Source organism: Variovorax pasteuri (assembly GCF_051216435.1).
Taxonomy (GTDB): Bacteria; Pseudomonadota; Gammaproteobacteria; order Burkholderiales; family Burkholderiaceae_C; genus Variovorax.
In genome coordinates this window covers 1-108,934 of record NZ_JBPJZS010000015.1, presented here as the reverse complement: position 1 = coordinate 108,934, position 108,934 = coordinate 1, and the positions used below count along the sequence as shown (strand labels likewise).

Below are 108,934 nucleotides of genomic sequence, written 5' to 3'. Positions count from 1 at the left end.
GTACTTGGGCCAGGGCGCCGACAGGTAGGCCCAGGGGGCGATCCCCTGGTCTCGCCAGTCGGCAAAGGGATACAGGCTGGCGTAGACGATCAGCGCCGCATAGGCGAGCGCAAGGGGAAGCGCAGCGGACTTGTGCGGTCTCTCCACCATGCGCACCGGGCTCAGAACGGCTTCACGACCACCAGAATCACGATCAGCAGCAGCAACACCACCGGCAGCTCGTTGAACCAGCGGTACCAGCGGTCGCTGCGCCGGTTCTGGCCCGCCACGAAGCGGCGCAGCAGCACACCGCAGCCATGGTGGTAGCCGATGGCCACCAGCACCAGCGCCAGCTTGGCGTGCATCCATGCATTGCCCGGCCCGCGGCCGATGCCGTAGCCCAACCAGAGCCACAGGCCGAAGCCGATCGCGGGAACCGCCAGCATCGTGGTGAACCGCATGAGCTTGCGCGCCATCAGCAGCAGCCGCTCGCGCTCGGCCACCGACTCGGGCGGCACCATGGCAAGGTTGACGAAGATCCGGGGCAGATAGAACAGCCCCGCGAACCAGCTGGCGATGAAGACGATGTGAAGTGATTTGACCCAGAGCATGCGGGCCAGTTTAGTGGCGCACCTCGCACCGCACCCGGTTTCGCCCACGCGCGCCAGGACGACAGGCAAAAAAAAGCCCGACGTCTTCACGTCGGGCTGGGAAGCCCTTTTGCTGTCACACATCAAGGCACCCGCTCAGGGAGGAAAAGCGGGGAGCGGCAAGCCGCCCGCTTCAGAATTTAACAAAGACGAAACAAGGTTTCAAGCGAATGAGGCATTTTCTTTAACATTTCAAACAAAAAAATGAGAACCTTGGTTCTATGGTTTTCCGTAGTTGTCAGACAACTGGACGCTTGGCACAAAGTGCCCCGGAATGTTGCTTCAGGCACAATTTTGGGCTTATGACGTCTTCCACCTCTCCCCTGGCCATGTTTCCCGCCGGCCGGCCGCGCCGCCTGCGCCGCGACGCATTCACCCGCAACCTGGTGCGAGAGCATGCGCTCACTGCTCATGACCTGATCTATCCGGTGTTCGTGCAGGAAGGCGAGAAGCGCCGCGATGCCGTCCCCTCGATGCCCGGCGTCGATCGCCTGAGCCTCGACCTGCTGCTGCCGGTGGCCGAGCAGTGCGTGAAAGCCGGCATTCCGGTGATGGCGCTGTTCCCCGTGATCGACGCCAGCCTGAAGACCCCCAATGGCGACGAGGCCTTCAACCCCGACGGGCTGATTCCCCGCGTGGTGGCGGCCCTGAAGGCGCGCTTTCCCGAACTGGGCGTGATGACCGACGTCGCGCTCGACCCCTACACCAGCCACGGCCAGGACGGCCTGCTCGACGACACCGGCTACATCCTCAACGAGCCGACCATCGAGGTGCTGGTGAAGCAGGCGCTCGCCCAATCGCAGGCCGGCGTGGACATCGTGGCGCCCAGCGACATGATGGACGGGCGCATCGGCGCCATCCGCACCGCGCTCGAAGCCCGCGGCGACATCCACACGCGAATCATGGCCTACAGCGCCAAGTACGCCAGCGCCTTCTACGGCCCCTTCCGCGACGCCGTCGGCTCGGCCTCCATGCTGGGCAAGGCCGACAAGAAGGTCTACCAGATGGACCCCGGCAACAGCGACGAGGCCCTGCGCGAAGTGGCGCTCGACATTGCCGAAGGCGCCGACATGGTGATGGTGAAGCCCGGCATGCCCTACCTGGACATCGTGCGCCGCGTGAAGGACGAGTTCCATGTGCCGACCTTCGCCTACCAGGTGAGCGGCGAGTACGCCATGCTCAAGGCCGCCGCGCAGAACGGCTGGCTCGACCACGACGCCGTGGTGCTCGAAAGCCTGCTGGCCTTCAAGCGCGCCGGCGCCGACGGCGTGCTGACCTATTTCGCGCTCGACGCCGCCCGGCTGCTGCAGAAGTAGCAGCGCGCTGGCACCGGCATGCGCATCTTCGAAATCAACCGCTCGCAGGTCAGCGAGCACCCTGCGCTGGCACCGCTGGGCGTGCCGGGCGCGTGCGGCGCCGGCGGCTATCTCTGGATCTCGCTCACCCGCGAGGAATTCCGCGGCTCGCTGGCCGAGGTGCAGCAGATCCTGCAGACCCTGTGCCTGACACAGCTGGTCGACCTGCACGTGGCCGACCTGCTCAACGACCAATTGCCGTCGCACTACGACTACACCTCGCTGTACGACGTGCTGGTGTTTCGGCGACTGGCGAACGGGCAAGGGCAAGACCAGAACCAGGCGTCAGCGGGCAACGGCAGCGAGACTCGCCCAGGGCCGCCCCCACCCCGCAGTGGCCCGCCGGTGCTGCGCCGCGTGGACACCCGCCCGGTCGGCTTCGCCGTGTTCGACCGGGTGCTGCTCTCCGTGCACCCTGAAGACGGCGCGGTGCGCGACAGCTTCGCCGCGCGGCTGCTGGCCGCCGGCTCGCCCGACGGCCGCGGCGCCCCGGCGCTCGACGCGCGTGCCACGTCGGCCCGCCTGCCGGCCAGCCCGTCGGACCTGATGCTGCGCGTCATCAACCAGATCGTCGACGGCTACCTCGACCTGCGGCGCGAGCTCACCAAGCAGCTCGACCACTGGCAGACCGAGCTGATCGACCCGCGCAGCCGCTTCACCAACTGGGGCGCGCTGATGGAAGCGCGCCAGTCGCTGCACCACCTCGACGAGATCTGCGAGGACCAGCGCGCCGCCATGCAGGACTGGATCGACTCGCTCGAGACGCTGCCGCCGCCCAAGGGTGAAGCGGAGCAGCGCGAGCGCGAGCTCATCCTGATCCGCAGCCGCGACGTGCTGGAACACATCGAGCGTGTGGTGCACCACGTGCACCGGCTGGAGCAGAACGCCGAAACCGCCGTGCAGATGCACTTCAGCGTGCAGGGCCACCGCGCCAACGACATCATGCGGGTGCTCACGGTGCTCACCGCCGTGTTCCTGCCGCTCAACCTGATTGCCGGCATCTTCGGCATGAACTTCGAGTTCATCCCGCTGGTGCACAAGGCCGATGGCTTCTGGATCGCGATGACGTCGATGCTGGTCATCGCGGTGCTGCTGGTCCTGATCTTCTGGCGCAAGCGCTACCTGGCGCGCACGCGCTGAGCGGCAGCGGGCCGCGCCAACGAAAAAGGGCCACGCTTTCGCGTGGCCCTCTTTTGATTTCGGCGAAGCCCCGAAGGGCCTGCTTCAATTACTTGGCGACAGCGCCCGAGCCTTGCTGGGCTTGAACGCGCGCGTCCATCGGATGCTGCATGGTCGAGACGACCTTGCTGTTCACGCGCGAACCCGAGCTCACGTTCTGGTCCGGTGCGTAGGCGGTGCGAATGGCTTCGGCTTCGACCAGGCTGCGGTCCTTCGACACGGCAACGGTTTCCGCACCGCGCGAACCGCGGGTCACGTTCTGGTTCGGAGCCGATGCGGCGCGCACGGCTTCTGCGTTCACGTCGTCACGGCTCTTGGTCGAGACGGCGGTGTTCACGCCTTGGTACGTTTCAGCTTGGGCGCCGGTAGCGGCAAGCAGGGTCAGGGCGGCAGCGGCGATGATTTGCGAGGTCTTCATTGTTCAGTTCTCCTAGTGTGTTCGGATGGTTCGTCCACCAGGCTTGCTGGTTCGCTTGCCTGTGCGGCGAGTTTCCGGGCGAACGGCCGCAGCAGAACACGCCGTTCAGAGACACCGTGTTTCCTCTATTGAAACAATCGCGTCATGAAGGCATGCAAGCAACAAAAAGCCGGGCCCGGTTCGCACCGGCCCGGCCTATTGAAGAGGGCTTGGGGCTCAGGGCCTTGCGGCCTTGAACTGCGGCGGCACTTCGCTGTTGACGAAGGCGCGGCGGTCCAGGTTCTGGTTCGGCGCGTGGGCGGCGGCCACCGCCTCGGCCCTGATCGACGCACGGTCACGCGAGCTTGGCCGCGACGTCAATGGCGCCGCGACGACGTCGCCATAGACATTGCCGCCGCGGGCCGCGGCATCGGCACCCGCCCGGACATCGGCCCTGCCGGTCACGGCCGCCAGCGGCTGCACCGGGGCAAAGCCCTGGGCCCGCGCGCCGGAGGCGGCGAGCAACGACAGGACAGCGGCGGCAATGAGGTTCGAGGTTTTCATTTCAGTTCTTTCCAACGACCCGACCTGGCTGGCGTCGTCGGCGTGTAACCGAAGTGTCGCCCGAACCGGTCGGTAAAAACCCGGGAGAATCGAACCATCGCGTTCTCCAAACGGAAACAATGGGCTCATTCACATGGACAGTCTCGACCTGATCAGAACCTTCCGGGAAGTGGCCTCGCAAGGCAGCTTTTCCCAGGCAGCCAAGAGGCTCGACATGTCGAAGGCCACCGTCAGCAAGTATGTGGCCGAGCTGGAAACCCGCTTCGGCGTGCGCCTTCTCAACCGCTCCACACGCTCCGTGAGCCTCACCGACGCCGGCCAGCTGCTGCTGGAGCGCAGCACCCCGATGCTCGAGATGATCGAGCTCACCCAGTCCGAGCTGCAGGACCGCGCCAGCCAGCCCGGCGGGCGGCTGCGCATCTCGGCCCCGCACGGCATGGGCAGCGGCGAGTTCCCGAACCTGCTGGCCGACTTCATGCGCTACTACCCCGACGTGACGATCAGCCTGCAGCTGACCAACCGCACCGTCGACCTGGCCGAGGAAGGCATCGACGTGGAGCTGCGCAGCGGCCCCGTGGAAGACGCCAACCTCATCGTGCGCAAGCTGCGCCTCATGAACATGGTGGTGTGCGCCTCGCCGGTCTACTGGAAAAAGCACGGCAAGCCCGAGCATCCGCGCGACCTGGCCACCCACGAGGCGCTGACTTTCTCGCTGCTGGGCCAGCAGCCGGTCTGGCGCTTCGACGACAACGGCACGCCGCTCGACGTGCCGGTGAAAAGCCGCATGGACTGCACTGAGGGCGCGCCGCTGATCCGCGTGGCCATGCACGGCTTCGGCGTGATCTACCTGCCGTCGATCCTGGTGCAGTCGCACCTGGACCACGGCGAACTCGTGCCGGTGCTGCAGGACTATGCGCGCAAGGACATGTGGCTGTCGGCCGCCTACCTGCAGCGGCGCCACAACAGCGCCGCGCTGCGCGCCCTGCTCGACTTCCTGCAGACCCGCGTGGGCCCCGGCAGCACGCCGCGCAAACCGAGCCACGCATGAAAAAACCCGGCAGCGCCGGGTTTTTTCATGGCGACGCCGGGATCAGCCGACGTGCTTGGCAAAGAACGCCAGCGTGCGCTCGCGCGCCAGCTTGGCCGCGTCGGCGTCGTAGGAGCCGCGCTGGTCGCAGTTGAAGCCGTGGCCGACCGGGTACACGTGCACTTCCACTTCGGGATGCGCCTTCTTGAAGCTCTCGATGGTGTCCAGCGGAATCCAGTGGTCCTGGTTGCCGAAGTGCGCCAGCACCGGCACCTTCGGCTCGCGCGCCGTTTCTTCCGGCGAGGTCATGCCGCCGCCGTAGTAGGGCGCAGCAGCCGCCAGGCCCGGCAGCAATGCGGCAGAGCGCCACACCAGCAGGCCGCCCCAGCAGTAACCCACGATGCCGACCTTGCCGGCCTTCGATGCGTAGGCGATCGACGCCTCGATGTCCTGCAGCACGCCGGGCGCGGGCAGCGCCTCGACCGCGGTCTTCAGGCCGAAGCCGTTCTTCATGTCGTCGTCCGAGTAACCCAGCTCCACGCCGGCCTTCACGCGGTGGAAGGTCGCGGGTGCCACGGCCAGGTAGCCCTCGGCTGCATAGCCGTCGGCCACCGAACGGATGTGCGAGTTCACGCCGAAGATTTCCTGCACCACGACCACCGCGCCGCGCGGCTTGCCCGCAGGCTCGGCCACGTAGGCGGGGAAGGTGAAACCGTCCTTGGCGGTGAGATCGATGAATTGACCCATGTCGTCTTGCTCCTTGATGGCGAATCAATGAATGAATGCCGGGGTTGCTGAATTAAGGACGCAGGGCCCGCTCGACGAAGTCGAGCCGGTCCTGCCCCCAGAAGATTTCGCCGTCGATCACATAGCTCGGCGCGCCGAACACCTGGATGTCGATGGCCTCCTGCGTGTAGGCCTCGTAGCGTTCCTGCACCGCCTGGCTCTGCGACTGCTCCGCGCGCTTGGCCGGCAGGCCGCATTCCGCGACCAGCGCGTCGAGCACGTTCGGGTCGCCGATGTTGCGCTCCTGCACCCACACAGCCGCGAACACCGCGGCGCACATGCGCAGCGCCGCCTCGGTGCCGTCGTGCAGGTCGACCGCGATGATGGCGCGTGCCGCGTCGTCACCAGCCACTGGGAAGAACTTGGGCTTGGGATTCAAAGGCAGGCCGAGGTGGCGCGAAAAGCGCACCAGGTCGACCAGCCGGTAGGCCTGGCGCTGCGGCGCGCGCTTGCCCAGCGGCAGCCCGCCCGACACCGGGAACACGCTGCCCAGGTCGATCGGCCGCACGCGCACCGTGGCGCCGGCGGCCGCGGCAATCGCCGCGAAGCGGGAATGTCCCAGATAGGTCCACGGGCTCTGTGGCGCAAAGTAGTAGTCAACCGTCTTGCCGATGCTCATGCCTGTGTCCCCGATGATGTAATCGAACCGACGGTTTTAACTGACACGCAGTTTCTCTGCAGGAGGTAGGTTTTGGACCAGGTGCTCTTGATCACGGGCGGCGGGCGCGGCATCGGTGCCGCCACCGCCTTGCTCGCCGCGAAGCGCGGCTACGCGGTGGCCGTCAACTACGCCAGCAACTCGCTGGCCGCCGACGAGGTGGTGCGCACCATCCGCACGGGCGGCGGCACCGCCATGGCGGTGCAGGCCGACGTGGGCGACGAGGCGCAGGTGCTCGCCATGTTCGAGAAGATCGACGCCAAGTTCGGCCGCCTCACCGCGCTGGTCAACAACGCCGGCGTGGTCGACGTGCAGGCGCGCGTCGACGAGATGAGCGTGGCCCGGCTGGAGCGCATGTTCCGCATCAACGTGATCGGCAGCTTCGTCTGCGCGCGCGAAGCCGTGCGCCGCATGAGCACGAAGCACGGCGGCGCGGGCGGCGCCATCGTCAACATCTCCAGCGGCGCGGCTCGGCTGGGCTCGCCCGGCCAGTACGTGGACTACGCCGCCAGCAAGGCGGCCATCGACACCTTCACCATCGGCCTGGCCAAGGAAGTGGCCGACGAGGGCATCCGGGTGAACGCGGTGCGCCCGGGCCTCATCGACACCGAGATCCATGCCTCCGGCGGCATGCCCGACCGCGCCTTCGAGCTGGCGCCCAGCGTGCCCATGAAGCGCACCGGCACCGCCGACGAGATCGCGGGCGCCATCCTGTGGCTGCTGTCCGCCGAGGCGAGCTACACCACCATGGCCCTGCTCGACGTCACCGGCGGACGGTAGCCCCATGAGCACCTCGATGGACCTCATCAAGCCGCTGGTCACGCTGGTGGCCATCGTCAACCCGCTGGCCATCGTGCCGTTCTTCATCCACTACACGCAGGGCTACAGCGACGCGCAGCGGCGCCACACGGTGCGCATGTCGGCCTTCAGCGCGTTCGTGGTCATTGCGGTGAGCGCGTTGCTCGGGCTGCAGCTGCTGTCGTTCTTCGGAATTTCCATCGCGAGCTTCCAGGTCGGCGGCGGCCTGCTGCTGCTCATGAGCTCGCTGTCGATGCTCAACGCCAAGCCGGCCGAGAGCAAGACCAACGTGGAGGAAATGCGCGCCACCGAGGTCAAGGCCTCGATGGGCGCCTCCATCGCGGTGGTGCCGCTCACCATTCCGCTGCTCACCGGCCCGGCCACCATCTCCACCGTGGTCATCTATGCCGAAAAGACGCAGCACCTGTGGGAGCTGGCCGTGCTGGTGGGCTACGGCGTGGTGGTGGCACTGGCCACGGCGCTGGCCTTCTCGCTCGCGCAACCCATCGCGCGCGTGCTCGGCAAGACGGGCATCAACATCATGACGCGGCTCATGGGCCTGATCCTGGCCGCACTCGCGGTCGAGGTGATGGCCGACGGGCTCGGCAAGCTGTTTCCGATCCTGACGAAGGTGGCCTGAGATCAACCGGCGGCGCGTCGGCGGCGCGGCTTCGCGGCGGCAACGCCGCGCCCCTGTGCATTCGCGCGCAACGAGAAATCGCAGGTCTCGGTGGCCAGCGCGACCATGCGCTCCAGCGCCGGGCTGAAGTTGTCGTTGCGGTAGACGGCGCTGTAGACCATGGGTGGCGGCATCGGGTCGCTGCGCACGATGCGCAGCAGCCCGGCCGCGATGTCCGGGCGCACATAGTCCAGCGCGAGCTGGCTGATGCCGAAGCCGCTGATCGTCAGCTCGCGCAGCACCGTCGTGCTGTTGGTCGCGAAGACCTTGTTGAAGCGAAAGCCGTGTTCGGCCAGCCAGGGTTCGTAGAACTTGTTCTTGGCGGCTCCGGTCGACTGTTCCAGGATCGGGTACAGCGCGAACTCGTGCGGCTTGAGCGCGCGCCGGGGCAGCTTCAGGCTCGGGCTGGCCATCCACAGATCCTGCACCTGCCCCACCCTGGTGGTGGTGTACGCATGGCCCCAGAACGTGCCCGGCATGACCGCCAGGTCGATCTTGTTCGACTCCAGGCCCTGGAACAGGGTCAGCCCGGCATCGATCACCGGCTCCAGCACGAGTTCGGGGTGCAGTTCCTGCAGCCGCTTGATGAAGCGCGTGAGCCATGTCATGGCGATCAACTCGGTCACGCCGATGCGGAAGGTGCCGCGCAGCGTCTGGTCGGCGCTGACCTCGGTCTCGATGCGCTGCCACAGGCGCTGCGAGTCCTCGGCCAGCGGCAGCAGCTGGCGCCCGGCCTGCGTGATCTCCAGCCCGCGCGGCGTGCGGTGCAGCAAGGACACGCCCAGCGTGTCCTCCAGCTCGGCCACGCGCTTGGAGATGGCCGACTGGGTGGTGTGAAGCTTCTGCGCGGCGGCACTGAAGCTCTGGAGCCGGGCGCTGAAGCAAAAAGCCTCCAGCTGCTTGAAGGTCAGGTTCATTCCGAATCAATGTAACGCAGGCCGCATGCCCAGGAAAAAAAGGAATGGCACCGCCTGCCAATTTCTCGTTTGGAGCCTGAAAAGCGCCGCCGGATACTGCGCCCCACTCCGCCGCCACTTCCCACTTCCCATGCTCCATATCGCCCCGCGCCTGCAGCGCATCAAGCCTTCGCCCAGTTCGATGGCCGGCCAGAAAGCCCGTGAACTTCGCGCCCAGGGCCGCGACATCGTCAGCCTCACCGCGGGCGAACCGGACTTCGAAACCCCGCAGCACATCAAGGAAGCGGCCAACCGCGCCATGGCCGAAGGACGCACGCGCTACACCGACGTGGGCGGCACGCCCGAGCTCAAGCAAGCGGTCGCGCACAAGTTCCGCACGGAGAACGGCCTGGACTACAAGTCCGACGAAATCATCGTCGGCACCGGCGCCAAGCAGGTGATCTTCAACGCAATGATGTGCACGGTCGCCAGCGGCGACGAGGTGATCGTTCCCGCGCCCTATTGGGTCTCGTACCCGGACATCGCGCTGCTGGCCGGCGGCGTCCCGGTGTTCGTGGACTGCCCGGCCGAGCGGGGCTTCAAGCTGCAACCCGCGGACCTGGAGCGCGCCATCACGCCGCGCTCGCGCTGGCTGGTGCTGAACTCGCCCAACAACCCGAGCGGCGCCACCTACACGCGCGAAGAACTGCTCGCGCTGGCAGAGGTGCTCAAGCGCCACCCCCAGGTGTGGGTGCTGACCGATGACATCTACGAACACCTGGTCTACGAAGACCGCCGGTTCGCCACCATCGCCCAGGTGGCGCCCGAGCTGAAGGAGCGCACCCTCACCGTCAACGGCGTCTCCAAGGCCTATGCCATGACGGGTTGGCGCATCGGCTACGGCGGCGCGCCGGCCGCGCTGGTGAAAGCCATGGTCAAGCTGCAGTCGCAGAGCACCTCGGGCGCCAGCTCGCTCGGCCAGGCCGCCGCCGTGGCGGCACTGACGGGCCCGCAGGACTTCATCGCGTCCAACAGGAACGTCTTCCGGCAACGCCGCGACACCGTGGTGGCCGCGCTCAACGCGATCGACGGCATCCGGTGCCACGCGCCCGAAGGCGCGTTCTACGTGTTCGCCTCGTGCAGCGCCCTGTTCGGGTTGTGCACGCCGGGCGGCACGGTGCTGCGCAGCAGCGACGACTGGATCATGCATCTGCTCGACGCGCAGGACCTGGCGGCCCTGCAAGGCAGCGCCTACGGCGTGCCCTCGCACTTTCGCCTTTCGTTCGCCGCCTCGACCGAACACCTGCTCGAGGGTTGCCGCCGCATTGCGCAGGCCCGCGCCCAACTCGTTGCCTGACCTCATCGCCCCCTTCAACCTCACCTCGAGAAGCGCCCATGAACACGAGATCTTTTCTGAAACTGCTGCCGCTGCTGACGCTCATGGCCTTGGCGACGGGCGGCGGCGCGCAGGCCGCCGACGCCTTCCCCAGCAAACCGGTGCGCATCGTCGTGGGCTTCGCGCCCGGCGGCTCCAACGACATCGTGGCGCGCCTGATCGGCCCCAAGCTCGCCGAAGGGCTGGGCCAGCAGGTGATCATCGACAACCGCCCCGGCGCTGGCGGCAACATCGCCGCGTCCGCGATGCTGTCCGCGCCGGCGGACGGCCACACGCTGGTGATGTGCACCACGGGCACGCTGTCGATCATGCCGCACCTGCTCAAGAGCATGCCGTTCAACACCGACACCGACGTCGTGCCGGTGACGCAGGTGGCCAACGCGCCCTACCTGCTGCTGGTGAACGCCGAGCTTCCCGTGAAGAACGTGAAGGAACTGATTGCCTACGCCAAGGCCAAGCCCGGCGTGATCAACTTCGCGTCCTCGGGCAACGGCACGGGCGGCCACCTGGCCGGTGAAATGCTGAAGTCGCGCGCCGACATCGACATCGTGCACATCGCGTACAAGGGCACCGGCCAGGCCATGTCGGACCTGCTCGGCGGCCAGGTCGCCATGATCTTCGACCAGCCCGTCAGCTCCATGTCGTACGTGCGCTCGGGCAAGCTGCGCGTGCTGGCCGTGGCCAGCAGCCACCGGCTTTCGAGCTTGCCCGACGTGCCCACCGTGTCGGAATCGGGCGTTGCCAATTTCGAACCCGTGACCTGGACCGGCCTGTGCGCCGCCAAGGGCACACCGCCGGCAGCCATCGAGCGCATCCAGCGCGAGACCGCCAAGGTGCTGGCCATGCCAGACATCGCGCGGCGGATGACGCAGGACGGTCTGGAGCCGGTAGGCAGCACACCCGAGCAGTTCCGTGCGTTCCTGGCGGCCGACCGGCGCAAATGGGGCACGGTCATCAAGGACGCGAACATCAAGGCCGAATGAACATGACCGCACTTGCCGAACCCGATGTGCTGCGCAACTTTTCGCGGCCGCCCGCCGACGTCGTCGCCTCCGCCGCGAAGTTCGCGCCGGCCATCCTGGCCGACGTGGCCGGCCGCCGGGGCGCCCTGCACGGGCGCATCGCCGCGCTGCACCCTGCCATGCGCTTCGCGGGCACCGCCTTCACCGTCGAGGTGCGGCCCGGGGACAACCTCATGATCCATGCCGCCATGGCGCTGGCGCGGCCGGGTGACGTCCTGGTGGTGGACGGCAAGGCCGACCAGACCAGCGCGCTCATGGGCGAAATCATGATCAGCGCCTGCCGCCAATTGGGCCTGGCCGGCGTCGTGATCGACGGCGCGGTGCGCGACAGCGACGTGCTGCGCGACCTGGGCTTTCCGGTGTTCTGCTTCGGCACCAACCCCAACGGCCCGACGAAGAACATTCCGGGCCGCATCAATCACCCGGTCAGCGTGGGCGGCGTGGTGGTGCGCCCCGGCGACTTCATCAGCGGCGACGCCGACGGCGTGGTGGTGGTCGAGCGTGAAAAGATCGAGGCCCTGCTGCCGCTGGCGCAACAGAAGGTGGCGGATGAAGCCCGGCGCATCGAGGCCATCGGACGGGGCGTCACCAGCGCCCCCTGGCTGGAGGCCGCGCTGCAGCGCGCGGGCGTGCTGGCCGCGGGCGAGACGCTCTGAACGCCCGGCCGACGGACCGGCCGACCGTGGTCAGCCCAGCATCTTCTCGATGACCTTCCATTGCGCGGGCTCCACCGGCGTGATCGACAGCCGGTTGCCCTTGCGCAGCACCACCAGCTCGGCCAGCTCGGGCTTTTCGCGCAGCTCGGGCAAGGCCAGCAGGCGCGTCTTGCGCAGCGCCTGCACGTCCACCAGCAGCCAGCGCGGATCGTCGGGCTTCGACTTGGCGTCGTAGTACGGCGACTTCGCATCGAACTGCGTCGGGTCGGGCTTCACGCCCGAGGCCACGCGCGCGATGCCGGCGATGCCCGGCTCCGGGCAGCTCGAGTGATAGAACAGCACGCCGTCGCCGACGGCCATGCCGTCGCGCATGAAGTTGCGCGCCTGGTAGTTGCGCACGCCCGTCCACGCCACGGTGGCGCCGGGCGCGGCGAGCGCATCGTCGATCGAGACCTCGTCGGGCTCGGACTTCATCAACCAGTAGTTCGGGGAATGGGTGGGCATGGTCCCGTCATGGTGTCACATAGTCCGACACCACCACCCACTTGCCGTCCTTGATCTGCGACAGCCGCGACTGGTCGTTGCCCAGGCGCTTGGTGGCGGTGTAGGTGCTCTTCGGGCTGCCGAACATGTCGGGCTCGAAGGTGATGCTGTCCATCGCCTTGATGAAGCTGTCGGTCGTGAGGTTCGGGCCGGCCTTGGTCGCCGCCTTGATGAACGAATCGACGATCACGTAGCCGTACACCGAGAACACGGTCGGGTCTTCGTTGAACTTGGTCTTGTACTTGTTGGCCCAGAAGCGCAGCGGCTGCGACTGCTCGTCGGTGTAGGGGTTCTGCACGGTCATGGTGGCGTACACGCCATCCATCGCCTTGCCGCCCAGCTTGTGGATGAGGTCGGTGTAGGCCGCGCTGGAGCCGATGAAGGTCGGGTTGAAGCCCGTCTTGCGCGCCTCGCCCACGGTGCCGATGGTCTCGCGGATGATGGTGCCCAGCACCACGAGGTCGCAGTTGGCGGCCTTCATCTTCGCGACCTGCGAGCTGAAGTCGGTGGCGCCGCGCTTGAACGAGGTCTTCTCGGCCAGTTCCATGCCCGCGGCCTTCAGGCCGGCCTCGGCGCCGCGCTGCACCTCCAGCCCGAACTCGTCGTCCTGGTAGTTGGTGCAGACCTTCTTGGCGCCCTTGTCCTTGATCATCTTGGGCAGGGCCAGGCGGATCTGGTCGTAGTAGGTGGCGGCGAACGAGTACTTCAGCCGGTTCAGCGGCTCGTACATTTCGCGCGCCGCGGTGATGGGCATGTAGTTGATGATGTTCTTGTCGAACTGCACCGGCATCGCCGCCATGTTCTGCGCCGTGCCGATGTGGCCGGCCATGATGAAGATCTTTTCCTGGTTCACCAGTTTCTGCGCCGCCAGCACCGCCTTCTTCGGGTCGTAGCCCGAGTCCTCCACGAACAGCTTGAGCTTGCGCCCGTTCACGTCGCCCTGCTCGTTGAGTTCGTCCACGCGCAGTTGCATGCCGTTGCGCGCCTGCTTGCCGAAGCCCGCCAGCGGACCCGACAGGTCCTGGATGGTGCCGATGCGGATCTCGTCCTTGCTCACGCCCTGCTGCTGCGCAAACGCGTGCGTCGCGACCAGGCCCCCCACGGCCAGCGTCGTCAGTGTCTTGAGCTTCATGCGGTTGTCTCCTCGGGTTGACGAAAAAAACAGGCCGGCAATGTCACCGGTACATGGCGTCGATGCGCTCGGCGTACTTGGTCTGCACCAGCTTGCGCTTGAGCTTCATCGTGGGCGTGAGCTCCTCGTCCTCGGCGCTGAGCTGCGTCTCGAGCAGAAAGAACTTCTTGATCTGCTCGACGCGAGCGAACCTGGCGTTGACGCGGTCGATCTCGCCCTGGATCAGGTCCTGCACTTCCCGCGTGCGTGTCAAGCTCTCGTAGTTGCTGAACGGCACGTCGTTGTCCTGCGCGAACTTCTCGACGTTCTCCTGGTCGATCATGACGATCACCGTGAGGTAGGGCTTCTTGTCGCCGATGACCACGGCATCGGTGATGTAGAGGCTGAACTTGAGCTCGTTCTCCAGCTCGCTGGGCGTCACGTTCTTTCCCCCCGCCGTGATGATGATGTCTTTCATCCGGTCGGTGATGCGGAAATACCCGTCCTCGTCCATCACGCCCACGTCGCCGGTGTGCAGCCAGCCGTCTGCGTCGATGGTCTCGGCGGTCTTCTCGGGCAGGTTGAGGTAGCCCATGAAGACATTGGGGCCGCGCACCAGGATCTCGCCGGTGGCGGGGTCGATGCGCACCTCGTTGTAGCCCGTGGCCGGACCGATGGAGCCGGGCTTGATGCGGCTGGCCGGCACCGCGGTCGAGGCGCCGCACGACTCGGTCATGCCCCACACCTCCAGCATGGGCACGCCCAGGGCCAGGTACCACTTCACGAGCTCGGGCGAAATCGGCGCGGCGCCGGTCACCAGGAAGCGCGCGCGGTGAATGCCGATGAGCTTGCGCGCGTTGTCCAGCGCCAGCACCCGCGCCAGCCTGAACTTCAACTTGAGCGCGGCGCCCACGGGCTCGCCCGCCAGCACGCGCGCGGCAATCGCCTCGCCCACGCCGATGCTCCACCGGTAGGCGGCCTGCTGCAGCGGGCCTGCTTCCTTCAGCGCGATCATCACGCCGGAATAGAACTTCTCCCACACGCGCGGCACGGCGGTGAACACGGTGGGCGCGATCTCGCGCACGTTCTCCGGCACCGTCTCGGGGTTCTCGACGAAGTTGAGGATGGAGCCGGTGTACATCGCGAAGTACTCGCCGCCCATGCGCTCGGCGATGTGGCACAGCGGCAGGAAGCACATGCGCTCGTCGGTCTCGTCCTGCGCGATGAGCGTGTTGTAGCCGCGCGCGGTGTACACCAGTCCGGCGTGGCTGTGCATCGCACCCTTGGGCTTGCCGGTGGTGCCCGAGGTGTAGACCAGGATGGCCAGGTCCTCGGGCCGGCACGCCGCCACGGTGCGCTCCACGCACTGCGGGTCGGCGGCCAGGCGCGCGCGGCCGAGGGCGCGCAACGCGTCCAGGCTCATCACGGCCGCATCGTCGAGCTCGCGCAGGCCCTCCATGTCGAACACCACGATGCGGCGCAGGCCCGGCAGGCCGGCGCGCACTTCGAGCGCCTTGTCGAGCTGCTCGTCGTCTTCCACGAAGAGCACGGTGGTGCGCGAGTCTTCGCAGAGGTAGTGCACCTGCGAAGCCGCGTCGGTCGGATAGATGCCGTTGGACACGCCGCCGCAGCTGAGCACGGCCAGGTCGGCGAGCACCCATTCGATGACGGTGTTCGACAGGATGGAAGCGCACTCGCCGGGCACGAAGCCGATGGCCTGCAGGCCGGCCGCGATCTCGCGCACGGCGTCGGCCGTCTGGTGCCAGCTCCAGGTGCGCCAGATGCCCAGCTCTTTTTGCCGCATCCAGACGGTGTCGCCGCGTTGCTTCACCGCGTTCCAGAACATGGCGGAGAGGGTGTCGCCGGGCACGACGACGTCGAGCCGGGGGGCGAAGGTGTCGAGGTCCCAGAGTCCTTGCATGGCGGCTATCTCCAGGTCTTCTTCTTTTTCCAGCGCCGCTCGCCGCGCACGCCGTCGTCCTTCACGCCGAGGTAGAACTCCTTGATGTCGTCCTTCTCCCTCAGGCGTTCGCAGGTGTCTTCCATCACGATGCGACCGTTCTCCAGCACATAGCCGTGGTCGGCTGCGTTGAGCGCCATGTTGGCGTTCTGCTCGACCAGCAGGATGGTGGTGCCGCGCTCGCGGTTGATGCGCACGACGATCTCGAAGATTTCCTTCGTCAGCTTGGGGCTCAGGCCGAGGCTCGGTTCGTCGAGCAGGATCAGATGCGGCGCGGCCATGATGGCGCGCGAAATCGCAAGCATCTGCTGCTGGCCGCCGGAGAGCAGACCGGCGTCCTGCGTGGCGCGCTCCCTGAGGATCGGGAAATAGGTGTAGACGGTCTCCATGTCCCGTGCCACGCCGTCGCGGTCCTTGCGGGTGTAGGCGCCCATCAGCAGGTTGTCTTTCACCGACAGCAGCGGGAACACTTCTCGGCCTTCGGGCACGTGGCTGAGGCCCTGCTGCACGATGTAGGCCGGGTCCTTGGCGGTGATGTCCTTGCCCTGGAACTCGATGCTGCCTTTTCTGGGGTCGATGATTCCAGAGATGGTCTTGAGGATCGTCGTCTTGCCTGCGCCATTCGAGCCGAGCACGGTCGCTATTTCTCCCTGCCGGACTTTCAGGCTCACGCCCCGGATGGCCTTGATGGGGCCGTAGGCGCTTTCCACGTTCAGGAGCTGAAGGACTGCGTCGCTCATGCTTGGGCTCCTGCGGTCGGGGAACGGCGTCGGGGCCCCTGGCTTCGGCGGGCCGACGTCACCGGCCCTTCGGGCTTCCCTGCGCTGCTCACGACGGGCGGGGTCTCGCAGAACTCGCTTCGCTCAAACAGCTGCGAGCCCTGATCCGCCCGTCGCTCCGCTGCTCGGCGGTGCCTCAACGGCCCGCCGAAGCCAGGGGCCCCGACGCCGTGGACACGCACAGGGTGTTTCCACCCCTCGCCAAGCCCGGTGTGCGGTGCGGCGCAGTCGCCCCCTCTATGCCGCTGAGGAGCGCAGCTTTCCGCGGACAAGGGCCCGCCCTTGTTTGAGCGAAGCGAGTTTGGGCGGGACCCCGCGGAAAGCGAGCACCGCAAGGGAGCCCGAAGGGCCGGCATAGTGGGGGCGACTGCGCCGCACCGCGCACCGGGCGCCTCCAAGGCGGTCACGAAAGCAACGCTCATGAAGCCACCCTCCTCAAGCTGCTCACGTCGTCCACGGTCCCCAGGTAAGCCTCGACCACTCGCGGATCGGCTTGCACCTCCCCAGGAGACCCGGTAGCCAGCACCTCGCCCATGTTCATGGCAAGCACGCGATCGGACACCTTGGAAACCAGCGACATGTCGTGCTCGACCATCAACACCGACACCCCCAGCTCATGCTGGATGTCCTGGATCCAGAACGCCATGTCCGCCGTCTCCTCCACATTGAGGCCGGACGAAGGCTCGTCGAGCAACAACAACTTGGGCTCGGTGCACAAGGCACGCGCCAGCTCGACCACCTTGCGCACGCCGTATGGCAACCCCGCCACCATCGAATCGCGGTGATGCTGCAGATCGAGCAGCTCGATCACCTGCTCCGCCTTCTCGCGCGCCGCCATTTCCGCACGCCGCGTGGCGGGCGTGAAGAACACCTCGCTCCAGAAGCCCGTCTGCCGGTGCGTGTGACGGCCGATCAGCAGGTTGTGCAGCACCGTCGCGTGCTCGAACAGCTCGATGTTCTGGAAGGTGCGCGCAATGCCCAGCGCGGCAATCGCATGCGGCGCCTGCTGCGTCAGCGCGATCGGCCCGCCTGCGCCGCCATGCCACGTGATCTCGCCCGTCGTCGGCGTGTAGATGCGGCTGATCAGGTTGAACACCGTCGTCTTGCCCGCGCCGTTCGGGCCGATCAGCGTGAACACCTCGCCGCGGCGAACATCGAAGCTCACCTTGTTCACCGCGAGCACGCCGCCGAAGCGCACGCTCAGCTCCCGGGCCGAAAGAAGAATGTCGTCGCTCATCTCAGCCGGTCCGACTTGGCGAAGGACTTCTGCCGCTTGAACAGGCCCTTGCGGTAGAACGGAAAGAGCTGCAGCCAGGTGCGGATCTTCAACCAGCGACCGTACAGGCCCAATGGCTCGAACAGCACGAACGCGATCAGCACCAGGCCATACACCAGCCCCTGCAACCCTGGCGCCTGCCCGACGACCGCCGGGAGCCAATCCTTGCCCATCGAAATGAGCTGCGGCATCGCAATCAGGAAGATCGCGCCCAGGAACGCGCCGTGCACCGAGCCGAGCCCGCCGATCACCACCATCAGCAGCAGGTCGATCGACTGCAGGATGCTGAACTGGTCGGGAGAGATGAAGCTCAGCTTGTGCGCGTACAGCGCACCGCCCAGCCCCGCGAGCGCCGCCGAGATCGCGAACGACATCGTCTTGTAGCGCGCCAGGTGAATGCCCATGCTCTGCGCCGAGATCTCCGAATCGCGGATCGCCACGAAGGCGCGCCCCGTGGGCGAGCGCAGCAGGTTCAGGATGCCCAGCGTGCTGAGCACCGCCACCACCAGGCACAGGAAGTAGAAGCCGTCGCCAGAGCCCAGCGACCAGCCGAAGAGCTGCGGCGACTTCACGTGCAACCCCGCGTTGCCGCCCGTCACGCTCTCCCACCGCGCGAACACCTCCTCGACGATGAAGCCGAACGACAGCGTCGCGATGCCCAGGTAGATGCCCTTCACGCGCAGCGCGGGCAACGCGACCACCACGCCCACCGCCGCCGAGAATGCCGCCGCCGCGACCAGCGCGAGCGGAAACGGCACGCCCAGGTTCGTCAGCACGCCTTGCGTGTATGCACCGGTGCCGAGGAACGCCGCATGCCCGATGGAGAACTGCCCCGTGAAGCCGGCCAGCAGCATCAGGCCCAGTCCGACGATGCCGTAGATCAGCACGAAGGTCAGCTGCGCCAGCCAGTACTCCTCGATGATCCACGGCGCGGCAATGAGGAACGCGACGAGCAGGCCGTACCAGAACACATGGCCGCCATGCCGCGCGAGGCGGATGTCCTGGTCGTAGCTGGTCTTGAAGATGAAGCGCATATCAGGTCCGCCGCCGGGCCGCCCCAAGGCGGACCTGCACCCCCTCGGGGGGCAGCGAGTACACGAAGTGACGAGCGTGGGGGCGCATTTTTCTAGACCTTCTTGCGCAGCTTTTCGCCGAACAGACCGTTGGGCTTGATCATCAGCATCAGCAGCACCACGATGTACGGCGCCGTGTCCTTGAAACCGTCGGGCAGATAGAAGCCCGCGAACGACTCGACGATGCCGATGACCAGCCCGCCGACGATGGCGCCCGGCAGGCTGCCGAAGCCGCCCACCACCGCGGCCGGAAAGGCCTTCAGCCCGATGAAACCCATGTTCGCGTGCACGAAGGTGATGGGCGCGAGCAGCATGCCGGCAATCGCGGCGACGGCCGCCGCCAGCCCCCACACCAGCCCGTTGAGCCGCTTCACCGGAATGCCCATGTAGTACGCCGCCAGCTGGTTCTGCGAGGAGGCCTGCATCGCGATGCCCAGCTTGCTGTAGCGGAACATCGCGAACAGCAGGCCGCACAGGATGGCCGTGGCGATGATGATCGCCAGCTGCTCCAGGTTGACCACCAGCTCGCCCAGCTTCCAGATCTGGTCCTTGTAGGGCACGGCCAGCGTGTGGGTCTCGGTGCCGATGCCCGGCACCATGGTGATGAGGCCGCGCGCCACGTACGCGATGCCGATGGTCAGCATCACGATGGTGAACTGCGGCTGCCCCAGGATCGGGCGGATCACCACCAGCTCCAGCAGCACGCCGAAGGCCGCCATCGCCACGATCGCCAGGATGGCCGCAAGCCAGAACGGCAGGCCGAACAGCGACATGCCCGCGAACGCCCCGAAGGCGCCGAGCATCATCAGGTCGCCCTGCGCGAAGCTCACGGTTTCGGTGGCCTTGTAGATCAGCACGAAGCCCAGCGCGATCAGCCCGTAGATGCAACCTTGCGCAATGCCCGAGAGCAGGAGTTGAAGGATCTGCATGGGGCTTGTCTTCCTGCGCTCAGTGCCTGAAGCCGCCAGCCGCGTCGTGCAGCGCCAGGCGGCGCGAGCCGGCCAGGATGTCGCTGGGTTTCAGGCCGTACACCTGGCGGATCGAATGGCTGAAGTGCGTCGAGTCGGGGTAGCCGGTGTCCAGCGCAATGTCGGTCAGCGTGCTGGCCTGGCGCACGTAGCGCAGCAGGCTGCGCGCGCGCTTCCAGGCGCGGAACGCACGGAAGGCCATGCCCGTCTCCTGCTTGAACAGGTGCAGGAAACGCGAGAACGACAGGTGCACCGAGGCCGCGCAGTCCTCGGCCGACATGGGGGCGGCGGGGTCGGCGTTGATGGCGTCGGCCACCTTGCGTATGCGCGCATCGAGCATGCGCGGCGCGAGGCTTTCGCCGAAGAACATCGCATCGAAGTCGAAGCCCTCGAAGTCGGTGCCGCGGCCCGAAGCCGCCAGCAGGTGCGCATGCGCATCGCGCACACGCTGCACGAAGGCCGGTGCCTCGACCGGGCCGCAGTGCTGCAAGAAGGCGGGCATGCGCGCCGGGTCGACCGACTCCGATTCGATGAGCAGGCTGAAGATGAGCGGGTGTGCGCTCTCCACCTGGTGCGGCACGTGCGGGGGCACCACGATGAGCTCGCCCGTCTGCCAGGCCCCGCCGCCGATGCGGATGCGGTTGGGCGGCGCGCCGGCGGGCGACACGCACACGCCGTGGCCGCCCATCGTGCGCTCGGCTGCCGCGCCGAGCAGGCCGGCATAGAACACGCGGTGCGGGGTGAGCCACATCAGGCGTTCGCCCTGCCGTGCGGCGCCGCTCGGGGGCGGCGTCGTCCTCGTTCGCTGCATGGTTTGTCTCCTGCAATCGGTGGACTGCCACGCTGCGGTGGCGTCTGGGTTGGCTGGATCGTAGCGGCGCGGGCCGCTCGCGCGATATCGATTTGCGCGGGGACTTTCCCTAGGCCTGCGCGAACGCGCGCCGCAGTTCCGAGGCACACAGCGCGACCGCGGTGTTGGCCTCGTCGAGCACCTTGCCCATGGTGATGAAGCCATGGATCTGGCGCTCGAAGCACACGTATGCGGCGTGGTTGCCGGCGGCGGTGAGCGCCTGCGCATGCGCCGCGCCTTCATCGCGCAGCGGGTCGTAGCCGGCAGTGATCACCAGCGCCGGCGGCAGCGCCGACAGGTCGGCGTGCAGCAGCGGCGAGGCGCGCCAGTCGAGGTCGTGCGCGGGGTCGGTGATGTAGTGGTCGTGGAAGTACGCCATCGTGTCGCGGGTCAGCAGGTAGCCCTGCCCGTTCGCCTGGTGCGACGGATGGCCGCGGCGCATGTCGGTGGCGGGGTAGATCAGCAGCTGGTACACGAGGGGCAGGTCGCCCGCATCGCGCGCGGCGATGGCGACCACCGCCGCGAGGTTGCCGCCCGCGCTGTCGCCGCCCACGGCCATGCGGCTCGCGTCCAGCCCCAGCGTGGCGGCCTCGCGGCGCACCCAGCGGGTGGCGGCGAGCACGTCGTCCACCGCGGCGGGAAAGCGATGCTCCGGGCCCATGCGGTAGTCGACCGCCACCACCGCGCAACCTGCGCCGTTGGCCAGCTCGCGGCACAGCACGTCGTGCGTGTCGAGGTCGCCGATGACCCAGCCGCCGCCGTGGTAGTACACCAGCACCGGCAGCGGGCCGGCGCCCGAACCCAGGGGCCGGTACATCCGCACCGGGATGGGGCCGTGCGGTCCGTCGGCGGCCAGGTCGCGCACCTCGGCCACTTCGGCCGGCAGCGGTTGCGTGGCGGCGCGGCGCTCGCGGTAGAAGGCCCGCGCGTCGGCGGGCGAGAGGGTGTGGGTCGGCGGAATGCCGCGCGCCTCGATGAAGTCGAGCAAGGCGCGCGCCTGGGGATGCAGCATGGTGTCTCCGGGAGGGGCTGGTGGGTGTCCCTCGATCTTCCCGCACCATGCCCGCGCCGTTGCGGCGCGGCTTGCGAAAACTGGCTACCCGCCTGCGGTGCGCGGGTTCATCCTTAGCAACCGCAGTGCGCGATCAGGCCTTGCGCGGCTTCACCCGGGATGCGGCTTCCTTGGCGAGCTTGCGTGCGGTATCGGTGTCGGCCGCATGCACCAGCGCCACGCCCATGCGGCGCTTGGTGAAGCTCTCAGGCTTGCCGAACAGGCGGATGTCGCTGCCGGGCACCTGCAACGCCTCGGCCACGCCGTCGAAGGCGATGCCGGTGGCGTCCACGCCGCCGTAGATCACCGCGCTGGCGCCCGGGCTCTTGAGCGAGGTGTCGACCGGCAGGCCGAGGATGGCGCGCGCATGCAGCTCGAACTCGTTCTGCCACTGCGTGGCCATGGTGACCATGCCGGTGTCGTGCGGGCGCGGGCTGACCTCGCTGAACCAGACCTCGTCGCCCTTCACGAAGAGTTCGACGCCGAACAGGCCCTGGCCGCCCAGGTCGGCGGTGACGGCCTGCGCGATCTGCTGCGCCTTGTGCAGCGCGGCGGGCGCCATGGGGTGCGGCTGCCAGCTTTCCACGTAGTCGCCGCTCACCTGCACGTGGCCGATGGGGTCGCAGAACTTCGTTTCCACGGCGCCCGCGCCATCCTGGGCGCGCACGGTCAGCAGCGTGATCTCGTAGTCGAAGTCGATGAAGCCCTCGACGATCACGCGGCCGTGGCTCACGCGGCCGCCGGCCATGGCGTAGTCCCAGGCCTTCTGCACGTCGGCCGGGCCGTCGATCTTGCTCTGGCCCTTGCCGGAGCTGCTCATCACGGGCTTCACGATGCAGGGGTAGCCGATGCCGGCGTCGATGGCGGCCTTCAGCTCGGCCAGCGAGTCGCAGAACTTGTAGGGGCTGGTGGGCACGCCCAGCGTCTCGGCGGCCAGGCGGCGGATGCCTTCGCGGTCCATCGTGAGGCGGGCGGCGCGGGCGGTGGGAATGACGCGCACCACGCCGGCGTCCTCGAGCTCCTGCAGCGTCTGCGTGGCGATGGCCTCGATCTCGGGCACCACCAGCGTGGGCTTCTCGGCCTCGATCAGCGCCTTGAGCTGCGCGGGGTCGCTCATGGTGATGGTGCGCGCGTGATGCGCCACCTGCTGGCCGGGCGCGTTCTCGTAGCGGTCCACCGCGATGGTCTCGACGCCGAGGCGCTGCAGGGCGATCAGCACCTCCTTGCCGAGTTCACCGGAGCCGAGCAGCATCACGCGGGTGGCGGAGGGGGAAAGGGGGGTGCCGAGGGTGGTCATGGTCGGAAGTCGGGAAGAGAGAGGAGAGGGGAGGGGAAAAAGCAACCGCAGGACTGTAAGCCACCCACGCGCCGGCCGTGTCACACGCGGCAACGGCGCGGCCATGGGGCTGATTCACAATCGACGGCTTGCCGTGGCACCCGCCGCGCGCCCCCCCTTTTTTTGTTTCTTCAAGGAGTTTTCTCATGGCTATCCAGACTGTCGGCATCATCGGCGCCGGAACAATGGGCAACGGCATCGCGCAGGCCTGCGCGGTGGCCGGCGTGAACGTGGTGATGGTCGACATCGCCCAGGCGGCGGTCGACAAGGGCCTGGCCACCGTGTCGGGCAGCCTCGACCGCCTGATCAAGAAAGAGAAGCTCACCGCCGAGCAGAAGACCGCCGCGCTGGCGCTGATCAAAGGCTCGACGAACTACGACGACCTGAAGGGCGCGCAGCTGGTCATCGAGGCAGCCACCGAGAACCACGCGCTCAAGCTCAAGATCCTGAAGCAGGTCGACGAACTGCTGGCGCCCGAAGTGATCATCGCGTCGAACACCTCGTCGATCTCGATCACGCAGCTGGCCGCCGCCACCTCGCGCCCCGACCGCTTCATCGGCATGCACTTCTTCAACCCGGTGCCGATGATGGCGCTGGTGGAGCTGATCCGCGGCTACCTCACGAGCGACGCCACGCACGACGCGGTGAAGGCGCTGGCCGTGACGCTGGGCAAGTCGCCCATCACGGTGAAGAACGCGCCGGGCTTCGTGGTCAACCGCATCCTGGTGCCGATGATCAACGAGGCCTTCTTCGTGCTGTCCGAGGGCATTGCCACGGCGGAAGACATCGACGCCGGCATGAAGCTGGGCTGCAACCAGCCCATCGGCCCGCTGGCGCTGGCCGACATGATCGGCCTGGACGTGTGCCTGGCGGTGATGGAGGTCTACCTCGAGCAGTTCGGCGACTCCAAGTACCGCCCCTGCCCGCTGCTGAAGGAAATGGTCGCTGCAGGCCAGCTGGGCCGCAAGACCGGCCGCGGCGTCTACACCTACTGAGCCACACAACAAGAACAACCCGGAGACAAAAAAACCATGACCGCCACCCCCACCTCCCCGCCCGCCGAAGGCTGCATCGACACCCAGGTGCTCGACCACGTGCTGCTGATCGGCATCAACCGCCCGGCCAAGCGCAACGGCTGGACGCCGCCCATGTTCAAGCAGCTGGCCGAGGCCTACACCCGGCTGGACGATGACCCTGCACTGCGCGTGGGCGTGCTGCATGCCTTCGGCGACCACTTCACGGCGGGCCTGGACCTGCCGGCGGTCGCCGAATACATGAAGCGCGGCGAAAAGGCCATTCCGCAAGGGCTGGTCGAGCCGCACGACTTCGGCCTCGAGGGCTACCGCCGCCGCACCAAGCCGATGGTGGTGGCCGTGAAGGGCATCTGCTTCACGGTGGGCATCGAGCTGATGCTGGGCGCGGACATCGTGGTGGCGGCCGACAACTGCCGCTTCTCGCAGATGGAGGTGCAGCGCGGCATCATGGCCACGGGCGGCGCCACGCTGCGCATGGCCGAGCGCGCCGGGCTGGGCAACGCCATGCTGCACCTGCTGACGGCCGACGAGTTCGACAGCGCCGAGGCCTACCGCCTGAACTTCGTGCAGAAGGTGGTACCGGCGGGGCAGGAACTCGACGCGGCGCTGGCCATTGCGCAGCGCATCGCGGCGCAGGCACCGCTGGCGGTGGTGGCCACGCGGCTCAACGTGCTCAAGGCCATCGAGCACGGCCCGCTGGCCGCGGTGAGCGAGTTCATCGAGACGCAGAAGCGCCTGTCGAACAGCGAAGACGCCGCCGAGGGCGTGCGCTCCTTCGTCGAACGCCGTCCCGCGCGCTTCAGCGGCCGTTGATCTTCTTTGCTCGAAACAACATGTCCCTCTTCATTCGCACGGCGCTCGCCGCCGCCTTCGCCCTGCTCGCAGTGAACACCTCCAACGCCCAGACACCTGCGCCCGCCGCGCTGCCCGACCCCGCGGCCACCTCGGTCGACGCACTGGGCTGGATGAAGGGCTTCCCGCCCCCGCCCGACAAGCTCATCACCTTCGACAACCCGGCCGGCGGCGTGTTTCCGCGCACGCGCTGGAGCTTCTCGCATGTGCGCGAGACCGTGCCCACGGCCAACGTGTGGCGCGGCAGCGGCGCGGCGAGCCCGCTGCCGTCCGCAACGCCGCGCATCCAGATCGAGGCCGTCACGTTCAAGCCCCTGGGCAGCGACCAGACGCTGAACTTCGCCCAGATGATCTCCGGCACCTACACCGACGGCATCCTCGTGATGCACCGCGGCAAGGTGGTCTACGAGAAGTACTTCGGCGCGCTCACGCCCGAGCGCCCGCACATCGCGATGTCGGTCACCAAGTCCTTCGTGGGCACGCTGGCGGCCATCCTCGCGGACGAAGGCAAGCTCGACCCGGCGGCCCTGGTCACCCGGTACATCCCCGAGCTGAAGGACACCGCGTACGGCGACGCCACCGTGCGCCAGGTGATGGACATGACGGTCGGCGTGCACTACTCCGAGAACTACGCCGACCCCAAGGCCGAGATCTGGGACTACGCCCGTGCCGGCGGCATGCTGGTGCAGGGCCCGGGCTATGCGGGCCCCAAGTCGTTCTACGAGTTCCTGGCCACGCTGAAGAAGGAAGGCGAGCACGGCGATGCCTTCGCCTACAAGACGGTCAACGCCGAGGTGCTGGCCTGGGTGCTGCGCCGCGCCAGCAACCAGTCGCTGGCCGACCTGCTGAGCGAGAAGATCTGGCGGCGCATCGGCGCCGAGCAGGACGCCTACTTCATGGTCGACCGCATCGGCACCGAGTCGGGCGGCGGCGGCCTGAACACCGTGCTGCGCGACCTGGCGCGCTTCGGCGAGACCCTGCGCAACGACGGGCGTGCCTCCAACGGGCAGCAGGCCATTCCGAAGGCGGTGGTGCAGGACATCCAGCGCGGCGGCGATCCGGCCAAGTTCGTCAAGGCCGGCTACCCGCTGCTGCAGGGCTGGTCGTACCGCGACATGTGGTGGGTGTCGCACAACCCGCACGGCGCGTACATGGCGCGCGGCATCCACGGCCAGAGCATCTACGTGGACCCGAAGGCCGAGATGGTGATCGTGCGCTACGCGGCGCACCCGGTGGCGGCCAACGGCGCCAACGACCCGCTCACGCTGCCCGCGTTCCAGGCGATGGGCGAGGCGCTGATGCGGCCCTGAGCCGCAGGCTCTTCAGGCGGCCGCCCGTTCCCGGGCGATCACCAGCAGCCCGTCCATGATCAGGCTCTCGACCAGCTCGAAGTGCCCGTTCATGACGGGCGCCATCTTCCAGCCCGCGCCGCCGGTCATGTAGCAGGCCGGCTCGGCGCCGCAGTGCGAGCGCACGTGCTGCACCATGCGCTCGACCGCGCCCGCAATGGCATAGGTGCCGCCGCTGGTGAGCGCGTCGCTGGTGTTGGTGGGAAATTCGCGCACCTCGCCGGTGGGCACATGCAAGCCCGCGGTACCCGACTCCAGCGCGCGCAGCATGATGCCGTGGCCCGGCAGGATCAGCCCGCCCAGGAACTTGCCGTCGGCGTCGATGGCCTCGACCGTCACCGCGGTGCCGATCATCACCACCACCATCGGCAGCGGTTCGCGACCGGCGCGCTCGGCCAGCATGCGGTGGCGCGCGCCGATCATGGCCACGAAGCGGTCGGCGCCCAGGCGTGTGGGGTGGTCGTAGCCGTTGACGATGCCGGCCTCGCCCGCGCTCGGCATCACCCAGCGGGGCGTGCAGTCGAAACGCTCGTCGATCTGTTCTTCGGCGCGGCGGCGCACCGCGTCGCCGGCCACCACGCAGCCCAGCATGGACGCAGGCGCCGGCAGGTCGGCCCAAGGGCCGTCGGCCAGCCGTTCGATGTGGTCGAGAAATTCGGCGCCCTGCGCCTGCAACGCGGCGCCGGGGCGGGCCGAGTCGTAGAGCGCCCATTTGAGGCGGGTGTTGCCGATGTCGATGGCGAGGAAGGGGGAGGACATGCGCGGGATTATTGCGACTTTGTGCCCGGCCCTGCCGGCGGGCCGGTCGCATACGCGGCATGGGCCTACGACCGGGCACCGCGTTACGCGCCTACATTCGGCTTTCAAAGGCTTCCACCTTCCATCCACCACGGCACAAGGAGAACACCATGGGATTGCTCAGCTTCATCAAGGAGGCCGGTGAAAAACTGTTCGGCGGATCGTCGGCCCACGCCGCCACGCCGGACGCACCGGACGCGAACACGGCCGCAGCGGCGGCCATCAAGACCTACATCGAGACCCAGAACCTCGGCCTCACGGCGCTGGTGGTGACCTACACGGCCAGCACCGGCGTGGTCACCCTGGCGGGCAACGCACCGTCGCAGGAAGCCAGCGAGAAGGCCTCGCTGGCCGCAGGCAATGTGGCCAACGTGACCAGCGTCGACAACAACCTGGTGGCCCCGGCCGCGCCGCCTGCGCAGTACCACGACGTGGTGCGCGGCGACACGCTGTCGGCCATCTCGAAGAAGTACTACGGCGACGCCAACAAGTACAACGCGATCTTCGAGGCGAACAAGCCGATGCTGAGCAGTCCGGACAAGATCTATCCGGGGCAGAAGCTGCGGATTCCGGCGCTGAGCTGACGCACGCTCAGTTGTCTTTGCAAGGGCCTGCCGGGAGATCGGTGGGCCTGTTTTGTTTCTGCTGTGTGTTTTTGACGCTGCTGTTCGGGGCGCGAGCGGCAAGTCATCGGAGCCTGAGCTTTTGCGCGGCCAGACCAATGCACCGCATTTGATGCGGCAGGCCTTGTCGAATGTCGCCTTATTAGCAACAATCGTCGCCTAATGAGCAACGACCCTTCCCTGATGAACCTGCTGTTCCCCGCCGCGCGGCAGCGCGTGCTGGCGGTGCTGCTGCTGCAGCCGCAGTCGGCCTTTCATCTGCGGGAGCTTGCGCGCCTGACCGACAGCCATGCGGGCACGCTGGCGCGAGAAGTCGACAAGCTGGCGCGCACCGGCCTGCTGCTGCGCAGCGAACAAGGCAATCAGGTGCGTTACAACGCCAACACGCGCCACCCCCTGTTCGAGGATCTGGCGGCACTGTTTCGCAAGACGCATGGCGTGTTGCCTGCCGTGCGCGAGGCGCTGGCGCCGCTGGATGCGCAGATCCGGTTGGCGCTGGTGTTTGGCTCGGTGGCGCGCGGCACGCCCTCGCCGGGCAGCGATGTGGACCTGCTGGTGTTGGGCAGCGTGGATTTCATGACGCTGGCACAGGCGGTGTTTCCTCTGCATGCGGCGCTGGGTCGCGAGGTGAACACGGTGCTCTACACACCCGAGGAGTTTGCGCAACGCGCGCGCAGTGGCGACGCATTCGCGCGCGACATACTGGCCAAACCAAAATTGCTTGTGAAGGGAGGAGCCGATGAGCTTGCAGAACTTGCTGGCGATCGGGCGGCTGCAGGCCCACCAGCCTGATGCCGCGGGCATCGCCAAACTGCGTCAGGCGGCGCGGCGAAATCTGGCCGACGCGCATATTGCACAACTCAGCACCGACAACCGGTTCGATGCGGCCTACAAATGCATCATGCAATGCGCGATGCTGGCTTTGTGGGCCAACGGTTACCGCACGTCCACCAGCCAACCCGGCCACCATCAGACGGCCATACAGAGCCTGGGCCTCACGATGGGCGTGGCGCAGCCGGACATCATCGTGCTCGATGCGCTGCGTCGGCAACGCAATGTGAGCGACTATGAAGGCGACCCGGTTTCCACCGCCACGCTGCAGGCCTGCATCGACCAAGCCACGAAATTGCTGGCCGGCGCCGAAAACTGGCTCCGAGCCCATCGCCCCGATCTCCTGACCCCGCCATGAGCGCGTACGCGATGGGCTGAAGGACATCCTGCCCGGCCCTGCACAGCTGTACGAGGCGCTGCGCGCATGGTCAAGCAGCGCAGACGCAAGGCCGTCGGCCTCGCAGCAGACGCGCGTTCAGTTCTGCTTCCAGGGCAGCCCGCGCTTGCGCCAGCCTCCGACCTGCCCCCGGTGCCCGTGTTCGTCGGGGTTGCCCTCGAAGCCTTCGAGGATGTTGTAAGCCTCCACACCGAGTTCGGTCGCGCGCCTGGCAGCGGCCACGGAACGCACGCCGCTGCGGCACAGCAGCACGACCTTCCTGCCATCGGCAGCCGCGGCGCGCACCCCGTCGTCGAACGCGGGGTTCATCGCCATGCCCGGCCACTGCTTCCAGGCCAGCGGCACGCCGCCCGGCACGTAGCCGACCCATTCGCGTTCGGCGTCGGTGCGCACGTCGACCAGCACGGCCTCGCCGCTGGCCATCCACTGGGCGGCCTGCTCGGGCGTCACGTCGCCGGCGTAGCCCTTGTTCTCCACGGGTTCTGTCATCTCTTTGCTTTCTTGCAGTGCGGGGTTCAACTATCGGGGTTTTCACCGCTTCGTGAAAACCCTGGTTGCCACTCTACAAGGAAGGCCCGGCGGCCAGCAGCCCGGCGCGGCGCATGCCTTCGCGCAGGGCATGCGCAACGTCGGGCTTCATCGGGTTCCGGGGGTCCAGCGAGCTTGCATCGCCGGCGGCCGATCTGGCGACGATGGTGTCGGCCTGGGCGTCCCGCAGCCGCCGCAGGTACAGGTCGAAGGCCTCGTGGAAGCCGAGCGGAAGCATCTGCACGCCGTCCTGCATGCCTTCTTCGCTCCTGCGGTAGCGCGGCCCGGGGTAGAACGCCGACTTCCATTCGACACGCACCGTGATGCCCCCGGCGCAAACCACGCGGGCACCGACGAACACCGCGCCTTCGGCAAACATGCGCAGTTCGCCGTGCGCCTCGAAATGCCTGGACTCCTGGAAATCTTCAGTGTCGTTCCCGTGGTCCATTTTTTTTCCCTTCTTCCCCTCCGGCGAAGTGGCGCAGGTCCAGTGGTGCGCGAGCACCCTCGGTGTGTGACAGGCTGATGCGCCGAGCCTAGGTCCATCGGCGCCGCAGCGCCACGATAGAAATTTGATCTGGAGAATGCGATTCCGGCTGCAACGGATTCAAAAACTATCACGGCATCGGCGCGGCCACATCGACGCGGTCACATCACCGCCGCCGCTCCACATACGGCCGCGCCTGCAGCAGCACGATGCGCTCGCCCACCGTGGCCCACTCGATGTCCTGGTCCACCGCGTTGAAGGTGCGCTTCACCGCCGCACCCACATTGGCGAGCCGCACCACCAGTTCGTCGGTCAGCACGTTGCGCCCCGCTTCGACCGGCACCTCCTTCACGCCGCCGTCCTTGTCGAGCTGCAGCGCCGTGTCTTCCGCCGACCGGCTCAACACCTGCACGGCCTTCGACCAGCTCGAATACATCACCTGCTCCGCCACACGCTGCCCCTCGACCACGCGAATGCCGATGCCGCGCTTGGCCGAAATGTAGGTGACGTGCGGATGGCCCGCGTCGAACGGGTCGCGCGTGATCATCACGCCGGCGTTGGTGGCGTCGATGGCGGTCTGCACGAACACGCCCATCCGCACCGTCTCGGCGCCGAAGCCCGCGGCGCTGCGCGCCTCCCAGGCCTCGGGGTTGAACACCGAGGCCCAGACCTTCTTCACCGCCGCTTCGAGCGCGTCGCCGGTCTTGACGTTGGGCACCGTGGTGTAGAGCCCCGCACCGCTGAAGCCGGGCAGGTCTTCGGAGTTGGACGAACTGCGAACGAACACCCCGCCACCGCCCAGCTGCGACTGCCACGCGGCGCGCCATGCGGCCGCGGTGGGCGCATCCACCGGCCACTGCACGATCTCGTCGCGCAGCTGCGCCAGCGCCTTCTGCCGCTGCTGCGGATCGCTCGCAAAGCCCGGTTGCTGCTGCATGCGCGCGATGCGCCCGGCCAGGCCGTGGGTGCGCATGAAGCGCTCGTAGTGCGCGAACGGAATGCAGAAGCCGTCGGGCACCGACGTGCCCGGAATGCGCGCGGCCTGCAGCGCGCCGAGGTTCGCGGCCTTCACGCCGCATTGCGCGCTGTGGCGTGCGCGCAGCGCGGCCAGCGGCAGCAGGCGCGTTTCGCGCAGGTCGGGCTGGATGGCGCGCGCGCTGCCGGGCACCGCCCCCGTGGCGGCCGCACGCGCGGCACGCGGCGGCAGCGCGGCAACCTCTTCGGGCGTGAGCCGGCGCACCTGGTAGCCCGAGGCCGCCACCTTCAGCGCCACCCACTGGCCGGCGTGCTCTTTCAGCACCGTGGCCGCGTCGCGCACGTAGGCGTTCGGAATGCCCCAGCCCTTGGCCAGCAGGTTGACGTGCGACAGCGCGGTCGACGCGCGCTCGGTCAGCACGCCGGCCACGGGCGGCAGGTTGATCGGCACCTGGCGCAGCACGGCGATGTCGTCGGGCAGCAGTGCATTGAGGCCCGAGGGGTCGTCCACGATGCGCACGCGGCCGGTCGCGGTGCCCAGGTTCATCGGCAGGTAGGGCTGCTCGCGGATCAGCGCCTCCTGGCTCACGAAGTCGATGCCGGTTTCTTTCGCCACGCGCTCGTGCAGCGTGGAGTTGGTCTTGAACTTCACGGGCGCGAAGAAGCTGGCCTTCACCTGCGCGTCGGCCTGCCGCAGCAGCGCCGCGGTGAGCCGGTCGCCTTCCCAGAACTCGTAGGTGAAGCTGCCGATGTTCTGCTGCCAGCTCAGCGTGCCGAACAGGAAGCGGCGCTCGGGCACGAGGTAGTTGCGGTCGATCTCGCGCTTGACGGTGTTCGGCACGAGCCGCGTATCGCGCAGGAAGCGCACATGCAGCTGGTAGCGCGGCGTGTCGATGTAGTGCATGCGCGGCGGCCTGGCCTGCCGGTCGATGGCGAACAGCACGTGCGCCAGCTGCATCGGCGTGCCGGGGTCGTAGACGCGCGCCAGCTGGTCGAAGTCGCCCTGGCTGCGCAGCGCGGGCAGCGACGACGGCACCGACGGGCGCGGCACCGGCTGCGCGGCGGGGCCCTCGGGTTGCGGCTGGTTCTGCTGCTGGTAGTAAGAGGGCTTGCGCGCAAGTTGGGCGGCAGCGGGCGTGGCCGCCCACATGGTGGCAAGCCCCAGGCACAGCGCCATGGCGCTCCTGTTTCGGGAGCGCCATAGGGCCAATGGACGGGTGTTCTCGTTATTTTTCATGGAAGTTTCCTCCTTGCCACCGGTGGGCAACGGCAGCGGATTCTCGCGTGCCGCAACGCCGGCGCGCCCCACGCGCCGCCGCGCAAGCCCCGCCGGCAACGCCGCCTTCGGCCCGCCGCTACAGTCGTCGGCCTAGGAGCAAGCTTTCATGCGCACATTCGACTTCGATCTCTTCGTCATCGGCGGCGGCAGCGGCGGCGTTCGCGCCGCGCGCATGGCCGCGCAGACCGGCGCCCGCGTCGGCCTGGCCGAGGCCGCCGACCTGGGCGGCACCTGCGTCAACGTGGGCTGCATTCCCAAGAAGCTCTACAGCTATGCCGCCGGCTACGGCGAAGCCTTCGAGGAAGCCGCGGGCTATGGCTGGACGCTGCCCGAGGCGCCGAAGTTCGACTGGGCGCACCTGAAGAAGCAGCGCGCCAAGGAGATCGGCCGGCTCAACGGCATCTACGGCTCGCTGCTGAAGAATTCGGGCGTCACGCTCATCACCGGCTGGGCCCAGCTCGTCGACGCCCACACGGTGGAAATCGACGGCAAGCGCCACACCGCGAAGCACCTGCTGGTGGCCACCGGCGGCACGCCCTTCGTGCCCGACATTCCGGGCCGCGAGCACATCGTGACTTCGGATGCGATGTTCGACCTCGAGCCCTTCCCCAAGCGCCTGCTGGTGGTGGGCGGCGGCTACATTGCCTGCGAGTTCGCATCGATCTTCAACGGCCTGGGCGCCAAGGTGACGCAGCTGCACCGACGAGCGCACCTGCTCACCGGCTTCGACGACGACGTGCGGCAGTTCGTCGCCAACGAGATGGGCAAGGCCGGTGTCGACATCCGGCTCAACTGCGAGGCCGCATCGGTCGCGCGCAGTGCGCACGGCGGGCTCACCGTCACGCTGGCGCGCGGCCAGCAGGTGGAGGCCGACACGGTGCTCTTCGCCACGGGCCGCGTGCCCAACACCCAGGGCCTGGGCCTGGAGGCGGCGGGCGTGAAGCTCGACGACAAGGGCGCCATCGCGGTCGATGCGCACTACCGCACTTCGGTGCCGTCGATCTATGCGGTGGGCGACGTGTCCACGCGCGTGCAGCTCACGCCGGTGGCGCTGGCCGAGGCGATGGTGGTGGTCGACGAACTGTTCGGCAAGGGAAAGCGCCGGCTCGACTACGAGTTCATTCCCACGGCGGTGTTCACCCATCCGAACATCGGCACCTGCGGCTACAGCGAGATCGATGCGCGCGCGAAGTTCGGCGAAGTGACGGTGTTTTCCAGCGAGTTCAAGTCGCTGCGCCACACGCTGTCGGGCAGCAGCGAGCGCACCTTCATGAAGCTGGTGGTCGACAGGAAGAGCGACCGCGTGGTCGGCCTGCACATGGTGGGCGCGGACGCGGGCGAGGTGGTGCAGGGCTTTGCGGTGGCGATGCGCGCGGGCGCGACCAAGGCGCTGTTCGACAGCACCATCGGCATCCACCCGACGGCTGCGGAAGAGTTCGTGACGATGCGCGAGCCGATGCCAGGCTAGGCACGAACTGCCTGCTGCTTGCCTTCGAGCAGCTTCACCAGCACGAACAGCACGCGGTTGGCGGGCGTGGCCACACCCAGTGCCTCGCCGCGCCGCACGACCAGCCCGTTGAGGTGGTCGATTTCGCTGAGCTTGCCGCGCGCCAGGTCCTGCGCGGTCGACGAATACTGCGAGGGCATGGTCTGCGGAATGCCGCGCACGGCGGCGTCGGTGTCGCCGACCACCTCGATGCCTTCGGCCTTGGCCACGGCCAGGCATTCGGCCACCACGTCGCGGACCACGTCGGTCACGCCAGTGCCCTCGATCAGCACGCCGTAGGGCAGCTGCGCGATGGCCGAGAGCGCGTTGTAGGCGCAGTTGAGCGTGAGCTTGGCCCAGAGCGCGCCGCGCACGTTGCCGGAGATCTGCGTGGGCACGCCGGCCGCGATCAGGTGCCGCGCCACTTCGTCGCTGCGCCGCGACGGCGCGATCACCAGCTCGCCGCGGCCGTGGTGCTTCACATGGCCCGGCCCCGCCATCTCGGTGGCCACGTAGACCACGGCGGCCGCCACCTCGTTCGACGCCAGCACCGAACGCACGCGCGCGTCGTTGTCCACGCCGTTCTGCAGCGTGAGCACCAGCGCATCGGGCGCGAGGTGCGGCGCGATCTGCGCGGCGGCCGCTTCGGTGTCGGTCGACTTCACGCAGAACAGCACCAGGTCGGCGCCCTGCACCGCGCTGGCTTCGGTGCTTGCGGCGAGCGGCACGTGTTCGTCGAAGGCCTTGGTTTCCAGGCGCAGGCCCTTGGCGTTGACCGCCTCCACATGCGAAGGCCGCCCGATCAGCACCACCTCGTGGCCCGCGCGCGCCAGCATGGCGCCATAGAAACAGCCGACTGCGCCGGCGCCCATCACTGCGACTTTCATCGGTTCGACCTCCTTGGATGTTTCACGGATCATGCCTCGGCCTCCGCGCCGCGCGAGGCCACGCCTTCGTCGAGCAGCCACGCGCGAAACGCCGCGAAGGCCGGCAGGTCGAGCCGGTCCGGCCGGTAGCACAGGTAGTGCCCCTGGTTCACGTTCACCGGCGTGCCGCACGGGCTCAGGAGCGCGCCTTCGGCCAGCTCTTCCTGCACCAGCAGCCTGGGCACGAGGCCGATGCCCAGGCCATTGAGCGCCGCCTGGATCAGCGCCGAGTACTGCGCGAAGCGCGGGCCGGCCACGGTCTGCACCTCGGGCACGCCGTGCTGCGCGGCCCACTGGCGCCAGGCGGTGGGCGCGCCCTCGTGGTGCAGCAGCGTGTGGCCCAGGATGTCGGCGGGCTGCGCGATGCGGTGGCGCCCCTCGACCAGCGTGCGCGCCACGATCAGCACGAACTCGCGCCCCGCGATGTACTCCGACACCACCCCCGGCCAGCCGTCGGGGCCGTAGCGGATGGCGGCGTCCACGCCGGCCGGAATGCCGTCGCTGGGCTCCAGGTGGCGGCTGAAGCTCAACATGACGTGGCGGCTCTTCTGGCTGAAGGCCGGCAGGCGCGGAATGAGCCACTTGGTGAGGAAGGTGGGCACGCTCGCCAGCGTGAGCAGGCCGGCGCCGGCATCGCCCGAGCGCGCCTCGAAGGTGGCGGTCTCGATGGCGCGCAGGCCGCCCGAAATCTTCTGCCAGTACACGCGCCCCTGCGGCGTGAGCTGCACGCCGCGCCCGTTCTTCTGCAGCAGCTCGCGGCCCAGGAATGCCTCGAGCCCCGCGATCTGCTTGCTGACCGCGCTCACGGTGATGCACAGGGCACCGGCCGCCAGCGTGATGCTCTGGTGCCGCGCCACGGCGTCGAAAGCCAGCAGCTCCTGGATGGTGGGGCAGTCACGCTTCATGCGGCCTGGCCCTCATGTGTGAAAGCTGCGTGAAAAACATTTTCCAATTGCTCAAGTGTCGTCATCCAACATTCACCCATGGGTGCCCATGCGCTTCCTAGAATTCGGAACATTGCTGCGGCACGCCCTGCGCAGACAGTAGCGCATCCGGAAAGTATGCCGGCTGCTCAAGACACTGGAGACAACCTTGGTTCGCGGCATCTCGCTCATCTACGGCCTGTACCTGCTGCTGCCCATCGCGCTGCTGATGATCGGCAGCCTGGGCGGCAACTGGACCAACACGCTGCTGCCCACGGGCATCACGGGGCAGTGGTATGTCGACCTGTGGCTCGACACCTCGTTCCGCAAGGCCTTCGTCAGCAGCCTGGTGGTGGCCATGTCGGCCTGCGCCATCAACACCGTGCTGGCGCTGCCGCTGGCCTATGCGCTGTACCACGGCGCGCGGCGCGGCGGCAGCCTGGCGGCGCGCATCGTGAGCGCCACGCCGGTGGCGGTGCCGCCGATCACCATGGCCTTCGGCTACATGATCGTGTTCAACACCGACCTGGCGCCCTGGCTGGGCTCGATGCCGCTGCTGATCGCGGCGCACGCCATCCTCACGCTGCCCTACCTCACCAACACGCTGCTGGCCGACCTGCGCCACCTCGACCTGGGCCGGCTCGAACAGGCGGCCGCCACGCTCGGCGCCTCGGGCTGGCAGCAGTTCACCGGCATCGTGCTGCCCAGCGTGCGGCAGAGCCTGATCAGCGGGCTGGTGATGGTGGCGGCCATTTCGGTGGGCGAGTTCGGCGTGTCGAACCTGCTCACGAGCTTCCAGAACCGCACCTACCCCGTCGTGCTGCTGCAGGCTTTCTACGGCGCCACGGGCTTTGCCTGCGCGGCCACGGTCATTCTTCTCGTGCTGGCGAGCGCGTCGGCGCTCCTGTCTTCTTCCCTGGTGAAGCAACGCGCGTAACCCTCCCATGAGCCTCCTTCTCGACAACGTCAGCTACAACTACCCCGGCAGCACGCACGGCCTGCACGACGTGTCGCTGGACGTGCGCACCGGCGAACTGGTCGCGGTGATCGGGCCCAGCGGTTCGGGCAAGTCGACGCTGCTGAAGCTGGTGGCGGGCCTGGAAACCGGCCACGCCGGGCGCATCGCGCTGGGCGGCGACGACATGTCGCGCACGCCGGTGCACCAGCGCCACATCGGCATGGTGTTCCAGAGCTATGCGCTGTTTCCGCACCTGAGCGTGCTCGACAACGTGGCCTACGGGCTCAAGCTGCGCAAGGTGGGCACGGCCCAGCGGCGCCAGCGCGCGCAGGACCTGCTCGACATCGTGGGGCTGGGCGACTACGCACAGCGCGGCATCGCGCAACTCTCCGGCGGGCAGCAGCAGCGCGTGGCGCTGGCCCGCGCGCTGGCCATCGACCCGCGCGCCCTGCTGCTCGACGAGCCGCTGTCGGCGCTCGACGCCAGCGTGCGCGGCCACCTGCGCGACCAGATCCGCGCCATTCAGCAGCGCTTCAACGCCACCACGCTGCTGGTCACGCACGACCAGGAAGAAGCGCTGGTGATGGCCGACCGCGTGGCCATGCTGAAAGACGGCCGGCTGCTGCAGATCGCCACGCCGCGCGACATCTACGAGCACCCGGCGAGCCGCGCGGTGGCCGAGTTCGTCGGGCTATCGACGATCTTGCCCGCGAAGGTGAGCGGCCCCGACCGCATCGACCTGGGCTTTGCCGAGCTCGCCGCGCCCACCGGCACACGGGCCTTCGGCGCGGCGGTGCACGTGCTGGTGCGCCCCGAGCACATCCGGCCCGACCCGGCGCCCGGCAGCGTGAACCTGCTGGCGGGCCGCACCGGCGCGCAGCGCTACCTGGGCGCGCTCACGCGCTACGACTTCGAGGTGCCGGGCGCGGCCAGGCCCTTCCTCGCCGAGTCGGCATTGCCGGCCGCGAAGGCCATCGCCATCGCGCCCGAACACCTTCGTTTGCTCGACCACTGACCGAGCCTTTCCTTCATTTCCTCCAAGGAGCCACCATGCAACGCAGACATCTGATCCAGGCCGCAGGCGCACTGTCCCTGTCCACGCTCGCGGCCCGCACCGCCTTCGCCTTCGACGGCCCCGAGCTCTACGCGGGCGAGAAGGCGCTGTACGCCGAGGCGCAGAAGGAAGGCCTGTGCGTGTCCTTCGACACCGGCCCCGAATGGGCCAACTGGAAGTCGCTGTTCGCGGCCTTCAAGAAGCGCTACCCCGAGATCGAGCTGACCTACAACGACATCGGCTCGGCCGCCACCGTGGTCGCGCTCGAAAAGACCAAGCGCCGCCCGCAGGCCGACACCGCCTACTACTTCGCGGCCTCGGGCGTCGATGCCGCGAAGAAGGACGTGGTCGCGCCCTTCAAGCCCGCCAACTTCGACAAGCTGCCGCCCGTGTTCCGCGAGGCCGAGGGCCGCTGGTTCACCATCCACACGCTGAACATCGCCTTCCTGGTGAACAGGAAGCTGGTGAAGAACGTGCCCACGGGCTGGGCCGACCTGCTCAAGCCCGAGTTCAAGAACACGGTGGTCTACCTCGACCCGCGCTCCACCGGCATCGGCCAGGTGCTGACCTTCGCCGCGGCCTACGCCAACGGCGGCAGCGTGGACAACGTGCAGCCCGGCACCGACTACCTGGGCAAGCTGCACTCGGCCGGCAACGTGCTGCGCGTGGAAGGCACCACGCCGTACGCCAAGTTCCTGAAGGGCGAGATCCCGGTGTGGATCAGCTACGAGAACGACGGCCTGAAGGCCAAGCACGTCGACGGCATGGGCGACGCGGTGGAGGTGGTGATCCCGAAGGAAGCCAGCGTGGCCGCGCCCTACGCCATCAGCCTGGTGAAGAACGGCCCGAACCCCAACGCCGGCAAGCTGTGGCTGAACTTCGTCATGAGCGAGGCCGGACAGACGCTGTTCGCGCAGGGCTTCGTGCGCCCCGCCGTGCCGGGGACGCCGCTGTCGGCCGACATCGCGGCCAAGATGCCCGCCGCGCCGCAGATCCGCCCGCTCGACGTGGTGAAGGCCTCGGAGCGCAAGGCCGAGGTCGACAAGCTCTGGGCGCTGGCCGCCCTGGGCAAGTAGGCAGGAAGAACCGGCCGTGATGCGACGCTTTGGCGCCTGGCCCGCATGGGCCTTCATGGCGCTGTTCTTCGCGGTGCCGCTGGCGGCGCTGTTGCCCGAGGCCTTCGGCGAGGGCGGCAGCGCCTTCGGGCGGCTGTTCGGCAACGCGCTGTTCTTCGGGGCGCTGCGCAACACGCTGGGCCTGGGGCTGGCGGCGGGCACGGTGTCTGCGCTGGTGGGCACCTGCATCGCGATCGAGCTGGCGCGCCAGCCCGAAGGCCGGCGCCAATGGATGATGACCTTGCTGGGCCTGCCGCTGGCGTTCTCGGGCCTGGTGATCGCCTACGGCTTCATCCTGGCCTTCGGGCGCGCGGGTTTCGTCACGCAGCTGCTGGCGGGGCTGGGCGCGGACCCGGCGGTGATCGGCAGCTGGATCTACAGCGTGTCGGGTCTGGGCTTCGCCTATGCCTATTACCTGATTCCGCGCGTGGCGCTGGCGCTGTACCCGGTGTTCGCCAACCTCGACCTGCGCCCGGCGCAGGCGGCGCGCACGCTGGGTGCGTCGAAGGCGCGCGCCTTCTGGGACACGGTGGTGCCCGAGGTGATGCCCTCGGTGCTGTCGAACGCCTGCATGGTGGCCGCGATTGCGATGGGCACCTACGGCACGGCGCTGGCGCTGGTGGGCACGCAGCTGAACATCCTGCCGCTGATGCTGCTGGCGCATGTGGGCGACGGCGGTTCCGATTTCGCGGTGGCGGCGGCCTTGTCGCTGGTGCTGATGGTGGTGTGTGTGATCGTGATGGGAGTGGGCGATGTCTTTACGCGAAGGCGCGAGCGCGGTGCTGTCGGCGCCGGTCACTGAGGCGCTGACGCGCCTGGCGCAGCGGCAGTGGGGGCCCGCGCGCCACCGACAGCCGGTGGCCATCCTCGGCCCGGGCGACGGCGGGCCGGCCGAGTGCGAGGCCGCCTATGCGGTGGCGCACGCGCTGGCCGGCGCGGGCATGGCGGTGGTGTGCGGCGGGCGCGGCGGCGTGATGGCCGCGGCCTCGCGCGGTGCGGTGGAGGCCGGCGGCATTGCGGTGGGCATCCTGCCCGAGGAAGACGACCGCAACGCCAACGAGTGGCTCAGCGTGGCGATTCCGACCGGCATGGGCGAGATGCGCAACGGCATCATCGCGCGCAGCGGCGTGTGCCTGATCGCCATCGGCGGCAACATGGGCACGCTGTCGGAGATGGCGATGGGGCTGAAGTGGGGCAAGCGGGTGTTCGTGATGCACGGGGATGTGGAGCTGCCGGGTGCTGTTCAGGCTGTGGATGTGAACGACATGCTGGTGAAGGTGCTGGGCTGCCTGCTGGCGTGATCGCACCCTGAACGACGCGGCACGCGTGGCACTGCACAATGCCGTCATGCCCTACATGCCCACCTTCGTCGCCCCCGCCCGCTTCACCGACGCAGCCGCTGCGCTGGACCAGGTCAAGGCCATCTACCAGGGCGGCCTCGCCCACCTTCGCGAGTCGATGCTGCGCTTCGTGGCCGGCGAGGCGCTGCCGGGCCGGGTGCGGGCCTGCTACCCGTTCGTGCGGGTGCACACGCACACCGTCTCGCGCCACACGCCGCCGGCCAACGCCGGCCTGAGCTACGGCTTCGTGGCCGGCCCCGGCCGCTACGAAACCACGCTGACGCGGCCCGACCTGTTCTCGCGCTACTACCTCGACCAGTTCCGCCTGCTGCTGGAAAACCACCAGGTCGAGATCGAGGTGGGCACCAGCACGCAGCCCATTCCCATTCACTTCTCGTTCGCCGAAAACGACCACATCGAAGGCACCATGAGCAACGAGCGCCGCGCGCTCATGCGCGACGTGTTCGACCTGCCCGACCTGGGCGTGATGGACGACGGCATCGCCAACGGCACCTACGAGGCGCGCGACGGCGAGGCGCAGCCGCTGTCGCTGTTCACGGCCGCGCGCGTCGACTACTCGCTGCACCGCCTGCGCCACTACACGGGCACCGCGCCCGAGTGGTTCCAGAACTTCGTGCTGTTCACCAACTACCAGTTCTACATCGACGAGTTCGTGCGCCTGGGCCACGAGGCCATGGCCGACGAGAACAGCGAGTACGTGGCGTTCATCGAGCCCGGCAACGTCATCACGCGCCGGCGCGGGCTGGCGCCCGGCCAGAGCGAAACCTTCGGCCACCTGCTCGACGGCAGCCAGGGCACCGCCCCGCCGCGGCTGCCGCAGATGCCGGCCTACCACCTGGTGCGCGAGGACTACAGCGGCATCACCATGACCAACATCGGCGTGGGCCCGGCCAACGCCAAGACCATCACCGACCACATCGCCGTGCTGCGCCCGCACGCCTGGATGATGTTGGGCCACTGCGCCGGCCTGCGCAACACGCAGCAGCTGGGCGACTACGTGCTGGCCCACGCCTACGTGCGCGAGGACCACGTGCTCGACGAGGAGCTGCCGCTGTGGGTGCCGATTCCGGCGCTGTCGGAAATTCAGCTCGCGCTCGAGCAGGCGGTGGCCGACGTCACCCGCTACGAAGGCCCCGACCTGAAGAAGATCATGCGCACCGGCACCGTGGCCAGCACCGACAACCGCAACTGGGAGCTGCTGCCCGGCAACCAGCCGCAGCGCCGCTTCAGCCAGAGCCGGGCGGTGGCGCTCGACATGGAAAGCGCCACCATCGCGGCCAACGGCTTCCGCTTTCGGGTGCCCTACGGCACCCTGCTGTGCGTGAGCGACAAGCCGCTGCACGGCGAGATCAAGCTGCCCGGCATGGCCAACCACTTCTACCGCGAGCGCGTGGAGCAGCACCTGCGCATCGGCATGCGGGCCATCGAGATCCTGCGCGAAGAGGGCTCCACGCGGCTGCACAGCCGCAAGTTGCGCAGCTTTGCCGAGGTGGCGTTCCAGTAGGAACGACCCGGCGGGCCTGTTGTGGCGGGGCGCGGGCGTCCATCAGGGTTTGTCCCCGCCTGCGGGGGTGGGGGATTGCGGTGTTTCGCGGACATCATCCGGACTACCCACAGTCAACCGGAAAAAAGATGCCGCAGTCGCCTTCCGCTTTTGTCTCGCGCCGAAACTTCTCGGCATGGATCGCGGCTTCGGCCGCCGTTGCCGGCACCGGGGGCGCCGCACTGTGGCCCGGCAGCGCGAACGCCGCCGACGCCCCGCTGAGCAACAGGCTGCGCATCGTCATTCCCGCCGAGCCGGGCGGCGGCTGGGACCAGACCGGCCGCGGGCTCGGCGCGGCCATGCTGGCCTCTGGCGCGGTCGGCAGCGTGGTGTACGACAACATCCCCGGCGTGGGCGGCACGCTCGCCCTGGCGAAATACGTCGAGAAGTACAACGCCGACCCCGACACGGTGCTGATGAGCGGCATGGTCATGGTCGGTGCGCTCGCGCTGCAGAAGCCCGCCGTCACGCTGGCCGACATGACCCCCATCGCCCGCCTCACCAGCGACTACGAGGTGGTGGCGGTGAAGGCCGACTCCCCCCTGAAGAGCACGAGCGACCTGATCGCGCAGCTGCGCGCGGATGCCGCCGCCACCGTCATCGCGGGCGGCTCGGCCGGCGGCGTGGACCACATGTTCGCCGGCCTGCTGGCGCGCGCGGCGGGCGCCTCTGCGTCGCTGGTCTACCTGGCGCACGCGGGCGGCGCACAGGTGGTCGAGGCGCTGGAATCGGGCAAGGCCGCGGCCGGCATCTCGGGCCACAGCGAGTTCGCCGAAGGCCTGGCCAGCGGCAAGCTGCGCGCCATCGGCGTGTCGGCCAAGCGTCCGTTCCTGGGCATTGCGTCGGTGCGCGAACAGGGCGTGGACGCCGACCTCGCCAACTGGCGCGGTGTGTTCACCGGCAAGAAAGTGCCGCCGTACCGCAAGACCGCGCTGCTCGAGGTGGTGCGCCGCGCGACCGCCACCGATGTGTGGCAGAAAACCATCAAAACCAACAACTGGGAAGCCTTCTGGCTCGAGGGCAAGGATTTCGAGAACTTCCTCGCGCTCGACATGGCGGCAGCCGGTCCCTTGATTCAGCAACTCAAGCTGAAAGCCTGATTCCCCAGGCGCATCGAAGCTGCCGGGCAAAGACCGTTGCGGCCCGGTGACCCGGGTTTTCCCTAGGCAATCAATGTGAAGGGCTGACACGGTTTTCGGACATCATCCGGTTACTTTTACAGACAACCGGAAACAAAATGCCGCATTCCGCGCCCGTCGGCCTCTCTCGCCGCAGCCTCGCCGCATGGATGGCAGCAGGCATGGTGCCCGCCGCGCTGTGGCCCAGGATGTCGGGCGCGGCCGAACCGCAACTGGCACCCAAGCTGCGCATCGTCATTCCTGCCAATGAAGGCGGCGGCTGGGACCAGACCGGCCGCGCGCTCGGCGCGGCCATGGTGGCCGCAGGCGCGGTGGGCGAGGTCAGCTACGAGAACATCGGCGGCAAGGGCGGCACCATCGGCCTGGCGAAATACGTCGAGAAGTACGACGCCGACCCCGACACCCTGCTGATGAGCGGCATGGTCATGGTCGGCGCGGTCGCGCTGCAGAAGCCCGCCGTCACCCTGGCGCAGGTCGCGCCCGTGGCGCGGCTCACCAGCGACTACGAAGTGGTGGCGGTGAAGGCCGACTCGCCCATCAAGACGCCCAAGGACCTGATCGCGCAACTGCGCGCCGACGCCGCGAAGACGGTCATCGCGGGCGGCTCGGCCGGCGGCGTGGACCACATGTACGCGGGCATGCTGGCGCGCGTGGCGGGCAACGCGGGCTCGCTGGCCTACCAGGCGCACCCGGGCGGCGCGCAGGTGGTGGAGGCGCTCGAAACGGGCAAGGCCGCGGCCGGCATCTCGGGCTACAGCGAATTCGCGGACCAGCTGGCCAACGGCAAGCTGCGTGCCATCGGCGTGTCGGCCAAGCGACCCTTCCAGGGCATTCCGTCGGTGCGCGAACAGGGTGTGGACGCCGACCTCGCCAACTGGCGCGGCGTGCTCACCGGCAAGAAAGTGCCCGCCGAACGCCGCGCCGTGCTGCTCGAAGCGGTGCGCCGCGCCACCGCGGCCGACCTCTGGCAAAAAACCATCAAGCGCAACAACTGGGACGCGTACTGGATGGCGGGCAAGGACTTCGAGAGCTTCCTGGACCTGGACACGGCCATGGCCGGGCCGCTGATCTACCTGCTGAAGCTGAAGGCCTGATCGATCCTGCGGCGCGCCGTTCGCCTCAGGCGAACAGCTCCGGCATTTCGCGCTGCGCCTTCGGCGTCAGCGTGAGCGCGCGCCCGTCGAGCGCCTGGCGCACCCAGCCCCGGCGCAGCGACAGCTGCAGCCATGCGGCACCCAGCGCGCCGCCCAGATGCGCACGCCGCTCGCTCCAGTCCAGGCAGGCACAGGCGAAGCGGCGGCGCGAGCGGCGCACCGCATCGACGTCGACACCCAGGCTCTGCAGCGCGATCGCGCCTTCGGGCGTCAGCTCGTACGAGCCGCTCTGCAGGCCGCTGAGCCAGCCCTGCGCATGCAGCCGGTCGTGCAGCGCGACGCCGGCGGTGCCCGCCATGTGGTCGTAGCAGGTGCGTGCGCTGCGCAGGCGGCTCGGCGTGCTGGGCTCGAAGGCGGGCGTGCGCGGGGCGCCGGCCAGCACCATCAGGCTTTCGAGGGCGGCGGCGACGTCGTGGCTGGCCAGGCGAAAGTAGCGGTGCTTGCCCTGCACCAGCAACTCGACCAGCCGCTCTTCCTTCAGCCGTGCCAGGTGCGCGCTCGCGGTGGACGCGGCCACCTCGGCCACGGTGGCGAGCTCGGTCGCGGTGCGCGCGTGGCCGTCCATCAGGCAGCTCAGCATGCGGGCGCGCGCCGGCTCGGCGATGGCGCCGGCCAGGCGGGCCAGCTGGAAGTCGGCGCTGGATGAAGGCGAGTCGGTGGTGTCCATCGGCGCATCGTAGAACGGCGGCGCATCCCACACTTCGCTCGCGGGCGAAGTGTGGCGGCAGTGTCGATCGCACACTGGGCGCATGAACTCTGACACCCCCGCCGACCCGGTCGCGGCCGCCACGCATGCCGACCCCTATCCGTACTACGCAACCCTGCGCGAAGGACCGCCGCTGGATTGGAACGATGCGCTGCGCGTGTGGGTCGCGAGCCGCGCGGACGTTGTCGCGCAGCTGCTGCAGGCGCACGGTGCGCTGCGCGTGCGACCCGCGGCGGAACCGGTGCCCCGTGCCCTCTTGGGCAGCGCGGCCGGCGAGGTGTTCGGCCACCTGGTGCGCATGAACGACGGCGCGGCGCATGCGGCGCACCGGCCCGCGCTGCAGCGGGCGCTGGCCGGGCTCGACCTGCACGCGGTGCGAGAGGCCGCCTTGCAGGTGGCACAGCGCGTGCCGCAGCGGCAGCCGCTGTCGGACACGCTGTTTTCGATGCCCGTGCAATCGGTGGCGCACCTGCTGGGCTTTGCCGACGACGCACTGCCGCAGGTCGACCGGTGGATGCGCGACTTCGTCGCCTGCCTGTCGCCGCTGTCCACGGCCGGCCAGCTGCAGGACGCCAGCGCGGCGGCGGGCGCACTGATGACACGCTTCGAAGCGCTGGTGGCCGGCGCGCCGCCGCGGCACGGCACGCTGCTGCACGGCGTGCTGGCCGACAGCGCGCCGCCGTCACGCGCGTTGCTCGCGAACCTGGTCGGCCTGCTGTCGCAGACCTGCGATGCCACGGCGGGCCTGCTCGGCAACAGCCTGGTCGCCGTGATGCGCGAGCCTTCGCTGCGCGAAGCGGTCCGCACGCGCGATGGGCTGCAGGCTGTGGTTGAAGAGACGGCGCGGCACGACCCCTCCGTGCAGAACACGCGGCGCTTTGCAGTGGAGGCCGTCGCCATCGCGGGCACCACGCTGGCCGAAGGCGACGCGGTGCTGGTGCTGCTGGCCTCGGCCCAGCGCGACCCGCTGTTCAACCCCGACCCGGACCGCTTCATGCCAATGCGCGCCCAGCGCCGCATGCTCGGCTTCGGCCATGGCGTGCACGCCTGTCCGGGCCAGGCCCTGGCCTGCACGCTGGCGGCGGCCGGCCTCCAAGCCCTGCTGGCCCGCATGCCCGCGACCGACCTCGCAGCGCAGCGCCTGCGCGGCTGGCGCTACCGGCCGTCGGCCAACGCGCGCATTCCGGTGTTCCACTGACCGGTGCCCGCGAGGTGCGGCGACAGCTGCGCGTCGCTCCAGCGCAGCGGCAATGCCGCCGGGCGGCGCAGCGCGTGCGTCACGTGAAAGCGCATCAGCCGTTCCGCGCCTTCGAAGGCCTCGACCTCAGGCCCGCTCCACACGATCTCGGCCGTCACCGCCACGTGCAGCAGGTCGCCGCTGTCGAAGTCGATGAACAGCAGCCCCGCGCGCGGATGCGCCGCCAGGTTGCCCAGCGTGTTGAAGAAGCGGTTGCCGTTGAAGTCGGGCACGGTGAGCGTGTCGTCGCCGTCGATGCGCACGAAGCCCGGGCGCCCGCCCCGGTGCGACACGTCGACGCCGTGCGAGCTCGCATCGGCCTCGTCCCCGGCCGCCGCTTCGTTCGGGTAGGCGGTGGCGATGAACAGCGTGTCGGCGCTGCCGATGAGGCGGTGCGCGGCCAGGTCGAGCCTGTCGAGCCACTGCGCCGGCTGCACGGGCAGCGCATTGCCCCGGTTCGAAGCGAGCTCGGGCTCGCGCGCCTGGATGTAGCGCGGGCAGTTGCCGAAGCTCTGCTGCACAGCGACCGTGAAGCCCGCGGCGTCGAGCGCCTCGACCGTGCCGTTCATGCGGTTGCGCCGCCGCGTGTGCGGCTGGATGCCGAGCAGGCCCAGCGTGGCGCCTTGCGCCAACGGGCCGGCGAGCGGATCGCCCGCGGCGGGCAATGCATCGACACGCAGGTGCGTGGCGTCGGGCGAGTGCATGAAGCCGGCCGGCGCGGCCAGCACGCTGGCCCAGGGCTGCAGCCCGGCGTCGAGGCTGCCGACCACGAGGAACGGCAACTGCGCGAAGAACGCGCGGTGCTGGTCGGGCATGTGGTCGCGGATGACACGTGGCCCCGCAAACTCCATCTGCTCGCGCGAACCAGCCAACGACTGCAGCGCACGTTCGCCCGCATGAAACGGCGCGGCGATCATGCGACCGCCGCCAGCCCGACGGGCGTGTGCACCATCGGAACAAAGCCGGGCAAGGCTTCCACGCGTTCGAGCCAGCCGCGCACCTTCGGATAGGTGGCGAGCGACACGCTGCCTTCAGGCGCATGTGCCACATAGGCGTAGTTCGCGATGTCGGCCAGCGTGGCGGCCGGCCCCGCGAGAAAGGCCTGCTGCTGCAGGTGCATCTCCATCACCGAAAGCAGCGCATGCGAGCGCGCGACGGTTTCCGTGGGGTCGGTGGCCAGACCGAACAGCGCCATGATGCGCGCCGCCGCCGGGCCGTACGCCAGCGGGCCGGCGGCCACCGAGAACCAGCGCTGCACGCGCGCCGCGCCCACCGCGTCGCGCGGCATCCAGCGCGCGGGGTCGCTCGCATAGCGTTCGTTGAGGTAGACCAGGATGGCGTTGGAGTCGGCCAGCGTGAGTTCGCCGTCCTCGATCACCGGCACCTGCCCGAAGGGGTTGCGCGCCAGGAACTCCGGCATGCGGTGCTCGCCCTTGCGCATGTCGAGCTCGATGTTCTCGAACGGCAGCCCGAGCATCGTGAGGAACAGGCGCACGCGGTGCACGTGCCCCGACAAGGCGGAGCCGTAGAGCTTGATGGGCTGGGCGGGTCGAGCGGCGGCGGCGTTCATGGAGGGCCTTTCAGGAGTGAGGAGTGCCCGTGGGGGCGTTGTGCCGATTCTTCTCTCTTGCGCCCGATGAATGAATAGCCACTTCTGTATTTGACTGCTGCGTTTTCCGGTCTAATCGCCCCATGGATCGTTTCAGGGCCATGCAGACCTTCGTTCAGATTGCCGACCAGGGCAGCATGACCCGTGCCGCCGAGGCGCTGGGCACCTCGCTGCCCGCGGTGGTGCGCGCGCTGGCCGCGCTCGAGGCGCACCTGGGCGTGCGGCTGTTCCACCGCACCACGCGCCGGCTGTCGCTCACCGAAGAGGGCCGCCACTACCTGCCGAGCGCGCGCGACGTGCTGCTCGCGGCCGACGCCGCCGACCTCGCGCTGAGGGCCGAGGCCAGCGAGCCCGCGGGCCAGCTCACCATCACCGCGCCGGTGCTGTTCGGCCACATGTACGTGGCGCCCGCCATCGTGCGCTTCATGCAGCGCCACGAGAAGGTGCGCTGCAGCGTGCGGCTGTACGACCGCAGCGTGAACCTGCTGGAAGAAGGCATCGACGTGGGCATCCGCATCAGCCCGCTGGAAGACTCGTCGCTGGTGGCGCAGACGCTGGGCACCATCCGCCGCGTGGTGGCCGCGAGCCCCGCCTACCTGGCGCAGCACGGCGTGCCGCAGCATCCGCGCGACCTGGAAGGCGCGCCCTGCGTGCGCGGCCGGGTCGACATGCCGTCGCAGTGGGTGTTCCGAGAAGGCGGCAAGACCATCGGCGTGACACCGAGCGTCCGGCTGGAGTTCAACCACAACGCCCCGGCCATCGAGGCGTGCGCGGCGGGCATGGGCTTCGGCACCTTCTTCTCCTACCAGGTGATGCCGCACGTGGCGCAGGGACGGCTCGCGCTGGTGCTCGAAGACTTCGAGCCGCCGCCGCGCCCGGTGAGCGTGATCTACCCGAACGCGCGGCTGCTGCCGGCGCGCACGCGGGCGTTCATCGCGTGGATGAAGACGGAGTTCAGCGGGCTCAGGCTCTAGCCGGGGCCGCCGGCCCCGCCGGGGGCAGCGGATGGCAGCAGGAAGGGCGCGAGCCAATCCGGTTGCGGCGGGTGGGGCGGCTCGCGGCTGTCGTGCAGGCAGATTTCGGAATCCTGCTTCAGCAGCGGCCACCCGTCGTGCGCGAGCTGGTCCGTCAATGCCTGCACGCGCGCGCTGAACTCGGCCCACGGCTCGCGGCTGCACAGCGTCACGAAGCAGGTGTCGGCGTCCTCGCGCAGGCTGTCGCGCGACAACCGTGCGCCATGCACCTCGCACAGGCGCCGCAGGTCGGACATGTCGTGCAGTTGCCGCAGCTTGCCGCGCCACTCGAAATACCGGCCCGGGTGGCCGAAGCGTTCGGAGTCCTGCACCGGGGCGTCGACCTTCACGTCGAGCACGGCCAGGCCCGCACGCGCCAGCCACTGCGCCAGCGCCATCGCCTCGGCCCGGGCCTCCTCCAGATCGGCGCGCAGCCAGGCCGTGGCCGAGGGCTGGCGCTGCTGCTCGCCGTGGTGGTGATCGATCAGCAGCGGCCGCAGCCCGACCTGCTCGCACGTCGCGACAAAAAGGGGAATCTGGGAATCGTGCAGCGCGCCGCAGGTCAGGTGCAGCTCCAGCATGCCCTTCATCGCGCCACCGCCGGTTCAGGCAGCGGCTTGCCGTCGCACAGCGCGGCAGCGTCGAGGGCCATGCCGCGCACCGCCTCTTCGAGCCCGAGGTTCAGCACCGACATGAACTCCCCGTTGCCGCTGGCGAAGTTGGTGCGCGTGCCCATGCCGTGGTACTGCCGCATCGCAGTCTTGCCTTCGGGCAGGCGGTAGCTCACCTGGAGCACGACGTGAGAGACGAGGTTCAGGCCCGCCGACCACGCGTGCGCCAGGCGCAGCGCCACGTCCGCGGTGACCTGCCCCGTGCCGCCGTTCACTAAGGGTGCGCCGAGCACCGGCTGGAACCCGTAGCGGCGGGTCGACTGCAGCGCGCCGCGCGTCCACGCCGTGGCGTCGCCGCTGCGCAGCGACTGCACCGAGCGGGGCGTGGCATGCACCGTGGGCAGCATCACGGTGAGGTTGCCGGCGTTGGCCTTGTTGTTGCGCAGGTCCTCGACGGCCGGCAGGTACAGCGTGCAACCGCGCACGAGCCGCGACGTCGCCACCGGCGCGCCGTCGGGCCGCTCGGCCGGCTCCGGCGAGGCCTCGAACACCATGGGCAGCGGCTCGCTCTCGGTGACCGCACGCGACAGGCCCGGCAGGGCGCACAGCGCAGCCAGCGCAAGGGAGACCCCGCGGCCGGCCCTCATGGCGCGGCGCTCCGCACCGAATACACGGCGCCGTCCTGGTCGCGGAACAGCACGCGCCCGGGTTGCTCGTCGAAGCTCGGGCCGGCCAGCATGAGCCACGAGCCGTTGACGTTGAAGCGCACGGTCTTCACGCCGGCGGCACGGGCGCCGTCGATGTCCCTCGCCACGGCGTGCAGCGTCTGCGTCAGCGACTCGCGCATCACGCCGCGCAGCACCTGGCCGTCGTTGGCCGTGAGCCGCCGGATGACGGCGGCGCGCGCCGTGCCGCCGATGGGCGTCTGGAAGATGACCGCCGTGCGGTAGCTCGGCTCGCTGCGCCCGTCCTGCCACAGCAGGGCGGTGGTGCGCGTGGTGAAGGCGCCCAGGCCGGGCTCCAGCGCGTACTGCAGCAACAGCACCATGTAGGCGGGGCCGTCCCTGGTGGCGGCGATCCGGGCCTCGTGCTCGGCCTTCGGCGGCATGGCCGCGAGCACCTGCGAGGAGCGGACTTTCAGCGGAAACGCGGTCGGCTCGGCCAGCGCCGCATCCAGCGCCTTGCCGGCCTCCACGCGGTAGTCGTAGTCCAGCAGCGGCCCGACGATGGCCTGCACCTCGGCGCTCATGTCCTTCTGGCGCGACTGCTGCACCGACGAGTCGATGATCGCGCCGATGAGCCCGCCGCCCATGGCCGCGCTCACGCCGGGGGCCTGCGCGGAGAACATGAAGCTCTCCTGCGCGACGACCACGCGCACGTCGACCGCCTGGACCTTGCCGCGGTCCGCGGCGGCCAGGGGCCGATGAAAGGGGGCACAGGCGCCGAGCAGCAGCAACACGGACAGCGCAAGCCAGAAACGCAGCATCGTTGGGCCTCCCGCCGCGAAATGCAAACTGGCGTCGATTGTGCCGCCGGCCAAGGGCCCAGGTTGCGCGACTTGTCCATCGATGCAAGCAAGGGGAACGGCTGTTGCGTGCCTGCGTCAGAATGGCCGCGTGCCGCCCTCCTCACCGTCTTCCCCTTCCCCGCTCTTTCACGTCAGCCACCTGCGCAAGCGCTATGGCGACACCACCGTGGTGGACGACCTGTCGTTCGAGATCGCGCCGGGCGAATGCCTGGGCGTGATCGGCCCGAACGGCGCGGGCAAGACCACCACCATCCGCATGTGCCTGGGCCTCACCGCGCCCGACGGCGGCGAGATCTCCGCACTGGGCCTGCAGATGCCGCGCGACGCGCTGGCCATCAAGGCGCAGTTGGGCGTGGTCACGCAGTTCGACACGCTGGACCCCGACTTCAGCTGCGCCGAGAACCTGGTGGTGTACGGCCGCTACTTCGGCTTCGCCAAGGCGCAGGTGCGCGAGCGCGTGCCGCAGCTGCTGGAGTTCGCGGCGCTCTCGCACAAGGCCGACGCGAAACCGGGCGAGCTGTCGGGCGGCATGCGCCGGCGCCTGTCGCTGGCGCGCGCGCTGGTCAACGACCCCAAGCTGCTGCTGCTCGACGAGCCCACCACCGGCCTCGACCCGCAGGCGCGCCACCTGATGTGGGAGCGGCTGCAGGTGCTGCTGCAGCAGGGCAAGTCGATCTTGCTGACCACGCACTTCATGGACGAGGCCGAGCGCCTGTGCTCGCGCCTGCTGGTGCTCGACCACGGCCGCAAGATCGCCGAAGGCCGGCCGCGCGACCTGATCGCCGAGCACCTGGAGCCCGACGTGGTCGAGGTGTACGGCAACGGCGCGGTGGCGCTGGCCGAGTCGCCGACGCTGAAGGCGATGGCCGCGCGGGTGGAGGTCAGCGGCGAGACCGTGTTCTTCTACACGCAGGACGCGCGGCGCCTGCTGGATGCGCTCACGCAGCACGGCGGGCTGCGCACCTTTCACCGGCCTGCGAACCTGGAGGACCTGTTCCTCAAGCTCACTGGTCGACAGATTCGCGAGGACGGCTAGGCCATGAACACGACGACAACGAACGCGCCCGCTTCGCCTTCGGTCTGGCGCGCGCCCGAGCTCTCCATGCGCTGGTGGCCCGTGTTCCTGCGCAACCTGCTGGTGTGGCGCAAGCTGGCCATTCCGAGCCTGATCGGCAACATCGCCGAGCCGCTGATCTGGCTGGTGGCCTTCGGCTACGGCATGGGCGCGCTGGTGGGCCAGGTGGCGGTGGACGGCGTGAAGGTGCCCTACATCCTGTTCCTGGCCAGCGGCTCGATCTGCATGAGCGCCATGAACGCGGCCAGCTTCGAGGCGCTGTACTCGGCGTTCTCGCGCATGCATGTGCAAAAGACCTGGGACGGCATCATGAACGCGCCGGTGGGGCTGGACGACATCGTGCTGGCCGAGATGCTGTGGGCGGCGTTCAAGTCGATCTTCACCGTCACGGCCATCCTGTTCGTGATGCTCGGGCTGGGCATCAGCCACAGCCCCAAGCTCGTCGTCGCGTGGCTGGTGCTCATCGGCGCGGGCATCACCTTCTCGTCGATCGCGCTGATCTTCAACGCGCTGGCCAAGGGCTACGACTTCTTCACCTACTACTTCACGCTGTTCATGACGCCGATGATGTTCCTGAGCGGCGTGTTCTTTCCGCTGGAACAACTGCCGTCGGCCGTGAAGGCGGTGGCCGCCTGGTTGCCGCTGACCAATGCGGTAGCGCTGGTGCGCCCGCTGTTCATGGACCAGTGGCCGGCCGACTGGTGGCTGCACGCGGGCGTGCTGGCGGTGTATGCGGTGGCGGCGTTCTGGCTCGCGCTGGCGCTCACGCGCAAGCGGTTCAGGGGCTGAAGGGCCGGCGAAACGGGCCGTCCCACCGGCGCGTCAGGGGCTGTAACCGGGCCGGCCGGCGCGGGTCTTCGGTGTAGACTGCCAGGTTTTTCGGACTGCGGTATCTGGCTGTATGGCGCAAGTTTCAGGGCGCACAGGATTCAACGGCTCGGCGCTCGTTCGCTTGCTTTCACGGCTCTCCGAAGTCGACGTTCGCGAACCCCGGCAAGTCACCGCCGACCGGCTGAGCCAATGGTTCGGCTGGACCGACGCCATCTCTCTTTCTGCCGCATTGAACGGCAACCCGGCGGCCTCGCCGTCCGGTACACGCGCGTCCTCCAACGCAGAAGAAAACGAATGTAACCGCGTGCGCGCCGCGCTCACGAGCGCCATCGCGCAGGACAGCACCTTCCTGCCGGCACCGGCCTCCACGCCGTTCACCAAGGCCACGCCGTCCAAGGACACCGCCATCGACACTCCGGCCGCACCGACCGCCCCCCTCGACTTCGCACCCTACCGGCAGCGCTACCTGGCCCGCCAACAGGCGATGGACGCGGCCGTGGGCCCGTTGCGCGGCCGGTTGCGCGCCAGGCTGGCGGGCACGTCGAGCGCCATGGCGCGGCTGGCCGGGGTGGACGTGGTCATGGAGCAGGTGCTCGGTGCGCAGGAGCGCAGCCTGCTGGCCACCGTGCCCACGCTGCTCGAAAAGCATTTCAGGCGCCTGCGCCAGGCCGCGCCCGACGGCTGGCTCGACACCTTCCACCAGGACGCACGCGACGTGCTGCTGGCCGAACTGGACCTCCGATTTCAACCGGTCGACGGGCTGCTCGAAGCTCTTCGCACCAGGCACAAAGACCTTCCTCCATGAACAGATTCCTTCATCACGCGGTCCTTGCCGCAGGCCTGGCCATCGTGGTCTGGGCCGGCGCGGGCTACATCGGCTCGAACCCGCTGGCGCTGGGCGTCACGCTGCTCGTCGGCGCGTTCTACATCATGGGCGCGCTGGAGCTGCACCGCTTCCACCAGGCCACGTCCACGCTGACGAAGGCCGTGGCCGACCTGTCCGCGCCGCCAGCCCAACTGGGCACGTGGCTGGCCCAGCTGCACCCTTCGCTGCAGAACGCGGTGCGCCTGCGCGTCGAAGGCGAGCGCGTGGGCCTGCCCGGCCCGGCGATGACACCGTACCTCGCGGGCTTCCTCGTGCTGCTGGGCATGCTGGGCACCTTCCTGGGCATGGTCGTCACGCTCAAGGGCACGGGCATCGCACTGGAAAGCTCGACCGACCTGCAGTCCATTCGCGCCTCGCTGTCCGCCCCCGTGAAGGGCCTGGGCCTGGCGTTCGGCACCTCGGTGGCGGGCGTGGCCGCATCGGCCATGCTGGGCTTCGCCTCGGCGCTGAGCCGGCGCGAACGCATGCAGGCCGGGCAGTTGCTCGACACGAAGATCGCGACCACCCTGCGCCCGTACTCGCAGGTTCACCAGCGCGAAGAGTCCTTCAAGCTGCTGCAGCGCCAGGCCGAGGCCATGCCCGAGCTGGTCGGCCAGCTGCAGGCCGTGATGGCGGCCATGGAGCGGCAGAGCCTGGCGCTCAACGAGCGCCTCGCCGCGGGGCAAGACAACTTCCACCTCAGGACCGAGGCCGCCTATGTCGGGCTGGCCGCGTCGGTCGACAAGTCGCTGCAGCACAGCCTGACCGAAAGCGCGCGCATCGCGAGCGCGGCGATCCAACCCGTGGTCGAGGCCACCATGGCGGGCATCGCACGCGAGACGGCCTCGCTGCACGACACGCTCGCGCAGACCGTGCAGCAGCAGCTCGACGGCCTTTCCACCCGCTTCGAGGCCACCACCGGCCGCGTGGCCGACACCTGGAAGCTCGCACTCGCCGAGCACCAGCGCACGACCGAGGTGCTGTCCAGCGATGTGCGCGGCGCGCACGACCGCCTGGCCGAGACCTTCGGCGAGCGTTCGGCCGCGCTGGTCGATAGCGTGGCGGCGCGGCTCGAAGGCACCGTGGCCACCGTGTCCGACACCTGGGGCGGCGCACTCGCGCAGCACCGGCTCGCGAGCGAGAAGCTGTCCGCCGACACGCAGCAGGCACTGACGGGCGCGGCCGCCACCTTCGCGCAGCATTCGGCCTCGCTGCTGGGCACGGTGGGCCAGGCGCACACCGACCTGCAGACAGAACTCGCGTCGCGCGATGAACAGCGGCTCGCCGCATGGACACAGTCGCTGGCGTCGATGGCCGAAACGCTTCAACAGGAGTGGCAGCAAGCCGGCGCCCGCACGCTGGGCCAGCAGCAGCAACTGCTGGACACCATGGCGCAGACCGCGCGCGACATGTCGGCCCAGACCGAAGCGCACGCGAAGAACACCACCGCGGAAATCGCGCAGCTGCTGCAGGCCGCCGCCGAGGCGCCCCGCGTCGCGGGCGAAGTGATGACCGAACTGCGCCAGAAACTCGCCGACAGCATGGACAGCTGGCAGGCCACGCTGGCCGAGCACCAGCGCACGACCGAGGCGCTGTCTGCCGATGTGCGCGGCGCGCACGACCGCCTGGCGCAGACCTTCGGCGAGCGCTCGGGCGCCCTGGTCGACAGCGTTGCGGCGCGCCTCGAAAGCGCCGTGGGCGGCGTGGGCCAGGCACACGCCGAACTGCAGACGAAGCTGGCGTCGCACGACGAACAGCGCCTGTCCGCATGGACGCAATCGCTGGCGTCCATGGCGCAGGCGCTGCAGCACGAATGGCAGCAGGCCGGCGCGAACACGCTCGGCCAGCAACAGCAACTGCTGGAGACCATGGCGCAGACCGCACGCGAGATGTCGGCACAGAACGACGCGCATGCGAAGCGCACCACCGCCGAGATCGCCCAGTTGCTGCAGGCGGCTGCGGAGGCGCCGCGCGTCGCGGCCGACGTGGTGGCCGAGCTGCGCCAGAAGCTGTCGGACAGCATGGCGCGCGACAACGTGATGCTGGAGGAACGCAGCCGCATCCTGGACACGCTGTCCACGCTGCTGGACGCCGTGAACCACGCCTCCACCGAGCAGCGTGCGGCGGTCGATTCGCTGGTGGCCGCGTCGGCCGACGTGCTGGAGCGCGTGGGCAGCCGCTTCACCGAGAAGATCGACGAGGAAACGCACAAGATGTCGGCCGTGGCCGCGCAGATCACGGGCGGCGCCGTCGAGGTGGCCAGCATGGGCGAGGCCTTCGGCTTCGCGGTGCAGCTGTTCAGCGAGTCGAACGACAAGATGGCCGCGCAGCTGCAACGCATCGAAGGCGCCCTGGGCAAGTCGATCTCGCGCAGCGACGAGCAGCTGGCCTACTACGTGGCGCAGGCGCGCGAGGTGATCGACCTGAGCATCATGTCGCAGAAGCAGATCGTCGAAGACCTGCAGCGCATCGCCGACCGGCAGGCCGCCGTGGGCAGCGAAGCGTGATGCAGGACGAGCTCGACGGCGGCACCCACGGCGTGGACGGCGCAGGGCCCGGCGTGCCGGTGTGGGCAGTGTTCGGCGACCTGATGTCGGGGCTGCTGGGCGCGTTCGTGCTGATCCTGGTGTGCGCGCTGGGCATGCAGCTCGAACTGGCCAGCAAGCTGGAGACCGAGGTGCAGCAGCGCCAGGCCGAGGCCAAGCGCCGGCAGACGCTCGAAGAGGCGCTGGCGGGGCCGCTGGCCGCGGGCCGTGTGACGCTGAACAACGGGCGCATCGGCATCAGCGGCAACGTGCTGTTCGCCTTCAACTCCGCCGACCTGCAGCCCGAAGGCCGGCAACTGCTCAAGAGCCTGGCGGGCCCGCTGGCCGCGTACCTGCGCTCGCGCGACGAGATCCTGATGGTGAGTGGCTTCACCGACGACCGGCAGATGCGCGACAACGCACGCCAGTTCGCGGACAACTGGGAGCTGTCGGCACAGCGCGCGTTGACCGTGACGCGCGCGCTGATCGAATCCGGCGTGCCGTCGTCGTCGATCTTTGCCGCGGCTTTCGGCGCCGAGCAGGCGGTGGCCTCGAACGCCGACGCCGACGGCCGCTCGAAGAACCGGCGCGTGGAGATGGCGCCGACGCCCCGGCCCTCGCGCTCCGGCACGGGCACGAAGGCCCGTGAGTAAGGACGCCGCACCCGACGCAGGCGCGGCGCTGGCCGCGTGGCGCGAGCGTGGCGACGACCGATTCGACCCCGTGCGATTTCGCTTCATCGAGGCGATGGCGCGCCGCGCTGACGCACACGACGGCGAAGCACGGCGCATGCTCGACGAGCGGATCGCCCGGCTGCTCGCGGCGTACGGCGAGGCGCTCGACAAGCGGCCTGACGCGATCGCCCCGCCGGAAGAAGCATCGCTCGCCCGCAGCGCGTTCGCAGACCTCATCGACCACCTCGCGCAGCATGCGCCGCCCCCCGGCGAAGGCCTTGCCGCGACCGGTGCCACGCCCGACCTGAAGGCCGTCACCTACTTCCGCAGCACCTGGTCCAAGCTCAGCGCCGACCGGCGCCTCACGCAGTCGCTGGCCAAGGTGCCGGACAACGCCGGCCCGCTGAACTCGCACCACCTGGTGCACCGCGCGCTCATCCTGATGCGCGAGCTGTCGCCGGAGTACCTGAACCGGTTCATGTCCTACGTCGATTCCCTGTTGTGGATCGACCAGGCCAATGGCAGCATGGCAGCCGCGGCGGCGGCGAGCGCGCCGCGCGCCGACAACCCGAAGAAAACCGCCCGAGAGAAAACGGGCCGCGGCAAGCCGGCCTGAACGCGGCGGCCCTGCCGCTGAAACCGACGCTTTCAATTTTATATTGCACGCAATTCAATTGCTCACTACAATTCAACCCATGCGCTCCACCCCCGTCACCGCCGACGACATGCTCAAGCTGGACAACCAGCTGTGCTTTGCGGTCTATTCCGCCTCGCTGGCCATGACGCGGCTGTACAAGCCGCTGCTCGAAAAGCTCCAGCTCACCTACCCGCAATACCTCGTCATGCTCGCGCTCTGGGAGCAGGACGGCCACACCGTCTCTGCGCTCGGCGAGCAGCTGTCGCTCGACTCGGGCACGCTCACGCCGCTGCTCAAGCGCCTCGAAGCCAATGGCTACGTCAGCCGCGTGCGCGACGTGGCCGACGAGCGGCGCGTGCACATCACGCTCACCGCCGCAGGCCGCAAGCTGAAAACCAAGGCCGCCAACGTGCCGGCCTGCCTTCTGGCCGCCACCGAATGCTCGGTGCCGGAACTCATTGCGCTCACGCAGCAGATCCAGACGCTGCGCGACCGCATCAAGAAAGCCGCGTAGCTTCTCCACGCGCGGCGAACGTTCACCCCGTCCCTTCACTTCATCAAAGGAAATCACCATGACCACCAAGCTCGACAAAGTGCTCTACACCGCAGAAGCCCACACCGTCGGCGGCCGTGACGGCGCAGGCAAGTCCAGCGACGGCGCCATCGACGTCAAGCTGAGCTCGCCCGGCTCCGGCAAGCCCGGCACCAACCCCGAACAGCTGTTCGCGGTCGGCTACGCCGCCTGCTTCATCGGTGCGATGAAGGCTGTCGGCCCGAAGATCGGCGTGAAGGTGCCGGAAGACGTCGCCATCGACTCCAGCGTTTCCCTCGGCCCGACGAACGGCGGTGTCGCTTACGGCATTTCCGTGAAGCTGGCGATCACGCTGCCGGGCCTGGATACCGACGCCAAGCAGAAGCTGGTCGACACCGCGCACCAGGTGTGCCCGTACTCGAACGCCACCCGCGGCAACATCGACGTCGAACTCACCATCGCCTGAGTTCACGCTCGGTGCATGAAGGGCGGCCCGGCAACGGGCCGCCTTTTTTTGTGCCCGCCGATGTCTCACGGGTGACGCCGGAACGCGCCGCACGGTAGCGCCTTTCATCCAGCTTGGCTAACGTCGCGGGCACATCCACTGCCGGAGCTTCACCCATGAGCACGACCAGCCTCCTGATTCGCAAAGACCAGCTCGCCACCACGCGCCTGCACACCGCCGACGACGAAGCCCTGGCCGACGGCCAGGTGCGCGTGCGCATCGACAGCTTTGCGCTCACCTCGAACAACATCACCTACGCCGCCTTCGGTGATGCGATGAGCTACTGGCAGTTCTACCCGACCGGTGAAGAAGGCTGGGGCAGCATCCCCGTGTGGGGCTTCGCGAGCGTGGTGCAGTCGCTGCACCCCGGCGTGGCGGTGGGCGAGCGGCTGTACGGCTACTGGCCGATGGCCTCCAGCGCGGTGCTGAGCCCAGGGCGGCTGTCGCCGGAACGCTTCGCCGACATGGCCGAGCACCGCGCGGCATTGCCGGCCGTCTACAACCAGTACTTCCGCTGCGCGAGCGATGCGCTCTACACGGCCGGCACCGAAGACATCCAGGCGCTGCTGCGTCCGCTGTTCATCACCTCGTGGCTCATCGACGACTTCATGGCCGACAACGACTTCTTCGGTGCGAAGACGATGCTGCTGTCGAGTGCTTCGAGCAAGACGGCCTACGGCACCGCATTCCAGCTGCACCAGCGCGAGGGCATCGAGGTGATCGGCCTCACGTCGCCCGCCAACGTCGCCTTCTGCGAAAGCCTGGGCTGCTACGACCGCGTGCTGACCTACGACGCGCTCGACAGCATCGCGGCCGATACGCCCTGCGTGTACGTCGACTTCGCGGGCAACGGGGCGCTGCGCAACGCGATCCACGAACGCTTCGTCGACCTGAAGTACAGCAGCTCCATCGGCGGCACGCACGTCGAGCAGCTCGCGGCCAAGGGCGCGGGCAAGGACCTGCCCGGCCCGCGCGCCACGCTGTTCTTCGCGCCGGCGCAGATCAAGAAGCGCACCGCCGAATGGGGCGTCGAAGAATTCGGCAAGCGCATGGTCGCGGCCTGGCACGCATTCATCGCCGAGGTCACGCACGCCAAAGGCCCCTGGCTGCATGCCGAACATCACCATGGCGGCGAGGCAGTGGTTGCCGCCTATGCGCAGGTGCTCGCGGGCAAGGGCGACCCGCGCAGCGGCCATGTCCTTTCTCTTTACAAACAACCTGTAGGCGCCTGAGACCGCGGGGCGCCGTGTGGCGACAATCGCCGCATGACCCTTTCCTCTGCAGCGCCCGCGAACACCCATCCTTACGAGAGCCTCACGCCCGACGTGGTGCTCGACGCGCTCGCGACGCTCGGCCTGTACGGCGACGGCCGGCTCACGGGCCTGAACTCCTATGAAAACCGGGTCTACCAGGTGTTCCTGGAAGACCGCAGCGCGGTGGTGGTCAAGTTCTACCGCCCCGGCCGCTGGAGCGAGGCCGAGATCCTCGAAGAGCACGGCTTCTCGCTCGAACTCGCAGCCAACGAAGTGCCGGCCGTGCCGCCGCTGGCCTTCGACGGCAAGACCCTGCACCACCACGCCGGCTTCGCCTTCAGCGTGAGCCCGTACCGCGGCGGCCGCTCGCCGGAGCTCGACGACTTCGAGGTGCTCGAATGGGTGGGCCGCTTTCTGGCGCGCATCCACACCGTGGGCAGCGCGAAACCTTTCGAGGCCCGCCCCGCGCTCGACCTGCAGACCTTCGGCCTCGACTCGCGCGACTGGCTGCTGGAGAACGACAAGATTCCGCTGGACATGCAGCGCGACTGGGAAAAGACCTGCAACGAGGCGCTGGACATGGTGCGCGCCACGGCCCTTGCGCTGCAGCCGCCGGCCTCCGACTTCAAGCCGCGCAAGCTGCGCCTGCACGGCGACGTGCACCCCGGCAACATCTTGTGGACGCCCACCGACCGCCCCGGCGGCGGCCCGCACTTCGTCGACCTGGACGACGCGCGCACCGGCTTCGCCGTGCAGGACCTGTGGATGCTGCTGTCGGGCGACCGCGCGCAGCGCACCTCGCAGCTGTCGGGCCTGCTCGACGGCTACGAGCAGTTCCGCGAATTCGACCGGCGCGAGCTGGCGCTGATCGAGCCGCTGCGCACGCTGCGGCTCATTCACTACAGCGCCTGGCTGGCGCGGCGCTGGGAAGACCCGATCTTTCCGATCAACTTTCCGTGGTTCGGCTCCAGCGACTACTGGAAGGGCCAGATCCTGGTGCTGGAAGACCAGTGCGAGCAGATGGCGGAAGAGCCGCTCTACGCCTGAAGCTTCGCGGCGGCCTCGATGCTGTCCGCCACGCCTTGCAGCAGCCGCTCGACCAGCACGTTCGCCGGCCCCGAGCGCCAGATGCCATAGGCCTCCGACTGCGCCACCTCCCGGTCGAGCGGGCGGAACACCGCGCCGCGCAGCGCCGAATGCCGCATCGCCTGCGGCACCAGCGCCACGCCCAGCCCCTGCGACACCAGCGACACCACCGCCAGCCAGTGGCGCACCTCGTGGCGCACCTCGGGCAAAAAGCCCGCGTCGGCGCAGATCGACAGGATGCGCTCGTGGTAGTCGGGTGAGGCCTCGCGCGAGAACAGCACGAAGGGCTGGTCGCGCAGGTCGGCCGGGGCCAGCACCCGCTTGCGCGCCAGCGCATGGCCCGCCGGCAGGCAGGCCACGAAGGGCTCCGACAGCAGCAGCCGGTGCTGCAGCTCCAGCGGCACGCGGCGCGTATGGGCAAAGCCCAGGTCGAGCCGGTCGTTCAGCAGCTCAGCGATCTGCACGCCGGAGTTGAGCTCGCTCAGGGTGATGCGCACGGCCGGGTGCTTCGCCTGGAATGCGCGCAGCGCCTGCGGCAGGCCCCGGTACAGCATGGCGCCGACGAAGCCGATGCGCAGCCGCCCCGCCGAGCCCAGCGCCACGTCGCGCGCCTCGATGGCGGCTTCTTCGGCCTGCAGCAGCACGCGCCGCGCCGAGATGCGCAGCGCGTCGCCCGCGGGCGTGAGCCGCACCTCCTTGCTGTTGCGCTCGAACAGCCGCGCGCCCACCGACTCCTCGAGCTGCCGGATCGCCACCGACAGCGGCGGCTGCGAGATCGACAGGCGCCGCGCCGCCCGCCCGAAGTGAAGCTCTTCGGCGAGCACGGAGAAATAGCGCAGGTGCCGCAGTTCCATGGATAGTCAGATCGAATAGAACAAGACCAAATCGATATTAGACACAGATCGTCGCGGCTTCAACAATGCGGTGAACCCAGGAGACAAAACGCATGTCCGAGAACGCCGCCGCCATCACCGGTGCCGCGCCAGCAGCCGCCCACGCCCATCCGATTCCCGACCGCCACGGCCAGAACCTGTTCAGCACCGACACCGAGCTGCACGCCCTGCTCGCGCTGTACCTGCCCGACGACCTGCGCCGGCACATGCAGCCGCACTTCGAGCGCCTGGGCGGCCTGGCGGGCGGCCTGCTCGACGAGCTGGCCGGCACTGCCGACCGCAACCCGCCCACGCTGAAGCAGCGCACGCGCACCGGGCTGGACGAGCAGAAGGTCGTCAAGCACCCGGCCTACGTGGAGATGGAGCGCCTCGCGCTCAGCGAGTTCGGCCTGGCGGCCATTTCGCACCGCGATGACACGCTGGGCTGGCAGGGCAAGATGCCGCCGCTCGTGAAATACGTGCTGACCTACCTGTTCGTGCAGGCCGAGTTCGGCCTGTGCTGCCCGGTGTCGATGACCGACTCGCTCACGCGCACGCTGAAGAAGTTCGGCACGCCCGAGCTGGTCGCCAGGTACCTGCCGCGCCTGACCTCGCTCGACTTCGACGAACTCGCGCAGGGCGCGATGTTCATGACCGAGCAGGCCGCCGGCTCCGACATCGCCGCCACCGCCACGCTGGCGCACCAGGAAGCCGACGGCAGCTGGCGCCTGACCGGCGACAAGTGGTTCTGCTCCAACCCCGACGCCGATTTCGCGATGGTGCTGGCGCGCGCCGATACCGAATCCGGCGGCCTGCCCGGCATGAAGGGCGTGTCACTGTTCCTGCTGCCGCGCCGGCTGGACGACGGCAGCCTGAACCACTACCGCATCATTCGCTTGAAAGACAAGCTGGGCACGCGCTCGATGGCCAGCGGCGAGATCCGCCTCGAGGGCGCGGTCGCGTACCTGGTGGGCGAGGCCGGCCGCGGCTTCGTGCAGATGGCCGACATGGTCAACAACTCGCGCCTGTCGAACGGTGTGCGCGCCGCGGGCCTGATGCGCCGCGCGGTGGCCGAGGCCGAGTTCATCGCCTCCGAGCGCCGCGCCTTCGGCCGCACGCTGGAACAGATGCCGCTGATGCAGCGCCAGCTCGACAAGCTGCGCCTGCCGGCCGAACAGGCGCGCACGATGGTGTGCCAGACGGCGCTGGCGCTGGCCCGCTCCGATGCCGCCGAGCCCGATGCGTACGCGCTGCTGCGCATCCTCACGCCGCTCATCAAGTTCCGCGCCTGCCGCGATGCGCGCAAGGTGACGGGCGACGCGATGGAAGTGCGCGGCGGCTGCGGCTACATCGAGGAGTGGAGCGACGCGCGGCTGGTGCGCGATGCGCACCTGGGCTCGATCTGGGAAGGCACCAGCAACATCGTGGCGCTGGACGTGATTCGCGCGGTGAAACGCGAAGGCTCGCTGCCGGTGCTGCGCGCGCACTGCGAGAAACTGCTCGACGACGCGGCGCTCGCCCCTGGTTACGCCAAGGCCCTGCGCGACGCGCTGGCACGCGCCGCCGCACTGACCGAGACGGCGGCGCGCGAAGGCGGCGACGTGCTCGCACGCCAGGCCGCCTCCGCGCTCTACCACTGCACCAGCGCCATCGCCATGGCCTGGGAGGCGGCACGCAGCGGCTCCGCCCCGCGCCTTCGCTGGTCGCAGCTGGTGCTGCTGCACCGCGTGCTGCCGCGCGACCCGCTCTCGCCCGACGCCATGCCTGCCGACTGGAACGGCGCCCAGGTTCGACCCGCAAGCGCGCTCGCCTGAGCCGCCTGTCCATCCACAAAAACGGAGACATCCCTTGAAACGCTCGACCTTCCTCCTGGCCGCCTGCGCCGCCACCTTGCTCACCGCAGTGCCAGCCGCACAAGCGGCCGATGCCTTCCCCTCCAAGCCGCTGACGCTGGTCATCCCCTTCCCGCCCGGCGGCCCCACCGACGCGATGGCGCGCACGCTGGCCGCCGAGATGAAAGACCGCCTGGGCCAGCCCATGATCGTGGAGAACCGCGCGGGCGCGGGCGGCAACATCGGCGCCGAGTTCGTGGCGCGTGCCGAGGCCGACGGCCACACGCTGATGTTCGGCACCTCGGGCCCGCTGGCCATCAACAAGAGCCTGTACCGCAAGATCAACTATGACCCGGTGAAGAGCTTCGCGCCGGTCATCCAGGTCGGCTACCTGCCCAACATCCTGGTGGTGAACCCGGCGTTGCCGGTGAAGAACGTGCCCGAGCTCGTGGCCTATGCCAAGGCCAACCCGGGCAAGCTCAGCTACGCCTCGTCGGGCAACGGCGCGTCGTCGCACCTGGCGGGCGTGCTGTTCAACTCCGTGGCCGGCACCGACCTGCAGCACATCCCGTACAAGGGCACCGGCCCGGCGCTCAACGACCTGCTGGGCAACCAGGTGAGCATGACCTTCACCGACATCCTCACCGCGCTGCCGTACGTCAAGGCCGGCAAGCTGCGCGCGCTGGGCGTGGCCACCGTCGCGCGCTCGCAGGCGCTGCCCGACGTGCCGACCATTTCCGAGCAGGGCTACAAGGGCTACGACGTGAGCGTGTTCTTCGGCATCGTCGCGCCGGCCGGCACGCCTGCGGACCGCATCGCCAAGCTCAACCATGCGTTTGCGGAGGTGTTGAACTCGCCGAAGGTCAAGCAGATGTTTGCGTCCCAAGGTCTAGAGGCGTCGGCCGATACGTCGCCGCAAAAGCTCGGGCAGTTCATTGCCGCGGAGTCTGTGAAGTGGAAGGACGTGGTGCAGAAGTCTGGGGCGCAGCTCGACTGATTTGCGGCCGCTTACACGGAACACCGAAATGACCCAAGCCCAAGGCGCCCTCGCAGGCATCCGCGTCCTCGACATCTCCCGCATCCTCGGCGGCCCGTATTGCGGCCAGATCCTCGGTGACCACGGTGCCGACGTGCTCAAGGTCGAGCCGCCTCAAGGGGACGACACACGCACCTGGGGCCCGCCCTTCAGGGAGGGCGTGGCCTCGTACTACCACGGCCTGAACCGCAACAAGCGCGTGCAGCACCTCGACTTCTCGACCGAACAAGGCCGCGACGCACTGCTCGCGCTGGTGGCCGAGGCCGACGTGCTGATCGAGAACTTCAAGACCGGCACCATGGAACGCTGGGGCATCGGCTACGAGACGCTGTCGAAGCGCTTTCCGCGGCTGGTGTGGTGCCGCGTGTCGGGCTTCGGCGCCGACGGCCCGCTGGGTGCGCTGCCCGGCTACGACGCCGCCGTGCAGGCCATGACCGGCATCATGAGCATCAACGGCGAGGCCGACGGCGGACCGCTGCGCGTGGGCCTGCCGGTGGTCGACATGGTGACCGGGCTCAACGCGGTGATCGGCGTGCTGCTCGCGCTGCAGGAACGCAACCGCAGCGGCCGCGGGCAGTTCGTGGAGGCGGCGCTGTACGACAGCGGCCTGTCGCTGCTGCACCCGCATGCGGCCAACTGGTTCATGGACGGCACCGAGCCGCGCCGCACCGGCAACGCGCACCCCAACATCTATCCCTACGACGCGCTGGCCACCGGCACCGACCCCGTGTTCGTGGCCGTGGGCAACGACCGCCAGTTCGCCAGCCTGTGCCGCTGCATCGGCCTGCCCGAACTGTCGGACGATCCGCTCTACCGCACGGCCGGCTCCCGCTCCGTGCACCGCGACGGCCTCAAGCAGCAGCTCGAGGCCGCGATGGCCGCGTTCGATGGCCGCGCGCTGGTCGACCAGCTCATGGCCGCCGGCGTGCCCGCCGCGCCGGTGCTGCCGGTGGACGCCGCGCTGCAGCATCCGCACACGCTGCACCGCGAGATGGTGGTCGAGATGCCGGGCGGCTACCGCGGCATCGGCGCGCCGGTGAAGCTGAGCCGCACACCGGCGAGCTACCGGCATGCGCCGCTCACGCCGGGCGATGCCTTCCTGCCACTGGACACCGCCGCGGAATAATCAACGAAACATTGACGACCGGCCGCGCCCGATGCCGTAGTACGCGATGCCCGCGGACTCGGCCTGCGCCGCGTCGTAGAGGTTGCGGCCGTCGAAGAGGGCCGGCGCGCGCAGCGCCTGCGCAATGCGCGCGAAGTCGGGCTGGCGGAACTCCGGCCACTCGGTGACCAGCGCCAGCGCATCGGCGCCCTGCAGCGCCTCGTGCGCCGTGGCGCACCAGCGCACGTCGCCGCGCTCGCCGACGATGCCGCGCGCGGCGGACATCGCCGCCGGGTCGTAGACCTGCACGCGCGCGCCGGCCGCCCACAGGCGCTCCAGCAGCACCAGGCTCGGCGCGTCGCGCATGTCGTCGGTGTCGGGCTTGAAGGCCAGCCCCCACACCGCGATCGTCTTGCCCGCGATGCGGCCTTCGAAGTGGTGCGCCATCAGCTCGAAGAGGCGTTCCTTCTGCGCGTGGTTCGTCGCCTCCACCGCCGAGAGGATGCGCAGCGTGTGTCCGTCGCGCTCGGCCATGCGCTTCAACGCCCGCACGTCCTTCGCGAGGCACGAGCCCCCGTAGCCCGCGCCCGCCTGCAGGAAGTCGGGCCCGATGCGCCGGTCCGCGCCGATGCCGCGCCGCACGCTCTCGATGTCGGCGCCCGCCTGCTCGGCCACGCGCGCCATCTCGTTCATGAAGCTGATGCGCGTGGCCAGCATGGCGTTGGCGGCGTACTTGGTGAGCTCGGCGGAGCGGCGGTCCATCACCAGCAGCTGCTTCGGGTCTTGAATGAAAGGTGCGTAGAGCCGGGTCAGCAGGTCGATGGCCCACGGGTCCTGCGAACCGATCACGATGCGGTCGGGCTGGCGGCAGTCGCGCACCGCCGAGCCTTCGCGAAGGAACTCGGGGTTCACCGCCACCGCGATGCGGTGGTGCGCGCCGCGTTGCGCCAGCTCGCCGGCCAGCACGGCCTCGACCTGGTCGGCCGTGCCCACGGGCGCGGTCGACTTGCACACGACCAGCGCCTCGCGGTCGCGCAGCCGCCCGATGCCGGCGGCCACGGCCATCACATGGCGCAGGTCGACGCGGCCCTGCGCATCGGCCGGCGTGTGGACCACGATGAAGATCACCTCGCCGTGCAGGCAGGCCGCGTGCGGGTCGGCGGTGAAGCGCAGCGTGCCGGCGGCCAGGCCGGCCGCCACCAGCGCCTCCAGGTCCGGTTCGTGCAAGGGCATCAGGCCGCGCTGCAGGCCCTCGACGCGCGCCAGGTCCGCGTCCGCGCACAGCACCTCGTGGCCCGCCTCGGCCAGGCTGGCGGCGAAGCTCAGGCCCACGTAGCCGGCGCCGAAGAGGCTGACTTTCATGGGCGCGCCCTTGACGTTGCGCACTGGCCGCCGGCGCGGTTGTGCGATAAAAGCAGGATGGAAGCCTTCAAAACCATGTCCGGACAGGAAAATTCGATGATGCCCCATCAAGTTGCCGCGCATTGCGCACTGGTCCTGGAAACCAACAACCTGCGCGGCGGGGCGGACGCCGAGGCCAAGGCAAGCACCAGCCTGCAGCGCCTGGTCGCACTGCTGGCGAAGCAGAAGCTGCCGCTCACCGCGCTGGCGCAGGTGGTCGTCACGCACGACGGGCTGAGCCCCGCCACCTGCGAGGCCGTGAGCGCGCTCGCGGGCCGCCCGGTCGACTTCGTGCGCATCGACACCACCACCGGCTACTACGACGCCAAGAACGTCGGCTTCGAGGCCACCGACGCGCAGCGCTGCACCCATGTGGTGTTCGCCGACGCCGACTGCCTGCCCGACGACGACTGGCTGCTGCAGATGCTGCTGCCGTTCACGCAAGCCGATGCGCCCGCCGTGGTCGCCGGGCGCACCAGCTACGCGGCCAACGTGGTGGGCACCGCGCTGACCACCATCGACTTCATGTACTTTCCCAACGCGGACCACGCCGGCGCCACGAGCAACTTCTACGCGAACAACGTGGCCTTCCGCCGCGAGGTGTTCGCGCAGCACAGCTACCAGGCGCTGGACGGCGTGTACCGCGCGCACTGCCAGGTGCTGGGCATGCGGCTGAAGGCGGCCGGCGTGCCCATTCACTACGCGGCCCGGGCCCACACCGAGCACCGCCTGCCCGACACGCGCGCCGAGGCGCTCAAGCTGCGCTGGATGCGCGGGCAGGACACCTATTCGCTCACGCCGCACCTGCTGCGCAGCTACGTGTCGCCGCGCTGGCAATGGCTGGCCCGAAGCGGACCGATCGGGCCGCTGGCCGTGCTGTTCACGCGGCTGGGATTCAGCGTGAAGGCGCTGAACCATCAAGACCTTCCGCCGCTGCGCGGTGTGCGCTGGCTGGCGGGCGTGGCGCTCATCGTGGGCTTCTCGGCGGTCGACATGCTCGGCGCATTCGCACGCGGCATCGGCTGGCACACCACCGGGCGCACCCACGCGGACGCACAGGCGCTGTCCTATCACCGCCCCTGAGCGCTGCCCTTCTCCCGCAGAAGAACAACAAGACAAGACCATGCCCATCCGCTCTTCCTTCATCGCCCGGCGCGTCAACCGGCGCATTGCGCTGGGCCTCGCGCTCGCGGGCGCCTTCTCGCTGGCCGGCGCCGCCGACTTCACCGGCCGCGGCATCTTCAACTTCAGGTCCGACGCGGGCTGCCCCTTCGCCGCGCTGGCAGGCGCCGGCAACGACTGCAACCGCCTCGCGCTGGACGACCCCGACACCCGCGCCGCGCTCGACGGCGCGGCGCACACCATTCGCTTCACCAACACGCGCAGCTACGCCGAGAAGACCATCGTCGGCGACGTGCTGCTGCAGGGCTCCGGCCAGGCGCGCAGCGGCCAGCGCGTGCCGCTGACCTTCCATGCGCTGCTGAGCCGCTCGGGCACCGACTGGTCGGTGAGCAGCCATGCGCACTCGCCCATCGGCGACGAGTTCAGCGACATCCGCATCGACCCGTACCAGGTGGCGGTGAACGACGCCAGCGCCGAGCGGGTGGTGCTCACCGCCGACCAGGTCGTCGCCGCGCTCGCCAGGCCCTCGCTCACCGCGCGGCTGGCCAACGTGCTGGTGCAGGTGGACGACAACCGCACCGACGGCGCGAAGAACGCCGACATCACCATCGGCCTGGGCCTGGCCAAGGCCTCGAAGTCGGTGGCGCGTGCGCGCTTCCGTGCGCCGGCCGCCAGCGGCCGCGCGCTGGCCGATGCGATGCAGCAAGGCAACTGGACGCTGGAGCTGCAGGCGCTGAGCGGCCAGATTCCGCGCCAGGTGGTGCAGCGCGACCTGTTCCTGTACGGGCTCGAGTCGCAGGCGCTGCTGCAGCCGCTGTTGCAGCGCGGCTTCCACAAGAACGAGAAGCTGGTGCTCGGCGCCGCCAACGGCAAGGGCTACGTGCGCTACGACGGGCAGCAGCGCGAGTTCGCGGGCGCCGACGCGGCCGCGCGCGCCTTCCTGCAGGACAGCTTCATCGGGCTGGTGCTGGGCTGGCAGCAACAGCAGCAGCCGCCCGTGCAGGCCGCGAGAGCGAAGGCCGATGGACGCTGACCCTTCCATCGCCGCCCCGGGCTTCGACTGCCTCGCCCCGCCCGCGCTGCGCGGCTGGCCGGCGCTGCAGGCACGGCTGGTGCACCACCTGAAGCGCGCCGCGTTGCGCCAGCTGCACGCGAGCAACGCGGGCGAGATGCTGCTGCTGCGCTTCTACCTGGTGGGTGAGGAATCGTCCGAGCAGGCGCTGCAGCGCGAGCTGCGCATCGCCCCGCCCGACTGGCTGGTGCGCCAGCTCGACCAGCACCTGGCCGACGAGCAATTGCACGCGCGCCTGTTCGCGCAGGCCATCGTCGAACGCGGCGGCCACGCACAGGCCGCCGCATCGCCCGAAGAAGCGCCCCAGCCCGACTGGCTGAGCCGGCGCAAGCTGGCGCGCTGGCAGGCGCTCATTCGCCGCCATGCGCCGCACTTCGCGCACGGCGGGCTGGTGCCGGCCTATGCCATCGGGCTGTCGGCCGAGCAGATGGCCTCGCGCATCCTGCAGCGGCATTGCGCGCTGATCGGCGAGCAGCATGCGCTGCACCCGCTGCTGACACGCGTGCTGGCCGACGAAGACCGCCACATCCGCTTGTGCAGCCACACGCTGCAGCGCTGCGTGGCGCCGCACGAGCAGGCGCGCCTCGCGCAGCTGATGCGCGAGGTGCGCGACACCGAGCGCGGCTTCGGCATCACCGGCGCGCTGGGCATGTGGCTCGCCGGCGCGGCCCTGCGCCTGCGCCCCGGCGCGGCGCGGCCGATGCACGCCTGAGCGATGCCCCCGCGCATCGTCTACCTCGCGACCGCGGACGCGCGCGGCCACCTGATGCGCGCGCAGTTGCTCACGCACGCGCTGCGCGCGGCCGGCGCGCAGGTGCAGGTGCTCACCACCTCCGACGAGGGCGCGCGCTTTCTTGCCGGCTTCGGCATCGACGCGCCGGTGCTCTCGCGCCACTACGCGGTGCAGTTCGACACGCAGCAGAACATGCTGCGCCGCGAGACCGACCGCAACGTGGCGCACTACATGTTCCGCCCCGGGCGCATGCTGCGCGACGTGTGGCGGCTGCGCGCGCATTTCCGCAATGCCGACCTGGTGGTGAACGACTCCTTCCACCCCGCACTGCTGCTGATGGGCTGGCTGCCGTTCTGGCGGCACAAGGTGGTGCATGTGTACGGCGCCAGCCTGCGGCGCGCGCTGGAGACGAACTTCAAGGGGCGCATGCCGGGTCCGGTTGCCCAGGTGTTCGGCGGCATCGTGGCCTGGCAGATCGACCGCAGCCGCGCACGCATTGAGCATGACTTTGCCTACGGCGAGCCGCAGCATGACGGCCGCGGCCGCCACCGCCTGGCCACGCCGGTGGCGGTGGTCGATGCGGTGGACCGCAGCGATGCGGCGCAGCACGTGGCGGCCGTCTACCTCAATCCGCATTTCGAAGACCCGGCGCTGGCCGACGGCCTGGAGCAGGGCCTGGACGGCGCAGGCGTGTCGGCGCACCTGGTCGGCGAGGGCTATGCCCGGCGAGCGCACTGGCATGCGCGCGACGAGCACTGGATCGAGGCGGCCGCGCACAGCGCCTTCATCGTTTCCGCGCCGGGCATGGCGGCGCTGTCGATCGCGTCGGTCTACCGCAAGCCCATCCTGCTGCTGCTGACGGACCAGCCCGAGCAGGCGATGAACGCGGGGCGCGCGGCGCAGCTGGGCCTGACGCACCGCGTGGTGGTGTGGCGTGGCGATGCACCGAAGTTCGCGCGCGCCGTAGCTGCGGCGGCGGGTGAATTGCTGGCCTTGCCGCAAAGTGCAGTGAGCGCTGACGAAGGCCGGCAGGGAGCCATCGAACGGCTCCGGCATTGGACGCTTCTGCTGTCTGGGCTTGCCACTTCGGGGCGCTCGCGGCCGGGGTGAGTTCGGGGCGCGCTCGCCAACCGGCGGCTACCCCACAACCCCGCGCGCCGAATCGATCAACGCACGAAAGGCGCGCGTCATCGCGCGCACCGGATGCATCTCGGACCACGGCTTCGCAGTCGTCTTCGGTGGCGCCGAGATCACGCCACGGCCCATGCGCAGCGACACCTGCAGCTTCCTGATCGTGAACGCCGGCCGGGTCAGGCCGCGCATCAGCAGGCCACCGCGCACCGTTCCCGCGGCCACCACGAACTGCACCACCAGGCACTTGCGCCCCGCCGTGGGCTCGACCTCGAACACCAGGCTGCGCCGCCGCGCGCCGGTGCCGCGCTGGCCCTGCAGCACCATGCCGTCGAACATGGCGTGCACGCTGGTGGCCTTGGCGTTGCTGCGGTAGTCGACGCGCACTTCCAAGCGGCAGGGCTGCTGGTGCGCCTGCGCGGGCGGGTGCGACAGCGATGGCAGCGGAATCACCAGGCAGGCCAGCTCACCCTCGCTGCGCGCACCTTCCCCGTCGAAACCCGCCCAACCGTGGCTGAGCCAGCCCATTGCAGGGCTGCCGGGGTGGAACAGGTAGGGGCGGCCGGTCTGCAGTTCGGCCGTCTCGCACAGGCCATGCGAGGCATCGTCGAGGCCCCAGCGCGTGAGAAAGGCCTTGTCGAGGGCGGCCGCCGGCCAGGCCGGCAGGTGGGGAGCCGAGGGCACATCGCCGGCGCCGCACACCGCCGCCATGCAGTCCACCGAGCCCAGCGCCGCGCCCATCGGTATCCAGCCCGAGCAGCCCCGCGGCAGCTGCGCCGGTGCGTTGCGGTCGGCGCGGATCAGCGCATGGGCGGGCTTGCGGAAGTAGCGCGCCTCTGTCAGCACGCTCGACGACAGGCTGGCGGCGAAGTGCACGTTGGTGGCCGACAGCAGCGCGTAGGTGTTCTCGCGCGTCCAGGCGACATTGGGAATGGCGCGCGCAATGGGCGCCAGGTCGTGCAGCGCGCTCTCGTAGGGGTGAGGCTTGACGACCAGCAGGTCGACGCTGCCCGCCAGCTCGCGCAGCGGCGCGATCACGCTGGCCGGGTGCATGGTGCGCCCGCCGCTCACCAGCGACAGGTCGACCAGGCTCTGGCCGAAGAACAGCCCCACGCGCAGGCGCGGGTCGAACAGCGCGGTCGCGCCGTGCCGTGCGAAACGCCCCTTGAGCGCGCTCGCATGGTTCCAGAACAGCTCCTCGTCCACACGGCGCGCCAGCAGCGCGGCCTCGATGACCGGGTCGTTGGTGCGCGCGCAGAAGTGCAGGTGCTCGGTGAAGCGGCGCGGATCGATCTCGATGTCCAGGTAGCTCGCGCCGCCGCGGTCGATGCAGTGCTGCAGCGCGGGCGTCAGGCCCCAGCCGATGACCAGGCACCCGGGCTCGAACGCCGGCAGGCCCTCGCGCCCGGCCAGCGGCACCAGGTCGGCGGTGCAGGCACGCGCCCAGCCGGCCGGCGTGCAGGGCAGCTCCAGCCGATGCATGAGGCGCGCCACGTCGATGCGGCCGCCTTCGGACAACGGCGCGATCTCGCCCATCGGCAGGTCGAGGCGGCCCAGCGCGGCGTCGAAGAAGGCACGCAGGAATCGTCGGTTGGCGACGTGGTACTGCAACCCGTTGACGGGCGAGCGGAAGAAGTCGTCCGCAAAAACGACGTGGTGAAAACGGCGTGTGATCATCGGTCTCGGGAGGACCGGGCTGCCCGTTGCAGACCGTCCCTCCGGCCTTTCCTGAGCGATGCGCCAATCTAGGCAGGCACTCTTAGCAAAGAATGAGAACGGCGCGGGCGGTGCGCAAAGTTCCGTAAAGGCCCCGGGCCGCGCCGATTCAGTCGAGCACCAGATTCAGTTCCCGGATCAGCGGGTGCCAGCGCGCCGACTCGCCCTGCAGCAGCGCGGCGAACTGGCTGGGCGCATCGCCCACGGGCTCCACGCCGAACTCGGCCAGCTTGCGCTGCACGGCCGGGTTGTGGATGGCATCGGCGACCGACTGCTGCAGCCGCGTGACCAACTCGCCCGGCGTGCTGGCGGGCACCACCAGGCCCATGAGCGCGGCGGCCTCCACCCGGGCCATGCCGAGCTCGGCGAAGCTGGGCACGCCCGGCAACTCCTTCAGGCGCTGGGGGTGCGCCACCGCCAGCGCGCGCAGCTTGCCGCTCTGGATGAAGCGGCGCGACGCGGCCAGGTCGCACATCATCACGGGCAGCTGCCCGCCGGCCACGTCGGCCAGCGCGGGCGCGGCGCCGCGGTAGGGCACATGCACCATCTCCAGCCCGGCCTCGCGTTCGAGCAGTTCCATCGCCAGGTGCTGCGGGCTGCCGGTGCCGGCCGAGGCGAAGCTCACCTTGCCGGGGAAGGCGCGCGCGTCCTCGATGAAGGCCCGCGCGTCCTTCTGGCCGCTGGACGGGCCGACCAGCAGCACCATCGGCAGCCGGCCCAGCAGGGTCACGGGCGCGAAGTCGCGCGAGGGGTTGTAGCTGAGGTTGCGGTACAGCGCGGGGTTGAACACCAGCATGCCGTTGTCGGCCGACAGCAGCGTGTAGCCGTCGGCGGCCGCGCGCGCGGCCTCGATGGCCCCCAGCGCGGTGTTGCCGCCGGCGCGGTTCTCGATGAGCACTGGCTGGCCCGCGTCGATGGCCAACTGCGTGGCGATGGTGCGCGCGACGATGTCGGCACCGGCACCGGCCGGGTACGGCACGATCCATCGGATGGGCTTGGCGGGGTAGCCGGACTGGGCCTTCGCCGCGCGGGGCAGCGCCGTGGCAGCCAGCGCGGCCAGGGCCAGGAGTCGCAGCAGCAGCGGTCGGCGGGTCATGGTGCGTCGGTCTCCGAAGGAGATACAGGCGCCATGTTAGGCCGGGTTTCGTGTTCGCGTCGGGCGGCCGCGCTCAGGGCGCGACAGGGTTGCCCGGCGTGCCGGCTTCGCGGGCCGGCACCGCGGCTGCGGCCGGCGTGCGGTAGCTGACGTTCACCGCAGGCACCGGGGGCTCCGGCGGCGGACGCGTGATCTTGACGAGGGGCGCCCTGGCGGGGACCGGGGCATGCGCCGCCGGCAAGGCGGCAGGCGCCGGGGCCGCGGTGGCAATCGGTGTGAAGGGGTCGGCGGGCGTGGAATAGCGCACCGGGGCCGGCGCCGACACTGGCGCCGCCGGAGCGACGGCAGTGGCAGGGGTTGTCGCCGAAGCCACAGCGCCGGTCGGCACCGCCGGCGCGGCCTTCGGGTCGTAGAGCACCGCGCCCTTGCCGATCCCGGTGGCCGCCGGCCCCACGCCGACACCCGCACCGACCGTGCCGGACACCTGCCCGCCGTTGTTCACGGCCATGCCGGCGCCGAGCGGACCGAAGCCGGTGTTCAGGCCCACGGAGAAATTGCCGTCCTTGGTGGCGCCCAGCCCCAGCGAGAGCCCGGGCGCCAGCGGAATGCCGATGCGGTAGTGCGAACAGCCGCTCGCCATCAGCAGACACAGCCCCGCCGAAGCGATGGCTGCGCCGCGAATGACGCGCGGCCGCCAGGTCACACCAGCAGCGCGTTGACGCGCCTCACATAAGCCGCGGGGTCGGCCGGCAGGCCGCCTTCGGCCAGCAGCGCCTGGTCGAACAGGATGTTCGCCAGGTCGTCGAAGTGCGCGGAGCTTTCGAGTTTCTTCACCAGCGGATGCTCGGCGTTCACCTCGAGCACCGGCCTCAGCTCGGGCGCGGGCTGGCCGGCCTGCTTGAGCATGCGCGCGAGCTGCGTGCTCATGCCGCCGTCCTGCACCACCAGGCAGGCGGGCGAGTCGACCAGGCGGGTGGTCACGCGCACGTCGTCGGCCTTGTCCTTGAGCGCTTCCTTGAGCTTCTCGAGCAGCGGCTTGAACGACTCGGCGGCTTCCTCGGCGGCCTTCTTCTCGTCGTCGTCCTGCAGCTTGCCCAGGTCGACCGCGCCCTTGGCCACGCTCTGCAGCGGCGTGCCGTCGAACTCGTTGAGGTAGTTCAGCGCCCACTCGTCGACGCGGTCGGTCATGAGCAGCACCTCGATGCCCTTCTTCTTGAAGACCTCGAGCTGCGGGCTGTTCTTCGCGCCGGCCAGGGTGTCGGCCGTGATGTAGTAGATCGCGTCCTGGCCTTCCTTCATGCGAGCCTTGTAGTCGGCGAAGCTCACGCTCACCGTGTCGGTGGTCGTGGAGGCGTAGCGCAGCAGCTTGGCGATGCGGTCGCGGTTGCCCATGTCCTCGCCCAGGCCTTCCTTGAGCACCGCACCGAACTCCGCGTAGAACTTCGCGTACTTGCCCGATTCGTCGGCGGCCGCGGCGGCCGCTTCAGCGGCGGTGGGCGCGTTCTTGTCGACCACGTCGGTCACTGCGCCGGTCGGCTCCGGCGCGGGCACCGATTCGCCCGAACCCACGTCGATCAGGCCTTCGCCGCTCTCGGGGCCGGTCTTCTGCTTCTTTGCCAGGTCTTCGAGCATGCCGAGCACGCGCTTGGTGCTGCCCTCGCGGATGGCCTTCACGTCGCGGCTTTCCTGCAGCAGCTCGCGGCTCACGTTCAGCGGCAGGTCGGCCGAGTCGATCACGCCCTTCACGAAGCGCAGGTAGCTGGGCATCAGCGCCTCGGCGTCGTCCATGATGAAGACGCGCTTGACGTACAGCTTCACGCCCGCGCTCTTGTCGCGGTTCCACAGGTCGAAGGGCGCCTTGGCCGGGATGTACAGCAGCTGCGTGTACTCGGTGCTGCCTTCCACGCGGTTGTGGCTCCAGGCGAGCGGGGCCTCGTAGTCGTGGCTGATGCTCTTGTAGAACTCCTCGTACTGCTCTGTGGTGATGTCTTTCTTGGGGCGGCTCCACAGGGCGTTGGCCTTGTTGATGGTTTCCCATTCGCCGGTCTTCACCATGTCGCCGGGCTGGTCGTTCTCGCCTTCTTTCCACTCTTCCTTTTCCATCAGGATGGGCAGCGAGATGTGGTCGGAGTACTTGCCCACGACCTGCTTGATCTTCCAGGCGTTGAGGTACTCGTCGGCGTCGTCGCGCAGGTGCAGCGTGATGCTGGTGCCGCGCGCGGCGCGCGTGATGTCGGCCACGTCGAAGTCGCCGGCGCCGCCGCTGGCCCAGCGCACGCCGTGCTCGGGCGGCACGCCCGCGCGGCGCGACTCGACCGTGATGCGGTCGGCCACGATGAAGCCCGAGTAGAAGCCCACGCCGAACTGGCCGATGAGCTGCGCGTCGGCCTTCTGGTCGCCGCTGAGCTTGCTCATGAAGTCCTTGGTACCGCTTTTGGCGATGGTGCCGAGGTTGTCGATCGCTTCCTGGCGCGACAGGCCGATGCCCTTGTCGGTGATGGTGAGCGTGCGCGCGGCCTTGTCGAACGAGATGCGCACGTCGAGCTCGGGCTGGTCTTCGTACAGGTCGGGCTGGTCCAGCGCCTCGAAGCGCAGCTTGTCGCACGCGTCGGACGCGTTCGAGATCAGCTCGCGAAGAAAGATTTCCTTGTTGGAGTAAAGCGCATGCGTGACGAGGTGCAGCAGTTGCGCGACTTCGGCCTGGAAGGGGAGTTTGGTGTTGGAGGAATCAGCCATGGATAAAAGAAATATCGAATCCAAAAAATTCTAAGCCGGCAGGCGCTTGCGAAGTGACGTTGCGCCAACTTCTCAAATGGGGAGGTCCTTCGGCTTCATCAAGGACCCGATGAGGTCGAAAAGCCCCGATTTTGCGTACGCCTGAAGAACAAAAACAACGCGCTTCCCTGTGTAAACCCTGCCCTGTCATAAAAAGTTACCGTAGATAACATTTTCTGAAATATCCTGTTCTTCGATTCGGAACAGGGCGGCAACGCCCCGGGAAAGCAGGGATGTCGTTTGATGATTCGAGTGACACCGTGGACTGCGGCCGGTCCCCCCGGCGCACGCCGGCGCCCGGCCTTGGCCCCGGCGTGGATCGGATGCGCAGCGGCGCTGGCCGGGCTTTCCTGCGCGCACGGGCAAACAGCCGCATCCCCTGGCTCCCCCCGCACAGCGGCCCCGGCCGCCGCCGACATGGCTGACGCGCGCATCGAACCCGTCGACCGCGCACAGGTGGAGCAGGCGCGTTTGCGCGCGCTCATGGAGTCCGCGCCCAAGGCTTACGAAGACCGCTTCATGAACGCCACCGACCCCGTGACGAACGAGGTCGATGCCGAGCCCGAGCAGCCGCAGGGGTTTAGGGCCTGGCTGGTGGAAAGCCGCATCGGCCTGGGCGACGCCACCAGCACCGGCTACCGCCGCCAGCGCGCCACCGAGTTCGGCCAGCGCCTCGAGTACCGCCGCGAAACGCTCAACTACGGCGAGTTCGTGCTGCAGGCCGACGCCCGCCACCTGAGCGGCGACAGCTTCCTGGGCGGCGGAGGCATCGGCTCGCTGGGCTATGCGCGCGACGCCACCAGCGCGCGCTTCACGCTGCGCAACCTCGGCTTTCCGCTGACCACGCAGACCTTTGCCGACAGCGCGGTGGGTGACATCTACAGCGAGCTCACCGACGGGCTGGCGCGCAACTACCGGCTCTCGCTGGGCTCGACCACCGTGCGGGGCGCATCGACACGCATCTTCAACGCCGACCTCGACGTGCGCGCGGGCTTCGGCGAGCGCGGCAACCTCACGGGCGGCCCGTATCCCGGCTTCGAGAAGAGCCAGGGCACGCTCGGCTGGCTCGGGCTCACCAGGCGCCTGGGCGATTCGTGGTTCACATCGTTCCAGCTCGACCAGGCGCGCGGCATTCCGGCCTACTACTTCGACCCGGTCACGGCGCAAGGCTTCGGCCGCAAGGACGTCGACAGCTGGGCCACGTCGATCGGCTACGGCAGCGAGCTGCTGCGCGACGGCGACCTGCGCGCGCGCGCCACGCTGGTGGGCAGCCGCACCACCTCGGCGACGCCGGGCGTGGCCACGGGCGCTTCGCAGGGCCTGTTCGTGGAGGCCAGCGCGCGCACCGGCGCCTACCGGCACGAGCTGGGCGCATACGCGGCGCGGCCCAACCTGTACTTCGGCGACTACCCGCTGGCCACCGGCACGCGCGGCGCGTACTGGCGCATCGACCGCAGCGACAACCGCCTGAACTGGGGCGCCGGGCTGGACTTCGAGCGCGCCGCGCCGAACGACAGCTTCAACCTCTTCGGCTACCGCCGCGCCGGCGCGAGCGGCAACTTCCAGTACCTGCTGGACCGCAACACCTCGTTCGGCGGCAGCGTGAGCCTGACGCAGACGCGCTACGAGAGCGACGGCACGGGCACAGCGGCCGCCACCTCGGGGCAGGGCAACCGCTTTCGCAGTCTTTACGCCAACGCCTTCTACCAGACGCGTTTCTTCGACTGGCCGCGCAGCCGCTTCAACCTGGCGGTGCGGCGCAACGAGGCCATCGTGCTCGGCGACGGCACGGCCACGGGGCAGGAGCTGCAGTGGGAGCAGGACTGGATCAGCGGGCGCTACGAGACCATGCGCCCCGAGCTCACCACCACGCTGGGCTACGCACGCGACGAGAGCAGCGGCGACGTGCGCCATTACCCCACGGCGGGCGCGCAATTCCGCTTCTGGGTGGCCAGCGGCTTCAGCGTGACGGGCAACCTGCGCTACACCTCGCAGCACGGCGGCCTCTACACCAGCCGCGGGCTGTCGGGCACGTTCGGCGCCGAGAAAGACCTGGCGCCCGGCTGGCGCGCGGGCCTTTCCGCCAGCCTGAACCAGGCGCGCGCCACCACGGTGCCGGTGGCGCTGAACACGCCGGCGCTCTTTCGCACCACCGACAAGACGGTGTACGTCTACCTGCGCTGGGAAGGCTCCGCCGGCACGGCCTACCAGGCCGCGGGCGCTCGCAACGGCAGCGCCGGCGGCGGCAGCGTGACCGGGCGCGTGTTCTTCGATGCCAACAACGACGGGGAGGCGCAGATCGGCGAAGGCGGCGTCGCCAACGTCGAGGTGCTGCTCGACGGCCGCTACCGCGCCACCACCGACCGCGACGGCCGGTTCGAATTTCCGCTGGTGACCACCGGGCGCCACCAGCTCACCCTCACGCCCGAGACCGTGCCGCTGCCCTGGGGGCCGGCACGCGACGCGGGCGCGAGCGTCGACGTTCCGCTGCGTGGCCAGGCCAGCACCTCGATCCCCGTGATCAAGGTGGGGCAGTGACCACCTTTTTTGTTTGTTCCACCGCAACGCAAAGGAAACCGAGATGAGACACCACCCGAGATTGCTCACCCTGGCCGCAGGCGCGGCCCTGGCGCTGGCCGCCGGCATGGCACTGGCCGAGAGCCAGTACGGCTACGGCACCGGCGTGCCCACCGTGACGGCCCAGGCCCGCCTCAACCTGAGCGTGACGGTGCCCAGGCTGATCCTGCTGCGCGTGGGCGCCCAAGCGGGCAGCGGCGACACGCTGAACTGGACCGCGCCGATCACCTGGGCCACCGCGCCCACCATCACGGCCGGCAACAACCAGGCGGCCAACTGGGACGGCACCGCGCCCACGCTCGGCACCGTGACCAACCCGGCGGCGGTGCCGGTGTCGGCGTGGACCAACAGCAGCGGCGGCGGCTCGCTCACCTACACGGCGGCCGACTTCGCGCCCACCGGCGGCCCCTTGCTCACCAACATCGGCGTGAGCTCCGGCGCGGGCCTGGCGCACCCCGGCGGCGCGACGCTGGTGGCCACCGGCGCGGCGGCGAGCACCTTCGTGCCGTCCACCGTCGCCACCGGCACCTGGACCTTCTCGCTGACCGGCACGGCCCTCACCTGGACGCCGGGCACCTACACGACCGTCATCACCTACACCGCCACCAGTGTCTGAACCGCTGCGCGCGGCGGTGGCCCTCGCGCTCCTCGCCGGCATGGCGCCGCGCGCGGACGCAGTCTTCACCTACGCACCCACCGCTTCCCCCTACGGCATCACGCTGCAGGTGGGCTCGGCCGCGGCCATCGACGAGGTGGTGTTCAACGCGACCGGCACCAACGCGGGCCTGGCGACGGGCACCGCCATTGCAGGCTCGCAGTCGATCACCATCCGCATCAGCCCGGCGCGCCCGGCCAGGCTGCTGGCCGAGACACGGCCGGTGACGCTCACCGCCACCGTGCCGGCGGGGCTCACCTGCACCACCTCGGCCACTTGCGGCGCCAACGTCATTCCGTTCAGCGACATCAGCTGGGTGTCGACCAACGCGACCAGCCCCGCCGAGGGCGACATCCAGAACGGCAGCTTCGCGGCCGGCTCGACGCAGACGCTCGCCAGCTTCAATGGGGCGACGGCCACCGTGCTGCTGGTCAACAGCGACACCCGCTTCATGTCGAACACCCTGACCTTCAAGTACGCCAACACCACGGTGTACCCGGCCGGCAGCTACAGCGGCACGGTGCGCTTCACCGCCACCATGCTTTGACCATGCAAGCCGCCGCTTCGTGCGCACGCCGCTCGGTGACAGCCGGCCTGCTGGCCTGGCTGGCCGGCGTGCCGGGCGCAGCCCATGCGCGGGTCGAGCGGCTGGACGACTCGACCTCGCCGAGCGCGCAGGTGCGCGCGCCGGCGGACGACTCCCCCATCGTCGCGCCCGGTGCGACCGCCTCGCCCATCGCGCGCATCGCCTTCGGGCGGGTGCACTACCGGCTGGCCACCGCGCGCTACGTGGGCCGCCAGGCGCGCATCTACTACGTGCTGCCGATGGCGGTGCCGGGCCTGCTCTCGCCCGCCGGCCTGGAGGTCAGCTGGCGCACCAACGGCCTGTTCGCCAGCGGCAGCGGCCGGCCCGGCGACCGCGTGCCGGTGTGGAACGGCGTGGTGCGCGACGCGTGGATGACCGAGGCGCTCGACCTGGTGTGGCAGCTCGACGTGCGCCAGGTGCGGCTCTCGCGCGGCATGCCGCTGGGCTTCGAGGCTTATTTCGAAATAGAGACATTGCCATGACACGACTGCTTTCGACGGGACATTCCCACGGCGCTTGCTTCGCTTCCTTCGCTTCCTACGCGCTGGCCGCCTTCGTCGCGCTGTGCGCGGCGCCGCCCGCAGGGGCCGCACCGTTCGAGATCGCGATCATGCCGTCGCGCTTCGAGCTGTCCGCCAAGAGCGGCGCGCGGCTGGGCCAGTCGCTGGACATCCACAACGTGGGCGCCGCCGCCACCGAAGTGTCGGTGCGCACGATCGACTGGAGCTACTCGCCCGAGGGCGAGATCTCGTACCTCGACCCGCTGCAGCCCGGCAGTTGCCGGCCCTGGGTGCTGCTGGAACGCAAGACGGTGAAGGTGCCCGCGCGCGGCAAGGCGTCGTTCCGCTTCCAGATCGAGCCGCCGGCCGATGCGCCGCGCGGCGAATGCCGCTTCATGCTGGCCATCGAGGGCGTGGAGCCGGCTTACCGCGCCGCCATCGGGCAGGGCGGCGCCAGCCTGAGCCTGCCGGTCACCGGGCGCATCGCGGTGGCGGTGTACGTGCTGCTCAACGGTGCCGAGCCCAAGCTGGCGCTCAGCCAGGTCGGCACGCGCGACGTGCACGGCCAGCGCACGCCGTACGTCACGGTGAGCAACACCGGCGACGCGCACGGCCGCCTGGACGGCAGCCTGGACGCAACCGACGCCGCCGGCAAGCGCTTCGAGCTGGTGCCCGAGGGCACGCCGGTGCTGCCGGGACAGACGCGCCAGCTTCCGCTGACGCCCAAGCCCGAAGGCGACGGCAAGGCGGCCGCGCCGGTGTATCCGCTGAAGGCCGCCGGCACGCTCGACTGGGAGAAAGGCGGCTTCAAGGTGAACGCGGAGTTCCGCTGATGCGGCGCGCCGACCCGCCTCGCCGGGTCTGCCCGGTTTGCGTGATGGCCCTCTGCGCTGCAGCGGCCGCCGGAGCCGGCCCGGCACACGCCGACACGGCCACCACCCTCGGCCTCGGCACGCCGGCTTTCGTCGACCTGAAGTTCACCGTCAACATCGACAAGTTCGTGTTCTTCCGGCTGGGCACCGGCGCCTGGCCCACGACCAGCGGCACCATCGACAGCGCGGCTTTCACGCTCACACCCACCATTCCCGGCGGGCCGACCACGCCGGTCGCAGGCAACAACACGGCGGCCAACTGGAGCGGCGCGGCGCCGGCCTTCGCGGTGGCGCCCGCGGCAGGCGTCAAGCTGGCGGTGGAGGTGCGCAGCAACGGCGGCCAGGTCAGCCTGCGTGCCACCGCGAGCACGCCGCTCACCAGCACCACCAGCGCGAACACCATTCCCATGTCGGAGATCACGGTGGCCAGCGACAACGCCACGCTGCCCGCGCCGGCGATTCCCAACGCCGGGACGGGCGCGGCCGTGAACGTGACGCCCACCGCCTTCGGCACCCTGGTGACGCAGCGCGCCGCGAACTGGACCTTCTCGTACGCCAACCTCACGAGCCGCCCGGCCGGGGTCTACCTCGGGCAGGTCACGTTCACCGCCAGTTCGCCCTGAAACCCGCCGAACCGCCCTGAACGCCTTTGCCCGCGCCAAGTCAGCTGGCGCTGGGATCGATCCCCAAAGCTCCGGCGTGGATCTTTCCCTCACCCTTCAGGAGCTTTGCATGAACAAGAACCCCCGGATGACCTGGATCGCAGCCTGCCTCGGCCTGGCTGCGCTGGGCGCCCAGATGCAGGCCCAGGCCCAGGTGCCCGCCGGTGCGCCCGCCGGCACCACCGTGCAATGCAAGGACGACAGCTACGCCTCGCCCGACACCAAGTCGGGCGCCTGCCGCGGCCACAAGGGCATCAAGACCTGGTACGGCAAGGCCGCCGCCCCGGCCGCACCCGTCGCGGCGGTGCCCGCGGTGGAGACACAGTCGGCCAGCGTCGACAAGACCGGCGTGGCCCCCACCACCGGCACGGCCACCCGCACCCCCGGCGCGCCCGACCTCACGAAGATGGCGGCCGCGCCCGGCGGCGGCGCGGGCAAGGTGTGGGCCAACGACGAGACCAAGGTCTACCACTGCATGGGCGACCGCTACTACGGCAAGACCAAGAAGGGCGAGTACCTGAGCGAGGCCGACGCCAAGACCAAGGGCATGCACGCCTCCCACAACAAGCCCTGCACGTCCTGAAGACTCCTTCCAGGAACACCGCGGAACCGGCGTTGCCGGGCCGCAGGTGTTGCCCCCGGTAGGGGAAAGGAGCAGCGACACGAAGTGCGCGAAGCCTGGGGGCGAGCCCTACTTCGGCTGGGATTCGACTTCGCGCGTCCAACGGTCGATGAGGCGCTTGCGCTCGTCCGCCTTGCCGTACTTCTCGAAGTCGTACTTGATGAGCTTCACGTCGGCCATCGACGGAATGCGCGGGTCGGGCTTGAAGGTCTTGTTGGCCGGCGACTGCAGGCTGCCGGCCTTGGCGCCGATGGACTGGCCCGCGGGGCTCATGAGCCAGTCGTAATAGCGCTTCGCGTTCTCCTTGTTGCGCGCGCCCTTCACCAGCGCGATGCCGCCGACCTCGTAGCCCGTGCCCTCGCAGGGCGCGGCGGTCTTCACGGGGAATTTGTCGTGGCGCCACTTCTCGAAGCCGAAGATGAAGCTCACACCGATGGCCACCTCGCCCTTGGCCACGTTGGGCGCCTGCGCCTGGCCGCTGCGGGTGTAGCTGGTGACGTTCCTGTTCAGCTTCTTGAGGTAGTCGAAGGCCGCGTCCTCGCCCATCTGCTGCACCAGGCCCGCGATGATGGTGTACGCCGTGCCGCTGGACGCCGGGTGCGAGATCTCGATTTCGCCCTTGTATTCGGGCTTGATGAGGTCGGCCCAGCACTTCGGCTCGGGCAGCTTCTTTTTCTTCAGCAGATCGGTGTTGAAGCCGAAGCCCATCGCGCTCGTGTAGAAGCCGCCCACCATGTTCTGCGACAGCGCGTACTGGCGCACCGCCCAGTCGTGCAGGTCATTGATGTAGGCCGGCCGGTAGGGCTCCAGCAGGCCCTGCTCGGCGGCCTGCAAAAACGGGTCGCCGGTGCCGCCCCACCAGATGTCGGTCTTGGGGTTGGCGGCCTCGGCGCGCAGTTGGGCGCCGATTTCGCCGGTGCCCTTGTGGGCCTGCAGCACCCGGATGCCGGTCTCGCGCGTGAAGGCCGCGGCGGCCGCTTCGCACCAGCCCGCGTCGGTGCTGCACAGCGCGTTGACGGTGCCCTGCGCGGCTGCGTTCGGCGCAGCGACAAGAGCGGCCGCGGCCATGCAGGCGACGGTGGCGATGTGCCGGATGGCGAAGGGGTGCATGCGCGGTTCTCCTCGTTGCTGGAAGCCGCAGGATAGCGCCCCCGCACCGCGCAAACACACAAAGCCGCGACAACTGTGAACAGGTTCCGGTAGTGCGAAAGACATGTATCGCGGCGCGTCCCCCCGTTCCTAGAATCCGCCCGCGCACGGCCCGGCCTTGCGTGCCTTCTCAACTTCAGGATGGAGCGACATGGAACACAGTACCTACAAAAAATGGTCGGCCGAATTCATTGGTACTTTCTGGCTCACGCTCGGAGGCTGCGGCAGCGCGGTGCTGGCCGCGGCCTTTCCGGGCGTGGGCATCGGCCTGCTCGGCGTGGCCCTGGCCTTCGGCCTCACGGTCGTGACGGGGGCCTACGCGCTGGGACCGATCTCGGGCGGGCACTTCAATCCGGCGGTGTCGATCGGCCTCGCAGCGGCGGGCCGCTTCAAGGCCTCGCAACTCGCGGGCTACATCGTGGCGCAGGTGCTCGGCGCCATCGCGGCGGCCGGCGTGCTCTACCTCATCGCCACGGGCAAGCCGGGCGCGGACATCGGCGGCTTTGCCACCAACGGCTATGGCGAACACTCGCCCGGCAAGTACGGCCTCACGGCCGCCTTGCTGTGCGAAGTGGTGATGACGGCGGTGTTCCTGATCGTGATCCTGGGGTCCACCGCCAAGCGCGCGGCCGGCGGCTTTGCCGGGCTCGCGATCGGCCTGTGCCTCACGCTGATCCACCTGATCTCGATCCCGGTGACCAACACCTCGGTCAACCCGGCGCGCAGCACGGGCCCGGCCCTGTTCGGGCCGTCCTATGCCGTCTCCGAACTGTGGCTGTTCTGGGCGGCGCCCATCGCGGGCGCGCTCATCTACCGCGCCGTGCTCAGCAACAGCAACGACTACTGATGCGTCAGCTGCCGCTGCCGGACTTCACCATCGGCAGCGAGGTCGACTGCCCGATCGGCTCGGTGCCGGTCGGGTGCGAAGCCGCATAGGCGCCGGCCTGGATGTCGGCCACGGGCAGCGTCGAGTTCATCGCGGGCGCGCTGGTCGACTGGCCCATGGGCTCGGTACCGGTCGGGCGGGCTGCGGCCATGGCGCCGGCCTGCACCTCGGGCCGTTCGGGCGAGTTCATCTGCAGCGGATGAAAGTCGGAGCCGTCCATGGTCTCGGCCGACGCCTGGACCGTGCCCAAGGCCGCCAGCGCAGCGAAGGAACCGACGGCAAGAAGCTTGAAGGAAGTGCGCATGATGTGTGTTCTCCTGGGTTCAGGTTGTCTCGGGTCGCGTGCCATCGAGCGAACTGCGCGCGGCAGGACCTGAACGCACTCTAGGCACGCAGACTGATGGGATGGTGAGCGAAGACTTAGCTGCGAGTGAGTGGCGCAACCGCGTTCCTGCCCACTCTACGTTGGCAAGGACGGCAGGTGCACGCGCGCCATCAGCCCCGGCCCGTCGTCACGGTTGCGCAGCTCGATGCGCAAGCCGTGCCGCTCGGCGGCGGTGCGGGCAATCGCCAGGCCCAGCCCGCTGCCGCCCGCCACCGAACCCGGCACGCGAAAGAAGCGGTCGAACACGCGGCCGATGACGGCCTGCGGAATACCGGGGCCGTTGTCGAGCACGTCGACCACCGCATGCCCGTCGACCTGGCGCAGCTTCACGTCGACCACGCCGCCCTCGGGGGCATAGCGCAGCGCGTTGTCGATCAGGTTGTCGAACACGCTGCGCAACTCGGCCGCGGGGGCGAACACCACGGCGGTGATGCGGCCTTCGCCTTCGAAGCCGATGTCCACGCGCCGCGCATCCGCCAGCACCATCAACTGGCTCACGCTCTCGCGCAGCAGCACCTCGATGTCGACGCGCTCGCGCGCATTGCCGCTTTGCGGCGCGTCCTGGCGCGACAGGTGCAGCAGCTGCTCGATCAGATGCTGCGCGCGCGTGACGCCGGCCTCGAGCTGGTTGAAGCGTTCGGTGGCTTCGCCGGCCGGCACGTGCGCGCGCAGGTTCTCGATCTGCAGGCCGATGGCAGCCATGGGCGTGCGCAGCTCGTGCGCGGCGTCCTGCACGAAACGCCGCTGCGTGGCGAAGGCGCTGCGCACGCGCGACAGCAGGTTGTTGAAGGCGCCCACCAGCGGCGCGATCTCGTCGGGCACGCGCGCCAACGACAGCTCGGTCGGGCTGCGCTCGTCCTGCGAGGCGACGTCGCGCGCCACCGCGCGCAGCGAGCGCGAGGCCGCCGACACGATGACCCACAGGATCAGCAACGCCAGCGGCAGCAGCAGCGTGATCGGCAGGCCTTCGAGCAGCGCGCGGCGCAGTGCGCGGCGGCGACGGTAGTCCTCGTTCTGCAGCACCTGCACGCGCGGCTGGTCGGCGCGCGGACCCGGCTCGGCGGTGAACACGCGCCAGCTGGCACTGGCCCGCGATCCCGTGGTCACGTCGCTGAAGCCCGGCCCCGGCTGCAGCGGCACCGACAGCGCGGGCCACGACGTGGCGCGCAAGGTGCGACCGTCGGCGCTCCAGATCTGCACGATGAAGCTGCCGCGCGAGAACGCGGCCTCGCCGTCCATCGGATGCGGCAGCTTCTGCGGGTCGCTGCCCGCATACGACTCGGCCACCAGCCGCATCTGGTCGTCCAGCGCGTTGTGCACCAGGTTGCCGTAGGCCACGAAGGAGAACCACGCCGTGAGCACGGCCGCGCCCAGGTGCAGCGTGATGAGCCACAGCAGCAGTTGCGTGCGCAGCGAACCCGGCCGCCACCAGCGGCCGCCGCCGCGCACCGCACGGGTCATGCGGCCACGCGCCAGCCGAGGCCGCGTACGTTGCGGATGGCATCGGCGCCGAGCTTGCGGCGCATGCCGTGGATGAGCACGTCGATGGCGTTGCTGGTCACTTCCTCGCCCCAGCCGTAGATGCGGTTCTCGAGCTGCTCGCGCGACAGGATGGCGCCGGGCCGCTCCAGCAGCGCATGCAGCAGCGCGAACTCGCGCGCGGTGAGCGCCTCGCGCGCGCCGTTGACCAGCACCTCGCGCGTGGTCAGGTCGAGCTGCAGCGCACCGCCGCCGACCAGCGAATGCGCCGCGCCGTCGCGCCGGCGCACCACGGCGCGCATGCGCGCGAGCAGTTCGCGGAACTCGAAGGGCTTGAGCAGGTAGTCGTCGGCGCCCAGGTCGAGGCTGTGGATGCGGTCGTCCAGGCCGTCGCGCGCGGTGAGCACCAGCACGGGGGTGGCGTCGCCCCGCTCGCGGGCCCGCCGAAGCACCTCGGTACCGTCCTGCCTGGGCAGGCCGAGGTCGAGCAGCACGCAGGTGTAGCCGCCGTCGCCCAGCGCGCTTTGCGCCAGCTCGCCGTCGCGCACCCAGTCGGCGGACCAGCCCGCGCCTTCGAGCGCCTGCTTCAGGCTGCGCCCGATCATTTCATCGTCTTCCACCAACAGTACGCGCATCGCGGCGACTCCTTCGGCCGCAAGGTAGCACGCGAACGGGATGATCGGTAGTGCCTGCGCCGGGGCGCAGCGTAATCAGGCAGAGTTAAGCGGGGCTTAAAGGCCCTGCGGGCCTGACAGGACCGTGCATCGCATGGCCACGCCGTCACCCTCGGCGGCGAAGGCCAGCAGGCGATGGGCTTCCTCCTCCACGCCCCGCCGGTCGGCTCCCGACCAGCGCGTGAACGGCTCCAGCAGCACCGTGGCGGCGCTCTTCGACCGCTCGATCTTCCACACCCCCGCCACGAAGCCGTCGAGCAGCACCGTGCCACGCACGATGCCGTTGACGGTGAACACGCGCGCGCGGTGTGCCGCGCTCAGCACGCGGCCGCGCTCGGCATGCGCGAGCAGCAGGTTGTCCCACTCGGCCACCAGGCGCGGCGGCGCGGGCGTGTCGGGGTCGGGACGCGGGGCGCGCGGCAGGTCGAACAGCTCCTGGCCCGCCTCGCCGGTGAACACGCGCAGTTGCGGCCGCAGGCGCTCGGCCACGGCCTTCCAGCCCGTGAGGCCCGACCACGCGCCGGCATCGGCCAGCGTGGCGGGGCCGAAGGCAGCGAGGTAGCGCAGCAGCAGGTCGTCCTGCGTGGCCGGGGCGACACCGGCGGCGGATTCGCCGAGCCACTGCGCCAACGGCTGCAGCAGCGCGCTCTGGTGCGAGTTCCAGCTGCCGGCGGGCGGCAGGTGCACCAGCGGCAGGTGGTTGCGGATCAGCGCGGCGAGCGATGCGGTTTCACGCCCCGCCCATCGCGCGCCGAGCGCCTGTCCGAGTTCGGCGCCGGTGTGCGGGCGCTGGTCGAGCAGCGCACGGCCGGCGCAGACCACGGCCGCGTGATCGAGGCCGTCGAGTACGCGCTTGTGGTTGCCCAGCAGGCCGCGCCGGTGCACAGGCTCCAGCAGCGCACGCCATGCCAGCGCGTCGCGCGCCGTCATCAGGTGCAGGGTGGAGCGCATCGTCGCCAGGCGCACGATGCGGCGCTTGCGCAAGGCCTCCGTCAGTTGCTCGCGTTCGAAGCCCTCGAGCCGGCTCCAGAGGCCGACATACGGCGGGTTGGGCGCCTGGGCCTGCAACCCGGCGAGCCGTTCGACGGCCTGCACCACCGAGAGCTTTCGCCTTTCCAGCAGCATCTGCCGCGCCAGCGTGGCGCGGTTCAATGCGCGCAGGCTCAGAACTTCTCGTGCGGCCCGAGGTAGCGCCATTGCCCCACCGGCAGGTTGCCCAGCATCACCTTGCCGATGCGCACGCGCTTCAGGCCCACCACCTTCAGGCCGACCAGCTCGCACATGCGGCGGATCTGGCGCTTCTTGCCTTCGGTGAGCACGAAGCGCAGCTGCTCGGGGTTCTGCCATTCGACCCGCGCCGGCTTGAGCGCCTGGCCGTCCAGGCTCAGGCCGTGGCGCAGCCGGGCCAGCATGGCTGGCGGAAACACCGCCTGCACGTTGCTGGTGATGGGGTCGTCGTCGTCCATGCGCACCAGCTGGCCGGTGGGTGCGGGCTGGTCCAGGCCGTGGTAGGCCACGCGCACCAGGTATTCCTTGTCCATCACCGAGTCTTCGCCGATGAGCTGGCGCGCGATGCGCCCGTCCTGCGTCATCACCAGCAGGCCGATGGAATCGATGTCGAGCCGGCCGCACGGCGCCAGGCCGCGCAGCTGGTGCGGGTGGAAGAAGAAGCGCGTGTTGTCTTCCGCCCAGCGGTTCTGCGGCGTGAACAGCGAGACCGCCGGCTCGTGCCCGTCCTCGGCCTGCGCGCTCACGTAGCCGATGGGCTTGTTGATGAGGATGGTGACCTGGTTGGCCTGCTGGCCCTTGGCCGCCTTGTCGATCTCGACGCGGTCCGAAGGCGTGACCTTCACGCCCATCTCGGCCGGCTTGCCGTTCACCTTCACCCAGCCGTTGGCGATCCACTCGTCGGCCTCGCGGCGCGAACACATGCCGAGCTCGGCCATGCGCTTGTTGAGGCGCACGGCACCGGAGGGGGAAGAAGAAGGCTCGGTCATCGGGGCGGGGGTGGTCGGTGTGCGGGGGACAGATGCTACAGGCAGACAAGCCCGCAAGGCCATGCGGGGACTTGATCAAGCCCCTGCGGCGATGCTATCCTGCCCTCAAGCGCGAGCTGATCGCGCCCTTTTTGGGGGATTCCCAAGTGAACACACAGAACACACGCAAGTTCCAGTACGCCATCGTCATCGGGCGTTTCCAGCCCGTCCATTTCGGCCACCAGCGACTCATCGAAGAGGGCCTTCGCGCCGCCGAGCGGGTCATCGTGGTGGTCGGCTCCGACCGCAAGCCCCGCAGCGTCAAGAACCCCTTCACCTTCGACGAACGCGAACGCATGGTGCGCGCCTGCCTGCGCGGCACCGAGCAGATGCGCGTGAGCGTGGTCGGCGTGGGCGACTCGCCCTACAACGACCAGCTCTGGATCGCGTCGATCCAGTCCGCCGTCGAGCGGCTCATCGTGCAGGACGGCCACGTGCCGGCCAAGGCCAGGGTGGCGCTGGTGGGCCACCTCAAGGACGCATCGAGCTACTACCTCAAGCTCTTCCCGCACTGGGAATTCGTCGGCCACCAGAACGTGGAAAGCCTCAACGCCACCGACGTGCGCAGCCTCTACTTCGACCCCGAGAACCGCGGCCAGCTGGCGCGCGCCGACCTGCCCGACGGCACGGCCGCCTTCCTCGACCAGTTCACCCGCACCGCCGACTACGCCGAGCTCTGCGAAGAGCGCGCCTTCCTGGCCGACTACCGCGACAAGTACCGCTATGCGGGCAGCAGCTTTCCGCCCATCTACACCACGGTGGACGCCATCGTGGTCGAGGCCGGCCACATCCTGCTGGTGCAGCGCAAGTTCCATCCCGGCAAGGGCACCTGGGCGCTGCCCGGCGGCTTCGTCGGCCAGCACGAGCGGCTGCAGGATGCGGCCATTCGCGAGCTGAAGGAAGAAACCCGGCTGAAGGTGCCCGTGCCCGTGCTCAACGGCAGCATGAAGGCCAGCCACGTGTTCGACGCGCCCGACCGCTCGCAGCGCGGACGCACCATCACGCACGGCTTTTTCTTCGAGCTGGCGCACAACCAGTGGGCGGGGCTGTCGGACGTGCGCGCCGACGACGACGCGGCCGAGGTGCGCTGGGTGCCGATCACCGAATTTCTCGACATGCAGGACCGCATCTACGAAGACCATTTCTTCATTGCGAACCATTTTCTGGGTGGTCTGGGCAAGAACTGAACGGCCCCGACTTTTTAGCAAGCACGGCCCCGGTTGACGGGTGCCACAGTGAAAGGAGCTTTCACACATGAACCGCAATCTCACCTCCACACCCCTGGGCAACAACCTCCTGCTTCGCACCGACTCCTACAAGGTGTCGCACTGGATGCAGTACCCCCCCGGCACGCAGACGGTGTACAGCTACATCGAGTCGCGCGGCGGCATCTTCAGCCACTCGCTCTTCTTCGGACTGCAGGCCTACCTGCGCGAATACCTGCAGACGCCGGTGACGCTCGAAGACGTCGAAGAGGCCGCCGCACTCATGGCGGTGCACGGCGAGCCCTTCAACCGCGAAGGCTGGCTGCGGCTGATCGAGAAGCACGGCGGGCTGATGCCGGTGCGCATCCGCGCGGTGCCCGAGGGCAGCGTGACGCCGGTGCACAACGTGCTCGCGACCATCGAGAACACCGACCCCGAGTTCTTCTGGGTCACGAGCTTTCTCGAGACGGAGCTGCTGCGCGCCATCTGGTACCCGACCACGGTGGCCACGCTGTCGGCCGCGGCACGCACCACGCTGCTGCGCTACCTGGAAGCGACCTGCGACGACCCGCAAGGGCAGATCGCGTTCAGGCTGCACGACTTCGGCGCGCGCGGTGTGTCGAGCCTGGAATCGGCCGCGCTCGGCGGCATGGCCCACCTTGTCAACTTCATGGGCACCGACACGCTGGCCGCATTGGTCGCGGCGCGCCGTTACTACGACTGCGACGTGGCGGGCTTCTCGATTCCCGCGGCCGAGCACAGCACGATCACGGGCTGGGGCCGCGACCATGAAGCCGATGCCTACAGCAACATGATCGACCAGTTCGGCAAGCCGGGCGCCACGTTTGCGGTGGTGAGCGACAGCTACGACATCTTCAATGCCTGCGCGCGCATCTGGGGCGGCGAGCTGAAGGCGAAGGTGGTGGCCTCGGGTTCGACCCTGGTGGTGCGGCCCGACTCGGGCGACCCGGCGGAAACGACGCTGAAGGTGGCGCGGATCCTGGCCGATCGTTTCGGCACCACGACCAACGCCAAGGGTTTTCGGGTGCTGAACAATGTGCGCATCATCCAGGGCGACGGGGTGAATCTGGATTCGCTGCGGCTGTGCCTGTCGAACTTTTTCCACAACGGGTTCTCGACGGAGAACATCTCCTTCGGCATGGGCGGCGGGCTGCTGCAGCAGGTCAACCGGGACACCATGCAGTGGGCAATGAAGTGCTCGGCCATGCAGGTGAACGGCGAGTGGCGCGACGTGTACAAGTCGCCGGTGGGCGATGTGAGCAAGGCCTCGAAGAAGGGGCGGCTGGCGCTGGTGCGCGGTGCGGGCGGTGTCGAGACCACGGTGCGTGAAGAGGCACTTTCGCCGGGGCAGGTCGACCTTCTTCAGACGGTGTTCGAGAACGGGCGCATTGTCGAGAACACCAGCTTCGAGGCCATTCGGGCAAGGGCTGCGGAAGGGGTGAATCAGTTCGTCACCTCGCGCGCGCCGCTCTGAGGCCCACACAGCTGTCCGGGGCGGGTGCACAGGCCGCCGGTTTGCGGCCGATCAACCACCGCCGCTCACGACGCTCACGTGTCGGCGTGAGTGCCACATGCCATGGCCATAATCCCCGCAACTCCCGGAATTCATGACCAAACTCCTGATCCTCAGCGTGAGCGCCGGCAACGGCCACGTGCGTGCAGCACAGGCGCTTGCCGCCACCGCCCAGACCCTTTCCCCGCCCTGCACGGCGGTCCACATCGACGCCATGGCCCACGTGGCCGGCGGCTTTCGCAAGGTGTACACGGACTGGTACATCCAGCTCGTGAACCGCGCCCCCGACCTCTGGTCTTACCTGCACCAGCGCACCGACAGCACACCGCACCACGCGCCATCGCAGCGCCTGCGCCGTGGCATCGAGCGCCTCAGCACCGGGGCGCTGGTGAAGGAAATTCGCCGCGAGCAACCCGATGCCGTCATCTGCACGCACTTCCTGCCGGCCGAACTGCTGATGCGCGAACGCAACCGCGGGCGCATCGACTACCCGGTGTGGCTGCAGATCACCGACTACGACCTGCACAACATGTGGCTGGTGCCAGGCATGACGGGCTACCTCGCGGCAACCGAAGAGGTCGCGTTTCGGCTGCGGGCGCGCGGCATTCCGGCGGACCGCATCCATGTGACGGGCATCCCGGTGATGCCCGCGTTCTCCGAGCCCGAGGTGCCGGCACTGGCGCGCAACGCCTGCGTGGCGGAACTCGGCCTCGACCCCGCTCGGCCGGTGCTGCTGATGGCCTCGGGCGGCGCGGGCGTGGGCGACCTGGCCAGCATGGTCGAACGTGTGCTCGGCCTGGGAAGCGACGGCAACTTCCAGGTGATCGCGGTGGCGGGCCGCAACGTGGAGACCCACGGCAGGCTCGAAGCGCTGGCCAGGCGCTACCCGGGCCGCGTGGTGGCCATCGGCTTCACCAACGAGATGCACAAGCTCATGGCCGCAGCAGACGTGGTCGTGACCAAGCCCGGCGGGCTCACGGTGTCCGAATGCCTGGCACTGGGCAAGCCGATGCTGCTGATCTCGCCCATTCCCGGGCAGGAAGAACACAACGCCGGCTTCCTGATGGAAGAAGGCGCGGCCTGGCTCGCGTACGACGCCATCGGCCTGGACTACAAGGTCGCGCGGCTGATGGCCGACCCGGCCAAGCTCGCGGCCATGGCCGCGCGCAGCCGCGCGCTGGGCAAGCCGCAGGCCGCGCGCGCGGTGCTGCAGCATGTGCTGGGCGCCACGACGGGAACCGCAGCATGAACGGCACCGTCGAAAAGACCGGCGTCGGCCGCACGCTCGGCTATCTCGCCTGGGTGGTCGTCATGGCCTTCTTCTTCGCCAACGCCGAGATCCAGATCGAAGGCGGCGCAGGCTGGGCCACCTCGCTGCCCACTTGGCGCATCGAGAACAGCATCTGGCTCGACCTGTTCTGGGGCGGCCGCGCCATGACGGGCTACCACGCGTGGGTGTTCACCTTCATGGCGCTGGTGTTCTTTTCGCCATTGGCCTTCAACGGCCGCTGGACGTGGCGCAACGTGGGGCTGGCAGTGGCGGGCCTCATCGTGTTCTGGGTCTGCGAAGACTTCCTGTGGTTCCTCATCAACCCGGCCTTCGGCTGGGCGCGCTTCAACCCGGTCGATGCGTTCTGGCACAAGCACTGGCTGTGGGGCGCACCGGTCGACTACTGGGGCGGGCTGGCGGTGGCGCTGGTGATACTGGCCGTGCGGCACTGGCGGCGCAAGCCATGAGCAGGACACGCAAGCCCGACGACAAGCACGCCGTCACCCCGCGCCCCGGCCACTGGGCCGACGCACTGGACGAACTGCAGGTCGAGAACCTGCACCGCATCACGCCCACGCTGTACCGCAGCGCGCAGCCGCGGCGCGCCGACATGGCGGCACTGCAGCAGCTCGGCATTCGCACGGTGGTGAGCCTGCGTTCGTTCAACGACGACAAGAAGGTGTTCGCAGGCTCCGGCATCCGCCTGGTGCGCGTGCCGATCAACACCTGGTCCATCGACGACGCCAAGGTGCTGCGCGCGCTCACGGCCATTCGCGAGGCGCAGAAGCACGGCCCGGTGCTCATCCACTGCATGCACGGCGCCGACCGCACCGGCGTGGTGGCGGCGGTGTACCGCATGGCGGTGCAGGACTGGGACAAGGAGAGCGCACGCCACGAGATGCTGCGCGGCGGCTACGGCTACCACACGCTGTGGCGCAACATTCCGCGCTACATCGAGCGGCTCGACCCCGTCAAGATGCGCCATGCGCTGGCCCATGCCCCGGTGATTCCCGTGGTGTCCTGAAGGCGCCTGCGGTTTTCGCACCCCGCTCCTATACTGGCCGCCCCGTGGCCACAGGCCATCTCCGAACCCCTGCAAAGGCTTCCTCCATGGCACTGCAAATCCGCTCCCTCGTTCGCGCCAACGGCGAACTCGAACTCTCGCTGCACGACGACCCCATTCCCGAACCGCAGGCCCACGAAGTGGTGATCCGCGTGGAGGCGTCGCCGTTGAATCCGTCCGACCTGGGCCTGCTGTTCGGCGCGGCCGACATGGGCACCGCCAAGGCCTCGGGCACGCCCGATCGCCCGGTCGTGACCGCCACCGTACCCGAACGCGCCCGGCCCGCCATGGCCGCGCGGCTCGACGAGTCGATGCCCGTGGGCAACGAGGGCGCGGGCGTGGTGGTCAAGGCCGGTGCGTCGCCGGCCGCGCAGGCGCTGCTGGGCAAGACCGTGGCGGCCATCGGCGGCGCGATGTACTCGCAGTACCGCTGCCTCGCCGCCGCGCAATGCATGGTGTTGCCCGAGGGCACGACGCCGGCCGAAGGCGCGTCGTGCTTCGTCAACCCGCTCACGTCGCTGAGCATGGTGGAGACCATGCGCATGGAGGGCCACAAGGCGCTGGTGCACACGGCGGCCGCGTCCAACCTGGGGCAGATGCTCAACAAGATCTGCCAGAAGGACGGCATCGCGCTGGTGAACATCGTGCGCAAGCAGGAGCAGGAAGACCTGCTGCGCGGACTGGGCGCGAAGTACGTGTGCAACGCGAGCTCGCCCACGTTCCTTGAAGACCTGACGCAGGCGCTGGTGGAGACCGGCGCAACCCTGGCCTTCGACGCGACCGGCGGCGGCAAGCTGGCGGGGCAGATCCTCGGCTGCATGGAAGCGGCGCTCAACCGCACCGCCAAGGAATACAGCCGCTACGGCTCGGCCACGCACAAGCAGGTGTACATCTACGGCGGCCTGGACCGCAGCCCGACGGAGTTCGTGCGCAACTTCGGCATGGCGTGGGGCATGGGCGGGTGGTTGCTGTTCCCGTTCCTCGGCAAGCTCGGCGATGAAGGCACGCAGCGCTTGAAGGCGCGCGTCGTGGCTGAATTGAAGACGACGTTCGCGAGCAAGTACACGCGCGAGGTGTCGCTGGTGGAGATGCTGCAGCTCGACGCGATCGGGGTGTATGGCAAGCAGGCGACGGGGGAGAAGTTCTTGCTGAATCCGAACAAAGGCATTGCGGCCTGACTCTCGGGCTTGCGTGCGGGACGCTCTTTTTGGGGCGCTGCTGTTCAGGACACGATCACGCCGACGCGGTCATTGATCGCGGTTCACCAGGTGCGTGCCCAGGTGAACAGGGCGTCGTGTGCTTCCCGCAGCGAACTGAAGGAGAAAAGGGCGAAGCCCCGGGGGACATTCGCGGAGGGAAGTACCCGGCGGCCTGTTCACTCGCCCTGAACCCGGATTCCCGGACGCAAGCGGCTACTCCAGCACAAGCCGCCCACTGTGCACCTTCACGTCCTTGCGCATAGAGCCGAACCGAGGATGGGCAAGCCACGTCAACGAAAGGCTGCCCGGTACGTCAAGGCGCCCCAGTCGCTCGCGCAGCGACGCCCCCCTGTCGTCATCGAGTTCGATCGTTTTGAGACAGCTCTGAACAAGCAGGCTGTCCCGCTCCACCATCCGCAACGACGGCTTCGACACCTCGACGAGCCGCAGAGTGTCTTCCGTCCCCGCGCCGCAGTAACCCGCGTCTCGGTTGCGGCGTGAGGGCTGCTGCGTGACAAGGTAGAGGTACGTCCGGCCGTCCTGCGCGAAGGTCTTCGCGCCGACGATGAACGCGTCGTCGGATGCGGCAACGGCGCGCTTCAGGGTGGGAGTCCAGGTCGCCTCCACCGCAGGCAACGGCGCGGCGTGAAGGGCCGTGCCGAACAGCGCAACGAGCGCGACAAGGTGATTCGTCTTCGGGTGCATGTCGCCAATTGTCGCCACGCGGACACGATGCCGACTCGCCAAAACGCTTGACCCTCTCGCTACGTCACGCCCTAGGATGCCTTCAACTTGAAGAGAGAGGAGAGGGAAGGCATGTTTCTGAAGATCGGCGAACTCGCCCGGCGCGTCGGGCTGACGGTGCGTGCGCTGCGGCACTACGAAGACATCGGCCTGCTGGTGCCGTCGCACAGGTCCAGCGGTGGCTATCGCCTGTACGACCGCAAGGACGTGGCGCGGCTCTATCGCATCCAGGCGCTACGGCGGCTCGACCTGTCGCTGGCCGAAATACAGCGCCTGCTCGACGATGCCACCAGCGGGCTGTCGGACATCGTCGCGCAGCAGGTTGCGCAACTCGACCGCGAGATCCGCCAGGCCTCGGCGCTGCGCGCGCACCTGTTGGCCATGCAGCGCCAGTTGCAGGCCAGCGAAGAGCCCGGGCTCGACGACTGGCTGCTGGCGCTCGAAAGCATGGTCGCGGGGGCAAAGTACTTCAGCGACGACGAGCTGCACACGCTCGGCGCACCGCACGGCGATGCCGCCGATGCCACCGCACGCGAGCGCGCCGCGCTGGCGGCGTCGCTGCGCGAGTTGGTCACGGCCGGCGCCTCACCTGAAAGCCCGCAGGCCCAGGCCCTGGCGCAACACTGGATCGACATGCTGCTCAAGGAGGCGGGCGGCGACGAACGCCTGCTGATCAAGCTGTACACGATGCACTGGAACGAGCCGTCGCTGCATGCGCTGACCGGTGTGGACCAGGCCGGCATCCGGTACATCTCGCATGCGATGGCGTATGCACGCGTCGCGCTCTACGCACCCCATTGCAATGCCGACGACATGGCCACGCTGCGCCAGCACTACGTTGCGCAGACCGACGCGTGGCCGCCGCTCATCGCCGAAATTCGGCAACAGATGCTGGCCGATGCGCCCACCGACAGTGCGCAGATGCGTGCGCTCGCGTTGCGGTGGCGCGCGCTGTCGCTGGCCAAGGCGGGCGGTGACGCGGCGCTCGACGCCCGCTTGCAGCACGCCTTTCGCACCGATCCGGCCTTGCGCGTCGGCTCGGGCATCGACACGCCGCTGACCGCCTATGTCCAGCAGGCGATCGCCCGGCTCGACGACCCAATCAACCCCTGAGCGCATCCGCAAGGCCCACGTGAACCCCAAAACTCAGTCGATGAAAACGACGCAGACGAACCCGCATTTCTTCACCGGCAACTACGCGCCACTCGCCGAGGAGCACGACCTCGAGGCGCTCCGCATCGAAGGCACGTTGCCATCCGGTCTCTCGGGCAGCCTCTACCGCGTGGGCCCGAACCCGCAATACGCGCCGCGCGACAACCACTACCACTGGTTCTCCGGCGACGGCATGGTGCACGCGTTCCACATCGACGCAGGCAAGGTGTCTTACCGCAACCGCTGGGCGCGCACGCCGAAATGGCAGCTCGAACACGACGCGGGGCGCGCGCTGTTCGGCACCTTCGGCAACCCCGCCACCAGCGACCCGTCGGCACAGGGCCGCAACGGCGGCACGGCCAACACCAGCATGCTGTGGCACGGCGAGCGGCTGTTCGCGCTCGAGGAATCGCACCAGCCCTTCGAACTCGATGCGCGCACGCTGACGTCCAAGGGGCACCAGGGCTTCGGCGACCGTATCGACTCGCGCTGCACCGCCCACCCGAAGCAAGACCCCGAGAGCGGCGAGTTGCATTTCTTCGCCTACTCGCCCGACGCGCCCTGCTCGCCGACCATGCTCTACGGCGTGATGGACCGGCACTGCAAAGTGACGCAGCGCCAGGCCTTCACCGCGCCGTATGCCAGCATGGCGCACGACTTCATGCTGACGCGGGGGCACGTGCTGTTTCCGGTCACGCCGCTCACGCTCAGCATGGAGCGCGCGATGCGCGGCAAGCCGTTGCTGGCATGGGACGCCAGCCTGCGCACGCACGTGGGCGTGATGCGGCGCGACAGCACGATGCACACGGCGAATGCGGCGCCCACGGTGCGCTGGTTCGACACCGACGCCTGCCACGTGTTCCACGTGATGAACGCCTGGGACGACGGCGACACCATCGTGGCCTACGTGATGCAGTCGGACACGGCCCCTGGTCTGCCCGATGCCGAAGGCCGTCCCGGCGAGCCCGACGCGATGGCGGCACGCCTGTGCCGCTGGACCTTCGACCTGGGCGGTCCTGGCAACACGTTCCGACGCGAATACCTCGACCACCTGGCAGCGGAGTTTCCGCGCATCGATGAGCGCTACACCGGTCGGCACAACCGCTACGGTTTCTACACATGCCACGCCACATCGCGCGCGCGCGACGACAGCGAAAGCGTGCTCTACGACAGCCTGGCGCGCTTCGACTTCGACACCGGCGAACGCACCCTGCACACGTTGCCCCCAGGCGATGTGGTGTCCGAGCCGGTGTTCGTGCCGCGTACGGCGAAAGCGGCCGAGGGCGACGGCTGGCTGCTGGCCGTGGCCTGGCGCGAGCAGCAGCAACGCAGCGACCTGCTGGTGTTCGATGCCGCCGACCTCGCAGCCGGTGCAATTGCGGTGGCCAGGTTGCCGCACCGCGTGCCGTTCGGCTTCCACGGCACCTGGCGGCCCAACGCGTAGCAGCGCCGACCTAGACGACCAGCCGATACCCCACAGCCGTCTCCGTCAACAGATGCCGCGGCTGCGCCGGGTCTGCTTCGAGCTTCTGCCGCAGGTGCCCCATGTAGATGCGCAGGTAGTGGCTCTGGTCGGTGTGCGACGGCCCCCACACCTCGCGCAGCAACTGGCGCTGCGTGAGCACGCGGCCCGCGTTGGTGGCCAACACCGACAGCAGGCGGTATTCGGTCGGCGTGAGATGCACCTCGACGCCTGCGCGGCGCACGATGCGCGCGGACCGGTCCAGCTCGATCTCGCCGAAACGGAACAGCGCCTCGGGCGGCTCTTCGCTGCCGCCGCCTGCGGCACGCGGGCGCCGCAGGTTGGCCCGCACGCGCGCCAGCAGCTCGCCGGTGCCGAAAGGCTTGGTGAGGTAGTCGTCGGCGCCCGCGTCGAGTGCGGCGATCTTGTCGGCCTCGTCGGTGCGGGCCGAGAGCACGATGATCGGCACGGCCGACCAGCCGCGCACATCGCGGATCAGCGACACGCCGTCGCCGTCCGGCAGGCCGAGGTCCAGCACCAGCAGGTCGGGCTGGCGCGTGCCGGCCGCGGCCAGGCCGTCGCGCAGCGTGCCGGCCTCGTGCACCACCCAGCCTTCGGCTTCGAGCGCGCCGCGCACGAACCGGCGGATCTGCGGCTCGTCTTCGATCACGATGGCGGTAGGCGATGGCATGGGGCTGGGTTCAGAGTTGCGCTTCGGCCGACTCGGGCGGCTCGCGGCGGGGCAAGGTGACCGTGAATTCTGCACCGCCGCCGAGCGCGTTGCCGGCGGCGATGTCGCCGCCGTGTGCGCTCACCACCGCCTTGCAGATCGCCAGGCCCAGGCCCACCCCGGGCGTGGCGGACTCGGCCTCGCCGCGCGTGAACTTGTCGAACAGCTTCTGTTCATGACCGAGCAGCGCAGCCGGCAATCCGGGCCCATGGTCGCGCACCGTCAGCACCAGCGTGCCCGGCTCGGCCCGCGCACCGACCACGATGGGGGCAGCGCCGTACTTGGTGGCGTTCTCCAGCAGGTTGACCAGCACGCGCTCGATCAGCACCGCATCGAACTCGACCAGCGGCAGTTCGGGGTCGAGCGCGGTCTGCACGACGATGCTGCCGAGCGAGGTGCGCGCCGCGCGAATGGCCGAGCCCACCACCTCTTCCACCGACTGCCAGTCGCGCCGCAGGTTCACCGCACCGCCCGCAATGCCGCTTTCGAGCCGCGCCATGTCGAGCAGGTTGTTCACCAGCGCATGCAGTTCGTGCGCCTGCGCGACGATGGCGCGTGCGGCGTTGCCGTGCTCCTCGGGCGGCAGGGTCTGCAGCGACTCGGCCAGGGCGATGAGCGCGGTGAGCGGCGTGCGCACGTCGTGCGAGATGGCGCCGAGCAACGCGTTGCGCAGGCGCTCCGACTCCATCTCGACCACCGCCTGCTGCGCCACCTCGACGTAGTGCACGCGCTCCAGGGCGATGGCGATCTGCCGTGCCAGCGTGTCGAGCTGCTGTGCCTGTTCAGGGATGAGCAGCCAGCGCGGTTGCGCGGGCGACAGCGCGAGCACGCCGCGCACGCGCATCGGCGCCTGCAGCGGCACGTAGTGCCAGGGCTGCGCGGCCAGCGTGGCCGTGGCCAGGCCAGCGGGCTGGGCGTGGCGGAAGGCCCAGTCGGCCACCTGCGGATCGAAGCCTTCGGGCGGCTCGGCGGGCAGCAGGAGCTGGTCGGCCGCATCGGTCACCAGCACCAGCGCATGGCCGCCGAAGTGGCCTTGCACCGCGGCGCCGCCGAGCGCGACCACCTGCGAGCTTTCGAGCGCGGCGGAAAGCTCGCGCGTGAGCTCGAACAGCGAGCGCGCGCGCCGCTCGCGGCTGGTCGACACGCCCGCCGCGAAGCGCAGGCCCGCCGTGAGCTGGCCCACCAGCAGGCCGACGCCCAGCATGATCGCGAAGGTCAGCACGTACTGCACGTCGCTGACGGCGAAGGACATGCGCGGCGGCACGAAGAAATAGTCGAAGGCCGCCACGTTGAGCAGCGCGGCCAGGGCCGCCGGCCCGCGCCCGAAGCGCATGGCCACGCCCACCACGCCGAGCAGGAACAGCATGACGATGTTCGACAGCTCCAGCACGCCGGCCAGCGGCGTGCAGACCAGCGTGAGCGCGATGCTGGTGGCGGCGGCCCATGCGTAGGCGGGCCAGTAGGTCGGCGCCTTCTCGTGGTCGTCGCTGTCGATGCGCGCACCCTCCAGGGGTGCGCGCGACAGGCGGCGCGAGCTGTCGACCCGCGCGACTTCCATGATGTCGAGCGCGGGTGCGTGCTTCGCGATCGCGCCCGACAAGGGTTGCGCCGCCGCGGGCCACCAGCGCCGCCAGCCCGTGGCCGGCTCGGAGCGGCCCAGCACCAGCGTCGCGCAGTTGAGCCGGCGCGCCTGTTCGGCCAGCTGCTCCGCGACGTCGGCGCCGGTGAGCACGGCGGTGGCCGCGCCCAGCTCTTCCGCCAGCTTGAGCACGGCCAGGATGCGGTCGCGCTCCGCCGCGGCCAGCCGCTGCAGCCGGGGCGTCTCGACATACGCGGCATGCCAGCGCACGTTGAGCTGGCCCGCCAGCCGCGCCGCGGTGCGCACCGTTTGCGCGGCCCCTTCATGCGGACCGACGCAGGCCAGGATCGCGCCCGATGTGTTCCAGGCCTGCAAGCTGCTGCCCTTGCCGTTCGCGCTGCCTCCGGCGCCCGACTGCTCCACGCGCCAGCCGCGCACATCGTCTTCCACATGCTCGGCCGTGCGGCGCAGCGCGATCTCGCGCAACGCGATGAGGTTGCCCTTGCGGAAGAAGTTCTGCGCGGCGCGCTCGGCCTGCTGCGGCAGGTACACCTTGCCGGCCGCGAGCCGCGCCGTGAGTTCGTCGGGCGTGACGTCGACCAGCACCACCTCGTCGGCCTCGTCGAGCACGGTGTCGGGCACGGTCTCGTGCACGCGCACGCCGGTGATGGCGCCGACCGTGCCGTTCAGGCTCTCCAGGTGCTGCACGTTCAGGGCCGACCACACTTCGATGCCGGCGGCCAGCAGCTCCTGCACGTCCTGCCAGCGCTTGGCATGGCGCGAGCCGGGCGCGTTGGTGTGGGCCAGCTCGTCGACCAGCAGCACGGCGGGCTTGCGGGCCAGCGCGGCGTCCAGGTCGAACTCGGCCAGGGTGCGGCCGCGGTAGGCAAGCTCGCGCAGCGGCAGGGCGTCGAGACCCGTGAGAAGCGCGGCGGTTTCGCTGCGGCCGTGGGTCTCGATCACGCCGATCAGCACGTCGCGCCCGGCCGTGCGCTCGCGCTGCGCGGCGCTCAGCATGGCCCAGGTCTTTCCCACACCGGCACTGGCGCCGAAATAGATGCGCAGCTTGCCGCGCTGCGCGCGCGCCTCGTTGTTGCGCAGTTGCGCAATCAGGGCGTCGGGGTCGGGGCGGTCGTCGTGCATGGGTGGCGCGCAGGTTATCGCATCGGGCGGTCCTTGCGGCGGCCGGCGTGGCGCCGCGCGGTGCGCGAGAGCACCCACCAGGCAAAGCCCAGCGGCACGAACAGCGCCGCCAGGGCCAGCAAGGCCAGCAGCAGGTCAGTGACCATGGCGCAGGCCGCAGCGCGCGAGGTGCTCGCGCCAGCTCACGAGCCGCCCGATCTCGCCGGAGGGCACGCACTCGATAAGGCGGTGCAGCACGTCGGCATAGCGCGCGAGCGGCAGGCGGATCATCAGGCGAACGCAGGGCGCATCGCTTTCCTGCGAGCAGCAGCCGTGCAGCAGCGGCTCGCAGCGCACCACGCCCGCGTCGGGACAGCCGGCGATGCTGCGGCGCACGCGCAGGGCGTCGGCGCAGCAGACGGTGACGTCGAGCACGTAGAACGGGCTGGGGTGGGTGCTCATGGGTGCGTGCGATCGGGGCACGCCAGGGTGTTCTCGGTAAGCGGCATAGGCCATTTCTTGTTTCTCCTCAACGCGGGGCCGAAGGACGGGAAGACGCATCGAGCGCCAGGTTCAGCGCCAGCACGTTGACGCGCGACTCGCCCAGGAAGCCCCACAGCGGGCCCTGCGTGTTGTTCGCGATCAGCGCATTGACCTGATCGACCGGCACGCCGCGCACCCGCGCCACGCGCGCTGCCTGGTACTTCGCGGCGGCCGGGCTGATGTCGGGATCGAGCCCGCTGCCCGAGGTGGTGACCAGGTCGACCGGCACCGGCGCGGTGTTGCCCGGATCGGCGGCGCGCAGCGCCTCGACGCGCCCCTTGACCGCATCGGTCAGCGCCGGGTTCAGCGGGCCCTGGTTGGAGCCGCCCGAGGCGCTGGCGTTGTAGGGCTGCGGCGCGGTGGCCGACGGGCGGCCCCAGAAGTGCTTCGGGTCGCTGAAGTTCTGCCCGATGAGCTTCGAGCCCACGGTGGTGCCGTCGAGCACCACCAGGCTGCCGTCGGCCTGCGCGGGGAACACCGCTTTCGCGGCGCCGGTGACGGCCATCGGGTAGATCAGGCCGGTGAGTGCGCTCATCAGCACGAAAAGCACGAGCGCGGGGCGAACGATATTGCCGTTGTTGTTCATGACGAAGAACTCCTCAGACCAGGTGGACTGCAACGAGCAGCCAGTCGATCAGCTTGATGCCGATGAAGGGAACCAGCAGGCCGCCCAGGCCGTAGATGGCCAGGTTGCGGCGCAGCAGCGCGGCGGCGCCCACGGGCCGGTAGCGCACGCCCTTGAGTGCCAGCGGAATCAGGAACACGATGACCAGCGCGTTGAAGATCACCGCGCTCAGGATGGCCGACGACGGGCTCGCCAGGCGCATCACGTTCAGCGCACCCAGCTGCGGGTAGGTCGACACGAAGATCGCCGGAATGATCGCGAAGTACTTCGCCACGTCGTTCGCAATGGAGAAGGTGGTGAGCGAGCCGCGCGTCATCAGCAGCGCCTTGCCGGTTTCCACCACCTCGAGCAGCTTGGTCGGGTTGGAGTCCAGGTCGACCATGTTGCCGGCTTCCTTGGCGGCCTGCGTGCCGCTGCCCATGGCCACGGCCACGTCGGCCTGCGCGAGCGCGGGAGCGTCGTTGGTGCCGTCGCCGGTCATGGCCACCAGGCGGCCTTCGGCCTGGTACTGGCGGATGAGCGCCAGCTTGTCCTCGGGCGTGGCCTCGGCCAGGAAGTCGTCCACGCCGGCCTCGGCGGCGATGGCGGCGGCCGTGAGCTTGTTGTCGCCGGTGATCATCACCGTCTTGATGCCCATGCGGCGCAGCTCGGCGAAGCGCTCCTTGATGTCGGTCTTGACGATGTCCTTGAGCTCGACCACGCCGAGCACGCGGTTGCCTTCGGCCACGGCCAGCGGCGTGCTGCCGCGGCGCGAGGCTTCCTCGGCGGCGCGCAGCACCTCGGGCGCCATGGTGCCGCCCAGGGCCTCGACGTAGCGGCGCACGGCCTCCACGGCGCCCTTGCGCAGCAGCACGTCGTCGGTGTCCAGGCTGTTCGGTGCGGCCGGCAGGTCGACACCGCTCATGCGGGTCTGCGCGGTGAAGGGCACGAAGCGCGCGCCTTCCACGGCGTTGGCCTCCAGCCCGTCGCGGCGGGCCAGCTCGACGATGCTGCGGCCTTCGGGCGTCTCGTCGGCCAGCGAGGCGAGCATCGCGGCGCGTGCCAGCCGGGCCTTGGTGATGCCGGGTGCGGGCAGGAACGAGGTGGCCTGGCGGTTGCCGTGCGTGATGGTGCCGGTCTTGTCGAGCAGCAGCACGTCGACGTCGCCGGCGGCTTCCACCGCGCGGCCCGAGGTGGCGATCACGTTGGCCTGCATCATGCGGCTCATGCCGGCCACGCCCACGGCCGACAGCAGCCCGCCGATGGTGGTCGGAATCAGGCACACCAGCAGCGCGACCAGCGCGGTGAGCGACACCACGGTGCCCGCGCCGGCGGCCTCCACGCTGAACACCGAGAACGGCAGCAGCGTGACGGTGACCATCAGGAACACCAGCGTCAGCGCCACCAGCAGGATGGTGAGCGCGATCTCGTTGGGCGTCTTCTGGCGCTTGGCGGCCTCGACCATGCCGATCATGCGGTCGAGGAAGGACTCGCCCGGGTTCACCGATACGCGCACCACCAGCCAGTCGGACAGCACGCGGGTGCCGCCGGTGACGGCCGAGAAGTCGCCGCCCGATTCGCGCACCACGGGGGCCGATTCGCCGGTGATGGCGCTTTCGTCGACCGAGGCCACGCCTTCGATGACTTCGCCGTCGAGCGGAACCACGTCGCCGGTCTCGACCAGCACGATGTCGCCCTTGCGCAGGTTGGGCGCCTGTTCAGGCAGCCACTGTGCGCCGTGGTGCGGCTCGGCCAGCTTCTTGGCCCAGGTGTCCTTGCGCAGCCCGCGCAGCGAGGCGGCCTGCGCCTTGCTGCGGCCTTCGGCAAGCGCCTCGGCGAAGTTGGCGAACAGCACGGTGAACCACAGCCACACGGTGATGGCCAGCACGAAGGCGGGCTTCATGCCGGTGTCGCCCGGGAAGCTCAGCGCGTGCACCCAGAGCAGCGTCGTGAGGATGCTCCCGATGTACACGATGAACATCACCGGGTTGCGCCACTGCGTGCGCGGGTTGAGCTTGGCAAAGGCGCCCCACAGGGCGGGCTTGACCAGCGCTGCGTCGAACAGCGAGAGAGATGTCTTGGTAGTCACGGTCATGGTGGGCTCCTTCTTATTTCCAGAGCACCAGGTGTTCGACGATCGGGCCCAGGGCCAGCGCCGGCACATAGTTGAGCAAACCGACCAGCAGCACCGTGCCGATCAGCAAAGAGACGAACAGCGGGCCGTGCGTGGGCAGCGTGCCGCCGGTGACGGGCAGGCGCTTCTTGGCCGCGAGCGAGCCGGCAATGGCGAGCACCGGCACGATCATCGCGAAGCGGCCGAGCCACATGGCCAGCGCGAGCAGGCCGTTGTAGAAGGGCGTGTTGGCCGACAGGCCCGCGAAGGCGCTGCCGTTGTTGTTGGCGGCGGAAGTCAGCGCGTACAGGATCTCGGAGAAGCCGTGCGCGCCGGGGTTCGCGATGCCGGCCTTGCCGGCGCCCGCGACCACCGCCACCGCCGTGCCCGCCAGCACCAGGATGGGCGTGACCAGGATGGCGATGGAGATGAGCTTCATCTCGCGCACCTCGATCTTCTTGCCGAGGTACTCGGGCGTGCGGCCGATCATCAGGCCGGCGATGAACACCGCCAGCATCGCGAAGATCAGCATGCCGTACAGGCCGGAGCCCACGCCGCCGAACACCACCTCGCCGAGCTGCATCAGCACGATCGGCACCATGCCGCCCAGCGGCGTGAGCGAGTCGTGCATCACGTTCACCGCACCGCACGAAGCAGCGGTGGTGATGGCGGCGAAGAGGGCCGAGGCATCGATGCCGAAGCGCACTTCCTTGCCTTCCATGTTGCCGCCGCTCTGCAGCGCGCTGGACACCTGGTCGACGCCCAACGATGCGAACAACGGGTTGCCGGCCTGCTCGGCGGGCGTGATGACCATCACGGCGATGACGAACATGACCGTCATCGCGGCGAGCACGGCCCAGCCCTGGCGCATGTCGCCCACCACGCGGCCGAAGGTGAAGCACAGCGCGGCCGGGATCAGGAAGATCGCGATCATCTGCAGCAGGTTCACCAGCGCGTTCGGGTTCTCGTAGGGGTGCGCCGAGTTGGCGTTGAAGAAGCCGCCACCGTTGGTGCCGAGCATCTTGATGGCTTCCTGCGAAGCGACCGGGCCCATGGCCAGGGTCTGCGTGGCGGTGGTGGCGTCTTCCATCACCGGCTGGCCCTTGTCGTCCTTCAGCGGCTGGCCGTCGGGGCCGTTCTTCGGTTGCTGGAAGGCGGTGGTCTCCAGCGTGTTCACCGTCTTGTAGGCGTCGAAGTTCTGAATGACGCCCTGGCCCGCGAAGACCATGGCGATGACGAACGAGATCGGCAGCAGCACCCACAGCGTGATGCGCGTGATGTCGGCCCAGAAGTTGCCCACCAGGCCCTTGCCGTCACCCCTGCGCGCGAAGCCGCGCACCAGCGCGAAAGCCACCGCGATGCCGGTCGCGGCGGACATGAAGTTCTGCACCGTGAGCCCGAGCATCTGCGTGAGATAGCTCATGGTGGACTCGCCGGCGTAACCCTGCCAGTTGGTGTTGCTCACGAAGCTCACCGCGGTGTTGAAGGCCGAGTCGGGCGACACGGCGGTCATGCCCGCGGGGTTCAGCGGCAGCCAGCCCTGCAGGCGTTGCAGCGCATACAGGAAGATCGCGCCGATGGCGTTGAAGGCCAGCAGCGCGAGCGCGTAGCGCAGCCAGTGCATCGACTGCTCGGGCTTCGTGCCCGCGAGCTTGTAGAGCGGCGCCTCGACGCGATGCATCCAGCGCGGCAGGCGCTCGTTGCACATCGCGGCAAGGAATTTGCCGACGGGCCAGGCGAGCACGCCCAGCACCGCGAGAAAGAGGGCCAGCAGGCCCCAGGCGGAGGCGGTCATGTCAGAACTCCTCCGCGCAGATCAGCGCGAACACGAGGTAGGCGAAGAGGATCACGGCGATCAGGGCGCCGAAGCCGTACAGGACTTCGAGGCTGATCACGATGCGGCTCCGTCAACGGCGTCAGACGCGTTCAGCGCCTTCGATGGGTTCTTCGGTGCGTCGAGCCTGTTCAGCCCGACCACCATGGCCCCCACCACGGCCCACAGCGCCAGCAAGGCGCCCATCCAGACGATGTCCATTCAATTGCTCCTGGAGCGAAACACAAGGCCTTCAGTCTCGGGATCGGTGCGTAAAAACGGGGAACAGAGTCGGCGGGGCCGCATAAAGAAAGCGTAAAAACGCGCGGTCGGATGGCCCCTTCGCGACCGGGGCATTGCGGCGCCGCTCTCGACAGTGCGGCCGGCGCCGCCTAATAATCAAAGCAGTTGCCTGATAAATGGCAATCCGCTCATGCACACACGCCCCACGAAACCGACCGTGCCCGCCTGGCAGCCGCACCAGCCGGCAGACCGCATCCTCTCCACGCTCAAGACGCGCGGCGCGCTCGGCATTCCCGACATCGCCAAGGTGCTGAACGTGACGGTGGAGGCGGTGCGCCAGCAGATGAGCAAGCTCGAGGCCGAAGCCCTGGTCGACGCCGAGAGCCACTCCAGCGGGCGCGGGCGGCCCACGCAGATCTGGCGGCTCACCGGGGAAGGCCACAAGCGCTTTCCCGACACCCACGCCGAGATGACGGTGCAGATGATCAGCGCCGTCATCAGCGTGTTCGGCGAGAAGGGCATGGAGCAGCTCATCGGCGCGCGCGAGGCCGCCATGCGCGCCAGCTACACCGAGGCGATGCGCGGCGCGCGCAGCCTGAAGACGCGGCTGGAGCGGCTGGCGGAAATTCGCAGCCGCGAGGGCTACATGGCCGAGTTCCGGCCGGAGGAAGATGGCCAGGGCTTTCTCTTCATCGAGAACCATTGCCCCATCTGCACCGCGGCACAGGCCTGCACGGGTTTTTGCCGCAGTGAACTGCAACTCTTCGACGAAGTGCTGGGGTCGGACGTGACCGTCAGCCGCGTCGAGCATGTCCTGGCGGGCGCGCGGCGGTGCGCCTACCGGGTCGAACCGAAGGCGAACGCGCCCGACCCTGCGTGAACGCCGAATCCGCTTTCAACAACCACGAAGGAACCACGATGGAACACAAGCTCCCACCCCTGCCCTACGCGCTCGACGCCCTGGCACCCGAGTACTCGCAGGAAACCCTCGAGTACCACTACGGCAAGCACCACAACGCTTACGTGGTGAACCTCAACAACCTGCAAAAGGGCACCGAGTTCGAAGCCCTGACGCTGGAAGAGATCGTGAAGAAGG

The 108,934-nt window shown here is 69.2% G+C and carries 110 protein-coding genes and 1 pseudogene (1 of these 111 cut by a window edge); 60 read left to right on the top strand and 51 right to left on the bottom strand.

Going from position 1 to position 108,934, the window contains the following annotated elements; genetic code table 11:
- On the bottom strand, positions 1-150 hold the 5' portion of the coding sequence (locus ACSFBM_RS32620) for a VanZ family protein (RefSeq protein ID WP_435488093.1). Its footprint begins 981 nt before the window's first position; only the first 150 of its 1,131 coding nucleotides appear in the window; the start codon lies at positions 148-150; its stop codon lies off the left edge, out of view.
- An 11-nt stretch (positions 151-161) separates the two neighbouring features.
- Entirely contained in the window at positions 162-590 is a 429-nt protein-coding gene (locus ACSFBM_RS32615) for a CopD family protein (protein ID WP_435437664.1), read from the bottom strand.
- Positions 591-931: 341 nt separating this feature from the next.
- Between ACSFBM_RS32615 and hemB the strand changes: the two genes are divergently transcribed.
- Both hemB and ACSFBM_RS32605 read left to right on the top strand, forming a co-directional pair.
- Positions 932-1,945 (top strand): porphobilinogen synthase, encoded by a 1,014-nt coding sequence (hemB, locus tag ACSFBM_RS32610; protein WP_435488092.1) that lies wholly within the window; start codon positions 932-934, stop codon positions 1,943-1,945.
- 18 nt (positions 1,946-1,963) lie between these two features.
- Positions 1,964-3,124, top strand: coding sequence for a magnesium transporter CorA family protein (locus ACSFBM_RS32605; RefSeq protein WP_435488091.1), 1,161 nt, complete (start codon positions 1,964-1,966; stop codon positions 3,122-3,124).
- Between the two features lie 88 nt (positions 3,125-3,212).
- Here ACSFBM_RS32605 and ACSFBM_RS32600 read toward each other — a convergent pair whose 3' ends face one another.
- Positions 3,213-3,581, bottom strand: coding sequence for a DUF4148 domain-containing protein (locus ACSFBM_RS32600; protein WP_435488090.1), 369 nt, complete (start codon positions 3,579-3,581; stop codon positions 3,213-3,215).
- Between the two features lie 216 nt (positions 3,582-3,797).
- Positions 3,798-4,124 carry an alpha/beta hydrolase gene (locus tag ACSFBM_RS32595; RefSeq protein WP_435488089.1) on the bottom strand — a complete coding sequence of 109 codons (327 nt, stop codon included), beginning with the start codon at positions 4,122-4,124 and terminating at the stop codon, positions 3,798-3,800.
- A gap of 133 nt (positions 4,125-4,257) precedes the next feature.
- Between ACSFBM_RS32595 and ACSFBM_RS32590 the strand changes: the two genes are divergently transcribed.
- Positions 4,258-5,172 (top strand): LysR family transcriptional regulator, encoded by a 915-nt coding sequence (locus tag ACSFBM_RS32590; RefSeq protein WP_435437659.1) that lies wholly within the window; start codon positions 4,258-4,260, stop codon positions 5,170-5,172.
- 42 nt (positions 5,173-5,214) lie between these two features.
- Here ACSFBM_RS32590 and ACSFBM_RS32585 read toward each other — a convergent pair whose 3' ends face one another.
- Together ACSFBM_RS32585 and ACSFBM_RS32580 are read right to left on the bottom strand one after the other, a co-directional pair.
- Positions 5,215-5,898 carry a dienelactone hydrolase family protein gene (locus ACSFBM_RS32585; RefSeq protein WP_435437658.1) on the bottom strand — a complete coding sequence of 228 codons (684 nt, stop codon included), beginning with the start codon at positions 5,896-5,898 and terminating at the stop codon, positions 5,215-5,217.
- 52 nt (positions 5,899-5,950) lie between these two features.
- The gene (locus tag ACSFBM_RS32580) at positions 5,951-6,556 is read right to left on the bottom strand and encodes a 2-hydroxychromene-2-carboxylate isomerase (protein WP_435488088.1); all 606 of its coding nucleotides are present in this window, start codon (positions 6,554-6,556) and stop codon (positions 5,951-5,953) included.
- 72 nt (positions 6,557-6,628) lie between these two features.
- On the opposite strand from ACSFBM_RS32580, the gene ACSFBM_RS32575 reads away from it, so the two are divergent.
- Together ACSFBM_RS32575 and ACSFBM_RS32570 are read left to right on the top strand one after the other, a co-directional pair.
- The gene (locus tag ACSFBM_RS32575) at positions 6,629-7,375 is read left to right on the top strand and encodes an SDR family oxidoreductase (RefSeq protein ID WP_435488087.1); all 747 of its coding nucleotides are present in this window, start codon (positions 6,629-6,631) and stop codon (positions 7,373-7,375) included.
- Positions 7,376-7,379: 4 nt separating this feature from the next.
- A complete protein-coding gene (locus ACSFBM_RS32570; protein WP_435488086.1) occupies positions 7,380-8,033 on the top strand; it encodes a MarC family protein in 654 nt (217 codons plus the stop codon).
- Positions 8,034-8,035: 2 nt separating this feature from the next.
- On the opposite strand, the gene ACSFBM_RS32565 is transcribed toward ACSFBM_RS32570, so the two are convergent.
- Complete coding sequence (locus ACSFBM_RS32565; RefSeq protein ID WP_435488085.1) at positions 8,036-8,989, bottom strand: LysR family transcriptional regulator; 954 nt, start codon at positions 8,987-8,989, stop codon at positions 8,036-8,038.
- Positions 8,990-9,119: 130 nt separating this feature from the next.
- Here ACSFBM_RS32565 and ACSFBM_RS32560 point away from each other — a divergent pair, with 130 nt between their 5' ends.
- From ACSFBM_RS32560 to ACSFBM_RS32550, 3 genes are read left to right on the top strand one after another with little or no spacing between them, the layout of a single operon-like run.
- Positions 9,120-10,325: a pyridoxal phosphate-dependent aminotransferase gene (locus ACSFBM_RS32560; protein WP_435488084.1), complete on the top strand. Its 1,206-nt coding sequence runs from the start codon at positions 9,120-9,122 to the stop codon at positions 10,323-10,325.
- Between the two features lie 38 nt (positions 10,326-10,363).
- The gene (locus ACSFBM_RS32555) at positions 10,364-11,347 is read left to right on the top strand and encodes a Bug family tripartite tricarboxylate transporter substrate binding protein (RefSeq protein ID WP_435488083.1); all 984 of its coding nucleotides are present in this window, start codon (positions 10,364-10,366) and stop codon (positions 11,345-11,347) included.
- Positions 11,348-11,349: 2 nt separating this feature from the next.
- Entirely contained in the window at positions 11,350-12,042 is a 693-nt protein-coding gene (locus tag ACSFBM_RS32550; protein WP_435488082.1) for an RraA family protein, read from the top strand.
- Between the two features lie 30 nt (positions 12,043-12,072).
- Here ACSFBM_RS32550 and ACSFBM_RS32545 read toward each other — a convergent pair whose 3' ends face one another.
- The 10 genes from ACSFBM_RS32545 to purT all read right to left on the bottom strand — a co-directional run bounded on the left by ACSFBM_RS32545 (position 12,073) and on the right by purT (position 22,950).
- Positions 12,073-12,546 carry an EVE domain-containing protein gene (locus ACSFBM_RS32545; protein ID WP_435488081.1) on the bottom strand — a complete coding sequence of 158 codons (474 nt, stop codon included), beginning with the start codon at positions 12,544-12,546 and terminating at the stop codon, positions 12,073-12,075.
- Between the two features lie 7 nt (positions 12,547-12,553).
- Positions 12,554-13,717 carry an ABC transporter substrate-binding protein gene (locus tag ACSFBM_RS32540; RefSeq protein ID WP_435488080.1) on the bottom strand — a complete coding sequence of 388 codons (1,164 nt, stop codon included), beginning with the start codon at positions 13,715-13,717 and terminating at the stop codon, positions 12,554-12,556.
- 43 nt (positions 13,718-13,760) lie between these two features.
- A complete protein-coding gene (locus ACSFBM_RS32535; protein ID WP_435488079.1) occupies positions 13,761-15,617 on the bottom strand; it encodes an AMP-dependent synthetase/ligase in 1,857 nt (618 codons plus the stop codon).
- Positions 15,618-15,622: 5 nt separating this feature from the next.
- Positions 15,623-16,396 carry an ABC transporter ATP-binding protein gene (locus ACSFBM_RS32530; RefSeq protein WP_435437651.1) on the bottom strand — a complete coding sequence of 258 codons (774 nt, stop codon included), beginning with the start codon at positions 16,394-16,396 and terminating at the stop codon, positions 15,623-15,625.
- Positions 16,397-16,853: 457 nt separating this feature from the next.
- A complete protein-coding gene (locus tag ACSFBM_RS32525) occupies positions 16,854-17,672 on the bottom strand; it encodes an ABC transporter ATP-binding protein (protein ID WP_435488078.1) in 819 nt (272 codons plus the stop codon).
- Positions 17,669-18,745 carry a branched-chain amino acid ABC transporter permease gene (locus tag ACSFBM_RS32520; RefSeq protein ID WP_435488077.1) on the bottom strand — a complete coding sequence of 359 codons (1,077 nt, stop codon included), beginning with the start codon at positions 18,743-18,745 and terminating at the stop codon, positions 17,669-17,671. Before ACSFBM_RS32520 ends, ACSFBM_RS32525 begins: the two co-directional genes overlap by 4 nt.
- Before the next feature lie 92 nt (positions 18,746-18,837).
- A complete protein-coding gene (locus ACSFBM_RS32515) occupies positions 18,838-19,713 on the bottom strand; it encodes a branched-chain amino acid ABC transporter permease (RefSeq protein WP_435437648.1) in 876 nt (291 codons plus the stop codon).
- 19 nt (positions 19,714-19,732) lie between these two features.
- On the bottom strand, positions 19,733-20,563 hold the full coding sequence (locus ACSFBM_RS32510) for a helix-turn-helix domain-containing protein (protein ID WP_435437647.1): 831 nt from the start codon (positions 20,561-20,563) through the stop codon (positions 19,733-19,735).
- Positions 20,564-20,672: 109 nt separating this feature from the next.
- A complete protein-coding gene (locus tag ACSFBM_RS32505; RefSeq protein ID WP_435488076.1) occupies positions 20,673-21,614 on the bottom strand; it encodes an alpha/beta hydrolase in 942 nt (313 codons plus the stop codon).
- 133 nt (positions 21,615-21,747) lie between these two features.
- Complete coding sequence (gene purT, locus ACSFBM_RS32500) at positions 21,748-22,950, bottom strand: formate-dependent phosphoribosylglycinamide formyltransferase (protein WP_435488075.1); 1,203 nt, start codon at positions 22,948-22,950, stop codon at positions 21,748-21,750.
- A 185-nt stretch (positions 22,951-23,135) separates the two neighbouring features.
- On the opposite strand from purT, the gene ACSFBM_RS32495 reads away from it, so the two are divergent.
- The 3 genes from ACSFBM_RS32495 to ACSFBM_RS32485 are packed head-to-tail and all read left to right on the top strand — an operon-like array spanning position 23,136 to position 26,185.
- Positions 23,136-23,984 (top strand): 3-hydroxybutyryl-CoA dehydrogenase, encoded by an 849-nt coding sequence (locus ACSFBM_RS32495; protein WP_435488074.1) that lies wholly within the window; start codon positions 23,136-23,138, stop codon positions 23,982-23,984.
- A 36-nt stretch (positions 23,985-24,020) separates the two neighbouring features.
- Positions 24,021-24,836 carry a crotonase/enoyl-CoA hydratase family protein gene (locus ACSFBM_RS32490; protein WP_435488073.1) on the top strand — a complete coding sequence of 272 codons (816 nt, stop codon included), beginning with the start codon at positions 24,021-24,023 and terminating at the stop codon, positions 24,834-24,836.
- Between the two features lie 20 nt (positions 24,837-24,856).
- Complete coding sequence (locus ACSFBM_RS32485; RefSeq protein WP_435488072.1) at positions 24,857-26,185, top strand: serine hydrolase domain-containing protein; 1,329 nt, start codon at positions 24,857-24,859, stop codon at positions 26,183-26,185.
- A gap of 12 nt (positions 26,186-26,197) precedes the next feature.
- On the opposite strand, the gene ACSFBM_RS32480 is transcribed toward ACSFBM_RS32485, so the two are convergent.
- Entirely contained in the window at positions 26,198-26,983 is a 786-nt protein-coding gene (locus ACSFBM_RS32480) for a type III pantothenate kinase (RefSeq protein WP_435437641.1), read from the bottom strand.
- A gap of 149 nt (positions 26,984-27,132) precedes the next feature.
- Here ACSFBM_RS32480 and lysM point away from each other — a divergent pair, with 149 nt between their 5' ends.
- From lysM to ACSFBM_RS32465, 3 genes are all read left to right on the top strand, one after another.
- Complete coding sequence (lysM, locus tag ACSFBM_RS32475) at positions 27,133-27,606, top strand: peptidoglycan-binding protein LysM (protein WP_435488071.1); 474 nt, start codon at positions 27,133-27,135, stop codon at positions 27,604-27,606.
- A gap of 222 nt (positions 27,607-27,828) precedes the next feature.
- On the top strand, positions 27,829-28,437 hold the full coding sequence (locus tag ACSFBM_RS32470) for a nucleotidyltransferase domain-containing protein (RefSeq protein WP_435488070.1): 609 nt from the start codon (positions 27,829-27,831) through the stop codon (positions 28,435-28,437).
- A complete protein-coding gene (locus ACSFBM_RS32465) occupies positions 28,385-28,834 on the top strand; it encodes a DNA-binding protein (protein WP_435488069.1) in 450 nt (149 codons plus the stop codon). Before ACSFBM_RS32470 ends, ACSFBM_RS32465 begins: the two co-directional genes overlap by 53 nt.
- A gap of 117 nt (positions 28,835-28,951) precedes the next feature.
- Here the strand turns inward: ACSFBM_RS32465 and ACSFBM_RS32460 are convergent, their stop codons facing one another.
- The 3 genes from ACSFBM_RS32460 to ACSFBM_RS32450 form a co-directional block, all read right to left on the bottom strand.
- On the bottom strand, positions 28,952-29,362 hold the full coding sequence (locus ACSFBM_RS32460) for a rhodanese-like domain-containing protein (RefSeq protein WP_435488068.1): 411 nt from the start codon (positions 29,360-29,362) through the stop codon (positions 28,952-28,954).
- Positions 29,363-29,435: 73 nt separating this feature from the next.
- Positions 29,436-29,849, bottom strand: coding sequence for a hypothetical protein (locus tag ACSFBM_RS32455; RefSeq protein WP_435488067.1), 414 nt, complete (start codon positions 29,847-29,849; stop codon positions 29,436-29,438).
- Between the two features lie 205 nt (positions 29,850-30,054).
- Positions 30,055-32,100, bottom strand: coding sequence for a PEP/pyruvate-binding domain-containing protein (locus ACSFBM_RS32450; RefSeq protein WP_435488066.1), 2,046 nt, complete (start codon positions 32,098-32,100; stop codon positions 30,055-30,057).
- A gap of 148 nt (positions 32,101-32,248) precedes the next feature.
- On the opposite strand from ACSFBM_RS32450, the gene gorA reads away from it, so the two are divergent.
- Positions 32,249-33,610: a glutathione-disulfide reductase gene (gorA, locus tag ACSFBM_RS32445; protein ID WP_435488065.1), complete on the top strand. Its 1,362-nt coding sequence runs from the start codon at positions 32,249-32,251 to the stop codon at positions 33,608-33,610.
- On the opposite strand, the gene ACSFBM_RS32440 is transcribed toward gorA, so the two are convergent.
- Both ACSFBM_RS32440 and ACSFBM_RS32435 read right to left on the bottom strand, forming a co-directional pair.
- A complete protein-coding gene (locus tag ACSFBM_RS32440) occupies positions 33,607-34,515 on the bottom strand; it encodes a ketopantoate reductase family protein (RefSeq protein ID WP_435488064.1) in 909 nt (302 codons plus the stop codon). The two genes, gorA and ACSFBM_RS32440, sit on opposite strands and share 4 nt — an antisense overlap.
- A gap of 29 nt (positions 34,516-34,544) precedes the next feature.
- Positions 34,545-35,459: a LysR substrate-binding domain-containing protein gene (locus ACSFBM_RS32435; RefSeq protein ID WP_435437634.1), complete on the bottom strand. Its 915-nt coding sequence runs from the start codon at positions 35,457-35,459 to the stop codon at positions 34,545-34,547.
- 187 nt (positions 35,460-35,646) lie between these two features.
- Here ACSFBM_RS32435 and ACSFBM_RS32430 point away from each other — a divergent pair, with 187 nt between their 5' ends.
- The 8 genes from ACSFBM_RS32430 (at position 35,647) to ACSFBM_RS32395 (ending at position 43,741) form a co-directional block, all read left to right on the top strand.
- Positions 35,647-36,414, top strand: coding sequence for an ABC transporter permease (locus ACSFBM_RS32430; protein WP_435488063.1), 768 nt, complete (start codon positions 35,647-35,649; stop codon positions 36,412-36,414).
- 7 nt (positions 36,415-36,421) lie between these two features.
- Positions 36,422-37,450: an ABC transporter ATP-binding protein gene (locus tag ACSFBM_RS32425; RefSeq protein WP_435488062.1), complete on the top strand. Its 1,029-nt coding sequence runs from the start codon at positions 36,422-36,424 to the stop codon at positions 37,448-37,450.
- Positions 37,451-37,485: 35 nt separating this feature from the next.
- Positions 37,486-38,565 (top strand): extracellular solute-binding protein, encoded by a 1,080-nt coding sequence (locus ACSFBM_RS32420; RefSeq protein ID WP_435488061.1) that lies wholly within the window; start codon positions 37,486-37,488, stop codon positions 38,563-38,565.
- A 19-nt stretch (positions 38,566-38,584) separates the two neighbouring features.
- The gene (locus tag ACSFBM_RS32415; protein ID WP_435488096.1) at positions 38,585-39,406 is read left to right on the top strand and encodes an ABC transporter permease; all 822 of its coding nucleotides are present in this window, start codon (positions 38,585-38,587) and stop codon (positions 39,404-39,406) included.
- Positions 39,357-39,905: a TIGR00725 family protein gene (locus ACSFBM_RS32410; protein WP_435488060.1), complete on the top strand. Its 549-nt coding sequence runs from the start codon at positions 39,357-39,359 to the stop codon at positions 39,903-39,905. Before ACSFBM_RS32415 ends, ACSFBM_RS32410 begins: the two co-directional genes overlap by 50 nt.
- Positions 39,906-39,951: 46 nt before the next feature.
- Entirely contained in the window at positions 39,952-41,469 is a 1,518-nt protein-coding gene (locus ACSFBM_RS32405; protein WP_435437629.1) for an AMP nucleosidase, read from the top strand.
- 128 nt (positions 41,470-41,597) lie between these two features.
- Positions 41,598-42,608: a Bug family tripartite tricarboxylate transporter substrate binding protein gene (locus ACSFBM_RS32400; RefSeq protein WP_435488059.1), complete on the top strand. Its 1,011-nt coding sequence runs from the start codon at positions 41,598-41,600 to the stop codon at positions 42,606-42,608.
- A gap of 137 nt (positions 42,609-42,745) precedes the next feature.
- Positions 42,746-43,741 carry a Bug family tripartite tricarboxylate transporter substrate binding protein gene (locus tag ACSFBM_RS32395; protein ID WP_435488058.1) on the top strand — a complete coding sequence of 332 codons (996 nt, stop codon included), beginning with the start codon at positions 42,746-42,748 and terminating at the stop codon, positions 43,739-43,741.
- 25 nt (positions 43,742-43,766) lie between these two features.
- Here ACSFBM_RS32395 and ACSFBM_RS32390 read toward each other — a convergent pair whose 3' ends face one another.
- Positions 43,767-44,468: an ArsR/SmtB family transcription factor gene (locus tag ACSFBM_RS32390; RefSeq protein ID WP_435488057.1), complete on the bottom strand. Its 702-nt coding sequence runs from the start codon at positions 44,466-44,468 to the stop codon at positions 43,767-43,769.
- Positions 44,469-44,550: 82 nt separating this feature from the next.
- On the opposite strand from ACSFBM_RS32390, the gene ACSFBM_RS32385 reads away from it, so the two are divergent.
- Positions 44,551-45,705 carry a cytochrome P450 gene (locus ACSFBM_RS32385; protein ID WP_435488056.1) on the top strand — a complete coding sequence of 385 codons (1,155 nt, stop codon included), beginning with the start codon at positions 44,551-44,553 and terminating at the stop codon, positions 45,703-45,705.
- Here the strand turns inward: ACSFBM_RS32385 and ACSFBM_RS32380 are convergent.
- Both ACSFBM_RS32380 and ACSFBM_RS32375 read right to left on the bottom strand, forming a co-directional pair.
- Positions 45,663-46,661, bottom strand: coding sequence for a flavin-nucleotide-binding protein (locus tag ACSFBM_RS32380; protein WP_435488055.1), 999 nt, complete (start codon positions 46,659-46,661; stop codon positions 45,663-45,665). The two genes, ACSFBM_RS32385 and ACSFBM_RS32380, sit on opposite strands and share 43 nt — an antisense overlap.
- Entirely contained in the window at positions 46,658-47,314 is a 657-nt protein-coding gene (locus ACSFBM_RS32375) for a glutathione S-transferase family protein (RefSeq protein WP_435488054.1), read from the bottom strand. The genes ACSFBM_RS32380 and ACSFBM_RS32375 overlap by 4 nt, the downstream gene beginning before the upstream one ends.
- A gap of 122 nt (positions 47,315-47,436) precedes the next feature.
- On the opposite strand from ACSFBM_RS32375, the gene ACSFBM_RS32370 reads away from it, so the two are divergent.
- Entirely contained in the window at positions 47,437-48,327 is an 891-nt protein-coding gene (locus ACSFBM_RS32370; protein WP_435488053.1) for a LysR family transcriptional regulator, read from the top strand.
- On the opposite strand, the gene ACSFBM_RS32365 is transcribed toward ACSFBM_RS32370, so the two are convergent.
- From ACSFBM_RS32365 to ACSFBM_RS32355, 3 genes are read right to left on the bottom strand one after another with little or no spacing between them, the layout of a single operon-like run.
- Positions 48,324-48,956 (bottom strand): hypothetical protein, encoded by a 633-nt coding sequence (locus ACSFBM_RS32365; protein WP_435488052.1) that lies wholly within the window; start codon positions 48,954-48,956, stop codon positions 48,324-48,326. The two genes, ACSFBM_RS32370 and ACSFBM_RS32365, sit on opposite strands and share 4 nt — an antisense overlap.
- Complete coding sequence (locus tag ACSFBM_RS32360) at positions 48,953-49,624, bottom strand: hypothetical protein (RefSeq protein WP_435488051.1); 672 nt, start codon at positions 49,622-49,624, stop codon at positions 48,953-48,955. Before ACSFBM_RS32360 ends, ACSFBM_RS32365 begins: the two co-directional genes overlap by 4 nt.
- Complete coding sequence (locus ACSFBM_RS32355) at positions 49,621-50,463, bottom strand: hypothetical protein (RefSeq protein WP_435488050.1); 843 nt, start codon at positions 50,461-50,463, stop codon at positions 49,621-49,623. Before ACSFBM_RS32355 ends, ACSFBM_RS32360 begins: the two co-directional genes overlap by 4 nt.
- 82 nt (positions 50,464-50,545) lie before the next feature.
- Here ACSFBM_RS32355 and ACSFBM_RS32350 point away from each other — a divergent pair, with 82 nt between their 5' ends.
- The 10 genes from ACSFBM_RS32350 (at position 50,546) to ACSFBM_RS32305 (ending at position 60,449) form a co-directional block, all read left to right on the top strand.
- The gene (locus tag ACSFBM_RS32350) at positions 50,546-51,541 is read left to right on the top strand and encodes an ATP-binding cassette domain-containing protein (protein WP_435488049.1); all 996 of its coding nucleotides are present in this window, start codon (positions 50,546-50,548) and stop codon (positions 51,539-51,541) included.
- 3 nt (positions 51,542-51,544) lie between these two features.
- Positions 51,545-52,369, top strand: a complete 825-nt coding sequence (locus ACSFBM_RS32345) for an ABC transporter permease (RefSeq protein WP_435488048.1) — start codon at positions 51,545-51,547, stop codon at positions 52,367-52,369.
- Positions 52,370-52,481: 112 nt separating this feature from the next.
- The gene (locus ACSFBM_RS32340; protein WP_435488047.1) at positions 52,482-53,216 is read left to right on the top strand and encodes a DUF3348 domain-containing protein; all 735 of its coding nucleotides are present in this window, start codon (positions 52,482-52,484) and stop codon (positions 53,214-53,216) included.
- Positions 53,213-55,783: a DUF802 domain-containing protein gene (locus tag ACSFBM_RS32335; RefSeq protein WP_435488046.1), complete on the top strand. Its 2,571-nt coding sequence runs from the start codon at positions 53,213-53,215 to the stop codon at positions 55,781-55,783. Before ACSFBM_RS32340 ends, ACSFBM_RS32335 begins: the two co-directional genes overlap by 4 nt.
- A complete protein-coding gene (locus tag ACSFBM_RS32330) occupies positions 55,783-56,454 on the top strand; it encodes an OmpA family protein (RefSeq protein WP_435437614.1) in 672 nt (223 codons plus the stop codon). The genes ACSFBM_RS32335 and ACSFBM_RS32330 overlap by 1 nt, the downstream gene beginning before the upstream one ends.
- A complete protein-coding gene (locus ACSFBM_RS32325) occupies positions 56,447-57,091 on the top strand; it encodes a DUF2894 domain-containing protein (protein ID WP_435488045.1) in 645 nt (214 codons plus the stop codon). Before ACSFBM_RS32330 ends, ACSFBM_RS32325 begins: the two co-directional genes overlap by 8 nt.
- Positions 57,092-57,170: 79 nt before the next feature.
- Positions 57,171-57,626 (top strand): MarR family winged helix-turn-helix transcriptional regulator, encoded by a 456-nt coding sequence (locus tag ACSFBM_RS32320; RefSeq protein WP_435488044.1) that lies wholly within the window; start codon positions 57,171-57,173, stop codon positions 57,624-57,626.
- A gap of 58 nt (positions 57,627-57,684) precedes the next feature.
- Positions 57,685-58,110, top strand: a complete 426-nt coding sequence (locus ACSFBM_RS32315; RefSeq protein ID WP_435488043.1) for an organic hydroperoxide resistance protein — start codon at positions 57,685-57,687, stop codon at positions 58,108-58,110.
- Between the two features lie 155 nt (positions 58,111-58,265).
- A complete protein-coding gene (locus ACSFBM_RS32310; protein WP_435488042.1) occupies positions 58,266-59,381 on the top strand; it encodes a DUF2855 family protein in 1,116 nt (371 codons plus the stop codon).
- Positions 59,382-59,414: 33 nt separating this feature from the next.
- The gene (locus ACSFBM_RS32305) at positions 59,415-60,449 is read left to right on the top strand and encodes a serine/threonine protein kinase (RefSeq protein WP_435488041.1); all 1,035 of its coding nucleotides are present in this window, start codon (positions 59,415-59,417) and stop codon (positions 60,447-60,449) included.
- Here the strand turns inward: ACSFBM_RS32305 and ACSFBM_RS32300 are convergent.
- Positions 60,440-61,342 (bottom strand): LysR family transcriptional regulator, encoded by a 903-nt coding sequence (locus ACSFBM_RS32300; RefSeq protein WP_435488040.1) that lies wholly within the window; start codon positions 61,340-61,342, stop codon positions 60,440-60,442. The genes ACSFBM_RS32305 and ACSFBM_RS32300 overlap by 10 nt on opposite strands.
- Before the next feature lie 92 nt (positions 61,343-61,434).
- On the opposite strand from ACSFBM_RS32300, the gene ACSFBM_RS32295 reads away from it, so the two are divergent.
- Genes ACSFBM_RS32295 through ACSFBM_RS32285 form a run of 3 tightly spaced genes read left to right on the top strand, consistent with a single transcriptional unit; the run spans position 61,435 to position 65,354 of the window.
- Positions 61,435-63,174 (top strand): acyl-CoA dehydrogenase family protein, encoded by a 1,740-nt coding sequence (locus ACSFBM_RS32295; RefSeq protein ID WP_435488039.1) that lies wholly within the window; start codon positions 61,435-61,437, stop codon positions 63,172-63,174.
- Between the two features lie 34 nt (positions 63,175-63,208).
- Entirely contained in the window at positions 63,209-64,189 is a 981-nt protein-coding gene (locus ACSFBM_RS32290; RefSeq protein WP_435488038.1) for a Bug family tripartite tricarboxylate transporter substrate binding protein, read from the top strand.
- Between the two features lie 28 nt (positions 64,190-64,217).
- Complete coding sequence (locus tag ACSFBM_RS32285) at positions 64,218-65,354, top strand: CaiB/BaiF CoA transferase family protein (RefSeq protein ID WP_435488037.1); 1,137 nt, start codon at positions 64,218-64,220, stop codon at positions 65,352-65,354.
- Here ACSFBM_RS32285 and ACSFBM_RS32280 read toward each other — a convergent pair whose 3' ends face one another.
- Positions 65,355-66,695 carry a UDP-glucose dehydrogenase family protein gene (locus tag ACSFBM_RS32280; protein ID WP_435488036.1) on the bottom strand — a complete coding sequence of 447 codons (1,341 nt, stop codon included), beginning with the start codon at positions 66,693-66,695 and terminating at the stop codon, positions 65,355-65,357.
- 96 nt (positions 66,696-66,791) lie between these two features.
- Between ACSFBM_RS32280 and ACSFBM_RS32275 the strand changes: the two genes are divergently transcribed.
- The 4 genes from ACSFBM_RS32275 to ACSFBM_RS32260 are packed head-to-tail and all read left to right on the top strand — an operon-like array spanning position 66,792 to position 70,771.
- Positions 66,792-67,817 carry a glycosyltransferase family 2 protein gene (locus tag ACSFBM_RS32275; protein WP_435488035.1) on the top strand — a complete coding sequence of 342 codons (1,026 nt, stop codon included), beginning with the start codon at positions 66,792-66,794 and terminating at the stop codon, positions 67,815-67,817.
- A gap of 40 nt (positions 67,818-67,857) precedes the next feature.
- On the top strand, positions 67,858-68,889 hold the full coding sequence (locus ACSFBM_RS32270; RefSeq protein ID WP_435488034.1) for a hypothetical protein: 1,032 nt from the start codon (positions 67,858-67,860) through the stop codon (positions 68,887-68,889).
- Complete coding sequence (locus ACSFBM_RS32265) at positions 68,879-69,640, top strand: hypothetical protein (RefSeq protein WP_435488033.1); 762 nt, start codon at positions 68,879-68,881, stop codon at positions 69,638-69,640. The genes ACSFBM_RS32270 and ACSFBM_RS32265 overlap by 11 nt, the downstream gene beginning before the upstream one ends.
- A gap of 3 nt (positions 69,641-69,643) precedes the next feature.
- Positions 69,644-70,771 carry a glycosyltransferase family protein gene (locus ACSFBM_RS32260; RefSeq protein WP_435488032.1) on the top strand — a complete coding sequence of 376 codons (1,128 nt, stop codon included), beginning with the start codon at positions 69,644-69,646 and terminating at the stop codon, positions 70,769-70,771.
- Between the two features lie 27 nt (positions 70,772-70,798).
- On the opposite strand, the gene ACSFBM_RS32255 is transcribed toward ACSFBM_RS32260, so the two are convergent.
- From ACSFBM_RS32255 to htpG, 4 genes are all read right to left on the bottom strand, one after another.
- Complete coding sequence (locus ACSFBM_RS32255; protein ID WP_435488031.1) at positions 70,799-72,469, bottom strand: hypothetical protein; 1,671 nt, start codon at positions 72,467-72,469, stop codon at positions 70,799-70,801.
- Positions 72,470-72,617: 148 nt separating this feature from the next.
- A complete protein-coding gene (locus ACSFBM_RS32250) occupies positions 72,618-73,604 on the bottom strand; it encodes a Bug family tripartite tricarboxylate transporter substrate binding protein (RefSeq protein ID WP_435488030.1) in 987 nt (328 codons plus the stop codon).
- Between the two features lie 73 nt (positions 73,605-73,677).
- Positions 73,678-74,307, bottom strand: a complete 630-nt coding sequence (locus ACSFBM_RS32245) for a hypothetical protein (protein ID WP_435488029.1) — start codon at positions 74,305-74,307, stop codon at positions 73,678-73,680.
- Positions 74,304-76,340, bottom strand: a complete 2,037-nt coding sequence (htpG, locus tag ACSFBM_RS32240; protein ID WP_435488028.1) for a molecular chaperone HtpG — start codon at positions 76,338-76,340, stop codon at positions 74,304-74,306. The genes ACSFBM_RS32245 and htpG overlap by 4 nt, the downstream gene beginning before the upstream one ends.
- A 456-nt stretch (positions 76,341-76,796) precedes the next feature.
- On the opposite strand from htpG, the gene ACSFBM_RS32235 reads away from it, so the two are divergent.
- The 7 genes from ACSFBM_RS32235 (at position 76,797) to ACSFBM_RS32205 (ending at position 82,814) form a co-directional block, all read left to right on the top strand.
- Positions 76,797-78,917 carry a carboxypeptidase-like regulatory domain-containing protein gene (locus tag ACSFBM_RS32235; RefSeq protein ID WP_435488027.1) on the top strand — a complete coding sequence of 707 codons (2,121 nt, stop codon included), beginning with the start codon at positions 76,797-76,799 and terminating at the stop codon, positions 78,915-78,917.
- A gap of 43 nt (positions 78,918-78,960) precedes the next feature.
- The gene (locus tag ACSFBM_RS32230; protein WP_435488026.1) at positions 78,961-79,572 is read left to right on the top strand and encodes a hypothetical protein; all 612 of its coding nucleotides are present in this window, start codon (positions 78,961-78,963) and stop codon (positions 79,570-79,572) included.
- The gene (locus ACSFBM_RS32225) at positions 79,565-80,158 is read left to right on the top strand and encodes a hypothetical protein (protein ID WP_435488025.1); all 594 of its coding nucleotides are present in this window, start codon (positions 79,565-79,567) and stop codon (positions 80,156-80,158) included. Before ACSFBM_RS32230 ends, ACSFBM_RS32225 begins: the two co-directional genes overlap by 8 nt.
- A 2-nt stretch (positions 80,159-80,160) precedes the next feature.
- Positions 80,161-80,679 carry a hypothetical protein gene (locus tag ACSFBM_RS32220; protein WP_435488024.1) on the top strand — a complete coding sequence of 173 codons (519 nt, stop codon included), beginning with the start codon at positions 80,161-80,163 and terminating at the stop codon, positions 80,677-80,679.
- On the top strand, positions 80,676-81,530 hold the full coding sequence (locus ACSFBM_RS32215; RefSeq protein ID WP_435488023.1) for a COG1470 family protein: 855 nt from the start codon (positions 80,676-80,678) through the stop codon (positions 81,528-81,530). Before ACSFBM_RS32220 ends, ACSFBM_RS32215 begins: the two co-directional genes overlap by 4 nt.
- 44 nt (positions 81,531-81,574) lie before the next feature.
- Complete coding sequence (locus ACSFBM_RS32210) at positions 81,575-82,192, top strand: hypothetical protein (protein WP_435488022.1); 618 nt, start codon at positions 81,575-81,577, stop codon at positions 82,190-82,192.
- Between the two features lie 109 nt (positions 82,193-82,301).
- Positions 82,302-82,814, top strand: coding sequence for a DUF3761 domain-containing protein (locus ACSFBM_RS32205; RefSeq protein ID WP_435488021.1), 513 nt, complete (start codon positions 82,302-82,304; stop codon positions 82,812-82,814).
- A 108-nt stretch (positions 82,815-82,922) separates the two neighbouring features.
- Here ACSFBM_RS32205 and ACSFBM_RS32200 read toward each other — a convergent pair whose 3' ends face one another.
- A complete protein-coding gene (locus ACSFBM_RS32200; protein ID WP_435488020.1) occupies positions 82,923-83,963 on the bottom strand; it encodes an ABC transporter substrate-binding protein in 1,041 nt (346 codons plus the stop codon).
- A 190-nt stretch (positions 83,964-84,153) separates the two neighbouring features.
- Between ACSFBM_RS32200 and aqpZ the strand changes: the two genes are divergently transcribed.
- Positions 84,154-84,849 (top strand): aquaporin Z, encoded by a 696-nt coding sequence (aqpZ, locus tag ACSFBM_RS32195; protein ID WP_435488019.1) that lies wholly within the window; start codon positions 84,154-84,156, stop codon positions 84,847-84,849.
- A 4-nt stretch (positions 84,850-84,853) separates the two neighbouring features.
- Here aqpZ and ACSFBM_RS32190 read toward each other — a convergent pair whose 3' ends face one another.
- From ACSFBM_RS32190 to ACSFBM_RS32170, 5 genes are all read right to left on the bottom strand, one after another.
- Complete coding sequence (locus ACSFBM_RS32190) at positions 84,854-85,192, bottom strand: hypothetical protein (protein WP_435437587.1); 339 nt, start codon at positions 85,190-85,192, stop codon at positions 84,854-84,856.
- A gap of 156 nt (positions 85,193-85,348) precedes the next feature.
- A complete protein-coding gene (locus ACSFBM_RS32185) occupies positions 85,349-86,734 on the bottom strand; it encodes a sensor histidine kinase (protein WP_435488018.1) in 1,386 nt (461 codons plus the stop codon).
- Positions 86,731-87,387: a response regulator gene (locus tag ACSFBM_RS32180; protein WP_435437585.1), complete on the bottom strand. Its 657-nt coding sequence runs from the start codon at positions 87,385-87,387 to the stop codon at positions 86,731-86,733. Before ACSFBM_RS32180 ends, ACSFBM_RS32185 begins: the two co-directional genes overlap by 4 nt.
- A gap of 96 nt (positions 87,388-87,483) precedes the next feature.
- Positions 87,484-88,578, bottom strand: a complete 1,095-nt coding sequence (locus ACSFBM_RS32175) for a winged helix DNA-binding domain-containing protein (RefSeq protein ID WP_435488017.1) — start codon at positions 88,576-88,578, stop codon at positions 87,484-87,486.
- 11 nt (positions 88,579-88,589) lie between these two features.
- Positions 88,590-89,423 (bottom strand): pseudouridine synthase, encoded by an 834-nt coding sequence (locus ACSFBM_RS32170; protein ID WP_435488016.1) that lies wholly within the window; start codon positions 89,421-89,423, stop codon positions 88,590-88,592.
- A 146-nt stretch (positions 89,424-89,569) separates the two neighbouring features.
- On the opposite strand from ACSFBM_RS32170, the gene ACSFBM_RS32165 reads away from it, so the two are divergent.
- The 6 genes from ACSFBM_RS32165 to ACSFBM_RS32140 all read left to right on the top strand — a co-directional run bounded on the left by ACSFBM_RS32165 (position 89,570) and on the right by ACSFBM_RS32140 (position 95,712).
- A complete protein-coding gene (locus ACSFBM_RS32165; protein ID WP_435437582.1) occupies positions 89,570-90,649 on the top strand; it encodes a bifunctional nicotinamide-nucleotide adenylyltransferase/Nudix hydroxylase in 1,080 nt (359 codons plus the stop codon).
- Positions 90,650-90,716: 67 nt separating this feature from the next.
- Complete coding sequence (locus tag ACSFBM_RS32160) at positions 90,717-92,162, top strand: nicotinate phosphoribosyltransferase (RefSeq protein ID WP_435488015.1); 1,446 nt, start codon at positions 90,717-90,719, stop codon at positions 92,160-92,162.
- A gap of 133 nt (positions 92,163-92,295) precedes the next feature.
- Positions 92,296-93,450, top strand: a complete 1,155-nt coding sequence (locus ACSFBM_RS32155) for an MGDG synthase family glycosyltransferase (RefSeq protein WP_435488014.1) — start codon at positions 92,296-92,298, stop codon at positions 93,448-93,450.
- Positions 93,447-93,938, top strand: coding sequence for a hypothetical protein (locus ACSFBM_RS32150; protein ID WP_435488013.1), 492 nt, complete (start codon positions 93,447-93,449; stop codon positions 93,936-93,938). The genes ACSFBM_RS32155 and ACSFBM_RS32150 overlap by 4 nt, the downstream gene beginning before the upstream one ends.
- Positions 93,935-94,495: a dual specificity protein phosphatase family protein gene (locus tag ACSFBM_RS32145; protein WP_435488012.1), complete on the top strand. Its 561-nt coding sequence runs from the start codon at positions 93,935-93,937 to the stop codon at positions 94,493-94,495. The genes ACSFBM_RS32150 and ACSFBM_RS32145 overlap by 4 nt, the downstream gene beginning before the upstream one ends.
- An 86-nt stretch (positions 94,496-94,581) precedes the next feature.
- Positions 94,582-95,712, top strand: coding sequence for a zinc-binding dehydrogenase (locus tag ACSFBM_RS32140; protein ID WP_435488011.1), 1,131 nt, complete (start codon positions 94,582-94,584; stop codon positions 95,710-95,712).
- A gap of 234 nt (positions 95,713-95,946) precedes the next feature.
- On the opposite strand, the gene ACSFBM_RS32135 is transcribed toward ACSFBM_RS32140, so the two are convergent.
- Positions 95,947-96,438 carry a hypothetical protein gene (locus tag ACSFBM_RS32135; RefSeq protein WP_435488010.1) on the bottom strand — a complete coding sequence of 164 codons (492 nt, stop codon included), beginning with the start codon at positions 96,436-96,438 and terminating at the stop codon, positions 95,947-95,949.
- Positions 96,439-96,549: 111 nt separating this feature from the next.
- Between ACSFBM_RS32135 and ACSFBM_RS32130 the strand changes: the two genes are divergently transcribed.
- Positions 96,550-97,590: a MerR family transcriptional regulator gene (locus ACSFBM_RS32130; RefSeq protein WP_435488009.1), complete on the top strand. Its 1,041-nt coding sequence runs from the start codon at positions 96,550-96,552 to the stop codon at positions 97,588-97,590.
- Between the two features lie 40 nt (positions 97,591-97,630).
- The gene (locus tag ACSFBM_RS32125; protein WP_435488008.1) at positions 97,631-99,073 is read left to right on the top strand and encodes a carotenoid oxygenase family protein; all 1,443 of its coding nucleotides are present in this window, start codon (positions 97,631-97,633) and stop codon (positions 99,071-99,073) included.
- 10 nt (positions 99,074-99,083) lie between these two features.
- Here the strand turns inward: ACSFBM_RS32125 and kdpE are convergent, their stop codons facing one another.
- From kdpE to ACSFBM_RS32080, 9 genes are all read right to left on the bottom strand, one after another.
- Positions 99,084-99,782 (bottom strand): two-component system response regulator KdpE, encoded by a 699-nt coding sequence (gene kdpE / locus ACSFBM_RS32120; protein ID WP_435488007.1) that lies wholly within the window; start codon positions 99,780-99,782, stop codon positions 99,084-99,086.
- A gap of 10 nt (positions 99,783-99,792) precedes the next feature.
- Positions 99,793-102,543 carry a DUF4118 domain-containing protein gene (locus tag ACSFBM_RS32115; protein WP_435488006.1) on the bottom strand — a complete coding sequence of 917 codons (2,751 nt, stop codon included), beginning with the start codon at positions 102,541-102,543 and terminating at the stop codon, positions 99,793-99,795.
- A 14-nt stretch (positions 102,544-102,557) separates the two neighbouring features.
- Positions 102,558-102,689, bottom strand: coding sequence for a hypothetical protein (locus tag ACSFBM_RS32110; RefSeq protein WP_435437574.1), 132 nt, complete (start codon positions 102,687-102,689; stop codon positions 102,558-102,560).
- On the bottom strand, positions 102,679-102,984 hold the full coding sequence (locus ACSFBM_RS32105; RefSeq protein ID WP_435488005.1) for a hypothetical protein: 306 nt from the start codon (positions 102,982-102,984) through the stop codon (positions 102,679-102,681). The genes ACSFBM_RS32110 and ACSFBM_RS32105 overlap by 11 nt, the downstream gene beginning before the upstream one ends.
- Positions 102,985-103,051: 67 nt before the next feature.
- Positions 103,052-103,651 (bottom strand): potassium-transporting ATPase subunit KdpC, encoded by a 600-nt coding sequence (gene kdpC, locus ACSFBM_RS32100; RefSeq protein WP_435488004.1) that lies wholly within the window; start codon positions 103,649-103,651, stop codon positions 103,052-103,054.
- Between the two features lie 13 nt (positions 103,652-103,664).
- The gene (gene kdpB, locus ACSFBM_RS32095) at positions 103,665-105,764 is read right to left on the bottom strand and encodes a potassium-transporting ATPase subunit KdpB (RefSeq protein ID WP_435488003.1); all 2,100 of its coding nucleotides are present in this window, start codon (positions 105,762-105,764) and stop codon (positions 103,665-103,667) included.
- 13 nt (positions 105,765-105,777) lie between these two features.
- Positions 105,778-107,577, bottom strand: a complete 1,800-nt coding sequence (gene kdpA / locus ACSFBM_RS32090; protein WP_435488002.1) for a potassium-transporting ATPase subunit KdpA — start codon at positions 107,575-107,577, stop codon at positions 105,778-105,780.
- A 1-nt stretch (position 107,578) separates the two neighbouring features.
- Positions 107,579-107,677 carry a K(+)-transporting ATPase subunit F gene (gene kdpF, locus ACSFBM_RS32085; RefSeq protein ID WP_093243136.1) on the bottom strand — a complete coding sequence of 33 codons (99 nt, stop codon included), beginning with the start codon at positions 107,675-107,677 and terminating at the stop codon, positions 107,579-107,581.
- Positions 107,674-107,817: a hypothetical protein gene (locus ACSFBM_RS32080; RefSeq protein WP_435488001.1), complete on the bottom strand. Its 144-nt coding sequence runs from the start codon at positions 107,815-107,817 to the stop codon at positions 107,674-107,676. The genes kdpF and ACSFBM_RS32080 overlap by 4 nt, the downstream gene beginning before the upstream one ends.
- 211 nt (positions 107,818-108,028) lie before the next feature.
- On the opposite strand from ACSFBM_RS32080, the gene ACSFBM_RS32075 reads away from it, so the two are divergent.
- Entirely contained in the window at positions 108,029-108,718 is a 690-nt protein-coding gene (locus ACSFBM_RS32075) for a helix-turn-helix transcriptional regulator (RefSeq protein WP_435488000.1), read from the top strand.
- 38 nt (positions 108,719-108,756) lie between these two features.
- Positions 108,757-108,934: pseudogene (locus tag ACSFBM_RS32070) on the top strand (superoxide dismutase [Fe]); the annotation flags it as partial.

What these genes read in the sequence shown, in the direction of transcription:
- ACSFBM_RS32460 (WP_435488068.1), bottom strand. Translation starts at nt 29,362, where the DNA reads ATGACAGAACCCGTGGAGAACAAGGGCTACGCCGGCGACGTGACGCCC.
- ACSFBM_RS32470 (WP_435488070.1), top strand. Translation starts at nt 27,829, where the DNA reads ATGAACCTGCTGTTCCCCGCCGCGCGGCAGCGCGTGCTGGCGGTGCTG.
- ACSFBM_RS32075 (WP_435488000.1), top strand. Translation starts at nt 108,029, where the DNA reads ATGCACACACGCCCCACGAAACCGACCGTGCCCGCCTGGCAGCCGCAC.
- ACSFBM_RS32170 (WP_435488016.1), bottom strand. Translation starts at nt 89,423, where the DNA reads ATGACCGAGCCTTCTTCTTCCCCCTCCGGTGCCGTGCGCCTCAACAAG.
- ACSFBM_RS32185 (WP_435488018.1), bottom strand. Translation starts at nt 86,734, where the DNA reads ATGACCCGTGCGGTGCGCGGCGGCGGCCGCTGGTGGCGGCCGGGTTCG.
- ACSFBM_RS32565 (WP_435488085.1), bottom strand. Translation starts at nt 8,989, where the DNA reads ATGAACCTGACCTTCAAGCAGCTGGAGGCTTTTTGCTTCAGCGCCCGG.
- ACSFBM_RS32360 (WP_435488051.1), bottom strand. Translation starts at nt 49,624, where the DNA reads ATGAGGGCCGGCCGCGGGGTCTCCCTTGCGCTGGCTGCGCTGTGCGCC.
- ACSFBM_RS32455 (WP_435488067.1), bottom strand. Translation starts at nt 29,849, where the DNA reads ATGGACCACGGGAACGACACTGAAGATTTCCAGGAGTCCAGGCATTTC.
- ACSFBM_RS32335 (WP_435488046.1), top strand. Translation starts at nt 53,213, where the DNA reads ATGAACAGATTCCTTCATCACGCGGTCCTTGCCGCAGGCCTGGCCATC.
- ACSFBM_RS32215 (WP_435488023.1), top strand. Translation starts at nt 80,676, where the DNA reads ATGACACGACTGCTTTCGACGGGACATTCCCACGGCGCTTGCTTCGCT.
- ACSFBM_RS32415 (WP_435488096.1), top strand. Translation starts at nt 38,585, where the DNA reads ATGCGACGCTTTGGCGCCTGGCCCGCATGGGCCTTCATGGCGCTGTTC.
- ACSFBM_RS32515 (WP_435437648.1), bottom strand. Translation starts at nt 19,713, where the DNA reads ATGCAGATCCTTCAACTCCTGCTCTCGGGCATTGCGCAAGGTTGCATC.
- ACSFBM_RS32605 (WP_435488091.1), top strand. Translation starts at nt 1,964, where the DNA reads ATGCGCATCTTCGAAATCAACCGCTCGCAGGTCAGCGAGCACCCTGCG.
- ACSFBM_RS32330 (WP_435437614.1), top strand. Translation starts at nt 55,783, where the DNA reads ATGCAGGACGAGCTCGACGGCGGCACCCACGGCGTGGACGGCGCAGGG.
- ACSFBM_RS32355 (WP_435488050.1), bottom strand. Translation starts at nt 50,463, where the DNA reads ATGCTGCGTTTCTGGCTTGCGCTGTCCGTGTTGCTGCTGCTCGGCGCC.
- hemB (WP_435488092.1), top strand. Translation starts at nt 932, where the DNA reads ATGACGTCTTCCACCTCTCCCCTGGCCATGTTTCCCGCCGGCCGGCCG.
- kdpC (WP_435488004.1), bottom strand. Translation starts at nt 103,651, where the DNA reads ATGAACAACAACGGCAATATCGTTCGCCCCGCGCTCGTGCTTTTCGTG.
- ACSFBM_RS32480 (WP_435437641.1), bottom strand. Translation starts at nt 26,983, where the DNA reads ATGTCCTCCCCCTTCCTCGCCATCGACATCGGCAACACCCGCCTCAAA.
- ACSFBM_RS32250 (WP_435488030.1), bottom strand. Translation starts at nt 73,604, where the DNA reads ATGACCCGCCGACCGCTGCTGCTGCGACTCCTGGCCCTGGCCGCGCTG.
- ACSFBM_RS32110 (WP_435437574.1), bottom strand. Translation starts at nt 102,689, where the DNA reads ATGGTCACTGACCTGCTGCTGGCCTTGCTGGCCCTGGCGGCGCTGTTC.
- ACSFBM_RS32545 (WP_435488081.1), bottom strand. Translation starts at nt 12,546, where the DNA reads ATGCCCACCCATTCCCCGAACTACTGGTTGATGAAGTCCGAGCCCGAC.
- ACSFBM_RS32385 (WP_435488056.1), top strand. Translation starts at nt 44,551, where the DNA reads ATGAACTCTGACACCCCCGCCGACCCGGTCGCGGCCGCCACGCATGCC.
- ACSFBM_RS32390 (WP_435488057.1), bottom strand. Translation starts at nt 44,468, where the DNA reads ATGGACACCACCGACTCGCCTTCATCCAGCGCCGACTTCCAGCTGGCC.
- ACSFBM_RS32275 (WP_435488035.1), top strand. Translation starts at nt 66,792, where the DNA reads ATGATGCCCCATCAAGTTGCCGCGCATTGCGCACTGGTCCTGGAAACC.
- ACSFBM_RS32425 (WP_435488062.1), top strand. Translation starts at nt 36,422, where the DNA reads ATGAGCCTCCTTCTCGACAACGTCAGCTACAACTACCCCGGCAGCACG.
- ACSFBM_RS32600 (WP_435488090.1), bottom strand. Translation starts at nt 3,581, where the DNA reads ATGAAGACCTCGCAAATCATCGCCGCTGCCGCCCTGACCCTGCTTGCC.
- ACSFBM_RS32150 (WP_435488013.1), top strand. Translation starts at nt 93,447, where the DNA reads ATGAACGGCACCGTCGAAAAGACCGGCGTCGGCCGCACGCTCGGCTAT.
- ACSFBM_RS32560 (WP_435488084.1), top strand. Translation starts at nt 9,120, where the DNA reads ATGCTCCATATCGCCCCGCGCCTGCAGCGCATCAAGCCTTCGCCCAGT.
- ACSFBM_RS32550 (WP_435488082.1), top strand. Translation starts at nt 11,350, where the DNA reads ATGACCGCACTTGCCGAACCCGATGTGCTGCGCAACTTTTCGCGGCCG.
- ACSFBM_RS32285 (WP_435488037.1), top strand. Translation starts at nt 64,218, where the DNA reads ATGACCCAAGCCCAAGGCGCCCTCGCAGGCATCCGCGTCCTCGACATC.
- ACSFBM_RS32255 (WP_435488031.1), bottom strand. Translation starts at nt 72,469, where the DNA reads ATGATCACACGCCGTTTTCACCACGTCGTTTTTGCGGACGACTTCTTC.
- ACSFBM_RS32435 (WP_435437634.1), bottom strand. Translation starts at nt 35,459, where the DNA reads ATGAAGCGTGACTGCCCCACCATCCAGGAGCTGCTGGCTTTCGACGCC.
- ACSFBM_RS32160 (WP_435488015.1), top strand. Translation starts at nt 90,717, where the DNA reads ATGAACCGCAATCTCACCTCCACACCCCTGGGCAACAACCTCCTGCTT.
- ACSFBM_RS32590 (WP_435437659.1), top strand. Translation starts at nt 4,258, where the DNA reads ATGGACAGTCTCGACCTGATCAGAACCTTCCGGGAAGTGGCCTCGCAA.
- ACSFBM_RS32570 (WP_435488086.1), top strand. Translation starts at nt 7,380, where the DNA reads ATGAGCACCTCGATGGACCTCATCAAGCCGCTGGTCACGCTGGTGGCC.
- ACSFBM_RS32465 (WP_435488069.1), top strand. Translation starts at nt 28,385, where the DNA reads ATGAGCTTGCAGAACTTGCTGGCGATCGGGCGGCTGCAGGCCCACCAG.
- htpG (WP_435488028.1), bottom strand. Translation starts at nt 76,340, where the DNA reads ATGGCTGATTCCTCCAACACCAAACTCCCCTTCCAGGCCGAAGTCGCG.
- ACSFBM_RS32510 (WP_435437647.1), bottom strand. Translation starts at nt 20,563, where the DNA reads ATGCAGCGAACGAGGACGACGCCGCCCCCGAGCGGCGCCGCACGGCAG.
- gorA (WP_435488065.1), top strand. Translation starts at nt 32,249, where the DNA reads ATGCGCACATTCGACTTCGATCTCTTCGTCATCGGCGGCGGCAGCGGC.
- ACSFBM_RS32270 (WP_435488034.1), top strand. Translation starts at nt 67,858, where the DNA reads ATGCCCATCCGCTCTTCCTTCATCGCCCGGCGCGTCAACCGGCGCATT.
- ACSFBM_RS32395 (WP_435488058.1), top strand. Translation starts at nt 42,746, where the DNA reads ATGCCGCATTCCGCGCCCGTCGGCCTCTCTCGCCGCAGCCTCGCCGCA.
- ACSFBM_RS32260 (WP_435488032.1), top strand. Translation starts at nt 69,644, where the DNA reads ATGCCCCCGCGCATCGTCTACCTCGCGACCGCGGACGCGCGCGGCCAC.
- kdpA (WP_435488002.1), bottom strand. Translation starts at nt 107,577, where the DNA reads ATGACCGCCTCCGCCTGGGGCCTGCTGGCCCTCTTTCTCGCGGTGCTG.
- ACSFBM_RS32485 (WP_435488072.1), top strand. Translation starts at nt 24,857, where the DNA reads ATGTCCCTCTTCATTCGCACGGCGCTCGCCGCCGCCTTCGCCCTGCTC.
- ACSFBM_RS32555 (WP_435488083.1), top strand. Translation starts at nt 10,364, where the DNA reads ATGAACACGAGATCTTTTCTGAAACTGCTGCCGCTGCTGACGCTCATG.
- ACSFBM_RS32210 (WP_435488022.1), top strand. Translation starts at nt 81,575, where the DNA reads ATGGCCCTCTGCGCTGCAGCGGCCGCCGGAGCCGGCCCGGCACACGCC.
- ACSFBM_RS32615 (WP_435437664.1), bottom strand. Translation starts at nt 590, where the DNA reads ATGCTCTGGGTCAAATCACTTCACATCGTCTTCATCGCCAGCTGGTTC.
- lysM (WP_435488071.1), top strand. Translation starts at nt 27,133, where the DNA reads ATGGGATTGCTCAGCTTCATCAAGGAGGCCGGTGAAAAACTGTTCGGC.
- ACSFBM_RS32345 (WP_435488048.1), top strand. Translation starts at nt 51,545, where the DNA reads ATGAACACGACGACAACGAACGCGCCCGCTTCGCCTTCGGTCTGGCGC.
- ACSFBM_RS32305 (WP_435488041.1), top strand. Translation starts at nt 59,415, where the DNA reads ATGACCCTTTCCTCTGCAGCGCCCGCGAACACCCATCCTTACGAGAGC.
- ACSFBM_RS32115 (WP_435488006.1), bottom strand. Translation starts at nt 102,543, where the DNA reads ATGCACGACGACCGCCCCGACCCCGACGCCCTGATTGCGCAACTGCGC.
- ACSFBM_RS32235 (WP_435488027.1), top strand. Translation starts at nt 76,797, where the DNA reads ATGGCTGACGCGCGCATCGAACCCGTCGACCGCGCACAGGTGGAGCAG.
- ACSFBM_RS32520 (WP_435488077.1), bottom strand. Translation starts at nt 18,745, where the DNA reads ATGCGCTTCATCTTCAAGACCAGCTACGACCAGGACATCCGCCTCGCG.
- ACSFBM_RS32315 (WP_435488043.1), top strand. Translation starts at nt 57,685, where the DNA reads ATGACCACCAAGCTCGACAAAGTGCTCTACACCGCAGAAGCCCACACC.
- ACSFBM_RS32080 (WP_435488001.1), bottom strand. Translation starts at nt 107,817, where the DNA reads ATGGACATCGTCTGGATGGGCGCCTTGCTGGCGCTGTGGGCCGTGGTG.
- ACSFBM_RS32140 (WP_435488011.1), top strand. Translation starts at nt 94,582, where the DNA reads ATGGCACTGCAAATCCGCTCCCTCGTTCGCGCCAACGGCGAACTCGAA.
- kdpE (WP_435488007.1), bottom strand. Translation starts at nt 99,782, where the DNA reads ATGCCATCGCCTACCGCCATCGTGATCGAAGACGAGCCGCAGATCCGC.
- ACSFBM_RS32320 (WP_435488044.1), top strand. Translation starts at nt 57,171, where the DNA reads ATGCGCTCCACCCCCGTCACCGCCGACGACATGCTCAAGCTGGACAAC.
- ACSFBM_RS32410 (WP_435488060.1), top strand. Translation starts at nt 39,357, where the DNA reads ATGTCTTTACGCGAAGGCGCGAGCGCGGTGCTGTCGGCGCCGGTCACT.
- ACSFBM_RS32375 (WP_435488054.1), bottom strand. Translation starts at nt 47,314, where the DNA reads ATGAACGCCGCCGCCGCTCGACCCGCCCAGCCCATCAAGCTCTACGGC.
- purT (WP_435488075.1), bottom strand. Translation starts at nt 22,950, where the DNA reads ATGACCACCCTCGGCACCCCCCTTTCCCCCTCCGCCACCCGCGTGATG.
- ACSFBM_RS32265 (WP_435488033.1), top strand. Translation starts at nt 68,879, where the DNA reads ATGGACGCTGACCCTTCCATCGCCGCCCCGGGCTTCGACTGCCTCGCC.
- ACSFBM_RS32295 (WP_435488039.1), top strand. Translation starts at nt 61,435, where the DNA reads ATGTCCGAGAACGCCGCCGCCATCACCGGTGCCGCGCCAGCAGCCGCC.
- ACSFBM_RS32595 (WP_435488089.1), bottom strand. Translation starts at nt 4,124, where the DNA reads ATGAAAACCTCGAACCTCATTGCCGCCGCTGTCCTGTCGTTGCTCGCC.
- ACSFBM_RS32440 (WP_435488064.1), bottom strand. Translation starts at nt 34,515, where the DNA reads ATGAAAGTCGCAGTGATGGGCGCCGGCGCAGTCGGCTGTTTCTATGGC.
- ACSFBM_RS32585 (WP_435437658.1), bottom strand. Translation starts at nt 5,898, where the DNA reads ATGGGTCAATTCATCGATCTCACCGCCAAGGACGGTTTCACCTTCCCC.
- ACSFBM_RS32190 (WP_435437587.1), bottom strand. Translation starts at nt 85,192, where the DNA reads ATGCGCACTTCCTTCAAGCTTCTTGCCGTCGGTTCCTTCGCTGCGCTG.
- ACSFBM_RS32310 (WP_435488042.1), top strand. Translation starts at nt 58,266, where the DNA reads ATGAGCACGACCAGCCTCCTGATTCGCAAAGACCAGCTCGCCACCACG.
- ACSFBM_RS32365 (WP_435488052.1), bottom strand. Translation starts at nt 48,956, where the DNA reads ATGAAGGGCATGCTGGAGCTGCACCTGACCTGCGGCGCGCTGCACGAT.
- ACSFBM_RS32340 (WP_435488047.1), top strand. Translation starts at nt 52,482, where the DNA reads ATGGCGCAAGTTTCAGGGCGCACAGGATTCAACGGCTCGGCGCTCGTT.
- ACSFBM_RS32200 (WP_435488020.1), bottom strand. Translation starts at nt 83,963, where the DNA reads ATGCACCCCTTCGCCATCCGGCACATCGCCACCGTCGCCTGCATGGCC.
- ACSFBM_RS32370 (WP_435488053.1), top strand. Translation starts at nt 47,437, where the DNA reads ATGGATCGTTTCAGGGCCATGCAGACCTTCGTTCAGATTGCCGACCAG.
- ACSFBM_RS32125 (WP_435488008.1), top strand. Translation starts at nt 97,631, where the DNA reads ATGAAAACGACGCAGACGAACCCGCATTTCTTCACCGGCAACTACGCG.
- ACSFBM_RS32580 (WP_435488088.1), bottom strand. Translation starts at nt 6,556, where the DNA reads ATGAGCATCGGCAAGACGGTTGACTACTACTTTGCGCCACAGAGCCCG.
- ACSFBM_RS32495 (WP_435488074.1), top strand. Translation starts at nt 23,136, where the DNA reads ATGGCTATCCAGACTGTCGGCATCATCGGCGCCGGAACAATGGGCAAC.
- ACSFBM_RS32220 (WP_435488024.1), top strand. Translation starts at nt 80,161, where the DNA reads ATGCAAGCCGCCGCTTCGTGCGCACGCCGCTCGGTGACAGCCGGCCTG.
- ACSFBM_RS32405 (WP_435437629.1), top strand. Translation starts at nt 39,952, where the DNA reads ATGCCCTACATGCCCACCTTCGTCGCCCCCGCCCGCTTCACCGACGCA.
- ACSFBM_RS32300 (WP_435488040.1), bottom strand. Translation starts at nt 61,342, where the DNA reads ATGGAACTGCGGCACCTGCGCTATTTCTCCGTGCTCGCCGAAGAGCTT.
- ACSFBM_RS32535 (WP_435488079.1), bottom strand. Translation starts at nt 15,617, where the DNA reads ATGCAAGGACTCTGGGACCTCGACACCTTCGCCCCCCGGCTCGACGTC.
- kdpB (WP_435488003.1), bottom strand. Translation starts at nt 105,764, where the DNA reads ATGACCGTGACTACCAAGACATCTCTCTCGCTGTTCGACGCAGCGCTG.
- ACSFBM_RS32130 (WP_435488009.1), top strand. Translation starts at nt 96,550, where the DNA reads ATGTTTCTGAAGATCGGCGAACTCGCCCGGCGCGTCGGGCTGACGGTG.
- ACSFBM_RS32180 (WP_435437585.1), bottom strand. Translation starts at nt 87,387, where the DNA reads ATGCGCGTACTGTTGGTGGAAGACGATGAAATGATCGGGCGCAGCCTG.
- aqpZ (WP_435488019.1), top strand. Translation starts at nt 84,154, where the DNA reads ATGGAACACAGTACCTACAAAAAATGGTCGGCCGAATTCATTGGTACT.
- ACSFBM_RS32350 (WP_435488049.1), top strand. Translation starts at nt 50,546, where the DNA reads ATGCAAGCAAGGGGAACGGCTGTTGCGTGCCTGCGTCAGAATGGCCGC.
- ACSFBM_RS32155 (WP_435488014.1), top strand. Translation starts at nt 92,296, where the DNA reads ATGACCAAACTCCTGATCCTCAGCGTGAGCGCCGGCAACGGCCACGTG.
- ACSFBM_RS32400 (WP_435488059.1), top strand. Translation starts at nt 41,598, where the DNA reads ATGCCGCAGTCGCCTTCCGCTTTTGTCTCGCGCCGAAACTTCTCGGCA.
- ACSFBM_RS32205 (WP_435488021.1), top strand. Translation starts at nt 82,302, where the DNA reads ATGAACAAGAACCCCCGGATGACCTGGATCGCAGCCTGCCTCGGCCTG.
- ACSFBM_RS32280 (WP_435488036.1), bottom strand. Translation starts at nt 66,695, where the DNA reads ATGAAAGTCAGCCTCTTCGGCGCCGGCTACGTGGGCCTGAGCTTCGCC.
- ACSFBM_RS32505 (WP_435488076.1), bottom strand. Translation starts at nt 21,614, where the DNA reads ATGCTGCATCCCCAGGCGCGCGCCTTGCTCGACTTCATCGAGGCGCGC.
- ACSFBM_RS32380 (WP_435488055.1), bottom strand. Translation starts at nt 46,661, where the DNA reads ATGATCGCCGCGCCGTTTCATGCGGGCGAACGTGCGCTGCAGTCGTTG.
- ACSFBM_RS32105 (WP_435488005.1), bottom strand. Translation starts at nt 102,984, where the DNA reads ATGAGCACCCACCCCAGCCCGTTCTACGTGCTCGACGTCACCGTCTGC.
- ACSFBM_RS32420 (WP_435488061.1), top strand. Translation starts at nt 37,486, where the DNA reads ATGCAACGCAGACATCTGATCCAGGCCGCAGGCGCACTGTCCCTGTCC.
- ACSFBM_RS32540 (WP_435488080.1), bottom strand. Translation starts at nt 13,717, where the DNA reads ATGAAGCTCAAGACACTGACGACGCTGGCCGTGGGGGGCCTGGTCGCG.
- ACSFBM_RS32530 (WP_435437651.1), bottom strand. Translation starts at nt 16,396, where the DNA reads ATGAGCGACGCAGTCCTTCAGCTCCTGAACGTGGAAAGCGCCTACGGC.
- ACSFBM_RS32145 (WP_435488012.1), top strand. Translation starts at nt 93,935, where the DNA reads ATGAGCAGGACACGCAAGCCCGACGACAAGCACGCCGTCACCCCGCGC.
- ACSFBM_RS32490 (WP_435488073.1), top strand. Translation starts at nt 24,021, where the DNA reads ATGACCGCCACCCCCACCTCCCCGCCCGCCGAAGGCTGCATCGACACC.
- ACSFBM_RS32450 (WP_435488066.1), bottom strand. Translation starts at nt 32,100, where the DNA reads ATGAAAAATAACGAGAACACCCGTCCATTGGCCCTATGGCGCTCCCGA.
- ACSFBM_RS32135 (WP_435488010.1), bottom strand. Translation starts at nt 96,438, where the DNA reads ATGCACCCGAAGACGAATCACCTTGTCGCGCTCGTTGCGCTGTTCGGC.
- ACSFBM_RS32525 (WP_435488078.1), bottom strand. Translation starts at nt 17,672, where the DNA reads ATGAGCGACGACATTCTTCTTTCGGCCCGGGAGCTGAGCGTGCGCTTC.
- ACSFBM_RS32230 (WP_435488026.1), top strand. Translation starts at nt 78,961, where the DNA reads ATGAGACACCACCCGAGATTGCTCACCCTGGCCGCAGGCGCGGCCCTG.